This window comes from Nocardia sp. NPDC004573 (assembly GCF_053602135.1).
On record NZ_JBSGDA010000008.1, the window covers coordinates 114998 to 230340 of the forward strand.

The 115343-nt window shown below is 69.0% G+C and carries 104 protein-coding genes, 1 tRNA gene, 1 other RNA gene and 2 pseudogenes (2 of these 108 running past the window's edge); 56 read left to right on the forward strand and 52 right to left on the reverse strand.

Annotated features, from left to right (window positions below; all coding sequences use genetic code 11):
• Positions 1 to 200, forward strand: the 3' portion of a protein-coding gene (locus tag ACWEKR_RS15350) for a TetR family transcriptional regulator (RefSeq protein WP_452354988.1). It extends 604 nt beyond the left edge of the window; 200 of the gene's 804 nt are visible here — the last part of the coding sequence; its start codon lies off the left edge, out of view; the stop codon is at positions 198 to 200.
• A 9-nt stretch (positions 201 to 209) separates the two neighbouring features.
• On the forward strand, positions 210 to 1721 hold the full coding sequence (locus ACWEKR_RS15355) for a leucyl aminopeptidase (protein WP_452354989.1): 1512 nt from the start codon (positions 210 to 212) through the stop codon (positions 1719 to 1721).
• 210 nt (positions 1722 to 1931) lie between these two features.
• Here ACWEKR_RS15355 and ACWEKR_RS15360 read toward each other — a convergent pair whose 3' ends face one another.
• Positions 1932 to 2294 (reverse strand): oxidoreductase, encoded by a 363-nt coding sequence (locus tag ACWEKR_RS15360; protein ID WP_452354990.1) that lies wholly within the window; start codon positions 2292 to 2294, stop codon positions 1932 to 1934.
• A 260-nt stretch (positions 2295 to 2554) separates the two neighbouring features.
• On the opposite strand from ACWEKR_RS15360, the gene sucB reads away from it, so the two are divergent.
• The 7 genes from sucB (at position 2555) to ACWEKR_RS15395 (ending at position 11162) form a co-directional block, all read left to right on the forward strand.
• The gene (gene sucB / locus ACWEKR_RS15365; protein WP_452354991.1) at positions 2555 to 4345 is read left to right on the forward strand and encodes a 2-oxoglutarate dehydrogenase, E2 component, dihydrolipoamide succinyltransferase; all 1791 of its coding nucleotides are present in this window, start codon (positions 2555 to 2557) and stop codon (positions 4343 to 4345) included.
• Positions 4346 to 4364: 19 nt separating this feature from the next.
• Complete coding sequence (locus ACWEKR_RS15370) at positions 4365 to 5273, forward strand: TIGR01777 family oxidoreductase (RefSeq protein WP_452354992.1); 909 nt, start codon at positions 4365 to 4367, stop codon at positions 5271 to 5273.
• Positions 5270 to 5806: an N-acetyltransferase family protein gene (locus tag ACWEKR_RS15375; RefSeq protein WP_452354993.1), complete on the forward strand. Its 537-nt coding sequence runs from the start codon at positions 5270 to 5272 to the stop codon at positions 5804 to 5806. The genes ACWEKR_RS15370 and ACWEKR_RS15375 overlap by 4 nt, the downstream gene beginning before the upstream one ends.
• Positions 5807 to 6256: 450 nt before the next feature.
• Positions 6257 to 7003, forward strand: coding sequence for a lipoyl(octanoyl) transferase LipB (gene lipB, locus ACWEKR_RS15380; protein ID WP_452354994.1), 747 nt, complete (start codon positions 6257 to 6259; stop codon positions 7001 to 7003).
• A 10-nt stretch (positions 7004 to 7013) separates the two neighbouring features.
• Positions 7014 to 8126, forward strand: a complete 1113-nt coding sequence (gene lipA / locus ACWEKR_RS15385; RefSeq protein WP_416382608.1) for a lipoyl synthase — start codon at positions 7014 to 7016, stop codon at positions 8124 to 8126.
• Between the two features lie 439 nt (positions 8127 to 8565).
• Entirely contained in the window at positions 8566 to 9507 is a 942-nt protein-coding gene (locus ACWEKR_RS15390; RefSeq protein WP_452354995.1) for an alpha/beta fold hydrolase, read from the forward strand.
• 1073 nt (positions 9508 to 10580) lie between these two features.
• Positions 10581 to 11162, forward strand: coding sequence for a transglycosylase SLT domain-containing protein (locus ACWEKR_RS15395; RefSeq protein WP_452354996.1), 582 nt, complete (start codon positions 10581 to 10583; stop codon positions 11160 to 11162).
• A gap of 257 nt (positions 11163 to 11419) precedes the next feature.
• Here ACWEKR_RS15395 and ACWEKR_RS15400 read toward each other — a convergent pair whose 3' ends face one another.
• Positions 11420 to 12640: a helix-turn-helix domain-containing protein gene (locus ACWEKR_RS15400; RefSeq protein WP_452354997.1), complete on the reverse strand. Its 1221-nt coding sequence runs from the start codon at positions 12638 to 12640 to the stop codon at positions 11420 to 11422.
• A gap of 297 nt (positions 12641 to 12937) precedes the next feature.
• On the opposite strand from ACWEKR_RS15400, the gene ACWEKR_RS15405 reads away from it, so the two are divergent.
• From ACWEKR_RS15405 to ACWEKR_RS15435, 7 genes are all read left to right on the forward strand, one after another.
• Entirely contained in the window at positions 12938 to 13132 is a 195-nt protein-coding gene (locus ACWEKR_RS15405; RefSeq protein ID WP_452354998.1) for a hypothetical protein, read from the forward strand.
• Positions 13129 to 13335 carry a hypothetical protein gene (locus ACWEKR_RS15410; RefSeq protein ID WP_452354999.1) on the forward strand — a complete coding sequence of 69 codons (207 nt, stop codon included), beginning with the start codon at positions 13129 to 13131 and terminating at the stop codon, positions 13333 to 13335. The genes ACWEKR_RS15405 and ACWEKR_RS15410 overlap by 4 nt, the downstream gene beginning before the upstream one ends.
• A gap of 118 nt (positions 13336 to 13453) precedes the next feature.
• Positions 13454 to 13951 carry a DNA-directed RNA polymerase subunit beta gene (locus ACWEKR_RS15415; protein WP_452355000.1) on the forward strand — a complete coding sequence of 166 codons (498 nt, stop codon included), beginning with the start codon at positions 13454 to 13456 and terminating at the stop codon, positions 13949 to 13951.
• Between the two features lie 153 nt (positions 13952 to 14104).
• Positions 14105 to 14656: a DUF3558 domain-containing protein gene (locus ACWEKR_RS15420; RefSeq protein WP_452355001.1), complete on the forward strand. Its 552-nt coding sequence runs from the start codon at positions 14105 to 14107 to the stop codon at positions 14654 to 14656.
• A 16-nt stretch (positions 14657 to 14672) separates the two neighbouring features.
• Positions 14673 to 15047 (forward strand): hypothetical protein, encoded by a 375-nt coding sequence (locus ACWEKR_RS15425; protein ID WP_452355002.1) that lies wholly within the window; start codon positions 14673 to 14675, stop codon positions 15045 to 15047.
• Between the two features lie 14 nt (positions 15048 to 15061).
• Complete coding sequence (locus ACWEKR_RS15430) at positions 15062 to 16348, forward strand: hypothetical protein (RefSeq protein WP_452355003.1); 1287 nt, start codon at positions 15062 to 15064, stop codon at positions 16346 to 16348.
• A gap of 67 nt (positions 16349 to 16415) precedes the next feature.
• Entirely contained in the window at positions 16416 to 17177 is a 762-nt protein-coding gene (locus ACWEKR_RS15435; protein ID WP_452355004.1) for an ESX secretion-associated protein EspG, read from the forward strand.
• Positions 17178 to 17239: 62 nt separating this feature from the next.
• Here ACWEKR_RS15435 and ACWEKR_RS15440 read toward each other — a convergent pair whose 3' ends face one another.
• From ACWEKR_RS15440 to ACWEKR_RS15455, 4 genes are all read right to left on the reverse strand, one after another.
• Positions 17240 to 17428 (reverse strand): hypothetical protein, encoded by a 189-nt coding sequence (locus ACWEKR_RS15440; RefSeq protein ID WP_452355005.1) that lies wholly within the window; start codon positions 17426 to 17428, stop codon positions 17240 to 17242.
• A gap of 725 nt (positions 17429 to 18153) precedes the next feature.
• Entirely contained in the window at positions 18154 to 18915 is a 762-nt protein-coding gene (locus tag ACWEKR_RS15445; protein ID WP_452355006.1) for a hypothetical protein, read from the reverse strand.
• A gap of 131 nt (positions 18916 to 19046) precedes the next feature.
• Positions 19047 to 19400, reverse strand: coding sequence for a hypothetical protein (locus ACWEKR_RS15450; RefSeq protein WP_195090288.1), 354 nt, complete (start codon positions 19398 to 19400; stop codon positions 19047 to 19049).
• Positions 19397 to 19978, reverse strand: a complete 582-nt coding sequence (locus ACWEKR_RS15455; protein WP_452355007.1) for a YbaB/EbfC family nucleoid-associated protein — start codon at positions 19976 to 19978, stop codon at positions 19397 to 19399. The genes ACWEKR_RS15450 and ACWEKR_RS15455 overlap by 4 nt, the downstream gene beginning before the upstream one ends.
• 619 nt (positions 19979 to 20597) lie before the next feature.
• Between ACWEKR_RS15455 and ACWEKR_RS15460 the strand changes: the two genes are divergently transcribed.
• Complete coding sequence (locus ACWEKR_RS15460) at positions 20598 to 21107, forward strand: DUF5666 domain-containing protein (RefSeq protein ID WP_452355008.1); 510 nt, start codon at positions 20598 to 20600, stop codon at positions 21105 to 21107.
• Positions 21108 to 21122: 15 nt separating this feature from the next.
• On the opposite strand, the gene ACWEKR_RS15465 is transcribed toward ACWEKR_RS15460, so the two are convergent.
• Complete coding sequence (locus ACWEKR_RS15465; RefSeq protein WP_452355009.1) at positions 21123 to 24566, reverse strand: phosphotransferase; 3444 nt, start codon at positions 24564 to 24566, stop codon at positions 21123 to 21125.
• A 148-nt stretch (positions 24567 to 24714) separates the two neighbouring features.
• Here ACWEKR_RS15465 and ACWEKR_RS15470 point away from each other — a divergent pair, with 148 nt between their 5' ends.
• From ACWEKR_RS15470 to ACWEKR_RS15485, 4 genes are all read left to right on the forward strand, one after another.
• Positions 24715 to 26139 (forward strand): WGR domain-containing protein, encoded by a 1425-nt coding sequence (locus ACWEKR_RS15470; RefSeq protein ID WP_452355010.1) that lies wholly within the window; start codon positions 24715 to 24717, stop codon positions 26137 to 26139.
• 148 nt (positions 26140 to 26287) lie between these two features.
• Positions 26288 to 26470 (forward strand): hypothetical protein, encoded by a 183-nt coding sequence (locus tag ACWEKR_RS15475; protein ID WP_452355011.1) that lies wholly within the window; start codon positions 26288 to 26290, stop codon positions 26468 to 26470.
• Positions 26467 to 26961, forward strand: coding sequence for a hypothetical protein (locus ACWEKR_RS15480; protein ID WP_452355012.1), 495 nt, complete (start codon positions 26467 to 26469; stop codon positions 26959 to 26961). Before ACWEKR_RS15475 ends, ACWEKR_RS15480 begins: the two co-directional genes overlap by 4 nt.
• Complete coding sequence (locus tag ACWEKR_RS15485; RefSeq protein ID WP_452355013.1) at positions 26916 to 29111, forward strand: elongation factor G-like protein EF-G2; 2196 nt, start codon at positions 26916 to 26918, stop codon at positions 29109 to 29111. The genes ACWEKR_RS15480 and ACWEKR_RS15485 overlap by 46 nt, the downstream gene beginning before the upstream one ends.
• Positions 29112 to 29300: 189 nt before the next feature.
• Here the strand turns inward: ACWEKR_RS15485 and ACWEKR_RS15490 are convergent, their stop codons facing one another.
• From ACWEKR_RS15490 to ACWEKR_RS15500, 3 genes are read right to left on the reverse strand one after another with little or no spacing between them, the layout of a single operon-like run.
• A complete protein-coding gene (locus ACWEKR_RS15490) occupies positions 29301 to 31394 on the reverse strand; it encodes a hypothetical protein (RefSeq protein WP_452355014.1) in 2094 nt (697 codons plus the stop codon).
• Positions 31394 to 33445, reverse strand: a complete 2052-nt coding sequence (locus ACWEKR_RS15495) for a type VII secretion target (RefSeq protein ID WP_452355015.1) — start codon at positions 33443 to 33445, stop codon at positions 31394 to 31396. The genes ACWEKR_RS15490 and ACWEKR_RS15495 overlap by 1 nt, the downstream gene beginning before the upstream one ends.
• Entirely contained in the window at positions 33420 to 33815 is a 396-nt protein-coding gene (locus tag ACWEKR_RS15500; protein WP_452355016.1) for a hypothetical protein, read from the reverse strand. The genes ACWEKR_RS15495 and ACWEKR_RS15500 overlap by 26 nt, the downstream gene beginning before the upstream one ends.
• Before the next feature lie 229 nt (positions 33816 to 34044).
• Between ACWEKR_RS15500 and ACWEKR_RS15505 the strand changes: the two genes are divergently transcribed.
• Complete coding sequence (locus ACWEKR_RS15505) at positions 34045 to 35442, forward strand: FAD-binding protein (RefSeq protein WP_452355017.1); 1398 nt, start codon at positions 34045 to 34047, stop codon at positions 35440 to 35442.
• 2 nt (positions 35443 to 35444) lie between these two features.
• Positions 35445 to 36470: a hypothetical protein gene (locus tag ACWEKR_RS15510; protein WP_452355018.1), complete on the forward strand. Its 1026-nt coding sequence runs from the start codon at positions 35445 to 35447 to the stop codon at positions 36468 to 36470.
• Positions 36471 to 36655: 185 nt separating this feature from the next.
• Here the strand turns inward: ACWEKR_RS15510 and glnA are convergent, their stop codons facing one another.
• The gene (gene glnA, locus ACWEKR_RS15515) at positions 36656 to 38092 is read right to left on the reverse strand and encodes a type I glutamate--ammonia ligase (protein WP_067800793.1); all 1437 of its coding nucleotides are present in this window, start codon (positions 38090 to 38092) and stop codon (positions 36656 to 36658) included.
• Between the two features lie 252 nt (positions 38093 to 38344).
• Here glnA and ACWEKR_RS15520 point away from each other — a divergent pair, with 252 nt between their 5' ends.
• Both ACWEKR_RS15520 and ACWEKR_RS15525 read left to right on the forward strand, forming a co-directional pair.
• On the forward strand, positions 38345 to 38800 hold the full coding sequence (locus ACWEKR_RS15520) for an RDD family protein (protein WP_452355019.1): 456 nt from the start codon (positions 38345 to 38347) through the stop codon (positions 38798 to 38800).
• Between the two features lie 52 nt (positions 38801 to 38852).
• Entirely contained in the window at positions 38853 to 39245 is a 393-nt protein-coding gene (locus ACWEKR_RS15525) for a YrdB family protein (RefSeq protein ID WP_452355020.1), read from the forward strand.
• A gap of 51 nt (positions 39246 to 39296) precedes the next feature.
• On the opposite strand, the gene ACWEKR_RS15530 is transcribed toward ACWEKR_RS15525, so the two are convergent.
• Entirely contained in the window at positions 39297 to 40031 is a 735-nt protein-coding gene (locus ACWEKR_RS15530) for a DUF4191 domain-containing protein (protein WP_195090244.1), read from the reverse strand.
• 59 nt (positions 40032 to 40090) lie between these two features.
• On the reverse strand, positions 40091 to 40534 hold the full coding sequence (locus ACWEKR_RS15535; protein WP_159840275.1) for a TY-Chap domain-containing protein: 444 nt from the start codon (positions 40532 to 40534) through the stop codon (positions 40091 to 40093).
• Positions 40535 to 41127: 593 nt separating this feature from the next.
• Here ACWEKR_RS15535 and ACWEKR_RS15540 point away from each other — a divergent pair.
• The 3 genes from ACWEKR_RS15540 to ACWEKR_RS15550 are packed head-to-tail and all read left to right on the forward strand — an operon-like array spanning position 41128 to position 45509.
• A complete protein-coding gene (locus ACWEKR_RS15540) occupies positions 41128 to 42795 on the forward strand; it encodes a CocE/NonD family hydrolase (protein WP_452355021.1) in 1668 nt (555 codons plus the stop codon).
• Entirely contained in the window at positions 42792 to 45047 is a 2256-nt protein-coding gene (locus tag ACWEKR_RS15545) for a M20/M25/M40 family metallo-hydrolase (protein WP_452355022.1), read from the forward strand. Before ACWEKR_RS15540 ends, ACWEKR_RS15545 begins: the two co-directional genes overlap by 4 nt.
• A gap of 9 nt (positions 45048 to 45056) precedes the next feature.
• Positions 45057 to 45509 (forward strand): 6,7-dimethyl-8-ribityllumazine synthase, encoded by a 453-nt coding sequence (locus ACWEKR_RS15550; RefSeq protein WP_452355023.1) that lies wholly within the window; start codon positions 45057 to 45059, stop codon positions 45507 to 45509.
• 4 nt (positions 45510 to 45513) lie between these two features.
• On the opposite strand, the gene ACWEKR_RS15555 is transcribed toward ACWEKR_RS15550, so the two are convergent.
• The 4 genes from ACWEKR_RS15555 to ACWEKR_RS15570 form a co-directional block, all read right to left on the reverse strand.
• A complete protein-coding gene (locus ACWEKR_RS15555) occupies positions 45514 to 46953 on the reverse strand; it encodes a metallopeptidase (RefSeq protein ID WP_452355024.1) in 1440 nt (479 codons plus the stop codon).
• A gap of 207 nt (positions 46954 to 47160) precedes the next feature.
• Complete coding sequence (locus ACWEKR_RS15560; RefSeq protein ID WP_452355025.1) at positions 47161 to 48105, reverse strand: endonuclease/exonuclease/phosphatase family protein; 945 nt, start codon at positions 48103 to 48105, stop codon at positions 47161 to 47163.
• A 10-nt stretch (positions 48106 to 48115) separates the two neighbouring features.
• Positions 48116 to 48802 carry a cysteine hydrolase gene (locus ACWEKR_RS15565; RefSeq protein WP_452355135.1) on the reverse strand — a complete coding sequence of 229 codons (687 nt, stop codon included), beginning with the start codon at positions 48800 to 48802 and terminating at the stop codon, positions 48116 to 48118.
• 2 nt (positions 48803 to 48804) lie between these two features.
• Entirely contained in the window at positions 48805 to 49131 is a 327-nt protein-coding gene (locus tag ACWEKR_RS15570) for a hypothetical protein (RefSeq protein ID WP_452355026.1), read from the reverse strand.
• A 108-nt stretch (positions 49132 to 49239) separates the two neighbouring features.
• On the opposite strand from ACWEKR_RS15570, the gene ACWEKR_RS15575 reads away from it, so the two are divergent.
• A complete protein-coding gene (locus ACWEKR_RS15575; protein WP_281874693.1) occupies positions 49240 to 49575 on the forward strand; it encodes a winged helix-turn-helix transcriptional regulator in 336 nt (111 codons plus the stop codon).
• Positions 49576 to 49626: 51 nt separating this feature from the next.
• Here the strand turns inward: ACWEKR_RS15575 and ACWEKR_RS15580 are convergent, their stop codons facing one another.
• The 3 genes from ACWEKR_RS15580 to ACWEKR_RS15590 all read right to left on the reverse strand — a co-directional run bounded on the left by ACWEKR_RS15580 (position 49627) and on the right by ACWEKR_RS15590 (position 55744).
• Positions 49627 to 52638, reverse strand: a complete 3012-nt coding sequence (locus ACWEKR_RS15580) for a bifunctional [glutamine synthetase] adenylyltransferase/[glutamine synthetase]-adenylyl-L-tyrosine phosphorylase (protein WP_452355027.1) — start codon at positions 52636 to 52638, stop codon at positions 49627 to 49629.
• Between the two features lie 57 nt (positions 52639 to 52695).
• A complete protein-coding gene (locus tag ACWEKR_RS15585) occupies positions 52696 to 54033 on the reverse strand; it encodes a glutamine synthetase family protein (protein WP_195090221.1) in 1338 nt (445 codons plus the stop codon).
• 163 nt (positions 54034 to 54196) lie between these two features.
• Positions 54197 to 55744, reverse strand: coding sequence for an alpha/beta hydrolase (locus ACWEKR_RS15590; RefSeq protein ID WP_452355028.1), 1548 nt, complete (start codon positions 55742 to 55744; stop codon positions 54197 to 54199).
• A gap of 179 nt (positions 55745 to 55923) precedes the next feature.
• Between ACWEKR_RS15590 and panB the strand changes: the two genes are divergently transcribed.
• The 6 genes and pseudogenes from panB (at position 55924) to ACWEKR_RS15620 (ending at position 60004) form a co-directional block, all read left to right on the forward strand.
• A complete protein-coding gene (gene panB / locus ACWEKR_RS15595; RefSeq protein WP_452355136.1) occupies positions 55924 to 56781 on the forward strand; it encodes a 3-methyl-2-oxobutanoate hydroxymethyltransferase in 858 nt (285 codons plus the stop codon).
• Between the two features lie 57 nt (positions 56782 to 56838).
• Positions 56839 to 57057, forward strand: coding sequence for a DUF2191 domain-containing protein (locus tag ACWEKR_RS15600; RefSeq protein WP_159840266.1), 219 nt, complete (start codon positions 56839 to 56841; stop codon positions 57055 to 57057).
• A complete protein-coding gene (locus tag ACWEKR_RS15605) occupies positions 57054 to 57455 on the forward strand; it encodes a PIN domain nuclease (protein WP_159840265.1) in 402 nt (133 codons plus the stop codon). The genes ACWEKR_RS15600 and ACWEKR_RS15605 overlap by 4 nt, the downstream gene beginning before the upstream one ends.
• A gap of 231 nt (positions 57456 to 57686) precedes the next feature.
• Complete coding sequence (locus ACWEKR_RS15610) at positions 57687 to 58136, forward strand: hypothetical protein (RefSeq protein WP_195090207.1); 450 nt, start codon at positions 57687 to 57689, stop codon at positions 58134 to 58136.
• 14 nt (positions 58137 to 58150) lie between these two features.
• Positions 58151 to 59098, forward strand: a pseudogene (gene pip / locus ACWEKR_RS15615) (prolyl aminopeptidase); the annotation flags it as partial.
• A 45-nt stretch (positions 59099 to 59143) separates the two neighbouring features.
• On the forward strand, positions 59144 to 60004 hold the full coding sequence (locus ACWEKR_RS15620; protein WP_452355137.1) for a CHAD domain-containing protein: 861 nt from the start codon (positions 59144 to 59146) through the stop codon (positions 60002 to 60004).
• Positions 60005 to 60034: 30 nt separating this feature from the next.
• On the opposite strand, the gene ACWEKR_RS15625 is transcribed toward ACWEKR_RS15620, so the two are convergent.
• Positions 60035 to 61486, reverse strand: coding sequence for an RNB domain-containing ribonuclease (locus ACWEKR_RS15625; RefSeq protein WP_452355029.1), 1452 nt, complete (start codon positions 61484 to 61486; stop codon positions 60035 to 60037).
• A 15-nt stretch (positions 61487 to 61501) separates the two neighbouring features.
• Positions 61502 to 61834: a hypothetical protein gene (locus ACWEKR_RS15630; RefSeq protein WP_452355030.1), complete on the reverse strand. Its 333-nt coding sequence runs from the start codon at positions 61832 to 61834 to the stop codon at positions 61502 to 61504.
• 435 nt (positions 61835 to 62269) lie between these two features.
• Here ACWEKR_RS15630 and ACWEKR_RS15635 point away from each other — a divergent pair, with 435 nt between their 5' ends.
• A complete protein-coding gene (locus ACWEKR_RS15635; RefSeq protein ID WP_452355031.1) occupies positions 62270 to 62641 on the forward strand; it encodes a hypothetical protein in 372 nt (123 codons plus the stop codon).
• A gap of 97 nt (positions 62642 to 62738) precedes the next feature.
• Here ACWEKR_RS15635 and rnpB read toward each other — a convergent pair.
• Positions 62739 to 63154, reverse strand: an RNA gene (rnpB, locus tag ACWEKR_RS15640) — RNase P RNA component class A.
• 36 nt (positions 63155 to 63190) lie between these two features.
• On the opposite strand from rnpB, the gene ACWEKR_RS15645 reads away from it, so the two are divergent.
• The 3 genes from ACWEKR_RS15645 (at position 63191) to ACWEKR_RS15655 (ending at position 65274) form a co-directional block, all read left to right on the forward strand.
• On the forward strand, positions 63191 to 64078 hold the full coding sequence (locus ACWEKR_RS15645; protein WP_452355032.1) for an alpha/beta hydrolase: 888 nt from the start codon (positions 63191 to 63193) through the stop codon (positions 64076 to 64078).
• A gap of 121 nt (positions 64079 to 64199) precedes the next feature.
• A complete protein-coding gene (locus ACWEKR_RS15650) occupies positions 64200 to 64763 on the forward strand; it encodes an NUDIX hydrolase (protein WP_452355033.1) in 564 nt (187 codons plus the stop codon).
• 49 nt (positions 64764 to 64812) lie between these two features.
• Positions 64813 to 65274, forward strand: a complete 462-nt coding sequence (locus tag ACWEKR_RS15655; protein ID WP_452355034.1) for a GNAT family N-acetyltransferase — start codon at positions 64813 to 64815, stop codon at positions 65272 to 65274.
• Between the two features lie 7 nt (positions 65275 to 65281).
• Here the strand turns inward: ACWEKR_RS15655 and ACWEKR_RS15660 are convergent, their stop codons facing one another.
• The 9 genes from ACWEKR_RS15660 to cobC form a co-directional block, all read right to left on the reverse strand.
• Positions 65282 to 66208: a hypothetical protein gene (locus tag ACWEKR_RS15660; RefSeq protein ID WP_452355035.1), complete on the reverse strand. Its 927-nt coding sequence runs from the start codon at positions 66206 to 66208 to the stop codon at positions 65282 to 65284.
• Entirely contained in the window at positions 66205 to 66792 is a 588-nt protein-coding gene (locus ACWEKR_RS15665; RefSeq protein ID WP_452355036.1) for a GNAT family N-acetyltransferase, read from the reverse strand. The genes ACWEKR_RS15660 and ACWEKR_RS15665 overlap by 4 nt, the downstream gene beginning before the upstream one ends.
• A 54-nt stretch (positions 66793 to 66846) precedes the next feature.
• A complete protein-coding gene (locus ACWEKR_RS15670) occupies positions 66847 to 74082 on the reverse strand; it encodes an amino acid adenylation domain-containing protein (protein ID WP_452355037.1) in 7236 nt (2411 codons plus the stop codon).
• A 177-nt stretch (positions 74083 to 74259) separates the two neighbouring features.
• Positions 74260 to 76731 (reverse strand): FAD-dependent monooxygenase, encoded by a 2472-nt coding sequence (locus ACWEKR_RS15675; protein WP_452355038.1) that lies wholly within the window; start codon positions 76729 to 76731, stop codon positions 74260 to 74262.
• Positions 76732 to 77043: 312 nt separating this feature from the next.
• Positions 77044 to 78237, reverse strand: coding sequence for a bifunctional RNase H/acid phosphatase (locus ACWEKR_RS15680; protein ID WP_452355039.1), 1194 nt, complete (start codon positions 78235 to 78237; stop codon positions 77044 to 77046).
• A gap of 31 nt (positions 78238 to 78268) precedes the next feature.
• Positions 78269 to 79006 (reverse strand): zinc ribbon domain-containing protein, encoded by a 738-nt coding sequence (locus ACWEKR_RS15685; RefSeq protein WP_452355040.1) that lies wholly within the window; start codon positions 79004 to 79006, stop codon positions 78269 to 78271.
• Between the two features lie 73 nt (positions 79007 to 79079).
• Positions 79080 to 79724 (reverse strand): hypothetical protein, encoded by a 645-nt coding sequence (locus tag ACWEKR_RS15690; RefSeq protein ID WP_452355041.1) that lies wholly within the window; start codon positions 79722 to 79724, stop codon positions 79080 to 79082.
• Positions 79725 to 79847: 123 nt separating this feature from the next.
• Positions 79848 to 80969, reverse strand: coding sequence for a Nif3-like dinuclear metal center hexameric protein (locus ACWEKR_RS15695; protein WP_452355042.1), 1122 nt, complete (start codon positions 80967 to 80969; stop codon positions 79848 to 79850).
• Positions 80966 to 82030: an Rv2231c family pyridoxal phosphate-dependent protein CobC gene (gene cobC / locus ACWEKR_RS15700; RefSeq protein WP_452355043.1), complete on the reverse strand. Its 1065-nt coding sequence runs from the start codon at positions 82028 to 82030 to the stop codon at positions 80966 to 80968. Before cobC ends, ACWEKR_RS15695 begins: the two co-directional genes overlap by 4 nt.
• 44 nt (positions 82031 to 82074) lie before the next feature.
• Here cobC and ACWEKR_RS15705 point away from each other — a divergent pair, with 44 nt between their 5' ends.
• Entirely contained in the window at positions 82075 to 82596 is a 522-nt protein-coding gene (locus ACWEKR_RS15705) for a low molecular weight protein-tyrosine-phosphatase (protein WP_195090170.1), read from the forward strand.
• Entirely contained in the window at positions 82596 to 83489 is an 894-nt protein-coding gene (locus ACWEKR_RS15710) for an SURF1 family cytochrome oxidase biogenesis protein (RefSeq protein ID WP_452355044.1), read from the forward strand. The genes ACWEKR_RS15705 and ACWEKR_RS15710 overlap by 1 nt, the downstream gene beginning before the upstream one ends.
• A gap of 25 nt (positions 83490 to 83514) precedes the next feature.
• On the opposite strand, the gene ACWEKR_RS15715 is transcribed toward ACWEKR_RS15710, so the two are convergent.
• Both ACWEKR_RS15715 and ACWEKR_RS15720 read right to left on the reverse strand, forming a co-directional pair.
• Complete coding sequence (locus ACWEKR_RS15715) at positions 83515 to 83913, reverse strand: VOC family protein (protein ID WP_452355045.1); 399 nt, start codon at positions 83911 to 83913, stop codon at positions 83515 to 83517.
• Between the two features lie 253 nt (positions 83914 to 84166).
• Positions 84167 to 85084 carry a cobalamin biosynthesis protein gene (locus ACWEKR_RS15720; RefSeq protein WP_452355046.1) on the reverse strand — a complete coding sequence of 306 codons (918 nt, stop codon included), beginning with the start codon at positions 85082 to 85084 and terminating at the stop codon, positions 84167 to 84169.
• Between the two features lie 133 nt (positions 85085 to 85217).
• Between ACWEKR_RS15720 and sigJ the strand changes: the two genes are divergently transcribed.
• Complete coding sequence (sigJ, locus tag ACWEKR_RS15725; RefSeq protein WP_159840242.1) at positions 85218 to 86177, forward strand: RNA polymerase sigma factor SigJ; 960 nt, start codon at positions 85218 to 85220, stop codon at positions 86175 to 86177.
• Here sigJ and ald read toward each other — a convergent pair whose 3' ends face one another.
• Positions 86178 to 87287 (reverse strand): alanine dehydrogenase, encoded by a 1110-nt coding sequence (gene ald / locus ACWEKR_RS15730; protein ID WP_452355047.1) that lies wholly within the window; start codon positions 87285 to 87287, stop codon positions 86178 to 86180.
• Between the two features lie 129 nt (positions 87288 to 87416).
• Positions 87417 to 88184 carry an MBL fold metallo-hydrolase gene (locus ACWEKR_RS15735; RefSeq protein ID WP_452355048.1) on the reverse strand — a complete coding sequence of 256 codons (768 nt, stop codon included), beginning with the start codon at positions 88182 to 88184 and terminating at the stop codon, positions 87417 to 87419.
• Between the two features lie 71 nt (positions 88185 to 88255).
• Here ACWEKR_RS15735 and ACWEKR_RS15740 point away from each other — a divergent pair, with 71 nt between their 5' ends.
• The 3 genes from ACWEKR_RS15740 to ACWEKR_RS15750 all read left to right on the forward strand — a co-directional run bounded on the left by ACWEKR_RS15740 (position 88256) and on the right by ACWEKR_RS15750 (position 90136).
• Positions 88256 to 89203: a GlxA family transcriptional regulator gene (locus tag ACWEKR_RS15740; protein ID WP_452355049.1), complete on the forward strand. Its 948-nt coding sequence runs from the start codon at positions 88256 to 88258 to the stop codon at positions 89201 to 89203.
• Between the two features lie 64 nt (positions 89204 to 89267).
• On the forward strand, positions 89268 to 89783 hold the full coding sequence (locus ACWEKR_RS15745) for a gamma carbonic anhydrase family protein (RefSeq protein WP_452355050.1): 516 nt from the start codon (positions 89268 to 89270) through the stop codon (positions 89781 to 89783).
• Positions 89784 to 89950: 167 nt separating this feature from the next.
• On the forward strand, positions 89951 to 90136 hold the full coding sequence (locus ACWEKR_RS15750) for a hypothetical protein (RefSeq protein ID WP_039803648.1): 186 nt from the start codon (positions 89951 to 89953) through the stop codon (positions 90134 to 90136).
• 27 nt (positions 90137 to 90163) lie between these two features.
• On the opposite strand, the gene ACWEKR_RS15755 is transcribed toward ACWEKR_RS15750, so the two are convergent.
• Positions 90164 to 91156: a GAF domain-containing protein gene (locus ACWEKR_RS15755; protein ID WP_452355051.1), complete on the reverse strand. Its 993-nt coding sequence runs from the start codon at positions 91154 to 91156 to the stop codon at positions 90164 to 90166.
• A gap of 128 nt (positions 91157 to 91284) precedes the next feature.
• The gene (locus ACWEKR_RS15760; protein ID WP_452355052.1) at positions 91285 to 92097 is read right to left on the reverse strand and encodes an SDR family NAD(P)-dependent oxidoreductase; all 813 of its coding nucleotides are present in this window, start codon (positions 92095 to 92097) and stop codon (positions 91285 to 91287) included.
• 342 nt (positions 92098 to 92439) lie between these two features.
• Between ACWEKR_RS15760 and ACWEKR_RS15765 the strand changes: the two are divergent.
• Positions 92440 to 92841, forward strand: a pseudogene (locus ACWEKR_RS15765) (TetR/AcrR family transcriptional regulator); the annotation flags it as partial.
• Here the strand turns inward: ACWEKR_RS15765 and ACWEKR_RS15770 are convergent.
• A complete protein-coding gene (locus ACWEKR_RS15770) occupies positions 92764 to 94719 on the reverse strand; it encodes an Eco57I restriction-modification methylase domain-containing protein (RefSeq protein WP_452355053.1) in 1956 nt (651 codons plus the stop codon). The pseudogene ACWEKR_RS15765 and the gene ACWEKR_RS15770 overlap by 78 nt on opposite strands.
• Positions 94720 to 94890: 171 nt before the next feature.
• Between ACWEKR_RS15770 and ACWEKR_RS15775 the strand changes: the two genes are divergently transcribed.
• Positions 94891 to 95577 (forward strand): nitroreductase, encoded by a 687-nt coding sequence (locus tag ACWEKR_RS15775; RefSeq protein ID WP_452355054.1) that lies wholly within the window; start codon positions 94891 to 94893, stop codon positions 95575 to 95577.
• Here the strand turns inward: ACWEKR_RS15775 and ACWEKR_RS15780 are convergent.
• From ACWEKR_RS15780 to aceE, 7 genes are all read right to left on the reverse strand, one after another.
• Positions 95508 to 96065: a winged helix-turn-helix transcriptional regulator gene (locus ACWEKR_RS15780; protein WP_452355055.1), complete on the reverse strand. Its 558-nt coding sequence runs from the start codon at positions 96063 to 96065 to the stop codon at positions 95508 to 95510. The genes ACWEKR_RS15775 and ACWEKR_RS15780 overlap by 70 nt on opposite strands.
• Positions 96066 to 96248: 183 nt before the next feature.
• Entirely contained in the window at positions 96249 to 97682 is a 1434-nt protein-coding gene (locus ACWEKR_RS15785) for an acyl-CoA carboxylase subunit beta (protein WP_452355056.1), read from the reverse strand.
• A gap of 118 nt (positions 97683 to 97800) precedes the next feature.
• Complete coding sequence (locus tag ACWEKR_RS15790; protein WP_195090148.1) at positions 97801 to 99051, reverse strand: KasA/KasB family beta-ketoacyl-ACP synthase; 1251 nt, start codon at positions 99049 to 99051, stop codon at positions 97801 to 97803.
• A 10-nt stretch (positions 99052 to 99061) separates the two neighbouring features.
• Positions 99062 to 99364, reverse strand: coding sequence for a meromycolate extension acyl carrier protein AcpM (acpM, locus tag ACWEKR_RS15795; RefSeq protein ID WP_039796877.1), 303 nt, complete (start codon positions 99362 to 99364; stop codon positions 99062 to 99064).
• Between the two features lie 120 nt (positions 99365 to 99484).
• The gene (locus ACWEKR_RS15800; RefSeq protein WP_159840132.1) at positions 99485 to 100399 is read right to left on the reverse strand and encodes an ACP S-malonyltransferase; all 915 of its coding nucleotides are present in this window, start codon (positions 100397 to 100399) and stop codon (positions 99485 to 99487) included.
• A 128-nt stretch (positions 100400 to 100527) separates the two neighbouring features.
• Positions 100528 to 101862, reverse strand: a complete 1335-nt coding sequence (locus ACWEKR_RS15805) for a PucR family transcriptional regulator (protein ID WP_236566717.1) — start codon at positions 101860 to 101862, stop codon at positions 100528 to 100530.
• Between the two features lie 11 nt (positions 101863 to 101873).
• On the reverse strand, positions 101874 to 104789 hold the full coding sequence (aceE, locus tag ACWEKR_RS15810; protein WP_416382607.1) for a pyruvate dehydrogenase (acetyl-transferring), homodimeric type: 2916 nt from the start codon (positions 104787 to 104789) through the stop codon (positions 101874 to 101876).
• Positions 104790 to 105001: 212 nt separating this feature from the next.
• On the opposite strand from aceE, the gene ACWEKR_RS15815 reads away from it, so the two are divergent.
• The 4 genes from ACWEKR_RS15815 (at position 105002) to ACWEKR_RS15830 (ending at position 106739) form a co-directional block, all read left to right on the forward strand.
• A complete protein-coding gene (locus ACWEKR_RS15815) occupies positions 105002 to 105559 on the forward strand; it encodes a hypothetical protein (protein WP_452355057.1) in 558 nt (185 codons plus the stop codon).
• Positions 105560 to 105685: 126 nt separating this feature from the next.
• Positions 105686 to 106108: a DUF3052 domain-containing protein gene (locus ACWEKR_RS15820; protein WP_452355138.1), complete on the forward strand. Its 423-nt coding sequence runs from the start codon at positions 105686 to 105688 to the stop codon at positions 106106 to 106108.
• 77 nt (positions 106109 to 106185) lie between these two features.
• On the forward strand, positions 106186 to 106650 hold the full coding sequence (locus tag ACWEKR_RS15825) for a peroxiredoxin (RefSeq protein ID WP_067800944.1): 465 nt from the start codon (positions 106186 to 106188) through the stop codon (positions 106648 to 106650).
• A 17-nt stretch (positions 106651 to 106667) separates the two neighbouring features.
• Positions 106668 to 106739: transfer RNA gene (locus ACWEKR_RS15830), tRNA-Val, on the forward strand.
• Between the two features lie 106 nt (positions 106740 to 106845).
• On the opposite strand, the gene ACWEKR_RS15835 is transcribed toward ACWEKR_RS15830, so the two are convergent.
• Positions 106846 to 107667, reverse strand: coding sequence for a CPBP family intramembrane glutamic endopeptidase (locus ACWEKR_RS15835; RefSeq protein WP_452355058.1), 822 nt, complete (start codon positions 107665 to 107667; stop codon positions 106846 to 106848).
• A gap of 268 nt (positions 107668 to 107935) precedes the next feature.
• Here ACWEKR_RS15835 and ACWEKR_RS15840 point away from each other — a divergent pair, with 268 nt between their 5' ends.
• From ACWEKR_RS15840 to ACWEKR_RS15850, 3 genes are read left to right on the forward strand one after another with little or no spacing between them, the layout of a single operon-like run.
• Positions 107936 to 108367, forward strand: a complete 432-nt coding sequence (locus tag ACWEKR_RS15840; RefSeq protein ID WP_452355059.1) for a DUF4440 domain-containing protein — start codon at positions 107936 to 107938, stop codon at positions 108365 to 108367.
• A 31-nt stretch (positions 108368 to 108398) separates the two neighbouring features.
• A complete protein-coding gene (locus ACWEKR_RS15845) occupies positions 108399 to 108974 on the forward strand; it encodes a GNAT family N-acetyltransferase (protein WP_452355060.1) in 576 nt (191 codons plus the stop codon).
• Between the two features lie 37 nt (positions 108975 to 109011).
• Positions 109012 to 109734, forward strand: coding sequence for a hypothetical protein (locus ACWEKR_RS15850; RefSeq protein WP_452355061.1), 723 nt, complete (start codon positions 109012 to 109014; stop codon positions 109732 to 109734).
• Between the two features lie 71 nt (positions 109735 to 109805).
• On the opposite strand, the gene ACWEKR_RS15855 is transcribed toward ACWEKR_RS15850, so the two are convergent.
• Positions 109806 to 110624 (reverse strand): class I SAM-dependent methyltransferase, encoded by an 819-nt coding sequence (locus ACWEKR_RS15855; protein WP_452355062.1) that lies wholly within the window; start codon positions 110622 to 110624, stop codon positions 109806 to 109808.
• Between the two features lie 264 nt (positions 110625 to 110888).
• Positions 110889 to 111647: a TetR/AcrR family transcriptional regulator gene (locus tag ACWEKR_RS15860; RefSeq protein WP_452355063.1), complete on the reverse strand. Its 759-nt coding sequence runs from the start codon at positions 111645 to 111647 to the stop codon at positions 110889 to 110891.
• 179 nt (positions 111648 to 111826) lie between these two features.
• Here ACWEKR_RS15860 and ACWEKR_RS15865 point away from each other — a divergent pair, with 179 nt between their 5' ends.
• Together ACWEKR_RS15865 and ACWEKR_RS15870 are read left to right on the forward strand one after the other, a co-directional pair.
• The gene (locus ACWEKR_RS15865; RefSeq protein ID WP_452355064.1) at positions 111827 to 112930 is read left to right on the forward strand and encodes an FAD-dependent monooxygenase; all 1104 of its coding nucleotides are present in this window, start codon (positions 111827 to 111829) and stop codon (positions 112928 to 112930) included.
• A 188-nt stretch (positions 112931 to 113118) separates the two neighbouring features.
• Positions 113119 to 113961, forward strand: a complete 843-nt coding sequence (locus ACWEKR_RS15870; protein WP_452355065.1) for a methyltransferase domain-containing protein — start codon at positions 113119 to 113121, stop codon at positions 113959 to 113961.
• A gap of 10 nt (positions 113962 to 113971) precedes the next feature.
• Here ACWEKR_RS15870 and ACWEKR_RS15875 read toward each other — a convergent pair whose 3' ends face one another.
• From ACWEKR_RS15875 to ACWEKR_RS15885, 3 genes are all read right to left on the reverse strand, one after another.
• Complete coding sequence (locus ACWEKR_RS15875; protein ID WP_452355066.1) at positions 113972 to 114307, reverse strand: hypothetical protein; 336 nt, start codon at positions 114305 to 114307, stop codon at positions 113972 to 113974.
• Positions 114304 to 114681, reverse strand: coding sequence for a hypothetical protein (locus ACWEKR_RS15880; RefSeq protein ID WP_452355067.1), 378 nt, complete (start codon positions 114679 to 114681; stop codon positions 114304 to 114306). The genes ACWEKR_RS15875 and ACWEKR_RS15880 overlap by 4 nt, the downstream gene beginning before the upstream one ends.
• Positions 114682 to 114806: 125 nt before the next feature.
• Positions 114807 to 115343: the final stretch of a helix-turn-helix domain-containing protein gene (locus ACWEKR_RS15885; protein ID WP_452355068.1), read on the reverse strand. The gene runs 639 nt beyond the window's last position; only the last 537 of its 1176 coding nucleotides appear in the window; its start codon lies off the right edge, out of view; it ends in the stop codon at positions 114807 to 114809.

Here is a 115343-nt window from a genome sequence, read left to right on the forward strand (position 1 = left end):
GCGAGCCCCGCGACGCCGCCGAGGCGACCGCGCTGCGCCACGAGTTCGCCGAACTGCTCGACCCCACGGTCCGCCCCGTCCTGCACCGCTTCCTCGCCGACTCGGACTCCTTCGAGATGGACTTCGACGACCTGCTGCACGATGCGGTGGAACTGCTGCTCGACGGCGTCGCGGTGCGCTATCCGGAACCGACCGAATAGCCTGTGCCAATGACCGCTGTTGCAGATCGCTCGCTCGGACCGGAACTGGCACGCACCGAGACCATCGGCGCGGACACCGATGTGCTCGTCATCGGGTTGACCTCCTCGGAGGACGGCCCCGCCATCGTGCCCGAGGACCTGTTCAGCGACGTGCTCACCGCCGACGTGCGCGCGGAACTGCTCGATCAGCTCGGCGCGGTGGGGGCGAAGGGCAAGGCCGAGGAGCTCACCCGGATTCCGGCCCCGGCCGGGCTGGACGGGGTGACCAGCGTCCTGGCCGTCGGTCTCGGCTCCGCCGACAAACTCGACGCCGAGCAGATCCGTCGCTCGGCCGGCGTGGCCGCCCGCTCGCTTTCCGGCACCGAACTGGTGGTGACCACGCTGTCCGGGCTGGACATCGGCGCCGCCGCGGAAGGCTTCTACCTGGGCGCCTATTCCTTCACGCCGTTCCGCTCGGACAAGTCCGCGCCCAAGCCGGACGAGCGCCCCGTGGCGCGGGTCGAGTTGCTGGTGCCCGAGCCGGGATTCGGCGAGGAGGCATTGTTCCGCGCGCAGCTCACCGCCGAGGCCGTCGCCACCGCACGGGATTTCGTGAACACTCCGCCCAGCCACCTGTACCCGGCCGAGTTCGCCTCGCGCGCCCAGGAACTCGCCGAGGCCGCGGGCCTGACCGTCGAGGTGCTGGACGAGAAGGCGCTGGAAGCGGGCGGTTACGGAGGCGTGCTCGGCGTGGGCAAGGGCTCCTCGCGCCCGCCGCGCCTGATCCGGATCACCTACGCGGGCGGTCCGAAGAAAGTGGCGCTGGTCGGCAAGGGCATCACCTTCGACACCGGCGGCATCTCCATCAAGCCCGCGCAGAACATGGAGAACATGACCTCCGACATGGCGGGCGCCGCCGCCGTGATCGCCACCACGCTGCTGGCCGCGCGGCTGAGCCTGCCGATCACCGTCACCGCCACGGTGCCGATGGCGGAGAACATGCCCTCGGCCACCGCGCAGCGCCCGGGCGACGTGCTCACCCAGTACGGCGGCATCACCGTCGAGGTGCTCAACACCGACGCCGAGGGCCGGTTGATCCTGGCCGACGCCATCGTGCGCGCGAGCGAGGACGATCCGGAGTACCTGATCGACGTGGCGACCCTGACCGGCGCGCAGATGGTCGCGCTCGGCACCCGCACGCCCGGCGTGATGGGCACCGACGAGTTCCGCGACCGGGTGGCCCGCATCTCCCGCGAAGTCGGGGAGAACGGCTGGGCGATGCCGCTTCCCGCCGAACTGCGCGGCGACCTGAACTCCAAGATCGCCGACCTGGCCAATGTCGCGCCGCACCGCTGGGGCGGCATGCTCTCGGCCGGACTGTTCCTCAAGGAGTTCGTGCCGGAGAACGTGCAGTGGGCCCACCTCGACGTGGCCGGTCCCGCCTACAACACCGGCGGTCCGTTCGGCTACATCGGCAAGGGCGGCACCGGCGTCCCGGTCCGCACGCTGATCGCGGTATTGCAGGACATCGCCGCGGAGTGAGTGGGAAGCGCGTCGTCCGGGGCGTGCCCGGACGACGCGCGTCGTCCACCCCGGTCCGAAGGGCGGCCCGCGTTCCACGCTCCACCGTGCGTCGGCCCACCGATATTCGGAGGCGGCTCCGCTTCGCGACTCGAGGCGAGACGCTTCACGCGTCCTCGTGGCACCCCGCGCAGGCACCCCGAAATCGGGCGGAACGGACAATCCGACGGCTCAGAGGTCGTACAAATCCCGTTCCAGCTCGCGCTGCCGCTGCACCCGTCGACGGGCGTCGTAGTCGCGCATCCGCTGCGGATAACCGGTCTTGTGCACGTCGTAGACAGGGATGTGCAAATCCTTGGCAAGCCGTTGCGCACCACGCTCGCCGACGATCCGCCGCGTCCATTCACCATCTGCGGCAACAAGCACCACTGTGACATCGGTCACCGTGGTCTTCGGTTCGATGTAGCCCTCGACGCCCACGTGCGTGCGCACCCAGTCGGCCAAGTAGCGAGCGTCCTGCCCGGACACCGAACCCCCACGTAGAGCGCCCCCGCCCCGGGCGGCGCCGCCACGGAAACGATCCAGCAAACCCAACGACGCGCACCTCCTTTCCTGCACCGGAGAATGTTCACCGCCGGTTCTCCCATACTGCCAGCTCTGTGCAGTTGGCCGCCCTGTGCTACGTAGCTTGCGCGCGAGTGCAAGGATGGACCGCGGTACAAGAACCACACGGATCTCCGGTGCCACGCACAATGATCGGTGGCTTCCGGACTACCGTCGCGACCCGCGGCGGGCGTCCGCAGCGAGATCAACTGTTGTAGAACCCCGTCGAGCAGTCAGAGGAGTCAACGGACATGGCCTTCTCCGTCCAGATGCCCGCTCTTGGTGAGAGCGTCACCGAGGGAACGGTGACCAGGTGGCTGAAGCAGGAAGGAGACACGGTCGAGGTCGACGAGCCGCTGCTCGAAGTCTCCACCGACAAGGTCGACACCGAAATCCCGTCCCCCGCGGCGGGTGTGCTGTCGAAGATCGTCGCGAACGAGGACGACGTGGTCGAGGTCGGCGGCGAGCTCGGCGTGATCAGCGAGGCCGGTGAGGCGGAGTCGTCCGCTCCCGCGCCCGCTCCGGAAGCCGCGGCGCCCGCGCAGGAGACCCCGGTCGCCTCCGAGGAGGCGCCCGCCGCCGAACCCCAGGCCGCGCCCGCCGAGGAATCCGCGCCCGCCGCCCAGGCCGCGCCCGCGTCCTCCGGTGACGGCACCCCGGTCAAGATGCCGGAACTCGGCGAGTCGGTCACCGAGGGCACCGTCACCCGCTGGCTGAAGTCGGTCGGCGACGAGGTCGCCGTCGACGAGCCGCTGCTCGAGGTCTCCACCGACAAGGTCGACACCGAGATCCCCTCCCCCGTCGCGGGCACCCTGCTGGAGATCACCGCCCAGGAAGACGACGTCGTCGCGGTCGGTGGCCAGCTCGGCGTGATCGGCAGCGGTTCCCCGGCGGCCGCCGCCCCGGCCCCTGCCCCGGCTCCCGCGCCCAAGCCCGAACCAGCTCCCAAGCCCGAACCGGCCCCGGCCGCCGCCGCGCCTGCCCCGGCCCCGGCCCCGGCTCCCGCGCCTGCCCCGGCCCCGGCTCCGGCCCCGGCTCCCGCGCCCGCGCCGGCCCCCAAGCCCGCCCCCGCGGCTGCCGAATCCTCCAACGGCGCAACCCCCTACGTCACCCCGCTGGTGCGCAAGCTGGCCGAGGAGAACAACGTCGACCTCGCCAAGATCACCGGTTCCGGTGTCGGAGGCCGCATTCGCAAGCAGGACGTGCTCGCCGCCGCCGAGGCCAAGAAGGCCCCCGCCCCGGCCGCCGCTCCGGCCGCGTCCGCCCCGGCGGCGAAAGCGCCCTCCGCTCCCGCCGCGGCGAGCCCGGAGCTGGCCCACCTGCGCGGCACCGTGCAGAAGGCCAACCGCATCCGCCAGATCACCGCGACCAAGACCCGCGAGTCGCTGCAGACCACGGCGCAGCTGACCCAGGTGCACGAGGCCGACGTCACCAAGATCGCTGCGCTGCGCAACCAGGCCAAGGCGGCGTTCAAGGAGCGCGAGGGCGTCAACCTGACGTTCCTGCCCTTCTTCGCGAAGGCCGTGGTCGAGGCGCTCGGCGTGCACCCGAACGTCAACGCCAGCTATGACGAGTCCAGCAAGGAGATCACCTACCACGCATCGGTGCACCTCGGCATCGCCGTCGACACCGAGCAGGGCCTGCTGTCCCCGGTGATCCACAACGCCAGCGACCTGTCGCTGGCCGGTCTGGCGCGCGCCATCGCCGACATCGCCCACCGCGCTCGCACCGGCGGCCTGAAGCCCGACGAGCTGGCCGGCGGCACGTTCACCATCACCAATATCGGCAGCCAGGGCGCGCTGTTCGACACCCCGATCCTGGTTCCGCCGCAGGCGGCCATGCTGGGCACGGGTGCGATCGTGAAGCGTCCCGTCGTGGTGACCGACGAGACCGGCAACGAGTCCATCGGTGTCCGTTCGATGTGCTACCTGCCGCTCACCTACGACCACCGCCTGATCGACGGCGCCGACGCCGGTCGCTTCCTGACCACGATCCGGCACCGGCTCGAGGAAGCGGCGTTCGAGGCCGATCTCGGCCTGTGAGGAAGGTCCCGCGGCACGTATGAAGGTCGTGATCGCCGGCTCGTCCGGATTGATCGGGACGGCGCTCGTCGCGGCTCTGCGCCGCGACGGGCACGAGGTCGCCCGGCTGGTGCGCAGAAAAGCGGCGGGCCCGGACGAATTCGCCTGGAATCCGGCCCGCGCCCAGCTGGACGAGCGGGCGCTGCGCGGCGCCGACGCCGTGGTCAACCTGTGTGGGGCGGGCGTCGGCCGGCGGCGCTGGACCGGCAGCTTCAAACAGGAGCTGCGCGATAGCCGGATCACCCCGACCGACGTGCTGGCCGGTGCCGTGGCCGCCGCGAGGGTGCCTGTGCTGCTCAACGCCAGCGGCGTGCACTACTACGGCGGCGACACGGGCGATCGGGTGGTGGACGAGACATCTCCCGCCGGTTCGGGATTCCTGGCCACGCTGTGCCGGGACTGGGAGAAGGCGGCCGAGCCCGCCGCGGCGGCCGGTGTGCGTACGGTGCTGTTGCGCAGCGCGGTGGTGCTGTCGCGCGCCGGGGGCATGCTCGGCATGCTGCACCCGCTGTACGCGCTCGGCCTGGGCGGGCGGCTGGGCAGCGGACGCCAGTACACGCCGTGGATCTCGCTGGACGACGAGATCGGCGCGATCGTCTTCGCGCTCACCCACGACACGGTGTCCGGCCCGATAAACGTGGTCGGCCCCGCGCCGGTCACCAACGCCGAGTTCAGCCGCGCGCTCGGCCGGGCGCTGCGTCGTCCCACTCCGCTGGTGGTCCCGGCGTTCGCCCTGCACGCGCTGGTCGGTGAGATGGCGCAGGAGGCGATTCTGCGCGGGCCCAGGGCCATTCCCACCGCCCTCGAGGAAGCGGGCTACCAGTTCCACCATCCCACCATCGGCGCCGCGCTGGCGGCCGCGGTGGGACGACCCGGAGACCCTCGATGACCGATCGACTCGACACCAGGCCCGCCACCGTCATCCGCGACGCGACCACCGATGACCTTCCGGCGATCCTGGAGATCCACAACGCGAATATCGCCGCCTCCACCGCGATCTGGGATACCGAGCGGGTCGGCCTGGAGGAGCGCCTCGGCTGGTTCCAGGCCCGCACCGGTGCGGGGCTGCCCGTGCTGGTCGCCGAGATCGACGGCGCCCTGGCGGGTTACGCGAGCTACGGGCCTTGGCGCACCAAATCCGGCTACCGCTACACGGTCGAGAACTCGGTGTACGTCGACGAACGCTTCCAGCGGCGCGGCATCGCCACCGCCCTGCTCAACGAGCTGATCGACCGTGCGCGCCGGGGCGGCGCCGTGCACGCCATGATCGCGGCCATCGAATCCGGCAACACCGGTTCGATCCTGCTGCACGAACGCTTCGGCTTCCGCACCGCCGGCGTACTTCCCGAGGTGGGGCACAAATTCGGCCGCTGGATGGACTTGACCCTCATGCAGTTGACCTTGCCGGTCGACGTCGGCTGACCGGGCCGCCTGCGCAGACCGCTTTCCCTTGCGGACACATCGGATGATCGGAAGCGCTACTCGGGGAAGTCCGGTTGCTCGAACCTGCACACCCAGGGACGCATCAGTGGCGATGTGCATTTCAGCACGTGACACCAGGCGATCCGACTGACGGGCACTCGGCGACGCCGAGCCCGAGACCGGCTGGCCTACAGCTCGAAGTAAGGCGATCCGCGGGCCTTCCAGGTGCCGCACCCCTCGGTCGCATGAACTCGACGGAACCCGCACGCTCGCGCCGCACCTCGCCTCCGGGCTCGACAACGTCCGGCGCAGTGGACCTGACGTAGGACCGTGCCCACGGCTCACCGCACCGCAACCTTCCAGCTCTCCCCCTGGCTATCCGCTCGAGTGGTGCGTATTCCCTATCGAGGTGCTGGAACCGGCCGACCCGGTGGGCGTACCGTCATCGCTGTGACCAAGCCGCGCACCACCGTGTCCGCCCGATTCGATACGACCCCGATCGTGGTCGAGGATCTCGGACTCATCGACTATCACGCCGCCTGGGAGCTGCAGCGCAGCATCGCCGAGCAGCGCGCCGATGGCAACGGATCGGATCATCTGCTGCTGCTCGAGCACCCCTCGGTGTACACCGCGGGCCGCCGCACCGAGGCCGACGACCTGCCGATCGACGGCAGCCCGGTGGTGCAGGTCGACCGCGGCGGCAAGATCACCTGGCATGGCCCCGGCCAACTGGTCGGCTATCCCATCGTGCGGCTCGCCGAGCCGGTCGACGTCGTCGGCTACGTGCGCCGCCTCGAGGAGGCGTTGATCACAGTCTGCACCGATCTCGGCCTCGCCTGCGGCCGCGTCGAGGGACGTTCCGGCGTCTGGCTGCCCGCCACCGAGCTGTACGCCGAACGCAAGATCGCCGCCGTCGGCGTGCGCGTGCAGCGCGGCGTGGCCCTGCACGGCGTCTCGTTCAACTGCAACGCCGCCCTGGATGGGTTCCAAGCCATCGTTCCCTGCGGCATCCGCGACGCGGGCGTCACCACGCTGACCCGCGAACTCGGCCGCGAAGTGACCGTCGCCGAGATGAAGCCGCTGGTGGCCGACGCCATCATCCGCGCGCTCGACGGCGACCTGCCGGTCACCGAGCGCCATATTCCTCGTGTCACTCCTGGCGACACCACCCCCGAGCGTCCGATCACGACGGCGTAAGGTCGATCAAGTGACCTCAGTCGACACCCCGACACCACACAACGCGTCCGCGGCGGAACCTGTTGCGGCACTCCCGGGGCCCTCCGTGGCCACGCAGGCCACCTCCGCCGGGCCCGACGCGCGCGCGAACGGTCGCAAACTCTTGCGCATCGAAGCCCGCAACGCGGAAACCCCCATCGAGCGCAAGCCCAAGTGGATCCGCACCCGCGCCACCATGGGCCCCGAATACTCCGAGCTCAAAGGCTTGGTGAAGCGTGAGGGCCTGCACACGGTCTGCGAGGAAGCGGGCTGCCCGAACATCTTCGAATGCTGGGAAGATCGCGAGGCCACCTTCCTGATCGGCGGCGAGCAGTGCACCCGCCGGTGCGACTTCTGCCAGATCGACACCGGCAAGCCCGCCGCCTTGGACCGCGACGAGCCCCGCCGCGTCGCCGAGAGCGTCCAGGCCATGGGCCTGCGCTACTCCACCATCACCGGCGTCGCTCGCGACGATCTCGAAGACGGCGGCGCGTGGCTCTACGCCGAAACAGTCCGCGCCATCAAGCGTTCGAACCCGCACACGGGTGTGGAACTGCTGATCCCCGACTTCAACGCCAACCCCGACCAACTCGCCGAGGTCTTCTCCGCGCGTCCGGAAGTGCTGGCGCACAATCTCGAAACGGTCCCCCGCATCTTCAAGCGCATCCGCCCGGCCTTCCGCTACGAGCGTTCTCTCGCGGTTCTGACCGCCGCCCGCGAAGCCGGGCTGGTCACCAAGTCGAACCTCATCCTCGGCATGGGCGAAACCCCCGAGGAAGTCACCCAGGCCATGCGCGACCTGCACGAGGCAGGGTGCGACATCCTCACCATCACCCAATACCTGCGCCCCTCCCCCCGCCACCACCCGGTCGACCGCTGGGTGAAGCCGGAGGAGTTCGTCGAGCACTCCAAGACGGCCGAGGAAATCGGCTTCGCCGGTGTGATGGCAGGCCCGCTGGTCCGCTCCTCCTACCGGGCCGGACGGCTGTACGCCCAGGCGATGGCCCACCACGGCCGCGAGATCGCACCGGAGATGGCGCATCTCGCCGAGGAAGGCACCGCCTCCCAGGAAGCCGGCGCCGTTCTGGCCAGGTTCGGCAGCTGACCTCTTTCACCTAGCAGCTTCGGCCCTCGCGCCTACTCTTCGTGTGCGCGAGGGCCGTCGCGTTTCGGCGCGGCCTGGGCAGAGTACGTCCTGCTGTCGCACACAATCGTCGACCTCGCCACCGCATTCGACGCGCACACTCGAATCGACCAGCACCGTCGCATCAGGACGCTCGTGACAGTGGGTGGCTGCCTGTGACGTGACGATCGAGGGATCGGTGGGGAAGCCCGGCCGACCCGCCGCGCCCGATCGCGCAGTCCCGGTCTTCTCGGTGCGCATACACCTCGAGTTCGGCTCGATGCCATCTGCCGGAACACTTCGCACGATCTCCTCGACCGAATGCGGGGATCGACGTGTGAGGACGACCACACCGCGTCACGTCGCTGGTCTCCGGCTCGTCCAGGAGTCGAAACCAACTCAGCCAACCATGGAGCGCACCATGAGACTCGGTACCTGGACCCGTCGACTCGCCCTCGGACTCGCCGCCGTCGTCGCCGCGCTGTTCGCAGCCGTACTGCCGGTGGCCTACGCCTGGAACCCGCCGGCCTCCCCCGACCGGCCGGCCTATCTCGACCGCATCCATTCCCGCTATGCGGAGACCGACCTGGCCCGATTTCATTACACGGTGACCGGCCAGGGATCGCCGGTCGTGCTCATCGCGGGCGGCGGCCTGTGGCAGTACTCATGGCGCGAGGTGATTCCCGCGCTGGCGCGACAGCACACCGTGTACGCGGTCGATCTGCCCAGTCAGGGATATACCGAACTGCGCCGCCCCGGCTTCGCGTTCGATCTGCCCGCCATGGCCGAGGCCGTCGGCGCGTTCTTCGACGCCGTCGGCCTGGATCGCGCGTCGCTGGTGGGCCATTCGTGGGGCGGCGCGTGGAGCTTGTACTTCGCCGAACAGCATCCCGAGCGAGTCGACCGGCTGATCCTGCTCGACGCGCCGGGGCTGGACGCCGAAAAGGCGCCCGTGACACCGCTGTTCCAGACCCCGCTGCTCGGCGAACTCGCCACGAAGCTCACCACCCGCGACTTCTTCGCCGACAGCATCCGTGGCACGTTCCAGCACAAGCACCTGGTCACCGACGAGATGATCGGTGAATTGTGGCCGCCGTTCGCACGTCCGGACAACCGCGACGGCTTCCTCGCGCTGTGGCGGAATCTCGACTACCGCCGCACCGACGCCGGATTGGCCCGCGTAAGCGCTCCGACCCTGGTGCTGTGGGGTGGCGCCGACGAATGGCTGCCGCCCTCCCAGGCCGAACGCCTGGCCGCGCGCATCCCGAACGCCACCGCCGAGGTGCTGCCCGGTTGCGGTCACACCGTGCACGAAGACTGCCCGGCCGACACCATTCCGCTGATCGAGGAGTTCCTCGGCTGAATCGGCATCGAGCGCCGGTCGAACCACTTCCGGGCGCGATAAAGGCGCGTGGAGTTCACCGGAAGATCCGCCGACCTCGGCCTGCTCGCTCGTCAGCTGAACTCGGTGACCGACGGCACGGGCACGACCCGTCGCCGTGCCGTCATCGTGGCCGGTCGCCGACGAGTCGGGAAGTCACGGCTCGGGCAGGAATTCTGCGACCGGTCGAACCATCACTACCTGGCCTTCCCGGCAACGCGCGGCCGCAATCCAGTCGCCGAGCGCGAAGAGTTCGCCGCCACGCTCGCGCAATCCGCATTCCAAGGCGCGGAGCTGGTCGGCGGATTGCAGGCACCGCCACGACTACGACGGCCTTGCCCGTTCGATGCTCGCAGTGCCCGGCGCAGGCCATGGCACCCCCCTCGTGGCCGTCTCCCGATCCGGGGTCGCAGAACCCTTGCCACCGGCAATGCACTGCGGGCCAGAGGATCTCGTTCGAGCATGGGAGTGATCTCCTTGTCATACGGTCGCTTCCGCCTTCGAGAGAAGCGTTCGAAGCACTGAACCGCCATTTATGGCGACGCGCCCGGATGCGCTCGGAAGGATTTCTATCGCCGCCACTCGGCGCGTTCGATTCACCCACGGGCTCAGTGATCGGATCGAGACATATTGGTCTCGTTACTGCCAATTTGCCTATTGTGGTGCAAATCACGTTTATCTAAAAAAGGCCAGGTCACAGGGCCACATTCACGCTGGCCCCAGGCAACCCAAGATCGACAAACCCGAGCATTAATTTTCCGTTTGCCGAATATTCACCCGTCGTGATCAAGCTGAGATCAGGTCCGGGAGAGACCCGAGAAACCAGCTCCACAGCTCCAACGGCTGGTTTCTCTCCGGGTACGGCAGCGGCACCGTAGGGCACCGCCCCGACTTGTGCACCGCGTCGCGCCGCCAGGATTCGAACCCTGGCTTTCACAACGAAATCCGAAAACCGCACACGAGCCGAGATGGCGAACACCTGACCAGGTCTCGCCGTGGATCCCGCGCTGGTTTTTCCGGCCGGATCGCCGCACGAACAAGGAACTGATTTCTCGATGCCTGACGCACGCCTTTCTTTCCGCCGCCCGTCACTTGTCAAGGGCGCTGCCATCGTCGCGACCGTCGGCGTGACCGCCGTCGGCTTCTCCGCCGGTGTGGCGGTGGCCGATGACAGCGCCGCGGCCCCGGTCACGCCGGTCGCCGCTGCCGCGCCGATCGACCTCCCAGCCCTGCCCGGACTGCCCGCGCTCCCCGAACTGCCCGCGCTGCCCGGGCTGCCGCCGCAGGGCTTCCTGCCCGCGCCGCCCCCGGTCTACGAGGACAATCTCGACGGTTGGATTCGCCAGTCGCTCGACGTCATGCGCCTGCACGGGATCCCGGGGAGCTACGAAGGCATCCACCGCAACATCATGCGGGAATCCGGCGGCAATCCCCGCGCCATCAACCTGTCGGACTCCAACGCCGCCAAAGGCACCCCATCCAAGGGCCTGCTCCAGGTGATCGACCCGACCTTCAACGCCTACCACGTCGACGGCACCGCCTTCGACATCTGGGACCCGGTCGCCAACATCACCGCCGCCTGCAACTACGCGGCCCACCGGTACGGCTCGATGGACAACGTCAACGGGGCCTACTGAGCCCTCGGATCCGAGCAAGCGCCTCCTCGTCTGCACGACGCGGAGGCGCTGCCGTCTTCGGTCTCGCGAGCCGTCCCCGCTGACGAACGAATAACGATGACACGCTCCGGCCTTCGGCGAGGGGCTTGCTCGTGTGGCGAAACAGTTTCGTGCTGTCGCCTCAGATCCTCGACGGCGAAACGAACCATCAACTCGGTGCCACAGGAATCGCGCGTGCTCGCCGATCCGGATGATGGAGCGTCCTCCATGCCACGAGGCTAGACCTGGGCGGCGCGCCTGCCGAGGAATTCTCGCACCTCCGGAACCGCGGCGTGCGTGCGAACCAAGTTGGCGATCGCGTCGATTCGCTGGTGCAGGCGGGTGGACGCGAGGCCGGCGATGGTGTCGTAGTTGTCCGTCAGCAGTGAGCACGCTCGCGCGACGTCACCCGCGTTGATGAAGTTGCGTGCGAGATTGAGCTGACCCGCTGCCCGCTCTCTCGGCCAAGCCGACGAGCCATCGATAGCGGCTTGCATATGAGTGGTCGCACTCTCATACTCGCCCGCCCACATCTGCGCTTTCCCGGTGACGAGATTGAGCTCCGACTCAGGTAAGAACACCCAGTCCGGATCATGCCCCCGAGTAGATTCGTATGCACGGAATGCCCGGCTTATCGCGGTGTTCATCGCGATCTTGTCTCCACGTGCACCGTGGGCTTCGGCTTCCCGGATTGCCATCAGCGCTCGAAGCTTCGGACCGCCATCACGGAGCGATGCCTGTGACGCAGCCTGCACATATTGCACCGCCAACGGGTTCTTTCGCATCTCGCCGGGAAGGCTGATCATCAAACAGCTGGCATTCCCCAGCGCATGCGCCGCAGCGATCCCGTCACCGGCCGCATTGGCGGCGTTCGCCGCGTCCGCGTAGTACCGCCGCGCATCGTCCAGACGCCCGGCGTCGTAGTGCACCCACCCGGCGGCGGTCATCATCTCGGCGGCAGCGCTGGTGAGCGCCCGCCCGACCTGCTCGGTGTAACTGCCTTGGTCCAGCAGCTGCTCTACATAGCGGACTTGGTTGGCCGCCACCCGGCACAACCGGTCGCCGCCGACCACCAGATCGAGTTCGTGGATCTGGTTCACGCTGTCGATGATGGCTTCCACGTCGCTCGCGCCGACTTTCCCGGCGGACGCCGACGCGGCGTTCGCGGGGGCGGATACCGACATCATGGCAGCCCCCGCGCTTACCGATGCCCCTGCTTTGAAGAAGTTGCGACGGTCCACATCTGCCTCCCGGTCCGACTCCACTACCAGTATGGCAAGCGGAACGCCCAGTGCACGGGCTACGAGCCGCAAGACCCGGACGTCGTGCGAAGCCGGGCCGCCGCGCTCCAGACCGGAGACCGCGGGCTGGGAGAAATTGATGAGCGCGCCCAGTTCCGTCTGCGTCATGCCGACGGATTTCCTGATCCGCCGGATCACTTCCCCCGTGGTCATGTACATGGCCCGGCATCCCCCGATCGTTGGTCGAATTTCCCCACAGCTTTTACCCCGAAAGCGATTGCACCGGCAGGATATACGGCTCTTCGGATAGCCGGAACGGAAACCGCGATCCGTGCTCCCACCTCGGCTTTCGCGCGACCTACGTTCGGTCGCGGGTGCCCGGTGCCGGGGCGACGCCGCCCCCTCAGCGGCGCACCGGCCCGCCAGAGTGGCGGGCCGGTGGCGAGAGCCCCCGGTACCGGGCACCGATCGATCCGCGAAACAGAGAGGTTTCCCGTATCCACGCACTCCCTCGCCATGTACCAATTCATCGCGCTGTGTGACGCGGCCGCCCACCAAGCGCCGATGCAGCCCTTCGATATCCGCCAGGCCCATGACGTGATGCAGATCCATGTGGCCTGCCGCGCGAAACACTGCGCACGCAAAGCGGCAGCACGGCAAGTGCTGGTCGACAGCGGACGGATGGTGCCGGACCCGAGCAGGCCGCAGTGAACGCAGCGGCCCCCGGGGCTCCGGACCGCCGCCATATCCGAATCGAAACCGGCCCACTGCGCCTGGACTACCAGGCGAGCGCCGAGCAGGCCGAAAGCGTCGCAGGCGCACTGGCGCAACGGTTCCCCGACATCACGGTGACCGTCGACGATGACTTGGACGACGCTCTCCCGCACCTCCCCTGCGCGCAACTGTGGGACTGATCGCTCCGCCCGGCCACAACTACCTCCACCCCCGAAACTGCAACGGAGACTGCAACGATGCGATCCAACCGACTCGAACGAGGCCGACCTACCCCGGCTTCGCGCTGACAGAGCGGCCGTGAATACAGATCCCACCCTCGCCCGCTGCCTGCGCTACCGGCACGTCTACGGGCTGCCGTGCTACGTGCACGAGGAGACTCGACGAATCACTCTGCGCGCAGGGGAGGTAGGCGCGGTCACGGTACCCGAACAGCTCGGCAGGATGGTCCACGCCGACCTCGCCAGGCAATACTTGCTCGGTCCCGTCATCGCACACGGCTCCGGACGCTGGACGATTCTCGTCCGCTCCGACGACACCCACCAGCTCGCCGACGACACCGACATCTTCATCGCACTGTTGCGCGCGTCCGCGACGGTCGTCCCCGACGGCGGCGAGATACTGCTCCCCTCGCCCACCGACGAACGGACCGGCTACCGGTGGTGGGTCGTCGCACCGCGCGACGCGTTCCGCCCACACATCGGCACCGTCGTGCAGTCGGTCATCATCTGCGCGGATCGAACTCCGCACCATCCCTATGGTTTCCAGGGACCGGACCGGCCACGAGACCACTCGTAGCAACATCACGGACCTACGCTTCCGCCCCTCGGATGGCGCAAGGCCCCCGAGACTCCCGATCCGAACGCACCCGATTCCGATGGAACCGGCAGCCCCGTGAGTGCGTCATAGACTTCAGGGACGACTTCAACGGCCCGGATCGGGAGGCTTTCGGTGGGACGACGGACGACGGCGACGGTTGCGGCGCTCGCTGGAGTGGTGCTGGTCGCCTCGGGGTGCGAATCGGGCGCGAACAGAACTGCCACGCCCAGCACGACGATCGACACGTCGGCGGCCACAGCAGCTCTGTGGGATCCGTGTACGCAGGTGTCCGAACAGCAACTGCGACGGATCGGCGTTGTCTCGTCCACGAAGAAGTCGGGCATCGCTGGTGTCGAGCAACCAGGATGGAAGATCTGCTCTTGGCATGACGCGGTTTCTCAGTGGAACTACTCGCTGGGAGTATGGTCGACGATCTACTCCATCGATGATCTCCGAAAGAAACCAGAGAATACCGACTTCGCAAGCATCAATGTCGGTGGACGCGATGGAGTTCGTTTCCGAAACACTTCCGACGTCGAGGGCGAAAATTGCGATCTGGCGTTCCCTGCCGGTCAGGGCGCACTACAGATCACTGTCTTCAATACATCACCTAAGAGCACCGAGGCACCATGCGACCGGGCTATGAACGCTGCCGAAGTGCTTGTGCCGACGTTTCCACGCTGATCAGGGAGAAGTTGCTATGTCGATGAGTGAGGAGGTATCGCGGTGGCGATACCTCGCCGATGAGGCCAGTGCTGGCAGGCTCTATCTCGACCGCGCGGTTGCCGTTAGTTGCCGCGATGCTTGTAATCGTCAAATCGATCTATACGTCACGCTGCTCGAAGACCTGAAGATGATGACCCGCGTATCCGGCCTCGGCAACTTCGAGTGCTCCGACGAACTGGCAAACATGCTGGGCGCGAAGGCAATCGGCGGCGAGGGCGATGTGGACTCCGCTCTCAGAGAGCACATCGAGGTACTCACCGTCATACGTGATACCATCCAGATTTCCGTGGACCGCATCGGCGCGCAGGACGACTCCAATGCGCAAGACACGAGCAATCTGCTGAACTGACCGGGGGATGAATCATGGGTCTGCCGTTCTTGGTAGCGATCGGCGCCGCCCTGTTGGAGCAGTCGAAATCGGGTCCGCCGGACAGCGGTTCGCGCGACGAGAGCCCCGACGCGGCCATCGCACGCAACCGCATCGCCGAAATTATGCGAGCGGGTACCGATCTGCAGAGCCAGTCGCCGAAAGTTCCGGAGACCGCGTACAAGAATCCGGACGGGATCGACGATCTCTATCAGCGTGTGCAGGCGATGTCGATCACCGATGTCGTCGCGCTGCATCAACGATGGGAGTCCATTCGCAATCGGCTGGAGCAGGGTTTGCGAGGTTTCGCGCCGGAGATCAGCAAGGCCATGGAAGGCAGATGGGAAGGGGCGGCGGCGACGGCCGCGGCGAACGGGATCAAGGACTACGTCGACAAATCCAGCGGGCTGATCAGTTCGGTGCAGATCGTCGCCGAGAAGGTGAAGATCATCCGATCGGGCATCGAGGTCACCCGGCCCGCCGTCCAGGAAGCGCCGGCTCATACCTGGACCAGCGACGTCGCGAGCTGGGTGCCGGGTCCGACCTGGAAGTTGAACCAGCATCGCGACGATGCCGCGCACGATACGAGCGTGAACGTCGTCAAGAACGTGTTCTATCCTGCCGTCCGGGAAGCCGACACCGGCGTTCCGCTGGTACCCAAGCCGTACAACCCGGTGCACGATTCCGGCGATCAGCCGTCCGTGTCGAACAGCGGTTGGCAGCCGTCGTCGTCCGCTACCGACCCCGGCGATAGAGCCACCACGGTGGACCCAACACAACGACCTGGTACCGAGAACACGCCGGAGAACACTGTCCAGTCGAGTACGGATCCCGTTGCCGAGCAGCAAAGCACGCCGGAGCAGACCACGACCGCGCCTGCTGGCACGAGCCCGTCGACCCAACCGGCGAGCACAAATCCTGGCACCGATCCCGCACTGCCCCGCCCCGGAACACCGAGTCCCGGTTCTCCGAGCACGCCGAGCCCGAGCACTCCCGGCCCGGGGATACCCGGCCTGGGGACTCCTGCGCCGGGCCGCAGCGTCAACGGTGTCCCCGGCGTCCCGGGCGGCGTTCCCGCCGCCGCGTCCGCGCGTCCCGGCGCAGGCCGACCGGGAACGAGCGGCATGCCGGGCATGATGGCGCCGGGCGCCCGCGGTAAGGGCGACGACGACAAGGAACACCAGACGAAGGACTACTTGGTGAACCAGCGCAACGGCGAGGAACTCACCGGTCTCGGTGCGGAGAACAGGGTGAAGTCGGTGCCGCCGGTGATCGGCGAATGAGCGATCCGGGTGCCGACACCGTGCCACGCAGAATACGGCCGTGGTGCATGACGACGGAGCCGGCTTCGTGAGCCGACGGGATTGGTCGTTCTCCGCACTCGGCTTCACGGTGCTGTGGCGAGCCGTCGAGCGCGACGTGCTGCCATACCCCTTGCAGTTCCGATCCACCGCGGAGACCGTCGCCGATTACGAGTCGGAGTGGAAGTCCGAAGCCGCCGGACTGCACCGTCGCCTGGACGAGTCCCTCTACAGCGCACTGCGCGTATTGGCCGAACCCGAAGCACGCATCGAGATGGCGGGCTTCAATGGAGCAGACAAACTGCGCGTGCACACGGCCGTGCACTATCGGCATGCCGTGCTGCTGGTACAAGAACCGACCTCGTCGCCGGATCACGGTGGGGCGGTGCGGATGTCACTGCTCAATGCGGAGGACGTGAGCCGTCGGGTCATCGATCTGTTGCCCGACCCCACACGCGGCAGCGGCACCGGCATCGAGATCTCTCGGCACGAACTCGACGCCGATGACGACGAGCCGTACCGCGTAGGCGCGCCACCCCCGCCCCGCACCCGAGCCGAGCAGTTCTTCGAACGCCCCCGCACCACCATCGCCCACGTCGCGGTGTACGCGGGCCCCGCGTGGGACAACCGCCCGGCGCCATCCCGCGGCTTCCACGTGATGGACTATCCCGACGGCCGCTATCTGGTCCGCAGCGGAGCCACCATCAAGGCCGTCCCCGCCGACACCACCGAACTACGAACCCAGCTCGACCGAGCCGTCCATGCGACGATCACAACGTTTCGCGAGGAGAACGATCCGAGTTACACCTGACGCATCGGACCCCGGGCCGCCCCAGCACCAGTTCCGGCCGGAGCGGCGGGCGCTTCGACAGCTCAGTCGAGGATGTTCGAGACCACCGCCGTAAACATCAGGGCGAACAGCGCGCCGAAGACGATCCAGCTGGTACGGATCCAGTTGAGCCCCGGCCACCTCGGCGGCTTCGGACCCATTGCCCCGGGCAGAAGGTAGAACGCCGGAGAGCGGTAGTACACCGTCGTGCGGCATCCGGGTTCTACCGGCACGACAGTCTCCGCCGGTCCCATATCGGAGTCCCACGCGCGAACCAAGAACCTGACTAGAAGGTTTACACCCCTTGTCAGAACCTCGACTCGGTGGAGCCCGGGGGCCACGGGGATGTAGGTAGGACCCCAAGAGGCAGTGGGTACTTCGGTGCCGTTCACATAAATTCGCGGTCCGGTCGTCGCGTATACCGGGCCCGCGATCCACCACCGGAAGTAGGACGTGTCGACCACGATGCCTGTCTCGCCTGGCTCGGGTCGGAAGGCTTCCACCGGGTGGCGCTCGACGTTCTGAAAGAACCGCAATCTTGGCCGGTCGACGGTATGCATCGGCGGCGGCACGAAATATGTCGTCCCGCGATACAAAACGGGCTCCGGCATATATGGATTCGGGTACAGCTGGTTGGACGGCATCGGACTACCGCCCCGATGCGTTTGCGCCGAACCGTTGAACCCCTCGGCGTTCGGTTGCGGGGAGCCGGTGCTCATCTGTGCAGGTTGCGGTGGACTGGCCCAGCCAGCCTGACCCGGCTGTGGAGCAGCGCCTGAAACGGCTCGTCCGGGTGGCCACGGGTCGCCAAGGCTCCTCTGCCCCTCCTGGGCGGTACCCGGACTCGCCTGGCCGCTCTGCGGCGAAGGCGCGGACGGTCGGCTCCCGGGACCACTGATATACGGTCCCTGCTGGTAGTTCACAGTGCGTACTTCCCCTCGTTGTACTAGCACGATTGTCAGGCCGAAGCGGGCTGGTTTTCCTTACCCAGCAGGGCATAGATGACAGCGGCAGCAGCCTGGGTGAGCGTCTGAACGTCCTTGAAGGCTTTCGCCATGTCGAGAAGTAGCGTGGAGATCTTCAAACCGTCGCGCCCGATTCTGGCGATCACCGCCGCGGCGACGTGCGGGCCCGCCGCCCCCAGAGATGCCGCGAGTTCCAGGGTGTAACCGATCAGTGCTCCGGCCAGGCTGGTCAGGATGTCCTGCACCATCTTCCGGAAGGCCTTGACGATCTTCGACGCGGTATCCATGATTTCGCCGAGCGTGGCCGCCACGCCGCCCGCCCCGGCGATCTGGTCGATGAGATCCGTGGCGCGGTTGCGGTAGGCGTCCCCCGCGCTTCCGGTCCATGTCGCGATATCGGCCTCCAGACCCTTCTGCCACGAATCGCTCATGCCGGTCAGTTCCGTGGCGATGCGGTTCCAGGACGCGGAGTACGCCGCCACCATCTTGTCGTTTCCAGCGAGTCCATCCAGCACCTTCCGGTACGGCTCGACGTGCGTGAGCATCCATCCGGCGATCTGATCGCCCACGAATCCGAACGGGTCGAACGCCGCGTCCGCAACGGATGCGCCTGCCGAGATGCCACCGGTGATCGCCTCGAAAGTCTTGGCGTTTTTGAGATTGGCGTATGCCTCCCAAGCGTCTCCGGCGATGGTGCCGGACAGAACCCCTGGCAGCTTGGTTTCTTCGTCCTGCTTCAGACCGATGTCGTGCATCCAGAAGACCGTCTCCTGGAAATACTCTTCCCGGTAGTCGGTGCCGTCGGCGATCAGTGGATTGTTCTCGGGCTTCTTCCGGTCGTCGAAACCAGGGGTGTGCTCGTTGAGCCAGTCACCAACTCTTGTGCTCATTTCGGGCCTCTCGGTGCGTCGGCGATGGTTTCACGCAGGTCGGTCACCGACCTGCCGAAGGCGCTGTCCTTGTCTTCGAAGGCCGCTGCGACGAGGTCGAGTTTGTCCGGAAGCGCTGCGACGTCCTCCGCGAGCTTGCGTATCACGTCGATGGTGTTGCGATGCTTGTCGTCCAGCACCATGTGCACGAGCGGCCGGGGAATCTCGCCGAACCCGTCGTCAGCAGAACCCAGGTAGTCGGCGGCTTCGAGCGACAGCGTCAAACTTTCCATGAGTTTCTGCAGCTTCGCGGCATGATTGCGCACTTCATCAGGATCGACGGAGACGGCGTCAGGATTGGTCACGGTCACACCAGCCAGGAGCGGTTGTAGTACTCGGTCTCCGGGTCCGGTTCATCCGGGACGACGATCTGGTCACGGTTGGGTTTGCGGCTTCGCGGCGAAGCGGTCGGCTCCGAGGACGCGGGACCCGGTTGGGCAGGGAAAGGCGACGAGGTCATGGACGAGCTGTGGCCGGACGAGGACGCAGCACGGTCTTCGAATGGCGCGCTCGTCCGTGGCTCGGGATCGGGGAAACGCTCGGCGTACTGGGCGGTGATCGCGGTGCCCGCCTCGTCGTCGCCAACGGTGCTCCGCACGAGTTCGCCGACCTGTACCCGCAACGCCGATTGCGCCCGACGCAGACACGCCATGATCTCAGCGGACAACACCGCCGGGTCCATCCCGCGCGAACTCGGCGACAGATCGATCGCCGTGGGTGCACCGCTGCTGTCGACGGTGACCCGAACCCGATCATCCTTACCGGACTCGGTGACGGTCAGCGTCTGCATGCGGCTTTCCAACTCCTGAAACCGTTCGGCCCGACGCTCGAAATCCGCGGCCATCCGCGCCAAATCTTCCGCAGCATGGTGCACATCGAATGCGGCCATCAACACCTCCTACTACTTCGCGACTGCCTGGTTCGACCAACAACACCGACACACCTTCACGTGTCCTATATCGACACTGACGCAGCAGGCGGCCGATCGGTTCCATCGGATCCGCACCCGCGCAATCGGTGGCCTACCGAACCGAGGCCGAACCCACGAGTCGTCCGACCTCGAGCAGGACCACGGCCGCCGCGCTCGACCACGAGATATGATTGCGCCACAACAGTACTGGCGCTCGCCCGTCACGCCGGCGGATCGAATTCGCCGCGCTGATCCGTACTACTGCGCACGATGATCACAAATCAGCCCTGGTCAGGCAGGTACTCCCGCCAGTGAAAACAAATGTGGAAGTACCGGAACCTAACCTTGCCCTATGCCTCGCTGGAGTACGCACGGTCGCAACCCGGCGCGAGTAGGGCGACTGGCACGGCTCGGCACCGACTCCCAATCCATCTCGGCCACAAGTATTTCCAGGGCGACCATCCGATCGATCACCGCTTCCGGGAGCGGGCGCAGGTCACCGTCGAATGCCGAAGACGAAGCACCGGAACCCACTCCCCCTCGGGTGCATCCGGGTTCGCTCGCACCGAAGATCGAGACACTCTCGCACACAACGGCGATGGGGATGCCGCCGCTGCCGCCACGGAACCGGGACGACGAACCGCATCGGCTGTACCACTCGGGTGCGGCCGCGTTCGTCGGACTCTGCGTTGGTGTGCTGCTCCTGGTGGTGTCCGGGTGTCTGCTCGTCGATCACCCGACGCAGACGGCAGCGGCGACGTCCACCACAGCGGTCCGCACCAGTGCTCCGACATCCGCGGCGCCCACCTCCACCGTGCGCGCGACGCCTCCGGTCGCCGCCGCACCGCCGGTCCGGACGGGCATCGGGATGACCTTCGGAAAGGTCACCGCCAACGACGGTACGACGCTGGTGGTGCGCAACGCGTTCACCAGCAGCAGTGTCAAGGTCCGTGCCGACGCCGACACGAAGGTGAACGTCCTGGTCGCCAAACGCGCCTCCGACATACGCGTGGGCGCCATCGTCGCCGTCTACGGGCGGCAGTATCCGGATCAGACGATCGTCGCCGAGTTTATCACCGGCATCTCGATCGGCGGGCCCACGAGATGACCGGTCGTCCACACATCAAGAGTGCCCGCGCAGCGCCGCTTCCACCACCGCGTCCTCGACCAGCTCCGGCTGACCCCACACAGTCCGCGCCAGCCGCAGCTTCCCCGCCATGCTCGCCACCAACGCAGCCTCCGCCGCCGCGTCGGCGCCGCCCTGCCCGAGCTGCTTGCTGTAGCGAACCGCGTCGACGACGACCGACTTGACCCGTTCGTGATCGAGGTAGGTCTGCAAGTCGCGCCGCCACTCGCCGGTCGCGGCCTCGGGCTCGGCGGCGATCCACGCCGCGAGGAACGCCTCCTGCTCCTGCTGGAGATAGCCCATTTTGTGCAGGTGGGTGGCCACGTCGTACACCGGGTCGCCGTACAGTGCAAATTCCCAGTCGAGGAATACCACCTGCCCGTTTCGCACGATCATGTTTTTGCGGTGCACGTCGGCGTGCACCATCCGGAAGGGCCGCGCCTTGAGCGTGTCCCACGAAGCGACGATGCGCTCCAGCGGCTCGTCGGGGACGCCCAAGCGGCGGTACAGTTCGCCGAAATCCGCTCTGCTCTCGCGGTACACCCGCGCGGTCACGGCGGACAACCGACCGGCGAAACCTGCGGGGTCGTCGGCCCCCTCGGGCTCGATCGGCGGCAGCAACTCGCGTGGGATTCGCCCGAGTTCGGCGAACAGCGCCGCGACATCCGCCGGTACATGCGCCGGAACCGGGACGCCGCGCGGCGCGATGTGATCCAGGACGTCGCCGTCGATGTAATCGTGAATCTGGAAGGCGGGACGCACCGATTCCCAGCGCAGCTTGGGCGCCGCGGCGACGAAGGGCTCGATCGCGATCAGCACCGCCGGTTCCGGCCACTGCCGAAGGTCCATCACGTCGGCGCCTTCGACGGGAATCCGCACGTTCACCGCCCCCGCGACACCGTCGACCCGGACGTTGTGGTTGTAGTACCCGGCGGCCGACTGCGATCGGGTGAGCGCGTCGTCGTACATCGCCTCCGCGTCGACACCGAGTACTCGTGCGATCACCCGGGCGGCGTCGCGATCCATGGCGGAGCCGGGCGTCGGCGGCTGGATTCGTGACCGCGCGGCCGCGGCGGCCCGCGAGATGTCGGGTTCGGTCCAGCCATACAGCGCCAGGACCGCTCGCGCGACCAGGATCAGTCCCGGATAGACGTTCGCGCCCTCGAATTCCGCGATAGCCCAGCGCGCACTGCGCACGGCCGCCTCGCGTTGCCCACGGCGCGCGAAGACACCGGCTCGGAACAGTTCGGCCCTGGCCCGCCCCGACCGGTACCCGGCCTGCTCGAGGATCTCGCAGGCCTCGGTGAGCGCGCGCTCGGCGGCGTCCAGTTCGCCGAGCGACAAGCGCGCCGAACCCAGTGCGGTGTAGGCCTTTCCGAGCTCGTGCAGCGCACCCAGCTCACGCTGCCGCACGATCGCGGTCCCGGCGGCCGGGATCGCCCGGGCCGGATCGGTGAGCGCCAGCAACTCGGCGACATTCGTCGCGATATTGGCCTGGCCGACGACGCTGCCCGCAGCTCGGTAGTGGGTGTCGGCCTCGTCCAGGTACCGTGCGGCGCGTTCGGTGTCGAACGCCAGCCGGTAGGCGAGATGACGCAACCGTGCCACGTCCCCCAGAAATTCGCGGTCGGCGCCGTCCGCCATCGCGACGAGTTCCTCGCACATGGCCAGAGCCCGGCCGAATCGGCCCTGGCACATGTGCAGGTCGGCCGCCCACTGACCGGCGACGAGCCGGGCCCGGCCCGATCCGCGCGACCACACGTCTTGGTAGATGGCCAACGCGTCGTCGGTGTCACCGAGGATGCGGCGTGCGTTCGCCGCGGCGACGGCCAACCGTTGCGCGATCGGTCCGGTCCCATCCAGATCGACGTCGCGGGTGAGCCGATCGGCTTGCTTGGCGTCGCCGAGCAGCACCGCCGCTTCCGCTTCCAGGCACCGCGTCAGTTCCGACAGTTCCGCCATACCTGCCAGGTTCTCATGCGGATCGGTCAGGTAGCGGTCGAGATCGCTGATCACCCCACCGATTCCTTGGCTGCCTCCGGCCGCTTCGATCCGATCGACGTATCCCAGCAACGTCACCGCGGACAGCAGCCCGGATCGGACGCCGTGGTATCCCGCCTCCCGCAGAGCGGCGACCCGACCTGCCGGTCGCTGCGCACGCGCGAACCAGAGGTCGTGCAGCACGCCGTGCAGTGTGCGCCGCACGTCCGGATCCAAGCGCCGTTGCAGTGCGTCGACCATCAGTTGGTGCAGTTGGAAGCGCTCGCCTTCGTCTGCCGCGTACACGAAGGAGTATGCGATGAGGGACTTCCAAGCGGCGATGTGATGCGGTAGCTCGAACTGCCGTGCCACCACGGTGAAGATCTCCCGATCGAAGGTGCGCGGCAGGCCCAGCAACTCCAGCATCCGCACTTCGTCGGGGCGCACGTGTTGCAGGAAGCGTTCGAGAATCGTCTCGGGAGAGACCAATTCGGCAGAGGTCACCCATCCCGCGCGGGTGCGGGCGTCGATGGCCAGATGCAGGTAGAACGGGACGCCCGCGCTCGAAGCGGCGATCGCGGCGCGCTCGGCGGAATCCTCGATGCCGGACGCATCGAGCAACGCGAAGCGAGCGTCCATCGGCAGGTCGTCGACCGGCACCGCCCGGATCCTGGCCGACCATTCCGGATCGTGCCGCTCCCAGCCCAGCGGCTCGCGGCTGGCGATCACGACCAGTCCGGTGTCCAGCTGCGCGACCACATCGCGTAACCACGCGTCGGACGCCGCCGCGCGGCCTTCGCGGTCGGTGCCGCCCATTAGCGCTTCGTAGGCGTCCAGGAAGACGGCATAGGGCGGCTGCCTGCCTTCCGTCCCGCTCTTGAGATCTTCGGCGAAGAGATAGGAAACGGCTTCTTCCAAGCCCGCGAGGCTCAATCGGTCGAGTTCCTGGAGAACCGGATCGTGGCGTATCCGATGGGTGCGGATGGCGCGGCGGGCGCCGAGGTCGAGCAGCCGGGTGGCGGTGCCGAAGACCGGGATCCCGGTGGCGTCGTTGAGGATTTCGGTCAGGATCTCGCTGTGCTCGGCCAGCGCCAGCGATTCCGAGGTCAGGCGCAGATGCGGGTGCATGCGCTGCCACAGCACCGCGCAGGCGATGTCGAAGCGGTGGAATTTGATCTTCTGCGCGCCGAACTGCATGCGCAGCACGGCGAGCCCCTCCGCGGCCTGCCGATGACTCGGCACCTGCAGATCGAGCACCGCCGCGGGATGCTTCTTCTCGACTCGCGCGCGCAGCTCGGTGACCAAGCGCGATTTGCCGATTCCGCCCACGCCGCTGAGCAGCATGACCCGCGGCTGCTCGGCGGCGTCGGCCAGCAGTTCGTCGAATCGGTTCAGCACCAGATCACGGTCGACGAACGGGCGGCTGGTCGATCCTGGCTGGAATCGTGCGGTCAACGCCATGCCGTGTCCCCCTCCTGACGAACCCGGCACGATTCTGCCAGACCCGCCCAGCCCCGCAAGGAGGCCACTGCGGCCGATTTCCGCTGAATGTCGGTGGCTGTTGCTAACTTTCGTCTCGTTCTGATCTGACGAAACCAGGCGAGGCGCTATGACAATCGGGGGAACCACCTATCTCGAACTGTCCGAGGACAGTGGTACCGCGCACAAGTTCTACGAGGTGATCGTGGCGGGCACACAGGTGAGTGTCCGTTTCGGACGCATCGGGGAGCAAGGGCAGACGAAGGTGAGTTCGTTCGCCTCCGAAGAGAAGGCGCAGGCGGCCGCGGCGAAGAAGGTCGGCGAGAAGGTGCGGAAGGGCTATGCGCCCGCCGTGATGGGAGCGCGGGACCGGCGCCCGGTCACCCGGCGGGCGATCAGCAGCGGCCGCTCCACCGCGAAGGCCGCGCCCGTGCTGTGGAGTTTCGACTCCGGCGCCGCCGCTTTCGGCATCTTCGTCGACGAGCGCCGCTGCTGGGTGGGCAACGAGAGCGGCGACGTGTTCACCCTCACCCCGGACGGGGTGGTCACCGGCCGGTACCGCTTGCCGGACTCGGTCAAATGCATTGTGGCCGACGATTTCTGGATCTACGCCGGTTGTGACGACGGGCGCGTCTACGACCTGTCCGGCAAGGTGCCGCGGGCGGCCTACGACATCGCGGCCGATGTCGACATCTACTGGCTCGACATCCACGACGGCATCCTCGGCGTCTCCGATCGCCAGGGCGGCATCACCGTGATCGACTACGAGGAGGAGTCGCTGTGGACCCGGCGCAGCACCGGCGACTCGGGCTGGATGGTGCGCATCGACACCGACGGTGTCTACCACGGGCATTCCGCCGGCGTCACGAAATACGACCTGGACAGCGGAAACCCTCTGTGGCATGCGGGCACCGGCGGCGACGTCCTGTTCGGCTGGCAGGAATCCGGCGCCGTCTACGCGGGCACCGCCCGCAACCAGGTCCGCATGGTGGCCAAGAGGGGCCGCGCCGAACGCACCTACCAGTGCGATGCCGCGGTCTTCTCCTGCGCCACCTCGCCCGACGGCCGCTATGTCTTCGCGGGCGACAACTACTCCTCGGTGTACTGCTTCGACGCCGACGGCAACCGCGTGTGGAAGTTGGCCACCGGCTGCGGCTCGGCCTATTCCATGCAGTACCACGACGAGAAGCTGTACCTGGTCACCACCACCGGCACGCTGGCCTGTCTCGACGTCGGCGAAGCGGCCATCCGCGATGCGGAGCAGGGCGTGCTGCCGGAGACGGTGTCGGTGAAGGCTCCCGAGATCTCCGCGGTGGTGCCGAGCAACACCGTCGAGATCACCTCCGACGCGGGTGCCGGCGTCATCGTGGAATGCGTGCACCAGGGAAGTTCCCTGCGCGTGCGAGTCGTCTCGCCCGGATATCACCAAGGCTGGAACGTCCAGTTCCCCAAAGACATTCGCCGAGCCGGGGCCCGGTACGTGGTCGACGGCATCGCGGAGTCGGCGCGCGGCGGTTTCTACCGCGTGCGCGGGGACATCCGCCAGCTGTCCTGAGTCCCGAACGTTCCAGAACGATACGTTCCTCGCACGTCTCGCGAGATGTGCGAGGGCGTCTCAGCAGGACCCCGGCCGCTCACGGCGCTGGCACACTGACCGAAGTATCGAAATGAGGGGATGGCTCGATGGGTGGACGATAACTTCGATGAAGCCCCGACCGACCTCACCACGCGCCGCCCCGGCGCTCTTCGGCGCGGCGGGCACGATGGTGTCCACGGTCTCCGACCTCGCCGACTACGCCCGCATGCTCGGTCGCGGCGATCTGCTGAAACCGGAGACCTGCGCTTCCGCGGGCTGTACCCGGGCACGGCGCCCGGGGCTGCGGTGAACGCCCAGCCGAGCCCGCCGAGCCCTGCGGTCGCCGATCTCGAGGACCGCCTGCGGCGCACGCTCGACCCGGCGGTCCCGGTGGCGGAGAAGCCACTGCGGATCGCCGGCGACGACAAGGATCCGGAGTTGATCACGCGGATATCCCGGGTCTACGCGCCGGTCACCACGACGGTCGTCGATGCGACCGAGGTCGGCCCCGGTCAGCCGCTCGCGACCACCGTGCTCGGCAGCCCGGAACGCCGCGTGCCGACCATCGTCCCCTTCGTCGCGCGCGAGGGCTCCTGGCGCCTCGCCCCGGCTGGGCCTGCCAGACGATCCTCGCGACCGGCGAGTCCTCCCCGCCTGCCCGTCACCGCCCACGCTGATCTGCCGATTCGTCGGCGGAACGCCACGCCCGGTGGGAAGGTTGAGGTACGGCAGGTGTCGGCAAAGGAGCGAGACACATGGTGGACAAGACCAACGGAGCTGCCGCGGGCGACGGCGGCGTGATGACAGCGGACCGGCCGGAGCAGATCCGCAACGTGGTCCTGGTCGGGCACAGCGGGTCGGGCAAGACCACGCTCGTCGACGCCATGGCGCTCACCGCGCGAGCGGTCAACCGTGCGGGGCGCGTCGAGGACGGCACGTCGCTGTCGGATTACGACGAGATCGAGCACCGCCAGCACCGGTCGGTGCAGCTGTCGGTGGTGCCGGTGGCGTGGGGCGGAATGAAGGTCAACCTGGTCGACACGCCGGGATACGCCGACTTCGTCGGCGAGTTGCGGGCGGGGCTGCGGGCGGCCGACGCGGCGCTGTTCGTCATCTCGGCGGCCGAGGGCGCGGACGGGGTCGCTGGGGCGACCAGGGCGCTGTGGGAGGAGTGCGCCGCGGTCGGGATGCCGCGCGCGATCGTGATCACCCATCTGGACACGGCCCGCGACGAGTTCGACGTGATGACCGAGACCTGCCGGACCGTGCTGGGCGGCGGATCCTCGGAGAACATCCTGCCGCTGCATCTGCCCGTGTACGGCCCGAAGAATCCGGACGGTCACCGGCCGGTCACCGGCATGGTGGAGCTGCTGCCGCACTGCGTGGGCGACTACTCCTCCGGCGAGGAGGTCCGAGGCGACCCGTCACCCGATCAAGTGCCGGAGCTGGAGGAAGCGCGCAACCGCCTCATCGAGGGCATCATCGCCGAGAGCGAAGACGAGAGCCTCATGGAGCGCTACCTCGAGGGCGCGGAGATCAGCCTGGCGACGCTCGTCGCCGATCTGGAGCGCGCGGTCGCGCGGGGCAGCTTCCACCCGGTGCTGTTCGCCGCGCCCGCGCCCGAAGGCGCCAAGCAGGGTCTGGGCACCGTGGAGTTGCTCGACCTGATCACCGGTGGTTTCCCGACGCCCGCGGAGCATCCCATCACCGCCAGCAACGGCGCCGGACCGCATCCGTTGCGCTGCGATCCGGACGGCGAGCTGGCCGCGGAGGTCATCCGTACCGCGTCCGACCCGTATGTCGGGCGGGTCTGCATGGTCCGCGTCTTCTCCGGCACCTTGCACGCCGACGACACGGTGCACATCAGCGGGCACGGCCTCGAGGATCGCGGCCACGAGAGCCACGAGCTGGACGAACGCATCGGTGCGATCTCCGCTCCCTTCGGCAAACAGCAACGTCCTCTCCGGCAGGCGATCGCGGGCGACATCGCCTACGTCACCAAGCTCGGTCACGCCGAAACCGGCGACACGTTGTCGTCCACCAGCAGTCCTTTGCGGATCGAACCGTGGCCGATGCCCGATCCCTTGCTGCCCGTCGCCATCCGCGCGCACAGCAAAGCCGACGAGGACAAACTTTCCCAAAGCCTCGCCCGCTTGGCCGCCGAAGATCCGGCGCTGCGCCTCGAGCACAACGCTCAGACCCATCAGCTGGTGCTCTGGTGCCTCGGTGAAGCGCATCGCGACGTCGCCTTGGAACGGCTGCGGACCCGGTTCGGCGTGCAGGTGGACGTGACCGATCACGAGGTGGCGTTGCGGGAGACGTTCGCAGGCAAGGCGAACGGGCGCGGCAGGCACGTCAAACAGTCCGGCGGGCACGGGCAGTACGCGGTGTGCGAGATCGAGGTCGAACCGCTGCCGGAGGGGTCGGGGATCGAGTTCGTGGACAAAGTGGTCGGCGGCGTCGTTCCTCGCCAGTTCATCCCCTCGGTGGAGAAGGGCGTCCGAGCGCAGGCGTCGCGCGGATTGACTGCCGGATATCCCCTGGTGGACGTGCGCGTCACACTGTTCGACGGCAAAGCCCACTCCGTGGACTCCTCCGATGCCGCGTTCCAGACCGCGGGCGCGCTCGCCTTGCGCGAGGCCGCCGCGGCCGCGGGGATCAGGGTGCTCGAGCCGCTCGCCGAAGTCTGGGTGCTGGTCTCCGACGACTATGTCGGACCGGTACTCAGTGACCTGTCCAGCCGCCGCGGTCGCGTCCTCGGCACCGAGCCGCACGGCGCAGGCCGCACCCGGATCCACGCCGAAGTCCCCGAACTCGAACTCAGCCGCTACGCCATCGACCTGCGTTCGATCTCGCACGGCACCGCCGATTTCACCCGCAGCTACGCGCGCCACGAGCCGATGCCGAACCAGATCGCCGCGTCGCTGCGCGGGGAAAAGGCACGCGCGTAGTCGGCACCTGTTTCGGTCGCGGGTACCGGCCCGCGAGTTCGACGCTCGGTTCGGCGCGCCGGCCAGAACCGACGCACGCTTCTGAACGCCGTGACCTGTGAGTCGGCGAGACGCACAGGTATGGCGAGGTCACGTAGCGCCGGTGGCAAGGAAGGAGTTCGTCGCCACGAGGTTCCCGCTACCGGCTGCTCAGACCTGCGGTGGCGGGCCGACGGGTGGCGGACCGGCAGGTTGTGCCGTGCTGACCGTAGGCGGGGGTGGTGCCGTAGCGCCGGGGTCGGCGGTACCGGAGCCGACATCCAGACCCGTGGGGTGCGCGTAGCCGGTGAAACTGCCGTACTTTTCGGTCAGCGGCGGGTTATTCGGGTCCAGCGGGATGAGCTGACCGTTGTCCAAGATGTTGAGACCGGTTTCGTTCTTGACGATCAGCGCGCTGTGCTTCTCCCACTGCACGACATCGCCCGTCTTCAGCTGGGCGATATCGTTGACTGTCGCCCAGGGGTGTTCCGCCGTGGACTCGCCCGCCGTACCGGCGTACGCGGCTGCCGCATCGGTCGCTGTGTTCTGCGTCTGCCGCTGCAAAGCTTCCGCCACGGGCTGGGATACCTGCACGGTCGAATTGCCGATCTTGTAATCCACCATCGCGCCCGGTGTCGTCACCGCAGGCGGAGCGCCGGCGTACGTCGGAGCCGTCACGCCAGGAGGAGCCGACTGCTGCGCTGCTTGATTCGCGGTGGCCGGTTGGGCGTTGCGATCCCGCTCGCGTTCGCGTCGCCGGTCCCGCTCCTCCTGCCGATCCCGCTCACGCTGCTCGTAGGCGCGGTCGTCGGGCTGGCGGTTGCCCTGATTCATCATTCCGCCCAGGGCGCTCATCATCATCGCCTGCTGCATCGCATTCGCCATACCATTGTCGCCGGCAGGGGCAGCGGTAGCAGCGGCGGGTTGGGTGGTGACGCCGGGAGTGCTTCCGACGCCACTGGTTTGCGGCGACGAACCGCCGGCGACCGGGTAGGTACCGGAGGGCGACGTACCGGTACTTCCGTTATCCGAGATCGTCTGGGTATCCGCCCCGGTCGCAGGATCCGTCGTCTCGCCCGACAGATTGGGCAGATCCTCGAATGTGGAACTCCAGTCCTCGTTCGTCGCGCCGGGCTGCTGGGGCGAGGTGCCCGTGCCCGGTGGCACATAGTTGTTGCCCGTGTTGTTGTTGGCGTTGTTATTCGCGTTATTGTTGTTGTTGGCGTTGTTATTGTTCGCGTTATTATTATTATTATTATTGTTGTTGTTGTTGTTCTCGTGGTCGATGTCCTGGGCTTTCTTCTGGAATTCCTTCGTCGCTTCCGCGTATTTCTTGTCCCAATCCTCGGCCGCCAGGTCGATGGCTCTCACATAGTATCTCTGCTCAGCTTCCGCCGTCAGATAAAACTTGCCGTAGCCCTCAGTGTCCTTAACGGTGTTCTTCTCGTAAACCGGGACCTGGTGCTCGTAGTGGGCAGGGCCTCCGGAGCTTTCCGTGATTTGGTTACCGGTATGCGTGGTCTTTGTAGGCTCGTACTTCAGGTCTGCCACGAGATCGTTCTTGATTTGCACGAGCTCTTTGAAGGTGTCGTCGTTGATCACCTTGGTATCGAAGGTGTCGAATTTGACGTCCTTGTGCTTATCCTTGTAATCGGTCTTCCGCTTATCCAGTCGCTCGCCGAGTTCTCCGTGCTGTTTCTTGATCTCCGACCAGCCGTCCGCCGTGGTGATATGCTCATCGTCGAGCACATTGGTGAAATCCGGAGCATCGTCCGGGTTACGGATGCCGAGTGTGTCGAATCCCCACTGCATGGTGAACTCGGTGTCCTTGATCAGCGCGATCAATTGCGCACTGGCCCCTTTGGGTATCGGCAGCTTGACCGGCTCCGCATGTTTACCGCCGTCCTCGTCGGGCAGATCGCCCAGTTTCCAATCGTTCCCGAAGACCGGCGTCTCCGCCGTCTGCTCGGCCGTCTGCTTGGTCTTGACGTAGTCCGACGGATCGCCGGAGTTGAGCGCGTAGATGATGTCTTTGTACTTGGGATCGTTCCTGAGACCCTCGTCGGCATCTTCGCCGATATTTCTTCTTACATCGTCATCGAGTTTGTTGAAGGCCTTCTCGAAATCGGAGGCATTCAATCCCGCCAGCGCCTCGAGCACTTTTTTGTCTTCATCGTTCGCGAAGTTAGTATTGCCGTCGTAATATCCGACATAGTTCTCTTTGTTGACAAGGTCGACGGCGTCCTGGACCTCTTTGTCGCCCATCAGCTTCTCCTCTGCTCGATGGAGCCCTCGGACTCCGCTGGACCTGTCAGCAGCTCACCGAGTAAAGGCGGAGCCCCGCCGAGGCGGGCGGAATCAACGCTGACGAAACCGACGCCGTCAACAGGAGGCTCGACGCTGCGGGCGATCTCGACGTCCGGAATCGCCGTCGCCCTTGCTGCCGCCGGGAACGATGGGTGCTCGACTATCTGGTCATAGCTGTAGAGAGCATCGCGCAGAGTCTGCCGGTCGGGTTCACCCGCGGCGAGCAATAGCAGCAATTCGTCGGCACGACGCTCGAAGACCATCTCGCGCACATCGTCGGTGCCGAAGGCATCTACGAAGATGCCGCCGAGAGGAACATGGGACACGTCCATCCTCCGCGCTTGAAGCACCGCCGCCGCCCTGTCATGGGCGGCGCGAAGCTGTTCCCACCAGCTCGCGGGGATGGGGAAGCCTGCCTGCAGCGCATCGAGAATCTGCCGGCGTCCGGCACGGTGCGCGGACACCTCCGCACCGATGCCGGAAACGGCGGCACGGACCTGCGCATCCGCGGCTTTCGCCAGTTCGATGCACGTGGCTCGAATCTGCGCGTCGGACACCGTCGTCGCCTCTCGCAGCGATTCGCCGGAGCCGCCGAGCGTGAGCCGGTCGATCAGGCCGACACCGGGCGAGGTGAGGTCGACCGCGGATTGCGCGGCCGTCACCCAGCCCTCAACAGCGACATCATCCCCGAGGGAGGCGCGCAGCTCATCGGAGATCGGCGCGGACGACACGAGGGCACGGAGCCGGACACCCCTGCGGCGCATCATCACACCGAACTCGGCGAGTATCCGGGCCGGATCGGTCGTACCTTCCAATGCCGCGATGGTCCTTCGGACCTCGGTGTCCAGCACGGCATCCCAATTCCACGGCAGGGCGACCTCCGACGGCAGGAACAGTCCGGGAGGCAGCCAGCCGCGACCTTCGGTGGAGGTCAGCATGACCACGGGACCGACGGGAGTCCGCCCCACTGCCACTGCCCATTCCACACCGCGCGCCGAATCGGCCACAGCGGCCAGGGTTGCGGCAAGAAGGGTGCGCGCGAGCAGCAAGTCGTCACCAACCTGCTCACCTACCACGAACGACGGCAGCGACCGTCTGGCCTCGGCCACATGGGCTGCTGCCGCGAGCGGGCCCGGCGCCAGGGGTGGCGGCATTCTGGGAACCGTGCCCGCGGCAGCGGCCGCGGCGGGGAACGCGCCTGGCACCATCGGCGCAGGCATCCCGCCTCCGCCCCAGCTCGCGGCACCATCAGCGTCGATGCTCCTGCCTGCCGCACTCCCGGTGTATTCACCGACGCTTACGGCACTGCTGGTGTCATCGGCCGGACTATGGGAGATGTCCGCGCCATTGCCCGTTATATCCACCGAGAGCGGCGTCGTCCCCGTGGGCACAGCGAGATCGGGAGGCATGAAGCCGGAAGGCACGGCGTCGTAGCTCTGCGGTGCCGATGCAGTGGGCTGCGGAGGTACTCCATCGAAGCGGCCGGTCTGCTGGGGCAGGCCTTGGGCGTCGGGAGTGGTGGCGGGAGGCCGCTCCGGCTGAGCGCTCTGCGTAATGGGCGGGTTCGGAACAGGATCCGTTTTTCGCACCGGATCCGTTGACGCGCCGGGAGCTGGACTGTCCGAGGGAGCGATGCCGTCGAAACCCCCGCCCGCTCGACCGACGGTCTGTTTGCCGGACTGATCGCCGTCTTCGAGCGCTTTCGCGGCCGCGATCAGGTCGTCTCGCGTCCGTTCATGGTGGGCGGCGAGACGTTCCGCATTATCGTGGCGCCTCTGGTAATAGTCCTCCAGAGCGCCTCGCACCGGGTCGGCAATCGTGCCGTATTTCGAAGGGAACTCGGCAAGCCAGTCACGCGGGATTTCGCCCCACTTCCGGATGTTCCTAGCGGTCGCATCGTGCTGCTGGGCGATTCTGCGCAGTTGATCCGGCTCGACATCCAGGCCCTTTGGCATGCTAGGTCTATCCCTCCCGCCATCTGTCTCAGGTCGATTGTTCCGCCTTCCCAAAGTTGGGAACCGGCTGGTCCGGCCCGCTCCCGGCTCCCCATTCCCGCATGACCTCCGCTATCGGCCGAGGCAGCTTGTCGGTGTCGTTCATGGCGATGGCGTACTGCCGCCGCGCGTCCTCGGTGCTCTCGGTGATGGCGGCCATGATGTCGGCGGCCAGTTCCGAGTTGCCGAACCGAGCGCAGGTGCCGGGTGCCAGATACAGGTCTCGAAGCCGTCCCATGACATCGACTTCAGGAATCACCAGACCGCTCGGAGACGGGCGGCGCGCGACGATCTCATCGGCTCGTTCACGCACCTCGGCGATGCGGTGTCGCAACTCCCTCGTCATGCCCAATGCGGCGCGTACATCAGGGTGGATGTCTCTCATGGATCCTCTCATCCGTCGGCGGACTGCCCACTGCGCGGCAACCGTTCAAGCGCCTTCTCGTTCGCTTCGCCGCATTGCCGTCGACGGGTGCCCGGTCCTTCGCGCGCCGCATGCCCAAACGCATACGACTTCTCGACCCTATTTGTACGGTGGCCACCACGGCGAGTTGTTCCCCCTGCCGGGAAGGGGTCATACTCGGGTGCCAGAGCGGTTTCCCGAAGGCGAGACCATGAGTTCCCGCGAGGTCCCCATCGACGATTTCGCCACCGACTTCGGCGGTCTGCGGCGCGCCGTCCCGACAGCCGTGCATCGAATGCCCTCCGCGTTCCCCTCGGCGTTGCTCGGCTCCGGTCGGCCATTGACGCTGCGCGGTGCGGGCCATTCCTGCGACGGCCAGACCGTGACCGATGGGGAACTGCTCGTCACCTACGCGCCGGACGCCGCCGCCCGACAGGTGCGGGATCTCGGCGAAGGCATGATCGAGGTGCCCGCCGGAATGAGCTGGCACGGCTTGGAGCGATACCTGAATCGCCGCGGCAGGACCGCCCCGGTGCTACCCAACTATCTGCACATGTCGGTGGGCGGCACCCTCTCCGTCGGCGGTGCCGGCGTCGACTCGGTGCGGTACGGCATGCAGGTCGATCATGTGGAGCGGATCCAACTGATCGATGGAACCGGAAGCAGCCGCTGGTGCTCGCGTGCCGACCACCCGGAACTGTTTCGGTTCGCGCTCGGCGGGCTCGGTATGGCCGGGCTGATCGAACGCGCGGTGTTGCGCACGGTGCCACGTCAGCGCTACATCCACGTGCATCACGCCCGCCATCCCGCACTGGCCGAACTCGCCGACTACACCGAACAGATCGCCCAGCGCGAGGACGTCGACATCTACCGCGCCTCGCTGCGCCGAGGCAGGCTCGCATCCATCACCGGATGGCGCGCCGGGGAACCGGCGAGATGCGGTGCGGCCAAATGCGTCACGATGCCGAATCTGCCGCTCCCGGGGGATGGTGAGGTGGTGGGGAGGACCGCCCCGCCTCCCGACCACGCGCAACTCTGGACCGATTACCTTGTGCCCGCAGGGCGATTCGCACGAATGCTCGCGGCCGTCGAGACACTTCTGCATCGAGATCCGCTGAACCGCGTCCACGTGATGTTGTACATCCTGATCGTGCGTCGCCCTCTCGATGCGATACCGTTCGCCTTCACGCCGGTCCGTACCGATCCCGTCTCCATCGGACTGGGCGTATACACCTCGTTCAGCCATGACCCGGCCACGGCGGTCGCCATTCGCGACGTTTTCCGAAACCTCCTGGACCACTGTCGCAGACTGGGGGGGCGCCCTTATCTTTACGGCGTCAACGACTTCGATGACTTGCTGGCCAGGCAACTATATGGAGCCGATCTCGATCGGCTCGCGGAACTACGCTCCCGGCACCGGCTGGAGCACGTCAACGCCCACCTCCCACTCGTACGCGCCGCACGACCCGCCCCGCTCAGCACGAATAGCATTCCCAAGGCCGAGAAGACGAAGGAAATGACGTCGTCGGTGAGAAACAGACATGTTGTTCTTGCGGGCGAGGATGCCGACTCGGAACCTGAGAACCGGCTCGTCACGGGAGAACGCTGACGATGGGAATGGCCGCGGTTGCTGGAGAATTCCTGGTCGACTTGGCCAAGCGGCTGGCGCTGCCCTGCGATCCGGCGCCGATTCACGCGATGGTAGATCGCGCCTGCGGAGGACAACTCGACCAACGCAGGCCGGATGGGCGCCGAGCCAGCACGCTGACCACGACCGGTATGCCGTTCGAAGTCAGTGTGTCCGGTGGCCGCGGAGAACTCACGTCCGCCATTCGATACGCCACCGAGACCGCCACGCAGGAAACCACGTTCGCCTCTCGAGTCTCTGCTCAGCTGGCCGCGATTCGTGATCTGGTCACATGGTTGCCGAACGGCGACGAGTCCGTCGCCGGCATGCTGCAGTCCTTCGTCACTACGTTGTACCCCGATCCCACGGCAGTCCCGCAGCGACACCGCTTCGCGACGTGGATCGGGGTGGTTCATCATGCCGATGCACCGAACAACGCGGCCCGCCTCAAGGTCTACGGCAATTTGAAGCTCGTACCGGGCGCGTTGCAACGGCTTTGCGATGCATGGCCCGGCTTCGCGGGATTGGTGTCCGTACCCGACAACGAGAAACTCATCAAGCCGGTGGGCGCGGCGATCGAAATAGACGCACACGGCGAGGTCAACCACAAGATCTACCTCAGGGCCCGGTACGACGATGTCGGAGTGCCGATGAAACTCGTCCGCTACTTCGGCGATGCGGCATGGGAGATACTGTCGGAGCTCGTGCGCTGTGGCGTCGACGCCGCCAGACTCCATGAACACGACTTCATGGTCTGCTGTGCCCGCAGCACCGGCGCTCCTGGCTTCGGGATCTACGCGACCTCGAAACGGAACGACGAACTGACGGCACTCGTGCGCGAACTCGCGTGTCGGCACCATGGCACCACTCACGCCGTCGATGCCCTCTCGCAGGCAGCGCAGGCGTGTGGTGCAAGCTGGCATTACTCACTGGTCGGCCTGGGTTATTCCGCCGACCACGGCATCGACAAACTCAACGTCTACGGCGTCCCCACCTGGAGCGACGGGTAGTACTGCATCGCTCGCTACGGGGGCTCCACCGCAACCCGCCTTGCCGATTCTGCGGCCGGGCGCAGACGAGTCCACCCATTCAGCGATCGGTGAAGTGATCGCTGAACGGATGGACTCGCGGGAACCTATCGCGGACTCAGGACCTTGGTTAGATGCTCCGCCGCAGGTCAGAAGCCCGGGAAGGCTTACACGTCGAAGTACAGCTCGAACTCGTACGGGTGCGGCCGCAGGTTCACCGGGGCGATCTCACCTTCGCGCTTGAGAGTGATCCAGGTCTCGATCAGGTCCTCGGTGAAGACGTTGCCTTCGGTGAGGTAGTCGTGGTCCTGCTCGAGGCGGTCGATGACCGACGCCAGGCTGGTGGGGGCCTGCGGGATGTTCTTGGCCTCCTCCGGCGGGAGCTCGTAGAGGTCCTTGTCGACCGGGGCCAGCGGCTCGATCTTCTTCTTGATGCCGTCCAGGCCGGCCATCATCATGGCGGCGAAGGCCAGGTACGGGTTGCCCGAGGAGTCCGGCGCGCGGAACTCGAGGCGCTTGGCCTTCGGGTTGTTGCCGGTGACCGGGATGCGGACCGCCGCGGAACGGTTGCGCTGCGAGTACACCAGGTTGATCGGGGCCTCGTAGCCGGGGACCAGGCGGTGGTAGGAGTTCACCGTCGGGTTGGTGAACGCCAGCAGCGACGGCGCGTGGTGCAGGATGCCGCCGATGTAGTGCCGCGCCAGGTCGGACAGGCCGCCGTAGCCGGCCTCGTCGTGGAACAGCGGCTTGCCGTCCTTCCACAGCGACTGGTGCACGTGCATGCCCGAGCCGTTGTCGCCGAACAGCGGCTTCGGCATGAAGGTGACGGTCTTGCCTTCCTGCCACGCGGTGTTCTTGACGATGTACTTGAACAGCTGCAGGTCGTCGGCCGCGGCGAGCAGGGTGTTGAACTTGTAGTTGATCTCGGCCTGACCGGCGGTGCCGACCTCGTGGTGGCCGCGCTCCAGCTCGAAGCCGGAGTTCTGCAGGTTGGTCGAGATCTTGTCGCGCAGGTCGACGTAGTGGTCGTAGGGCGCGACGGGGAAGTAGCCGCCCTTGTTGCGGACCTTGTAGCCGCGGTTACGGGTGCCGTCCGGGTTGAACTCCGCGCCGGTGTTCCACGAGCCGGAGACCGACTCGATCTCGTAGAACGCGCCGTTCATGGCCGAGTCGTAGCGGATCGAGTCGAAGATGTAGAACTCCGCCTCGGGGCCGAAGTACGCGGTGTCGGCGATGCCGGTGGAGCGCAGGTACTCCTCCGCCTTGCGCGCGACGTTACGCGGGTCGCGGCTGTAGGCCTCCCGGGTGAACGGGTCGTGCACGAAGAAGTTGAGGTTCAGCGTCTTGGCGGCGCGGAACGGGTCGACGCGCGCGGTGGAGAAGTCGGGCAGCAGCAGCATGTCCGACTCGTCGATGGACTGGAACCCACGGACGGAGGAGCCGTCGAACGCTAGCCCTTCTTCGGCGAGGTCGGTGGTGAAGGCCTTCCCGGGGATCGAGAAGTGCTGCTGCACACCGGGCAGGTCGCTGAACCGGATGTCGACGTACTCGATGTCCTCATCAGCGATGTATTTGATGACCTCGTCGGCCGTGCTGAACGTCACTTGTTCTCCTTACGGATCGGTTCCCAGCCAGTGTCGCTTGCATGGGTTCGTCGCGACCAGACGCTATGGATGCCGTGTTTCCCTGCAGTCAAGGCTGTGTTTCGCCGGTGTTACACGTGCGTCAGGCAGCGTGGTGCTGACCACCCGGACTCGAAATGCATGGTAGTCCTGCCCCCGCCGCGGCGCTCGCCGACGCTGAACTGGCGCTTATGCGGCCCCGGCCGCCGGTTCGGCCGCGCCTATCCTGGATGCATGGCACGCATCACCGGCTCCTGGCTCTCCGGCCCCCCGGCCGACTCCGGCGGCCCGGCAACCTCCGAGTTCCCCGGTGCACAACTCGGCCTGCCGAAGACCGGAGCGGGCGCGCTGGCCGGCATGGGCCGCCGCATCGCCGCCCTGTTCGTCGACTGGCTGATCGCGCTGGGCATCGCGGCGCTGATCACCCGCAGCGGGTCGGCGTCGAGCCTGACACTGCTGATCTGGTTCGTCATCGGCGTGGGCGCGGTCACACTGTTCGGCTTCACCCCGGGTCAGTACTTCCTGCGGCTGCGGACGGTCCGCATCGACGCCGCGGCGCCGGTCGGCTTCCTCCGCGCGCTGGCCAGACAGGTGTTGCTGCTGTTCGTGGTGCCCGCGCTGTTCACCGACGCCGACGGCCGCGGAATGCACGACCGCGCCACCGGTACCGCGCTGGTGCATTCACGCTGAGCCGCCCGGCATCGGACCCGCCGGCCGCGCGTCACCCCGTTAGGCTGCGCCGGTGTCGTTGAATCCGGTGATGCTCGTCGCCCGTTTCCTGCTCGAGCTCGTCGCTGTGGCCTCGTTCGGCGTCTTCGGCTGGCGGGCGTTCGAAGAGCCGTGGAATTTTCTCCTGGCGGTGGCGCTGCCGGTAGGCGCGGCAGTCGTCTGGGGAACCTTCACGGTGCCCGGCGACCCCAGCCGTGACGGGCGGGCGAGAGTCGCCGTGTCCGGCTCCACGCGCCTGGTGATCGAACTGTCGGTGCTCGGCGGCGGGGCGCTCGCGCTGCAGTCGGCGGGGCTGCCGCACTGGGGGCTGACGCTCGCCGTGCTGGTGATCGTCTATCACGCGCTGGCCTACGACCGAGTCGTCTGGCTGGTCACCCGTGATTCGGCGACGCGGCGTCGACCGTAGTCCGCCGGAGCGGTCGAAAGGCCCGGGTTGCCCGGAACAGGCTCTTTCCGGTCAGCGGCGGCGGATGGTCCGCTGCACTCCGCGCATCTTGGCGCCTGCGGGCATCGGCCCCTTCGGCAGGGCGGGCCCGCTGCGCGCGCTGAGCGCGGCAAGCCGGCCTTCGATGAGGTCCATGCGTTTGGTGTCGATGTTGCGCGGCAGTTTGGTGAGGTAGCGCTGCAGGTCCTTGAGCGGAATCTGACCTTCGTCGTTGCCGATGACCACGTCGTAGATCGGAGTGTCGCCGATCAACCGGGCCGTGCGCTTCTTCTCCTGGGCGAGCAGCGACTTGACCCGTTGCGGGGCGCCTTCGGCGACCAGCACCACGCCGGGCAGGCCGATCACGCGGTGCACCGCGTCCAGCTGCGTGGTGGCGGCGACGCCGTTGCTCACCCGCCACTTGCCCTGGAGGTTGTCCAGCACCCAGGCCGCGGCGCCCGCCTGGCCCTCGGCCTTGCGGTAGACGCTCTTCTGCACCCGCCTGCCGAAGATGATGAACGCAGCCAGCGCGCCCAGCACCACGCCGAGCGGGACGAGGAACCAGGTCAGCCCGAAGATCAGGCCGATCACGACGAAGACGGCGGTGATGCCGACCAAGGCGCCGATCATCAGCGGCAGCAGCAGCTTGTCTTCCTTGCGCTGCATCTGGAACGCCTGCCACAACTGCTTGCGACGTTCTCTCGACTGCTGCTTGCGGGCCGCTTTCGCCGCGGCCTTCGCTTCCTTGGTGGGCTTACCTGCTGCCATGTCTCTCAGAATAGTGCCCAGGTAGTCGCGGCTTGCCGCCGGACAGCGGCCCGACCGGGCTACCCACGGCGCGCGATCGGACCGAGCACGGTGAGATCCAGGTCGCCGGACGCCTCGGTCCAGCCCATCGCCCGCAACTCGACTGGGGCCGCGACCCCGAGAGCGTCCCGCAAGCCGACGGCCACCGAGCGCGCGAACTCGAGCAAGCTGTTCGGCGCGATCGGCCAGAACAGGGTCCTGGTCCAGTTGTCGGCGTCGCGCCGCACGGCGGGCTCGTGCCAGCCCAGTGCGCGCAACGCCTGCGCGGCGGTCTCCGGGATGGGATCGGTCAGGTAATGATTCCCGGCCAGTTCGGCGGACAATTTGATGTCGTATTGGACAAATTGGACATAGCGATTTCCCGGGGCGGCGATGATCAGGGTCGCCCGGGAGGGCAGCTCCGCAAGACAGTGCGCCAGTGCTTGCACGAACCGTTCCCAGTCCGCTGTTTCCGGCTCGCTCATTCTTCCCCCGGGTATTCGCACTGGCCTGATCATACGCCGCGCCGCCGGGAACACCAGACGGAAATCGTTGCGTCGCCGCGTGGTTCGCTCCGGTTCGCAGCCGTAGGCCGTGTCCGGCGTCGTACTCCGTCGAAAACACGCCTACCTGCGGCATCTCCGTCGCGGACCCGGCGTCGACCGGATACCTAAGCGTCCGTTCGCGATCGCGGACAGCGTCGGGGATCCGGGGGCGTTTCTTACCCACGACAGTCCGCAGAAGCCGCCGTAGAGCCCAGAGTGGAATGCACTGTGGAGAGCGCAAGCGGTTCCCGTGGACACCATTCCTTCACCTGTGGGAAACGGGGCTCGGAAACGGAAAAGGCAATTGCTGCCTTGTTTTCGCCACGTGTCCCTCGCACCGTCATCTGTCCGACCGACGTCGCCGCGGGACTGCGCGATTCACCCGGATCGCCGGGGCCCGCTGCTACGAGCACGTGCTTCGTGACGTCTGCGGCGGGTGAACGGTCGGTCGTTTCCGAACGCCCGTTCGGGCTACTGGACGACTACCCCGATTCCGGGGGCTGGACGGCCGTGCGGGCACACTCGATAGTCCTATGGTGACCGACCGCGCCGTCCTGTCCCGTGCCCTGTGCGGCCTGCTGTTGCTGCTGGCCGCGTTCACCCCGGTGACCGCCGCCGCCGAACCGCTGCCGGTGCCCTACCAGTGGAAGCAAGCGTTCATCGACAGCACGGACGGCACCCGCCTGCACGCGGACATCCTGCGGCCGGACGGTGTCCCGGACGACGCCCGCACACCCGTGGTCCTCACCGTCAGCCCGTATCGCGCGCACCTGGCGTACTTGAGCGAACCGCGCCTGACCGGAGGGCCGTCCACCGACAACCTCACCGCCGAACTCTTCCTGAACGCGGGCTACACCTACGTCGTCGTCGACCTGCGCGGATTCGGCGGGTCGAGCGGCTGCCCGGACTTCGGCGGCCCCGGCGAACGCGCGGACGTCGCCGCGGCCGTGGAATGGGCGGCGAGCCGGCCGTGGTCCACCGGCAAGGTCGGGTTGTTCGGCACCTCGTACGAAGCCTGGACCGGGCTGATGGGCCTGGCCGCCGCACCGAAGGGGCTCGCCGCGGTGGGCGCGTTCGAGCCGGTCGTCGATCCCTACTCCTACCTGTACATGCAGGGCGTCTCGTGGAAGTTCTCCGGCAAGCCGATCACCGAGAGCGGCGTGCGCCCCGCCGATTTCGCGGGGCTGGAGCACTTGCTCATCGCGTCCACCCCACCGCGTCCGGAGGACTCCGGCGAATACCAGGCGAACGCGACGCAGATGCCGTGGCAGTGCTTTCAGGGATACCTGGCCGAGATCGGCGACCACAACCCCGGCACCGCGTTCTGGCGCGACCGCGACCTGGTCGCGCGACTGCGCGGCAGCACTATCCCGGTGTTCCTCGGCCAGGGTTTCGTCGACTACAACACCCGCGCCTATCGCGTGTTCGATCTGTGGAACGGCCTCGGCCCCGGCGAGCACCGGGCCTGGTTCGGCCAGTGGGGACACCGCACCTGCCACGACAAATGCGGCACACCGCACTTCGACACCGAGTTGCTGGCGTTCTTCGACAAGCACGTCGCGGGCCGTGCCGTCGAGGTGCCCGGACCGCGAATCACCGTCGGCCAATTCGACGGCCGCTGGCGCGCGGAGACCGCCTGGCCGCCCGCCGACGCGCGGCGGGTCCCGGTCGAGCTGCGGACCGGCAGCTACACCGACCGCGGGCTGGTCCCCGGACCCGACCGGGAACTGTGGTCGGTCTCCGCGCCGCTGACCGCGGACCAGCACCTGTCCGGCATCCCCACCGCCACCCTGCGGCTGAGCGGCCCGGCGAACGCGACGGTCGCGGTCGAGCTCTACGACATTGCCCCTGACCTGCGCGCGACGGTCATCACCCGCGGTATCGCCCCGGTGAGCGACACCGCCGAGGTCCGGCTGCTCGCGCAGGACTGGCCGATCGCCGCCGGCCACCGGATCGGCGTGCGGGTGACCGACGTGGTCGACGACGTGTGGTCGCACTCCCCCGCCTTCGCTCCGGTGACGGTGTCCTCCGCGCGCGTCGACCTGCCGCTGCTGACCGGAACACGTCGTCCCGAGCTGGTCGGTGGGCTCACCGAGGGCATCGTGAAGTGGCGAAACGAGAAGACGATCGCCCTCGACCCGAGCATGTTGAACAATGCAACGGTGCCGATGAATCTGCCCGACCGCACCGGTGACCGATGACGGAGCCGGTCGACGACCCGACCGCCGAACGCCTCGCCGCCGCGCTCCGGTGCGCGACGGTGTCCACCGACGACCCGCGCGACGCCGACAGCGCGGCGTTCGAGCGCCTCGACGCGCATCTGCGGGCGTCCTTCCCGCGCGTGCACGCCGAGCTCGAGTTGCGGCGCTTCGCGCACAGCAGGCTCTACCGCTGGCCCGGCGTCGAGCCGGAGCGGGTGGCCGCGATCCTGCTCGCCCATCAGGACGTGGTGCCGGTGGACGACGCCGAGCGCTGGACCCATCCGCCGTTCGCGGGCGTGGTCGACGACGAATTCATCTGGGGCCGCGGCGCGATCGATGACAAGAGCCGCGTGCTGGCCATCCTGGAGGCCACGGAGTCCGCGCTCGCCGCGGGATTGCGGCCCCGGCACACCGTCTACCTGGCCTTCGGGCACGACGAGGAGGTCTTCGGCGGCGACGGGGCCGAGCGCATGGCCAGCCATCTGCGGCAGGCGGGCGTGCGGGCGGATCTGCTGCTGGACGAGGGCGGGGTGATCACCGCGGGCGTCGTCGACGGCGCGCGGCAGCCGGTGGCGACGATCATGCTCGGTGAGAAGGGCTACGCCACGGTCCGGTTGTCGGTCACCGACGTCGGCGGGCATTCGTCCATGCCGGGCAAGCAGACGGCGGTGGGCCGGATCGCGCGGGCGGTGGCCCGCATCCAGGACCATCCGATGCCGCTGCGCCTGACTCCGGTAATCGCGGACATGCTGGACCGGGTGCGCGAGGTCATGCCTGCCCCGCGGCGGCGGCTGCTCGGCCTGGCGCGCGTCGCCGCACCGGTGGTCGCCCGGGTGATGGCGGCCCAGCCGCAGACCGAGGCAATGGTGCGCACCACCACGGCGCCGACGGTGATCCGCGGCGGCGTGCGCGCGAACGTGCTGCCCCAGCGGGCCGAGGCCATGGTGAACTTCCGCATCCTGCCCGGTGACACGGTCGCCTCGGTGCTGGCGCACTGCCGCAAAGTCGTGCGGGACAAAGGGATTCGCTTCGAGCTGATCGGCATGTCGTCGGAGCCGTCGCGGATCACCGGGCCCGGTCCCGCCTTCGACCTGATCGCGGGCCTCGCCCGCGCCGTCGTCCCCGGCATCGCGGTGACCACCGGCATCGTGCCCGGCGCGACCGACTCCAGGCACTACGACGACCTGGCGGGGACCCGGTGCAATTTCGCGCCGATCGTGCTGGACGAACGCGACCTGGCCTCGATCCACGGAACCGACGAACGACTGTCGCGGGTCAACTACGCTCGACTCATCGAGTTCAATCGGCGACTGATCGAGCATTTCGCGACGGTCGGCGCGCCATCGACGTCAGGAGCGCCAGGCATGACGACCGAGCCGACGGCGGGCAACGCCACGCCCACCGAGCCGCCCGCGATCCGCACCGAATCCGGTGAGTTCGACGGAATCGGCAGCGGAGTCGCCTGGCGGGCGTGGCTGCCGGAGGGCGCCGCGCGGGGCGTGATCGTCCTGGTGCACGGCGTGGCCGAGCACTCCGGCCGCTACGCTCACGTCGGGCAGCGGCTGGTCGCGGCCGGTTTCGCGGTCTACGCGCTCGACCACATCGGGCACGGGAAGTCCGCGGGCGGCAAGGCCAACATCGGATCCATGGCGGCCGCCGCCGACAACGTCGACGTCATGCTCGACATCGCGAGCCGGGAGCAGCCCGGCGTGCCTCGCTTCCTCGTCGCGCACTCGATGGGCAGCCTGATCACCTTGTATCTGGCCACCCGCGCGCCGATCGACGTGGCGGGCATCGTGCTGTCCGCCCCGCCGCTGGACATCCCGGTGGGCAATCCGGTGCAGCGCAAGCTGGCACCGGTGTTGAGCCGGTTCACCCCGAATCTGGGTGTGCTGAAGCTGGATTCGTCGCAGATCAGCCGCGATCCGGCGGTGGTCACCGCCTACGACAACGATCCGCTGGTCTACCGGGGCAAGCTGCCCGCCCGCACCGGCGCGGAGATGCTGAACGCGACGGATACCGTCAAGCAGCGGCTGGCACGGCTCACCGCGCCGGTGCTGGTGCTGCACGGCACCGCCGACGCGATCGCCGCGCCGTCGAGCTCCGATCTCATCGAGCGCGGCGCGGGGTCGGAGGATCTCACGGTGATCCGCTACGAGGGCCTCTACCACGAGGTGTTCAACGAGCCGGAGCAGCAGAAGGTGCTCGACGATGTCGTCGGCTGGCTGGAAGCGCACCTTACCGAAAAGTAGTATTCATCCATGAGTAGCACCGGATCCATCGCGTTCATCCGCGCCAGCTGGCACAGCTCGATCGTCGAGAAGGCGTACGAGGGCTTCCGCACCGAATACGCCGACCTCGGTTTCGATCCCGCCGGCATCGACGTCTACGAGGTGCCGGGCGCCTTCGAGATCCCGCTGCACGCCAAGCGCTTGGCGCACTCCGGCCGGTACGCGGCGATCGTCGCGTCGGCGCTGGTGGTGGACGGTGGTATCTACCGGCACGACTTCGTGGCGTCGGCGGTGATCGACGGACTGATGCGGGTCCAGCTGGACACGGACGTGCCGGTGTTCTCGGTCGTGCTCACCCCGCACCACTTCCACGAGCACAGCGAGCACGTCACGTACTTCACCGAGCACTTCCGCACCAAGGGCGCCGAGGCGGCCCGCGCGCTGGCCGGCACGCTCAGCTCGCTGCGGTCGCTGCCGGTGTAGGCGCCTACCGGAACCTGGCCAGGCAGGCGCTCTCGCCGTCCAGCACGCCGGTGCGGAACGCCTCCAGCCGCTGGTAGCCGCTCGGCACGACGTGGCCGTTCACGTCGGCGGCCGCCGCGCCGTCGGCGAGCAGGCCGGAGACCGCTTCGTCCAGATCGCCCGCGGACAGGTGCGGGTCGCTGCCCGGCTCGCTGAGCCTGGTGGTCACCACGCCGCTGAGGCAGGCGGTGCGCAACCCGGCCGTTTCCGCGCCGGTCAAGGACAGCTTCCGATCCTGTTGCACCGCAAGCGCATACCGCGACACGAAGACGACGAACGCGTTGTAGTCACCGTCCACGACCGCCGACAGCGGGTCCTCACCCGCCATCGATCCGCCGCGGCGGGCCAGGGCGGGGACGTCGGTGCCGATCCGGTTCGCGCCCGGACAATAGGACACCGGGCGGGTGAGGGTGACGTCCGAGCAGGTGCGCCCGACGTCGGCGTAATCGAACTGCGGCGGCCGCGTGACCGGGAAGATCTGCGCCAGCGCCTTGCTCAGGCTGGTCAACGCGGCGGCATCCACCGGCAGCTGCGCCTGCTCCTCGCCCGGCTCGAAGGTGGTGGGGAGATTGCCACGACGCTGGGCGATCTCCTTCCTGGTGATCTTCTTGCACCCGTCGGCGCCGTCGGTGTAGCCGATCTGCACCGCGGTCACCCGCTCGAACGCCGACCCGTGCACGTTCTCCGGGTCGTTCGGATCGCGGTCGCGCACGGCCACCGTCGCGCCGAGCACCGCGTTGAGCCCGTCGGTGGTGTTGAGCGTGAAATGCGCCGAATCCCCCTCCGCCACATGACGCAGGAAGGCACCGGCGAGGCAATCGGCCTGCTGTTCCTGCACGAGCGGCGGGGTGAGCAGACCGGCGAGTTCAGCCTGCCCCTGGATGGCGTGCCCGTACTCGTGGGCGAGCACCATCACCACGGCCATCTCGCCGTACTTCTGCACCAGTTTCGGCAACAGGACGCCGCGGTCCCAGCCGATGGTGTGGTCGCCGCCGCAGTAGGCGGCGTTGACCACCTGGTAGGTGTCGGATTTGCAGAACTTCACCGACTGCATTCTGGGCGCCTTGGCGTCCCACGAGATATACCTCGCCACCGGCCTGAACGTGCCGGGGAAGTGCGCGGGATACTCGGCGGCCCAGAAGTCCTGCACGTCGGCGATGGCATTGAGCGCCAGCTTGTCGATGGCGCCGCCGTCGCCGTTCTCCGCCGTGAGCGGTGCGTCCGGCACCCCCTGGCGCGGGCCGTTCGGGCCGGTGGCCGTCATCGATCCGGCCAGCTCCCAGGTGTCCGCCGGGGGCGAGACCTGCTGCGCCGCACGATGGTTCGCACCGGTGGCGCAACCGGCGAGCACCGCGGTCACCACCGCCAGCGCGGCCACCACACCGAATCGCTTGTTCTTCCGCATCGACCCGCCTCCCCGGTACCGCGTCTCGGGCCCGCCGAGCGCTCACATCGTAATCGCCACGAACGCGCTTCGCGCATCACCGCGTTCGCGCTCAGGAACCGGTCCCGCGGCGGCAAGGCGCAACCTCTGCGCGGACGTGGACGCTGCTCGACGACCTGGGGCACTTCAGGGCGAATGCGTCACCGCGGTCGGCAGGGCGGACCCGGATCACCGCAGGCGGATGCGGCAGATCAGCGCTCGGTGGTCGGAACCGGGGACCGAAAGGGTGTGCAGCTGTTCGGCGGTGGCGTCGGCCACGAGGATGTGGTCGATGCCGATCACCGGGCCCCAGCGGCGGTCCTCGGGAAACGTGGGCAGCAGGCCCGCTCCGGTCTGATCGGCGGCCGAGGCGAAGCGGCCGCGCAGGAGATCGCGGTAGGCCGCGTGATCGCGGGTCGCGTTGAAGTCGGCACCGACGATGGCGGGACCGGGATGCGCGTCGAGGATTTCGCGAATCCTGCGCATCTCCGCCCGCCATGCGGGGAAGTCGAACGGCGGCGGGACCGGATGGAAGGCGAAGACGGTGATCGGCCCTCGTTCCGGGTGATCCAGCGTCGCGGAGACATTGTTCAGGACGAAGCCGTCGTATTTCCTGCTGTCCCGCAGCGGGTACCTGCTGAAGATGCCGGTGCCGCCACCGCCGTCACGGGTGGGTTCGGCGTAGTGATGCGGCAATTCGGCGAGCAGGCCCGCACCCGCCAGGCGTTCGAGCGCGGCGCCGGTCAGTTCGTCGACCGTCAGCACGTCGACCCGGTTGTGCCGCACCGCGCGCACCACCGCGGCCGGATCCGCGCCGCCGAACAAGATATTCGACTGCATGACGGTCATCTCCGGACCGCTCGCCGCCCGGCTCTCCGGCACGAACGCGGGCACCAGCGTCCAGAGCACCGCCGCGGCAAGCACACCGGCCACGGCCGCACTGCGCCACCCACGCGCGATCAGCAGCAACACCAAGCCGACGAACGCCCCGATCATGAAGTACGACGCCCCCGACGCGAGCAGAACCAGCCCGCGCCGCTGCCACGCCCCGAAATGCAGCACGAGCCCAAGGGCGCCCGCGGTTACTGCGCACCACCCCACACCGAGCAACGCCCGGTTCATCCATCTACGCATGCGGTCGAGCCTAGGCACCGTCTTCGAAGATCCGGTGTAGCGCAGGTGTGGATTCTGCGTACCGCCTCATCAACTCGCTCAGTTCCGCCGTGTCCGTCATCAGCGATCCCCCGGCGAACTCCAAGGTGGCGTGCGATCTTTCGGCAGCCGCACGATGACCGGCTCCACAGGCGTCGGTGACGATGATCGGCAGATAGCCCAGATCCAGGCTGTGCCGGACGGTCGGCTCGATGCCCACCTCCATCGCGATGCCCGCCACGGCGTAGGTGTCGATGCCGCAGTCGCGCAGGGCGAAATCCAGCGGGGTCGCCGCGAAGGCCGACATGGTGATCTTGTCGAACACCACCTCGTCCGGACCGGGCGTCAGCTCGGGCACCAGGTGGAATTGCGGCGAACCCTGCGGGAAGCTCGAGCGCACGGCCGCCGGGTCGTCCACCCGCTGCCAGGACATGGCGGTGCGCAACTGGGCGACGCCCGACGCCGCGACCGGCAAGGACATGTGTCGCGTGTAGAAGACCCGGAAGCCGCCCGCCCGCGCGGCGTCACGCAGCCGCACGCACGCGCGCACGATCTCCTCGCCGCCGGGGATCTGCCGCACGATGCCGACCTGCATGTCGTAGATGAGCAGCGCCATCCGCGTGGGATCGCAGGCGTCCGGCACGGTCTGCGGGATGCGCAAGCCGAATGCGTGCCGCATGCTCACGCGGTCCGGTCGTAGGGTTCGGCGAGGTCCACGGCCGGGTCCATCAACGCCTCCAGCGGCAAGGGCGCCTGCACCGGGACGAACGTCCACTCCAGGTACCCGGCCTTGGTGAGCGGGAAGTCCGCGACATACTTGCGGGCCTCCTCGACGCTGTCGACCTCGAACACGATGACCACCCCTGGCTCGTCGGCGCGGGCGTAGTTCTCCCGGACGATGCCCGCCTTCCACAGTCGCCACACATTGGCGACTTCCTCGGGCAGATACGGGTTGATCGTCTCCAGGGTGACGCCGGGCTTGAATCGGTCGAAAACGATGACCTTCATAGAATTTCGCTCCATGTGCGCGTGTGGTTTCCGGTGAACGGCATCCATGGAAGCGCGATGATTACAGTGTTACAAGAACGCACTTTTCGGTGAGTACTCGGAGGACAGGTGCCCGGCAAGCGCTACAACTGCGCCGTGGAAGTGACCGTCGACCTGATCGGCGGCAAGTGGAAGCCGGTGATCCTCGCCCACTTGAAGGAGGGAGTGCACCGCTACGGCGAGCTGCGCAGGCGGATGCCGGCGACCAGCGAGAAGATGCTGGTGCAGCAATTGCGCGAACTGGAAGCCGACGGCCTGGTCCGGCGCACCGTCTACGACACGGTGCCGCCGCAGGTCGAATACACCCTCACCGACGAAGGCAGCACCCTGGTTCCCGTCCTCACCGCCCTCTACGACTGGGGCGAGCAACGGGCGGCCCGCGCCGGGCTCACGCTCGAGTCGTGAATCCGGCAGCCGGAGTCGCGCGAGAACCGACGACCCGGCGCGGAGCGCGGCTCAGGCGCCGAAGACCCGTTCGACGACAGCTTTGGCGCGCCGCGTGACGCGCATGTAGTGGTCGAGGAATTCGCTGCCGTCGTCGTTGGGCCATCCCGCGACGCGGGCGACCGCGGACAGGAGGCGGCCGGGGGCGGGCAGCTGGTCGGAGGGCTTGCCGCGCACCAGCACCAGGGCGTTGCGGGCGTTGGTGGCCGTCAGCCACGCGTCCCGCAGCAGCGCCACGTCCTGCGCGTCCAGCAGTCCGGTCCGCTCGATCACGTCCAGCGCCTCCAGCGTGGAGGTGTTGTGCAGGCCGGGCACCTCGTGGGCGTGCCGCAGCTGCACCAGCTGGACCGTCCACTCGATATCGGCCAGTCCTCCACGCCCCAGCTTGGTGTGTGTGGCCGGATCGGCGCCGCGGGGCAGCCGCTCGGCGTCCACCCTGGCCTTGATCCGCCGGATCTCGCGCACCGCCTCGGCCGACACCCCGCCCTCCGGGTAGCGCACCTTGTCGATGACGTGCAGGAAACGCAACCCGAGTTCCTCGTCACCGGCCACCTGGTGGGCGCGCAGTAGCGCCTGCACCTCCCAGGGTTGCGCCCATTGCTCGTAGTACGCGGCGTACGCGGCCAGCGTGCGCACCAGCGCGCCGTTGCGCCCTTCCGGCCGCAACCCGGCGTCCACGTGCAGCGGCGGATCGGTGCTGGGCGCGCCGAGCAGCTGCTGCACCCGGTCGGCCACCCCGATCGCCCACTTCACGGCCTTGGTCTCGTCCTCGCCCGGGCGCGGGTCGCAGACGAACAGCACGTCCGCGTCGGAGCCGTAGCCCAGTTCCATGCCGCCGAGCCGCCCCATGCCGATCACGGCGATGTCGGCGGGCGCGGGCGCCCCCCGCTCCGCCTCGCCCGCCCGGATCACCGCGCGCAACGACGCCTCCAGCACCGCGACCCACACCGACGACAGCGCCCGGCACACCTGGGGCACATCGAGCATGCCGAGCAGATCGGCCGACGCCACCCGCGCGAGCTCGTGCCTGCGCAACGAACGCGCCGCGGCCACCGCTCGTTTCGGGTCCTCGTAACGAGCGGCGGCGGTGAGGATGCCGCGAGCCACCTCGTCGGGCTGCGGACCCAGCAGCAGCGGGCCGCCGGGACCGTCGGCGTACATCCGGATCGTCTCGGGCGCGTTGATCAGCAGATCGGGCAGGTATTCCGAAGAGCCGAGCACGATCATGAGCCGCTGCGCGATGGCCCCCTCGTCGCGCAGCTCGCGCAGGAACCAGATCTGGTCGGCGAGCCCTTCCGACACCCGGCGGTAGGCCAGCAGGCCCGCATCGGGATTCGGGGTCTCGCCGAGCCATTCGAGCAGCGTCGGTAGCAGCAGGGCTTGGATGCGGCCTTTGCGCGACACCCCGCCGGTCAGGGCCTTGAGGTGGCCGAGGGCGTGCTCCGGCGCCGCGTAGCCGAGCGCGGCGAGTTGCCGGACGGCGGCTTCGGGGCTCAGGCGCAGCGCATCGGGTTCCATGCGCACCACCGATTCCAGCAGCGGCCGGTAGAACAATTTGGCGTGCAAGCGCCGCACGCGCACCGTGTTGCGGCGGATCTCGCTGGTCAGCACACCGACCGCGTCCTGTCTGCCGTCCGGCCGCATGTGCGCGGCGCGGGCCAGCCAGCGCATGCCCTCCTCGTCGTCGGCGGCGGGCAAGGTGTGGGTGCGACGCAGCCGCTGCAGCTGCAGGCGGTGTTCCAACAGCCGCAGGAATTCGTACGACGCCGTGAGATTGGCCGCGTCGTCGCGGCCGACGTACCCGCCCGCGGCCAGCGCGGTCAGCGCCTCGACGGTGCCCTGCACGTGCAGCGTCTCGTCCACCCGCCCGTGCACCAATTGCAGTAGCTGCACGGCGAACTCGACGTCCCTGAGGCTGCCGTGCCCCAGCTTCAGTTCGCGTTCTCGCAGGTCGGCGGGTACCAGATCCTCCACGCGGCGGCGCATCGCCTGCACGTCGGCGACGAAATCCGGACGCTCCGAGGCCGACCACACCATGGGCATCAGCGCGGCGCGGTACTGCTCGCCGAGCGCGAGATCGCCGGTGGCCGGACGGTTCTTCAACAGCGCCTGGAACTCCCAGGTGCGCGCCCACCGCTTGTAGTAGGCGATGTGCGAATCCAGCGTCCGGACCAGCGCACCGGCTTTGCCCTCCGGTCGCAGCGCCGCGTCGACCTCGAAGAACGCCTGACTCGCTACGCTCATCAGCTCCGCGGCCAAGCGCGTGGCGGTGGCGTCGGCGGGCTCGGCGACGAACACCACGTCGACGTCGCTGACGTAGTTCAGCTCGCGCGCACCGCATTTGCCCATCGCGATCACGCCGAGCCGCACCGGCACCGGCTCGTCCTTGCAGACCCGGGCCACCGCGACCGCCAGCGCCGCGGTCAGGGCGGCGTCGGCCAGGTCGGTGAGCTGCCTGCCGACCACCTGATAGGGCAGCACGGGCTCGTTCTCCACCGTCGCCGCCAGATCCAGCGCGGCCAGCAGCATCAGATGATCGCGGTACCGCTTGCGCAGCGACGCCACCACTTCGGGCCCCGATACCCCGGCGCGGAACAGCAGCGGGGCCGCGTTGGGCCCGCGCTCGGGTTCGGCCTCGACGACGGCCAGCAGATCGGCGATCAGCTCGTCGCGCCCCGGTAACTCCTTGCGCCGCAACCCCTCCCACGCCGACGGCGCCGCGACGAGATGGTCGCCGAACGCGCTGGACGAGCCGAGCAGTGCGAACAGCCTGCCCCGCAACGCCGTATCGGTGCGGATCGCCGAATCGACGGCGTCCCATCCGTCGCCGATGCTCTCGCGCAGCCGCATGAGCGTGCTCAACGCGAGGTCGGCGTCCGGCGCGCGGGACAGCGACCACAGCACGGGGATGCTTTCGACGTTGTCCCACCCCAGATCGCGCAGCGACGCGGCGGCCGACGGCTCGAGCAATCCGAGCCGACCGACACCAGGGACGACGGAGCGCGCAGACGGGGGCCGGACCATGGTTCTCAAATTACCCGGCCGTGACCGGGGGCACGCCGCCTCGGGGCATCGCTCGGATTACAACCCCAGGTATTCCTTCAGCTCGAACGGCGTGACCTGGCTGCGGTAGTCCGCCCACTCCCGGCGCTTGTTGCGCAGGAAGAAGTCGAACACGTGCTCGCCGAGGGTCTCGGCGACCAGTTCGGAGCGCTCCATCGCCTGCAGCGCCTCGTCCAGGGTGCCGGGCAGCTCACGGAAGCCCATCGCTCGCCGCTCCGCGACGGTCAGCGACCACACGTCGTCCTCGGCCTCCGGCGGCAGCGTGTAGCCCTTCTCGATGCCCCGCAGTCCGGCCGCGAGCAGCACGGCGAAGGCCAGGTAGGGGTTGCACGCGGAATCGGGGCTGCGGATCTCGACGCGACGCGAGGACGACTTGTTCGGCGTGTACATCGGCACGCGCACCAGCGCGGAGCGGTTGGACCGGCCCCACGAGGCGGCCGTGGGCGCCTCGCCGCCGTGGATGAGGCGCTTGTAGGAATTCACCCACTGGTTGGTGACCGCGCTGATCTCCGGCGCGTGCTCGAGGATGCCCGCGATGAACGCGCGCGCCGTCTCCGACAGGTTCATCGGGTCGTCCGGGTCGTGGAAGGCGTTGGTCTCGCCCTCGAACAGGCTCATGTGCGTGTGCATCGCCGAGCCCGGGTACTGGGCGAACGGCTTGGGCATGAAGGTCGCGCGCACGCCCTCGTCGATGGCCACTTCCTTGATCAGGTAGCGGAAGGTCATCACGTTGTCGGCCATGGACAGCGCGTCGGCGTAGCGCAGGTCGATCTCCTGCTGGCCCGGTGCGCCCTCGTGGTGGCTGAACTCCACGGAGATGCCCATGGACTCCAGCGCGTCGATGGCGTGGCGGCGGAAGTTCGGCGCCGAATCGTGCACCGCCTGGTCGAAGAAGCCGCCGCTGTCGGCGGGGATCGGGACGCCGTCCCGCGTTCCGTTCTCCAGCAGGAAGAATTCGATCTCGGGATGCACGTAGCAGCTGAACCCGACATCGCCGGCCTTGTTCAGCTGGCGGCGCAGCACGTGGCGCGGGTCGGCCCAGGACGGCGAGCCGTCCGGCATGGTGATGTCGCAGAACATGCGCGCGGAGTGCTGGTGGCCCTTGCTGGTGGCCCACGGCAGCACCTGGAAGGTCGACGGGTCCGGCCGGGCGACCATGTCGGCCTCGGAGACCCGGGCGAAGCCCTCGATGGCCGATCCGTCGAATCCGATACCCTCTTCGAACGCGCCTTCCAGCTCGGCGGGGGCGATGGCGACGGACTTCAGGTAGCCCAAGACGTCGGTGAACCAGAGACGTACGAAGCGGATGTCCCGCTCTTCGAGCGTCCGCAGCACGAATTCCTTCTGGCGATCCATGCCCGCGAGCGTAAGCATCCGGCGTTAAATCCGTGTTACATACACGCTTAAGATTGCTGACCTGGATTTTTCGGAAGGCTCCGCACGGTCGGATCGTCCCCTTTGTGAGTTTTTTCCGGAAACGGCCGCGCGGCGCCACCGGTCGGCAACCGTGCCCGGCGGCTCAGCAGGTGAGGCCGGGAGCAGGCTCGGACAGGTCGACCAGATAGGCGATGACCGCGTCGTCCACACAGGGCACGCCACCCGCCAGCGCCACCGTGTGCCGGTTGCCCTGGTAGGTGATCAGCGCGGCGCCCAGCTGTGCGGCCAGGTCGACTCCGGCCTGGTACGGCGTCGCCGGATCCTCGGTCGTCGAGACCACCACCGTCTTCGGCAGGCCCGCCACGGCGATGCGATGCGGTTCGCTCGTGTTCGGCACCGGCCAGGCGGTGCACAGCTCCAGTGGCGCAGCGCCGGTGCCACGACCGTCGTCGAGGAACGGGGCCGCTTTGCGGTACTCCGCGTCCTGGCGTCCGGTGACCGCGCGATCGGTGATGCGCGGATCGTCCACGCAGCGGATCGCGTTGAACGCGTCGGTGGTGTTGGTGTAGGTGCCGTCGTCGCGACGGCCGTCGTACAGGTCGGCCAGCGCGAGCAACGTATCGCCGCGCCCGTCCCGCAACTCCGACAGCCCGAGCGTGAGCACCTTCCACAACTCGTCGGTGTAGAGCGCCTGCCGTACGCCGGTCAGCGCGTCACCGTAGGTCAGCCCGCGCGGATCCGTGGTCTGCGCTGGCTTGTCCCACAGCGGGTTCACCAGCGCGCGGAACCGCGCCACCGCCTGCGCCGGGTCCGAACCCAGCGGGCAGTCCGGCTGCTGCACGCAGTCCGCGGCGTAGGCGTCGAACACCTTCTGGAAGCCCGCCGCCTGGCGCAGCGACTCCTGCACCGGATCCTGCGAGGAGTCGATGGCGCCGTCCAGCACCATGGCGCGCACCCGATCGGGGAACTTCTCCGCGTACGCCGAACCGATCTTGGTGCCGTAGGAGTACCCGACGTAGGTCAGTTTCTCGTCACCGAGCGCCGCACGCATGACGTCCAGGTCCTGCACCACCTCCCGGGTGCCGACATGGGCGAGGAAGTCCTTGCCGGTGCGCTCGGCGCAGCGGTCCGCGTACCGGCGGTTGTCGGCCTCCGCGTCGGCGATGCCCGCCGGGGTGTAGTCCTCCTCCGGCTCGGCTCGCTCGGCGTCCTGTTCCTGGGGTGTCTGGCAGACGATCGTGGGCAGGGAGGAGCCGATGCCGCGCGGGTCGAAGCCGATCCGGTCGAAGCGCTCGGCCAGCTCGGTCTTGTTGCCGAGCGACGACAGGCCGAGACCGGACTCCCCCGGCCCGCCCGGATTCATCACCAGCGAACCGATCCGCCGTCCGGTCGCCCGGGTGCGCGAGATCGCGATCTGCGCGGTCGCGCCCTCGGGCGCCGCGTAGTCCACCGGCACGGTGATCCGGGCGCACTCGGCGCTCGGCGGGAGCCGGTCGTCCGGTCCGCCGAATCCGGTGCAGTCGCCCCACTGCACGGTCTGGCCGTAGAACTTCTCCAACCCGGCGGGCGGCGTCGTCGTTGTCGGCTGCCCCGATTCGGTGCGGGTGACGGCGCACCCCGACATCAGGACAGCGACCGACGCCAGCACCGCCACCGAGAGCGCACCGCGCCCGTTCCGCACCGTCGACATGCCTCCGATATTGCCACCGTGTACCGGGGGGCACCGCCCCGGGCAAACTTCTGCGCTGTGACCAATTGCACCGGTCATCGGCCTTAATCCGGGTCGGTGGCGGGTGGCACACTGATTCTCGTCAGACAATCCCGGGGACCCGGACGGGCCCCGAGGCGACACAGACGAAAGGGACGATGATGTCCGTATCCGATTCGGAAACCCCTGCCTACGGTGCGGCGCCCGCGGAGCCCAAGAAGGTCGTGCGCAAGACCCGGGTGCACCACTTGCAGCAGATGAAAGCCGACGGCGAACGCTGGGCGATGCTGACCGCCTACGACTACTCCTCGGCGCGGTTGTTCGAAGAAGCAGGCATCCCGGTGCTGCTGGTCGGCGACTCCGCGGCCAACGTCGTGTACGGCTACGACACCACCGTGCCGATCACCGTGGACGAGCTCATCCCGCTGGTACGCGGCGTGGTGCGCGGCGCGCCGCACGCGCTGGTGGTGGCCGACCTGCCGTTCGGCACCTACGAGTCCTCCCCGCAGCAGGCGCTGGCCACCGCGACCAGGTTCATGAAGGAGGGCGGGGCGCACGCGGTGAAGCTGGAGGGCGGCGAGCGGGTCGCCGAGCAGATCGCGCTGGTCACCGCGGCGGGCATCCCGGTCATGGCGCACATCGGCTTCACCCCGCAGAGCGTGCACACCCTCGGCGGATTCCGGGTCCAGGGGCGCGGCGACGGCGCCGAGCAGCTGATCGCCGACGCCATCGCGGTCCAGGAGGCGGGCGCGTTCTCCGTGGTCATGGAGATGGTCCCGGCGGAGCTGGCGGGGCAGGTCACCCGCAAGCTGACCATTCCGACGGTCGGCATCGGCGCCGGCGCAGACACCGACGCGCAGGTGCTGGTCTGGCAGGACATGGCCGGCTACACCAGCGGCAAGACCGCGAAGTTCGTCAAGCGTTTCGGCAACGTGGGCGACGAATTGCGCACTGCCGCCGCCGCCTACGCCGACGAAGTGCGCCGGGGCACCTTCCCGGCGCCGGAGCACAGCTTCTGACATCGCGACCTCCCTTGATATACTCTCTTATATCCATATATCAAGGGAGGTGTAGCCATGTCGCGGACCATAGTCGACCTCGATGACGGCGCACTGGCGTTCGCGCAGCAGCAGCTGGGCACGCGAACCAAGCGTGACACGATCAACCGGGCATTGGCCATCGCGGCGGGCCTGACCGCGGACGATCGCGCCCGCGGCTTGGCCTGGCTGCAGGCCAATGCCGAGGAAATCCTGGACTTCGACGTGCTGGCGGGCGAGGAGCGGTCCCGGCGTTGACCTACCTCGCCGACACCTCGGCCGTGTGGCGACTGCTTCGTGGCCAGGTGCACGACCCGTGGCCGCGCCAAGTGGCACAAGGACTCGTCGCCGTCTGCCCGCCCGTCGAAGCCGAACTCATGGTCTCCGTTCGGTCGGGCAAGGACTTCGAACCATTCTTCGCGGTGCTGGGCCGTACGTTCGGCTGGTACCCCGCGCTCGATGATCCTTGGCGTCACGTGCTGGCGGTGCAACGTGACCTGATCCGAATCGGCCACCATCGCGGGCCGTCGCCGATGGACATCGTCATCGCTCTCACCGCGCTCGAGCATCGCCTGACGCTCCTGCACGCGGACGCCGACTTCGAATCCATCGCAAAGGTACGACCAGAACTTCCGATGATCCGCGTCGATCGCTAGCTCCGACGGCGCAAAGCCCTTCAGGCGCGCAGTCAGCGCTCCACCTGCCGAATCCGCTGCGCCGGTTGCGAACCGAGCCCGGACGAGACTCCTCGTCCCGTCGGCGACTTGTGCGCACCGGGCGGTCCGAGCTGCGCTGAGCTATTCCCACCGAAAACGGCCGGTTCGGGCCGGTCGGCGAAATAAATGGCAGACTCGATGCCGACAATACCGACACGACCAGAGGTACCCATGCCGTACAGCCGTTGGATTTCACGCAGCACCCTGCTGGTGGCGGGCGCCCTCGCCGCCGCGGCGTTGACCGCTTGCGGCAGCGACTCGGGACCGGCCCCCACCGGCAGCTCGAGTTCGACCACGGCGTCGGCCACCGCCACGCCGGGCACCACCGCGGGCCGTACCACACCGGCGAGCCCGGAGATCTCCGACGCGGCCGCGACCCAGCTGTGCGACCTGATCCGGCCGGAGCTGTCCAACTGGCGAATCCAGGGCGGCACCCTGGGCAAGATCGGCCTGAACGCGTTGGTCCACGAGTGGGCCCTGCGCAACGGCGGCATCAACGCCGCGGTGCTGGCCGACAAGCCGATCGTCGACCGAGCCACGATCAAGGCCTGCCCCGACGTGCGCCAGCAGGCCGTGGAGGCGCTGGGCATCCCGGATCTGGCCTCGGGTCTGGCGTTCTGAGCCCGGGCGGCCGGATGCGCACTCTCTATCCCCCGATCGAGCCCTACGCCTCCGGCATGCTGGCGGTCGGCGACGGCCAGTCGGTCTACTGGGAAGTCAGCGGCAATCCGGACGGCAAGCCGGTGGTGTTCCTGCACGGCGGGCCGGGCGGTGGCACCGCGCCGTTCCATCGGCAGTTCTTCGATCCGGCCGCCTATCGCATCGTGCTGTTCGACCAGCGTGGGTGCGGCCGGTCCACCCCGCACCTGGCCGATGACGCGAGTCTGGAGCACAACACCACCGGTCATCTGATCGCCGACATCGAGGCGCTGCGTGAACATCTCGGCATCGCTCGCTGGCAGGTGTTCGGCGGCTCGTGGGGTTCCACGCTGGCGCTGGCCTACGCGCAGCGGCACCCCGAGCGCGTGACGGAATTGGTGCTGCGCGGCATCTTCCTGTTGCGGCGCAAGGAAATCGACTGGTACTACAACGGCGCCGCGGGCTACGTCTATCCGGACGAGTGGGAGAAGTTTCTCGCGCCGGTGCCCGAGGACGAACGCGACCAGGATCTGGTCGAGGTCTACCACCGGTTGCTGCACTCGCCCGACGAGGACATCGCGCGCACCGCCGCGATCGCCTGGTCGAGCTGGGAGGGCGCGACGAGTTCGCTACGGCCGCAACCGGATCGGGTGACCGAGACTTCCGAGCCGCGATTCGCGCTGGCCTTCGCCAGAATCGAGAACCACTACTTCCGCCACGGCGGTTTCCTCGACGAGGGCCAGCTGTTGCGTGACATCGGCGTGATCTCGCACATCCCCGCCGTGATCGTGCAAGGCCGTCATGACATCGTCTGCCCGGCCGTGAGCGCGTGGGAGCTGCACCGGGCCTGGCCGGGCTCGGTCCTGCACATCGTCGACGACGCCGGGCACGCGGCGAGCGAGCCCGGCATCACGCACCATCTCGTCGAAGCGACCGACCGATTCGCGAAAGTAGGGGTGGGCACGGTGGTCACGGCCGGGGACGCACTGGTGGACGCGCTGCGGGAGGACATCGATCGGCTCTTGGCCGCCGAGCCCGAGGTCCGGGCCGACGCGCCGGATTCGGTCCATCAGATGCGGGTGGCCACCCGCAGGCTGCGCAGTGTGCTGCGGTCCTACGGCAAACTGCTCGTCAAGCAATCGGCCGGCGCGGTGGGCGCGGAACTCAAGTGGCTGGCCGGATTGCTCGGCGCCGCGCGGGACGCCGAGGTGCGCGCCGACCGGTTCGCCGCGCTGCTGGCCGAGCACGCCGAGCACGCCGACCCGGCCGCGCTCGACGCCGTCACCGCGCGTCTGGTGCAGGCCGAGCGGGATCGTTATCGCGCGGCGCACGACGAGGTGCTGACCGCGCTGGACGACGCGCGTTACCGCGCATTGCGGGAACAACTGTCCGGCTGGCGCACCGATCCGCCCTTGCGCCACTCCCGCGCCGCGGCGTCCGCGACGGATGTCTTCGGGGAGGTGTTGCGTCGCGACCTCGACCGGGTGGAGACCTTGGTCCGCGCCGAGCCCACCGTCGACCCACGCGAACGGGTGGAGCTGCTGCACGACATCCGCAAGAGCGCCAAGCGCCTGCGGTACGCGTGCGAGGCGGCGGAGCAGGTGCTCGGCGAGGAGGCCGCCGAGCGCGGCAGCCGCGCCAAGAAGCTGCAAACCGTGCTCGGTGATCACCGCGACGCGGTGGAATCGCACGACGCGATCCTGCACCGGGCGACCGAGGCCGTCGCGGCCGGCGAGGACGCCGGTCTCTACGAGCTCCTCGCGGCGGCGGAGGACGCCGCGGCCGGGCGCGAGCTGAGCCGTTACCCCGCGACTGCCGCCACGGTGTTCGGCGCGGTCGTCACGGGGTGATTCGGCCGCTCGCCGTCGCACCGCGGCCGTTCACGCGGGATAGGTGAAGGACACCTTCCGCTCCGCCGGGTCGGCCGACAGCAGCCGCACCCGCACCGATTCGCCTTCCGGTGGATTTCCCCCGCACGGCCCGAGCACCGGTGGGTCGGCGACGAAGACCACGGCCGGCCGGTTGCCGTTGGCCTCGCGCACCACGACGGCGTCGAACTCCGCACCGATCCGCCGCGCCAGCACGCTCGACTCGGTCAGATCGATGCAGGCGCGCTCGATCTTGCCCGCGACGCTGTCGCTGCGCCGCATGGCGTCGGCCGCGCCCGTCAGCCCGTCCCGCACCCAGCGCGGCACCTCGGTTCCCGCGCACCGGGCCAGGCAGATCTCGGTCGCGAACCGGTCGGACAACCGCCGCAAAGGGGCGGTGACGTGCGCGTACGGGGCCCCGATCGCACTGTGTCGCAGGGTGTCGGGCCCGGGCGTCTCCCCGGCCGCGCCGTCGACCACGGTGTACGACGCTCCGCGCAGCAAGGTGGTCGCCTCGGACATCAGCACCAGCGCCGCGGGTGTGCGGGTGTCCAGCCGGGCCAGCATCTGCCCGACCGGTTCGCCGTCGGGCCAGGCCACGCCCAGCGCCTGCGCGGTCCGGCGCATCGACTCGAGCGCGGGTGCGGAGGGGGGCGGCATGGTGCGCAGCAGCGCGACTCGCTCCCGGGCGGGCGCGTCCCCGTCCAGCATGATCCGCGCCGCGCACATGCCGGTCAGCAGCGAGACCTGCTCGTTCCAGTCGTCGGCGGCGGTGCGCGGTTCCACCACCAGCCGCCAGTGCCCGTCGGCGTGCTCGTCCTCGATGATCGTTTGCGCGGGCAACCGCAGCCCGATCGCGCCGCGCGCCACCCCCGCCTCGATGCGCCGCGTGCCGAATTCCGGCAGGGCCGCGATCGAGGGATGCAGGCTTCCGGACTCCGCGTCGGCCTGCACGCGGAGGTAGTCGAGCCGGGCCCGGGAGCGCACCAGGGCGCGGACCACCGAGAACCGCACCGGTTCGGCCTGGTCGTCGAGCTCGATGGTCCACAGGGCGGCCGGACGCGGCCGGTCGGGAAGCAGACTCGCGGAACCCTCCGACAGCACCGGCGGATGCAGCGGAACGATGCCGTCGGGAAGGTAGAAGGTTTGTCCTCGCGCGCCGGACTCTTTGGCGAGCGCGCCGTCGGGGTAGATCACGGCACCCACATCGGCGATGGCGTAATGCACGGTGAAGCCGCCGGCAGTGCGTTCGATATGCAGGGCCTGATCCAGATCCATGGCCCCGGGCGGGTCGATCGTCACGAACGGGATGTCCGTGCGATCGACCCGGTCGCCCGCGAACGCGTCCACCGCGTCGCGGGCCTCCGCGCTGGCCTCGGCGGGATACGCCGAGGCCAGGCCGAACTCCGATCGTATGGCGCCGAAATTCACCGGTGCCGAGACGATCCGCTGGTGGAGTTCCACGCTTGCGCGCCGGTCCTACTGCAGCGCCAGCATAGTGCCGTTCAACTGGTCGAACGGCCCGTAGACGGTGAAGGTGACCCGGCCACCCGGCACCGATGACGACACCTGAGCCGCGGCGTCCAGCGCCTGGCCGAAGGAGGCGGCGGACGGGTGCGGCAGCCCGGCCAGAGCCAGGCCCACGTGATTCTGGTGCACCCATACCGTGTCCGCGGGACTCAGGTCGACCTGAACCCCACCCGGCAGCGGGGTCACGGCGACCGCGCTCGCCGAACCAGCACCCAGCACCGCAAAAACCGAAGCGGCGCCCGCGACCAATGCGCCGGCGACCATGGAGCGAACTACTCGCATATGTATTGAGACCTGCTTTCCCGCGATCGAAGAACGAAGGGCCCGCTGCTGCCCCGCATCGGGCCTTGCCAACGGCGACTACTTTATGACGTCGATCACGATCAGGGCCAGTTCCGAACGAATCGGACAACGGAAATTCCGGCCGCGCGACATGAGCGAGGTGGCGCTGCTAACGTGGCCCGCCGTGACGGGCGTCCGGTTCGCCCGCACCTTCGGAAATGTCCCACACGTCGACAATTTGGGAGCTTCACGCCTATGTCATCGATTTTGTACGACTACCTGTTGCCTCTGCTGGGCCCCGAGCAGGCCGCGTACTGGGCTCAGGTTTTCGTGATCGACCCGGTCTGACCGCGCGATTCTTTTTCCCACTACTCGTCGCCTCCCGTTCACCTGACGGGAGGCGACGGCGGTTACAGCCCGATAGCATGCCGCCTCGTGACAAGAACTACCGCCGCTATCGCGGCCAGTGCCACCCTCTTCGCCCTGCTCCTCACCGGATGCGGCGAGGACAAGACCAGCGACGCCACCTCGTCCGCCACCACGACGGCGGCGCAGGCCGCCACCCAGATCGACAGCGTGAAGGCGGGCGCGTTCCTCGTCAGCTTCCGCGGCGCGTTCCCCAAGCTGGCCGAAGGCAAGGACGACGCGAAGATCGCGAGCATCCTGACCGAGACCTGCGGGGATATCAAAGCGGGTAAGTCCGAGGACGACGTCGTCGCGAACATCACCAAGCGCGCGGGCGGCGCCACCCAGCCCAGCGCCGAGGAAGCCGAGGCGATCTACCAAATGGCCAAACTCATGTGCTGACCCCCGATCCTTCAGGCGTGCTTCGCATACCCGATCAATCAACCGCGGCACGGAGACTCCGGGGCTTCGGGCAGGGGTGCGAAGCCGCCCCGGCGGGCGGACGAGTTGGTCTGTAAGCCGGATCCTGTCCCCGGCCCTGGGGCCGGGGGGCGGCCATCCATCTGGGCACACCGTCGCCGGGTGCCTCGAGCGGTCCACCCGCAGGCTCGGGCGAGCAGCCCTCGAGCGCCTGCGCAGCCGCACCGCGAACGGTGCGACCTTCGACCTTGCTCCGGGCGGGGTTTACCCAGCCGCCCCGGTCACCCGGGGCGCTGGTGCGCTCTTACCGCACCGTTTCACCCTTACCGCACGGCCGCGAGGCCGTGGGCGGTTTGTTTTCTGTGGCACTTTCCCGCGGGTCACCCCGGGTTGCCGTTAACAACCGCCCTGCTCTGTGGAGTCCGGACTTTCCTCGGCGCCGGGCGGCGGCACTGCCGTGCCCGTTCCCGACGCCGCGGCCGCCCGACCAACTCGTCCGCCGTCCCAGGATACTGGGTACGGTTGTTGGCCATGGAACGTGTCGAGGTCGGCTTCCCCTCGGGAAGCGAACAGTGCGCGGCGTGGCTCTATCGCCCGGACGGCGCACCCAAACCCCGCCCGCTAGTGGTGATGGGACACGGCCTGGGGGCCAATCGGGAAATGGGGCTGGATCGGTACGCACGGCGATTCGCCGCCGCGGGAATGGCGGTCCTGGTCTTCGACTATCGGCATTTCGGCGCCAGTCAGGGCACACCGCGCCAACTGCTGAACATCGCGCGCCAGCGCGCGGACTGGCATGCCGCCATCGCGTACGCGCGCACGCTGCGCGGTATCGATGCGACCCGGATCGCGTTGTGGGGCACGTCTTTCGGGGGCGGTCACGTGCTGTCGGTCGCGCCGGACGACGCCTACCTCGCGGCCGTGGTCGCGCAGGTGCCGTTCACCAGCGGCCTGTCCTCGGCACTGGCCAAGGGGCCGATCAGTTCGATCAAGGTCGCCACCATCGCCGCCGCCGACCTGCTGCTCGCGCCGATCCGGCGCAAGCCGATCGGGATCCGGCTCGCCGGGCGCAAGCGCGCCGCGGCGCTGATGAGCGCGCCCGACGTGCCGGACGGCTTCCGAAGGCTGACCGACGAGAGCGAGACCTACGAGCCGAAAGTCGCCGCGCGAGTGGCGTTCTCCGCGCTCTTCGACGCACCGGGGCGACGCGCGAAAGCCCTGAAGATGCCGGTGCTGTACGCGCTGTGCGACGACGACTCCGTGGCGCCGGTGAAATCGGCGCTGCGCGCCGCCGAGCGCACCAAGCACGCGGTGGTGAAGCGTTATCCCGCAGGGCATTTCGACATCTATTTCGACGAGGTCTTCGAGAAAGCGGTTTACGACCAGACCGAATTCTTGGTGTCGGTATTGCGACCATAGGTTGTCAGCGGCCCCCGTCCTATGGCGCCGGGCCGCACCTCGGTGCCGCGCCGGGTGAATTGCGAAAGAGCACGCGTCGAGCGGAACCGAAGCTGTCGGTGCCCGGCGTTACAGTCGTGCCATGCATTCCGCCGCGGTCGCCGACGTCGTGCGCCGGATCGCGCCGCTCGACGGGCTCGAGCAGCAGCACCTCGACACGACGCTCGCCTGGCTGGCGTCGACCGACGACATCTTCCGGCGGGTCAAACCTGCCACGCCGCCGCGGCATCTGGTCTCCTATGTCGTACTGGTCGATCCGCGCGCGCGGGCGGTGCTGCTCGGGGAGCACCGCCGCTCCGGGCTGTGGTTGCCGACCGGCGGGCACGTCGATCCCGGCGAGCATCCGCTCGAGACCGCGCGGCGCGAAGCGGCCGAGGAGATCGGCATCCAGGCGCGGTTCGACGTCGTCGGGCCCGATCCGCTCTTCCTCACCGTCACCACTACGGTCGGCTCCGGCGCCCACGAGGATGTGAGCCTCTGGTACGTCATCCGCGGCGACCGCACCCACGACCACGCCCTCGATCCGCGCGAGTTCGACAGCGAGCGTTGGTGGGACATCGCGGGTGCTGTCCTCCCTCACACCGATCCGCACCTCGGGCGATTCCTCACCAAACTCGACAGTGCGCTCGGGCAGCGCACCGGCTGAAACCGCCCCCGAGTCGACGGAGCCGGCCGATGCTGTCACGATGACGCGGATGATTGTCAGGCTTGCGCGGGAGGACGACCTCGCCGGTTTCGCCGAACTGGCGGGTCAGGTCGAGCGCTGGTTCGGCGCGGCCGCCGACGACGCCGGCTTCCGTGCCGCGGTGCTGCGGCACGTGGAGCGGGGCACGGCACTGGTCGCCCGGTCCGCGGGCGCGGAGGTACTCGGCGGCCTCTTGTTCGGGCCGAAGCCGCCGATCTACCGGGTGCGCTGGCTGGTCGTCGCGGAACAAGCGCGCGGGCACGGCATCGGGCGGACCTTGATCGCGGACGCGATCCGCCGGTACGTCCCCGCCCCGGGCACGCTCGAAGTGGTCACCTTCGGCCCCGATCATCCCGGCGCGGTCGCCAGCGGTGCGCGCGCTTTCTACCAGAGCATGGGTTTCCATCCCGCGGAGGACGCGGCTCCCGGGCCGGAGGGCGGGTCTCGGCAGGTCTATCGACGTCGTGTGTGAGGGCGGGTCAGCGCTGGCGGAACGCGCGCCAGAGGATGAACGCGAGGGTGGAGGCGGGAATGGCGGCGAGGATCGGCTTGTCGCGCAGCGTCTCCAGCAGTGTGCGGCCCGGACGCGTCACCGGTCGGGGGATGCCCGCGGCGCCGCGTTCGGCTGCCGCGGCAGCGTCCGCCTCGACTTGTTCGGCGCGCTCGGCGGCGCGTCGAACCGACTCCGATATCGGTGTCTCCCGCCGGGCGGCGTCCGCGGCCGAGAGCCGTGCGGTGGATCCCGGCTCCGTGGTTCCCGCTCCACCCGCCTGGCCTTCGGCCGACGTCTCCGGCTTGCCGCCCGCGTCGGCGGAAGCCGCTTCCGCGGCCGCGCTCTCCGTGGCCTGCGTGGCAGTCACCGTTTCCGCCTTGCCGCCCGTACCGGCGGCACCGCCGAACTCAGCCGCCGCGTCGTCCGAGATCTGCGCCGAAGTCACCGTCTCGGTCTTGCCTCCGGCCGCGGCGGACTCCGCCGCGTCGTCCGGACGCGAACTCACGGTCTCCGGCTTCCCCGCAGCAGTACCGGCCTCCGCAGCCGCAGTCTCCCGGGCCTGCGCGGAAGTCACCGCTTCTGATTCGTCTCCCGCACCGCCACCGTGAGACTCCGCCACCACGTCTCGCGGATCCTGCTCCGAAGACACCGTCTCGGGCTCCGACGCCACACCGTAGGCGCCGCTGGCCTGCACGGCCGCGTCCTCCGGCACCTGTGCCGCACCAGGTATCCCCGTGACGTCACCGCGGTCCGCGCCGGGCGTGTCGGCCGTGGGCGCCGGGTTCCCGCTCGTGCCGGTCGCATCGCTCACCACGTCCGCCGCATCCTGGGAAGGCCGCCCGATTCCGGACGGCACAGCGGCGGTGCCCGGCGCGTCGGCGGTCGCCTTGTCCGCGGATTTGCGATCGTTCATGGCTGTCTCCTGTGCTCGGCGTCGCGGTGCGGGACGGACTTCTCGGATGCCGTCGCCGCCCGGATACCCTGCGGGTGGGCGGGCAAACCGGACCTCGGAGGCCGCCACTCCATCTCGAATTCCCGGCGCGGATCACCGGGGGCGATCGGTCCACCGCCGCCGGTTCGCACGAAGCCGTGACGCAGGTACAGGCGTTCGGCGAAGGAATTGTGCTCGGCGAACTCCAAGCGGACGACGTCGTGCCCACCCGCGGCCGCCCAGTCGAGTACCACGCGGACCAGCCGGTCCGCCACACCGGTACCCCGCGCCCGCGGCGCTACCCACATCGAGATCAGGTGCACCCCACCCCGTTCCGGGTCGGGCATGGCCGCGACCGTACCCACCTCGGCGCCGCCCGACTCGGCGACGAACTGCGCCCGATCCGACAGCGCGCGCCGCCAGTCGCTCTCGGTGCGGGCCTGCGCCTCGGCCAGGGTGGTGCCGAAGAACTGCGGAGCGTCGGTCAACGCCGCGATCCGGACGCGCCGGAACAGCGCCCAGTCGTCGGGGGCGAGCAATCGGATCGCGGGGGGCGAGGAGGTCATCCGCATTCTTCTACTCGGCCGGCGTACCGGGGACAACACATTTCCGGGCAAGTCTCAGGCGTCCAGCATGGATTCGTCCCATTCGCGATCCAGGTCGGGGTCCGCGGCGGAGAGCACCTCGTCCAGGCGCAGGCCCAGTTCGCCGATGTTCGGCTCGCTCATCATGTTCAGGTGATCGCCCGGCACGTCGATCACCGTGAATCGGCGGGCCGCGTACCGCTTCCAGCCGTTGTCGGCGCTGTCGAACATGCTGCCGACGGTCTTGTGCGCCAGGTCGACGCCCGGCGGCAGCCCCTCGGTCGCGCGCAACAGCGTGATATCGCGGTCGTACGGCGCCGGCTCGTAATCCAGCATCGCCGAGTAGTTGGCGTAGAACACCTGGTAGAGCCGCCGGATCGCCTGCGGCGAGCTGTCGGCGGGCAGGATGCCCGACCGCACCGACTCCGCCAGCATCGCCGCGAACAACTCCTCGGAATTGTGCACGTCGGGCTCGAAATCGACCAAGGCGGACCGACTCCCGCGCGCGTACCACAGCAGCTCGAGGAAGAACCACCGGATGAGTTTCTCCTCCGGGATCGGGGTCCGCGTGCGGGCGCGCAGCGCCATCGTGTCCAGCAGCGTCACGCTGGACACCTCCTGGTCGGGCAGCTGCCGAGCCATCTCCAGGGCGACGTAGCCGCCGAACGACCAGCCCGCCAAGTGATACGGGCCGGTCGGATGTACCCGCCGCACCGCCTGCAAGTACGACTCGGCCATCGCCGCGACGGTCTTCTCCGGCGTGCTACCGGGATCCGCGCCCGCCGCCTGCAGCCCGTACACCGGGCGATCCGGATCCAGGTACCGCGCGAGAGCCAGGTAGCACAACACATTTCCGCCGATCGGGTGCACCAGGAACAGCGGCGGCTTGGCGCCGCCCAGGCTGATCGGCACCAACGGGTCGAACGTGCGCTGGACGTCGCCCGCCCGCACCAGCGTGGCGAGCCCGGCGGCGGTGGGCGCGCCGATGAACGCGTCCAGCGGCACCTCGACACCCCATCGGCGCGACAACGCCATCACCACGCGCATCGCGCCGATCGACGTGCCGCCCGCGGCGAAGAAGTCGTCGTCGACGCCGATCGCGCGCAGTCCCGCGTATTCGGCCAGCAGTTCCACCGCTGACCGCTCGTACTCGTCGGCGGGCTCGCGGCGCGCCGACACCGAATCCGTCGCGTCCTCCCCGTAGCCGCGCAGCGTCGCGTCGTCACGCTTGCCGCTGGGCGTGCGGGGCAGTTCGTCGAGCCAGACGAACCGGGTCGGCACCATGTGCGCAGGCAGCATCGAGCGCAGATCGTGCCGCAGCGCGGCCAGATCGGTCTGCTCGGCCGCGCCGACCAGGAACGCGATCAGCGAGCCGTCGATGCCGCCGAAACCGCGGGCCACGACGGCGGCCTCGGTGATGCCGGGGAACTTCTCGACCAGGCCGAGGATGCACAGTTCCACTTCGGCCGGCTCCACCCGGAACCCGCGGATCTTGACCTGGCTGTCGCTGCGGCCGAGGCAGACGATGTCGCCGGAGAACAACCGGACACCGAGGTCTCCGGTGCGGTAGCGGATGCCGCCCGCGTGCGTGGCGACGAACCGCTGTGCGGTGAGCGCGGGCCTGCCCTCGTAGCCGCGGGCGATGCTGCGGCCGCCGAGGTAGATCTCACCGATCACGCCGTCCGGCACCGGCCGCAGGGCGCTGTCGAGCAGTTCGACGGTGTCGCCGTCGACGGCGCGGCCGATGGGCGGCAGCGCGGGGAACTCGTCGGCCGGACCCGTGAGCGTGAACTTGGTCGCGACGTGGGATTCGGTGGGGCCGTACTGGTTCTCCAGCACCAGGCCCGGCACCACTTTGCACAGCGCGCGGATCTCATCGGTGATGCGCAGCTGTTCGCCGGAGGAGATCAGCACCTTGAGCTCGGTCGGGAACATCCGCCGCCCCACGGCGGCCTCGGCGAACGCCTGTAGGGCCACATACGGCAGGAACAGCCGTTCGATGCCCTCCTCCACCACCGTGTGCAACAACTGCTCGACATTCGAGCGCAGATCGGCCGAACTCACCCGCAGCGTTGCACCGGCCGCGAGGGTGGTGAAGATCTCCTGGAACGACACGTCGAAACTCAACGGCGCCAATTGCAGTGTGCTCAGCAGGCCGGTGCCGGTGACGGCGCGATTCTGCCAGTCCACCAGAGAGGTCAAGCCGCGGTGCGGCATCGCGACACCCTTGGGTTCCCCGGTCGACCCGGACGTGAACAACACGTACGCCACCGCGTCGGGCGAGACGTGGTCCGGCAGCACGACCTCGGCGGCGGGCACGGAGTCGGCGAAGAGCGCGGCGCTGTCGAGCACCAAGGCGGCGTCGTCGACGATGTCGCGATAAGCGCTGTCGGCGATCACCCGGTGCGGGCGAGCGCGGTCGATCATCAGATTCAGCCTGGCCCGCGGGTAGCTGACGTCCAGCGGGACGCACGCGGCGCCGATCCGGGTCAGGGCGAGCACGAGCAGCACCAGCTGCGGTCGGCGCCCCATCAGGATGCCGACCCGGTCGCCCGGCGACACCCCGAGTCCGACCAGGCGCCGGGCCAGCCGATCGGACCGCTCGATCATGTCGTCGTAGGTGACCGATTCGTCGTCACCGGCCAGGGCGACGCGGGCGGGGGCGAGCGCGGCCGCCTCGGCCACCAGCGTGCCCACGTCGCGCGCGGTCGCGGGACCGACGCCGCGATCGATCGGCCCGTCGGGCTCGGCGACGAGACCGGCCAGCATGCGCAGCTGGGTGAGCGCCACGGTCTCGCACTGCTCGGCGGTCAGCGTGTGGTCGCCGTCGACTCGCAACCACATCCGGCCGTCCCTCGGGTCGGTGGCCGCGGTCACCAGCAACTGGAAGTTGGTCTCCTCCCGCGCGTCGAAGTCCAGCAGGCGCACCCCGTCCAGCACCAGCATGGGCTGGAAGACGTGATAGTTGACGAAGTTGAACGCCGTCTCGAAGACCGGCCCGCCGTCGGCGAGGATCGACCGCAGCGGGTAGCGACGGAACGGGTAGGCCTCGCGCTCGCGCCGGGCGAGCTGCTCCACCGCGGCGCGCCAGGTGGTGGCGGTGCCGTCCAACCGGATCGGCAGCGTGTTGAGGAACAATCCCGCCACGCGTTCGGCGCCGGCCCGGTCCGGGCGGCCGTGGCTCACCACGCCGGTGGTGACGTCCGTACGGCCGGTGAGCGCCCGCAGCGCCAGGCAGTGCGCGGCCAGATAGACCGATTTCTCCGGAACCTGGTGGCGCGTGGCGAACGACGACACCCGTTCGGCCAGCGCGCGCGGCACCAGCGCCCGGGCCTGCGGCACGCCCGCGACCACCGGCTGGTGCACCCCGAGCGCGGTGAGCGCGGTGGGTTCGGCCCCGGCCAGGGCGGTCCGCCAGTACGCGCGGGCCGCGGGGTCGTGCGCCGCGACCTGCTCGGCCTGCGCGTACTCGGCCAGCACGGTGGCCGGATGCGGGGTGGCCTCCACCTGGGTCCGGGTCATGCCCAGGTGGTTGAGGTAGTCCAGCAGCAGTTCCAGCACCGACGTGGCGACGCTCCAGCCGTCCAGGATGGCGTGGTGGAAGCTCAGCACCAAGTCCACCGTGCCGACCGGTTCCTGCGGGCCGGGGCGGACGAATGCCCGGATGGCGAACAGCGGGGCCGCCGAGATGTCGTACTGGGCGTGCGTGCGCTCCTGCAGATAGATCTCGATCAGGTCCTCGCCATCCGCCTCGTCCAGCTCCCCCAACTCGACGATCTCGACCTCGTAGGGCGGCGCGACGTGCACGATCTGCAGCGGGACCGAATGCCTGCTCAGCTCGAACGACGAACGCAGCGCGGGCTGCCGGCGCACCAGCCGGTCCACGGCCTGCCGGAATTGCGCGGCATCCCAAGGAATTTCGAGCCGGTAGCGGAACGCGTCCTTATACGTGACCGAGTCGGTGCGCTCGATGCTGTGATACAGCATGCCCAGTTGCAGAGCCGTCGCCGGAAAGGCGTCCTCGGCTTGGTGCAGCGCGGCCCGGTCGATCAGCGGCACCGTCTGCAGGGGCATCGCGACGAGCTCGCGGTCCTCGCGCCGGTCGTCGCGCACGACACGGGCCAGCTCTGCGATGGTCGGCGCCTGGTAGAAGGCATCGACGTCGAAGTAGAGCCCGGCGCGTTCGGCCGCGGTACGCACGGCCAGCGCGAGGATGGAATCGCCGCCGTGGGTGAAGAAGTTGTCGTGCACGCCGATCGACTCGACACCGAGCACGGTTTGCCAGACCTGCGCGAGCCTGGCTTCGACAGCGGTGCGCGGCTCGCGGCCGACGACCGGCTCGGCGCCGTGGCCGAGCACGAGGTGTTCGGCGAGCGCGCGCCGGTCCAGCTTCCCGTTGCGGGTCAGCGGAATGCGGTCCACCCGGATCAATCGGGAGGGCACCATGTAGCGGGGCAGCCGGGCCGCGAGCTGCTCGGCGATCCGCTCGCCGGAGACGTCCTGCCCGACGAAGTAGCCGACCAGTTGCACGCCGTGCGCCTCCGAGACTTCGTCCACCACGGCCGCCGCGCGCACCCCGGCGCAGCCGAGCATGGCGTTCTGCACCTCGCCGAGGGTGATCCGGTTGCCGCGGATCTTCACCTGGTCGTCGAAGCGGCCCAGGTACTCGAGGTTGCCGTCCGGCAGCCACCGTGCCAGGTCGCCGGTGCGGTACCGGCGGCGTCCCGGCACCCCGCGATCGTCGACGAACGCCGCCGCGGTCAGCTCCGGCCTGCCGCGATAGCCACGGGCCACGCCGACGCCCGCGATGTTCAGCTCCCCCGGCACGCCGACCGGCACCCGGCGTCCGATGTGGTCGAGCACGAGCAGGTCGATGTTGTCGATGGGGCGGCCGATCGGCACCACGTCGAGCGGTTCGTCGGCGGGGCAGTCGAAGTAGGAGACGTCGACGGTGGCCTCGGTCGGGCCGTAGAGGTTCACCAGTTGCGGCGCTGTCGCCCCGGCCGCGGCGAAGACCGCGTGGAACCGGCGCACCAGCGCCGGCGGTAGCGCCTCGCCGCTGCAGATCACCCGGCGCACGCTGCCGATCCGCGCGACCGTCGCCGGATCGGCCGCCAGCTCGTCGACGAACGCCGCCAGCATGGAGGGCACGAAGTGCAGCACCGTCACCCCGTGCGCGGCAATCGCCTCGGCGATGCGGCGCGGATCGCGCTCCCCGCCCGGTTCCAGTAGCGCGACCCGGGCGCCCGTGATCGCCCACCAGAACAGTTCCCACACCGACACGTCGAACGTGACGGGCGTCTTCTGCAGGATGACGTCCGCCTCGTGCAGAGGGTAGCGCCGCTGCATCCAGGTCAGGCGGTTCACCACCGACCGATGCTCGATCATCACGCCCTTGGGCACGCCCGTGGAACCCGAGGTGTAGATGATGTAGCTGAGATCGGCCGGGTGCGAGACATTCTCGATGCCGCGCCCCGGGACGATGTCGGCCGGCGCGATCCTGGTGACGCCCAGCTCGTAGAAGACCGCCCGATGCCGCTCCCCTGCCACGACGAAGCGCGCCCCGCAATCGGCGAGCACGGTCTCGATGCGCGCGGCCGGGAAGTCCGGGTCGAGCGGCACGTACGCGCAACCGGCCCGCAATACACCGAAGATCGCGACGAGCATCTCGGTCGAGCGGGTGAGCACCACCGGCACGCATTCGTTGCCGGTCGCGCCCAGCGCGCGCAGCCGGGCGGCGAATCCGTCGGCCAGCGCCGACAATTCGGCGTACCGCAGCGGTTTTTCCCCCGACCCGGCGACCGGTTCGATCGCGATGCGCTCCGGATGCCGGGCGGCCACCTCGGCGACCAGCCGGTCGAGAGTGGTGTACGGGAATTCCTCGCGCGGACCGGATTCGAACGCGGCGATGGCCGCCCGCTCGCGCGCGGGCATCAGCGGCAGCGCCGAGATCGGCTCCTCGGGCCGGTCCAGCGCCGCCACCAGCAGGGCGCCGATGCCGCGCACGACCGACTCCAAGGGGAAGTTCTCGTCGAACACGTGCCGGTCGTAGTAGAGCTGGAGGTTCAGCGAGCCGTCCCGCGCGTGCTCGACGCCGAGAATGTTCAGCGCCTCGAGCACCGTGCCCGGATTGACGATATCCAGGGTGGCGAGGATCTTGTCGAGGTGATCCGACGGCGGCATCTTGATGTAGGAGTACGCCACATCGAACAGCGGCGGCGCGGTCGGGTCGCTGCTGAGCGCGCGGGCCAGGTCACCGTAGGGAAAACGCTCGTAGCGCTTGAGTTCCCGGATCTGGGCGGCCACCTCGGTGGCGACCGCCGACAGCGGTCGGGCCGGGTCGACGCGGATGCGCAGGGGCACCACGTTCGTGCGGTGACCGGAGGTGCGGAAGGTCTCCGGACTGTGCCGGTTGAGCATCGGAACCCCGATCACCACCTCCTCGGAACGATGGATGGTGGTCAGGTAGGCGGCCAGCGCCGAAACGGTCAACGCGAAGACCGAGAAGCCGGTGGCTCGGATACGGTCGAGGAACGCGGGCTCCACGACCACGCGCTGCCGTCCCCGATTGACGTCGGGCGTGCTCGCACGCCCGGGGAACAGGGCGGGGACCACGCCTTCGAAGCGGCGCACCAGCGCGTCGCGATCGGCCACCCACTGTGCGGAGGACAGGTACTCCTCGTGCTCGGCGGCGATCTTGCGGTAGGTCGCGGCGCCGCGGTCGGTCTGCTCGGTGACCGGATCCGGCTCGGCGAGTTCCTCGAGCGACAGATCCGTGCGACTGTAGTTGTCCACCAGGGCGCTCCACAGCGCGTTCACGCCCCAGCCGTCGATCATGGCGTGGTGCATCGCCACGTAGAGATGGAAATGGTCGGGCCCGTCGACCAGCGCGGCGATCCGGAACGGCTGCCGCGGCGGGGACGGCGTCACGTTCGCCCGGTTCACCCAGTCGCGGCGGGCCGCGGCGGGATCCGACGCCCAGCTGAGATCGACCAGCTCGACCTCGGGTAGCTCGTCGGAAACCCACTGCCAGAAACGGCCTTCGGAGAACTCGAAGCGCAGGCGCAGCGCGTCGTCGGCGAGCACGGCCCGGCGCACCACCGCCCGCAACCGGGCCATGTCGAAAGGCTCGTCCAGGAACGCGCAGTAGGCGTTTCGGGTGACCGGCGCCGGGGCATACCGGTAGGCGACGGACAGCACATCGCGCTGGTACGCGCTGACCGGCCAGGCTTCGGGGGGTCTCTCGGAAGTAGCACTCGGTTCGAATGTCACAGTCACTCCTATCGCGACAGTCGCGGCACCGGCCGTGCGCGGATCCACCCCAGCCCACCCTGATCGCTGACACGCAAAGCTGCTACCACACTTATCCAGTTATCGATATCGCGAATCACGGCATCGGCTCTGCCGATGCCGCGACTCTGCTGTTGTATCGCGGTGTATGCGGGCTGGTCAGCAGGCCGACAGCAGCGCGCGCACGCTTTCGTCGGCGAGTCGATCGGCTCGTTCGCGCGAGACCGCGGGCTCGACGTAGCCGATGTTGAGCGACAACTCGTTATGCGTCGCGTTGGCGGTGGCCATGATGAAGCCGCTGACGGACATGCCGGAGACGAACTGCGCGCCTTCCAGCTGCCAGGCGCCGATCTTGTCCGGAAAGGGGTAGTTGCCCAGATAGGTCATGCAGAGATGACCCGGGCCGCGGGTGTCCATCAACTTCACCGTGGAGGCGCTGGCGGCCACCGACTTCGGCGCGGCCACCTTCAACAGGTTCAGCGCGGACAAGTGATCCCGTCGCTGCGTCCGCGCGCCGTATTCGCGCTCGATCTCCGCGGCGATCTCCCACAGCGAGGCCCACGGCGCGTATTTCGCCGGGGTGGCGATCATGCCTTGGTAGGTGCCGACTTCGGTGTCGCCTGCGGCGCCGTCGAGATGGTCGCGGAAGTTGACCGAGCTGCCGACGGCGTACCAGGTCGCCTTCTCGGTGCCGGCCTCCCTGGCCGCCGCGATCAGCAGCGCGGCCGAAAGCGCGGCCTGCAGACCGACGCCGTGGCGGTCGCATCCCGCGGTGAGCGCCTCGAGCTGGTCGCCGTCGAGGCTGCGGTGCACCACCCGGCTGCGCCGCTGCGCGGGCGGCGCGAGCGAAGTCGGCTCCAGCCTGCGGGGCTTGCGCAGCTGCGACTTCTGGTCACGCAGGAACGATCCCGCGGTGCGCAGCGCACCGCCCGCACCTTGGAAGCGCGGCGGGAACAGTTCCTCCGGACCGGGGCGCACCGGCGCGGGCGCGAAATCGCCCGCTTCCCCGGCGGCCACCTGGAGCACCTGCTCAGCCACCGACAGCGCGCTCTCACCGTCGGCGACGGCGTAGTGCAGCGTGACGATCAGCTCGTTGGTGCCGTCGGTTTCTTTGATCAGCACCGCCCTGGCCAGCGGACCGGTGCGCCAGTCGAACGGTTCGCGCAGCTCCACCTCGTCGGCCTCGGCCAGCCAGTCGGTGCTGTCCTCGGACTCGATCACCCGCAGCGGGATCGGCGCCTGCACCGGCACGAAACGCGGTGCGGTGCCGTCCGGTTCGGCGGCGACGGCGACCCGCAGGAGCGGATGTCGGCGCTGCACCTCGTCCAGACCCGCGCGGATCTGCTCCGCCTCGACGCGCCCGCGGATCCGCACGCGCGACAGGATGTGCAGCGGCGCGAGCTGATCGGCGATCCAGTGCCAGCGCTCGACCGGCGAGAGCGGACGCGGCAGGCGCGCGGTCGGCCCGTCCGGCGCCGGGAAGGACATCGGCTTGCCGAGTTCCCGCAGGAAGAATTCGGTGGGCGCGTGCCGGAAATAGGTGTCGCGCACCCGCACCAGGCGCGGATCGGTGGTCTGCTCGATCTTGGCCAGCGAGGCCGATCCGTTGACGAACATGGCGGTGCGGTCGGCGCGCAGCTTCTCGTAACGACGCAGCCCCGCAACGGGATCCAGGGCGTTGCGCAGCGCACCGGCCAGCACGACCGCGTCCTCGATGGCGGCGTTCGCGCCCTGGCCGAGGCTGGGCAGCATCGGGTGCGCCGCGTCGCCGAGCAGCGTCACCCGGCCGCGACCCCACTGTGCCAGCGGCGGGCGATCCTGCGCGGGCACGGCCACGATCGCCGCTTCGTCGGTCTGCTCGATGCATGCGCGCACCTCCGGCGCCCATCCGGCGTACAGGCGCAGCAGGTCTTCCTTGCCGCCCTGCCAGTTCGCGGCCTCGTCGGCGGGCAACGTCTTGGTGCCCCACCAGTAGACCCGGCCGTGGCCGATGTCGTGGATGCCGAAACGCATTCCGGTGCCCCAGAAATGGGCCGACAGGCCGCGAGCGACGTTGCGGTGCTCGAACGGGATGCAGGCCAGCCAGCACACGAAATTGCCGGGTCGCGGCTCGGCGCGGCCGTGCAACTGGGCGCGCACCACCGAGTGGATGCCGTCGGCGCCGACGAGCAGGTCGCCCTCGGCGACCCGGCCGTCGGCGAACTCGACGCGCACGTGTTCGCCGTCGTCGGTGAAGCGGGTGGCTTGTGCGCCGGTGAAAGTCGGCGTGTCGCCGATCGCGCTGAGCAGCACATCGTGCAGGTCGGTGCGGTGCAGCGCCACGGCGGGCGCGCCGAGCTGGGCGTCGAGCCGATGCACCGGGAGCACCCGGATCGGGCTGCCGTCGGGGTTGCAGAAGCGGAAGGTCTCGACCCGGCCGCCGCGTTCGAGCAATTGCTCGTCGAGCCCCAGGCCGAGGGTGCGCAGCGCGTTGATGCCGTTGGCCTGCACCGAAAGTCCGAAGCCCTGCGCCCGCAGTTCCGGACCGGCTTCATATAGTTCGACGCCGAAACCCGCATGCCGCAAGGCGGCCGCGGTGGTGAGTCCTCCGATCCCCGCCCCGAGAACGACAACCTTGATCGGACTGCTCATCGAACCTGCACTCTCATCGAACCACTCGACGGCACAGGCGTTTTCCGCCTCGACGCGGCCCACGGGCCACACCGCCCGCGCGAAACCATCCCACGAGCAGCATCGACCGAGGCCACTGCGTCGACCCCGACCGAGTAGGCCCTGGGACGCCTGTGCCTGACCGACGGGAAGCCTACCGCTACTCGGCACGCAAGGCAGAGTTGAAGTGAGATTCACCGCATCGCGCGATTGTGAAACGCAAATGTGTTGCAATGGGGCATAATTCGCCCTCCGCGCACCGCGTTCGCCCTCGATTCCGGCGCGGCGGCGGCCTCAGAGGTAGGACGTATCGTTCACCAAACGCACCGAAGACCCGCCGTCGGGATAGAACTCCGCTATCGATAGCGACGCCAGATCCAGATGCAACCGGTACAACAGCGAGGGGCCGGCATCGAGGGCCAGCCGCAGCAACGTCTTGATCGGGGTCACATGACTGACCACCACCACATTGGCGCCGGAATACCGCTCGACGAGTTCGCGCAGAGCCGAAGCCACCCGCGCGCGGACCTGTTCGAAGCTCTCCCCGCCGGGCGCGGCGACCGTGGGATCACCGATCCAGCGGGCGTGCAGGCCGGGGTCGCGTTGCGCGGCCTCGGCGAAGGTCAGGCCCTCCCACGCGCCGAAGTCGGTCTCGATCAACCCGTCGTGAATCTCCACCGGTACCTCGAGCGCGGCGGCAGCCGCCTCGGCGGTCTCCCGGGCCCGGCCGAGCGGCGAGCTGACCACCGCCGCGATACCGCCTTTGGCGGCGAGCATTTTCGCGGCGCGGGCGGCCTGTTCCCGCCCGAGCGGGGTGAGCGGCGGATTGCCGCGACCGGAATAGCGCCGCTGCACCGACAATTCGGTCTGGCCGTGGCGAAGCAGCAGCAATCGGGTGGGACGACCGGTGGCCCGCGTCCAGCCCGGGCCGTGCTGCGCCGGGGCGGCCTGCTCGGCGCGCACGTCCCTGACTTCATCGATCCAGCTCGGCAGATCGCGCTCGGTGACCGCGAGGGCCGGATCGGCGGCCTCGGCGGTGCGCGCGTCCGCGACCGCCGCACGGTTCTCGCCGACGCCGCTTCCCTCGTCCATGGCCTCGTTCGCCAGCCGGTCGGCGTGCGCGTTCTCCGCGCGCGGAATCCAGCCGTAGCTGACCCGGGTGAATCCGGCGGCGAGCCTGCGGGCCTGGTCGGCGAGCGGAATCAACGCCGCGTGCTTGATCTTCCAGCGCCCGGACATCTGCTCGACCACCAGTTTGGAATCCATCCGCACCACGACCGACTCGGCGCCCAGTTCGGCCGCTGCCGCCAACCCCGCGATCAAACCGCGATACTCGGCGACGTTGTTGGTGGCCACGCCGAGGAACTCCCGGCGCTCGGCGAGCACCCGGGCGTGGTCGGCGTCGTAGACCACGGCTCCGTAACCGGCCGGGCCGGGATTGCCGCGCGAGCCACCGTCGGCTTCGACGATCACCTCGGGCACTGTCATCGCGGGTGCCCGGCAACCGGTCGCGGCGAACTCACAGCCCCGATTCCTTGGTCCGGACCAGGATCGCGCCGCACTCCGGGCAGCGCACGACCACGTCCGGGGCCGTCTTGGCGATGCGCGCGAGCTCGCCGCGATCGAGTTCGATACGGCACGCGCCACAGCGGCGAGCCTGCAACAGCGCGGCGCCCGCACCGTGCTGCTGCCGCTGCCGGTCGTAGATGGCGAGCAGTTCGCCGGGGACCTTCGCCACCACGCCGACGCGATCGGTCTCGCAGCGCGTCTGCGCCACGTCCAGATCCGCGAGCGCCTCGTCGCGCTGCCGCCGGGCGGCGGCGAGTTCGTCCTCGGTCTTGCTCAACCGCGCGCCCGCGTGCTCGTAGTCGGCGGCGGAGGCCTCCCGCCGCTCCATCACCTCGAGCAGCTCGTCCTCCAGCACGGAGCGGCGCCGCTCCAGACTGCCCAGCTCGTGCTGGAGCTCCGAAAGCTGTTTGGCGTTCACCGTTCCCGCGGTGAGCATGGCCTGGTCGCGCTCCTCGCGCTTGCGCACCGCCTCGACCTCGCCCTCCAGCTTGCGGATGTCGCGGTCGAGGTCGTCCAGCACGATCTGCACGGCCACCGCGGCGTCGGAGTGCGCGTTGCGCTCGGCTTCCAGCCGTGCGACCTCCTGCTGCTCGGGCAGCACGGTGCGGCGGTGCGCGATCCGGGTCAGCTCGGCGTCGACGGCGGCGAGCCGCAGCAGCTCGGCCTGGATCGGGGGTTCGACATTCAACGCGGACAAACTCCTGGGCGGGGTGGACGGGACCGAAGGTTCCACCGTACCCCGCCGGATCGGCGAACCGGCGTCAGCCGCCGACGGTGCGAGTCTTGATGGCGTCGCGGGAGATGTAGACGTCGTACTCGCCGGGCACCGCGATCACCGCGTTCCCGTACGCGGAGCGCACGAACGGCTGGGTCCACCAGCGGCCCTCGCGCATGTCGGCGAAGAAGTCGCGGTCGCCGTCGCCGAGGAAGATCTGATTCTGCTTCGTCGCGACGCCGTCGAGGCGCTGGCCGTACAAGCGGCTGATCCGGTAGCCGGAATGGAAGCCGAGGGCGTTGACCCACGGCTCCAATTCCACGATGCCGGCTTGCAGCACCCACATGTCGCCTTCCACCCGATAGGTCCGGCGCTGCTCGGGGTGGTCGTCGTCGCCGTACAGGACCAGGTCGACGTCTATCTGGTGTTCCTGCCCCGCCACCGGCTTGGCCACCACGTGCGCCGCCTTGATCTCGCCGGTCAGTCCGAGGTACGTCTGCAACAAGGTCGCGACCCACAGCAGCACCGCCGCGACCAGCAGCAGCGCGAGCCCGCCCGACCCGCGCGCGAGCAGCGGCCGCATCCCCGCCCGGCGCCAAGCGATCAGACCGGAGACGATCAGCGCCACACCGACGACCAGCAGCAGGATCAGCCCGATCTGCACGAGCCCGAAATCAACCGGGAAGTTCATGCGGTAGTTGTACCCCGCACGAACTACTCGATTCACCCGAACCGCCCAACCTGTCCCGGCCCGGCGCGGACACGCCCCGACACGCCGTGACCAGTACCTCGGCGTGCCAACGGTTTCGGGCGCTCAGCCGGTGGCGCGCACCGTCCACGGGTCGGTGCGCAACGTGGACACCCTGGTCTCCAGGCCGGGCAGGGCGGTGCGCACAACCGCTTCGGCCTGCGCGCACCACGGGAATTCGGTGGCCCAGTGCGCGGCGTCGACCAACGCGGGACCGCCCTTGCGCAGGTGCTCGTCGACCGGATGGTGGCGCAGATCGGACGTGACGTAGGCGTCGACGCCCAACGCGGTGGCGCGGCCGAGGTAGGAGTCGCCCGCGCCGCCGCAGACGGCGACGGTGTAGACGGCGCGGTCCGGGTCACCGGCGGCGCGCACACCCCACGCGGTGGGCGGAAGAGCGCGTGCCACGCGATCGGTGAAGGCGCGCAGCGATTCCGGTTCCGGCAGGGTGCCGACCCTGCCGAGGCCCAGCGACGACGGCAGCTGAGCGCGTTCACCGATGTGATAGACCGGGTCCTCGCCGGGATGCGCGGCACGCAGCGCGGCGAGCACGGCGGAGCGTGCCGACGAGGGGGCGGCGACCTCCACCCGCTCCTCCTCGGCGTACTGGAGTTCGCCCAAGGTCTCTTGCCCGGGCGAGCCTTCGGTCATCGGGCGGAACTGCGCTGTGGCCGGTACTCGCACCGCGCAGTCGCAATGGTCTACTTGTCGGCCCGCGCCCGCGGCGAAGAGCGCGGCGAGCACCGCGTCGGTGTGCGTGCGCGGCACCTGTATCACCCAACTGTCCACCGCCGACTCGGGTTTCGCGTCCAGCGGGCCGGTCACCGTCAGTCCGAGGGCGGCGGCGAGTGCGTCGGAGACACCTGGGGCGGCGGAGTCGGCGTTGGTGTGCGCGGTGAACAGCGCGCAACCGGAGCGGATCAGCCGATGCACCAGCGCGCCTTTCGGCGTGTTCGCCGCGACGGTGTCCACACCGCGCAGCAGCAGCGGGTGGTGCACCACCAGGGCCTGCGCGCGCCAGTCGATCGCCTCCTCGACGACCGCGGCGGTCGCGTCGACGGCGAACAGCACCCGGGTCAGCTCCTCGGCCGGGTCACCGCAGACCAAGCCGACCGAGTCCCACGGCTCGGCCAGCGCGGGCGGGTAGGCCGCGTCGAGCACCCTGACGAGATCCGCGAGCGTGGTCATCGTCCACCTTCCTTTACTTCGATCCCGACATCTGCCGACCGGAACGCCGCGACCAGCCGATCGACCTCCGCCGCACCGCGGACCGCGACGCGCAGATGGTTCGGACCGAGGCCGGGGAAGGTGTCGGCGCGCCGGACCGCGATCCCTTCCGCCGCCAAGTGTTTGCGCAGCAGTTCGCCGTCCGGGACGCGCAGGAGCAGGAACGGCCCCGCAGCCGGAGTGTGGACGGCGACACCGAGGCCGGTCAGGCGCTCGATCATCGCGGCGCGGTGCACGGCGAGCGTCCGCGCGCAGCGCTCGGACTCGGCCACGGCAGCCGGACTCGCGGTGGCGGCGATCGCCTCCAGTTGCAGGGTGCCCAGCGCCCAGTGCGGCCGCCCTCGGCCGAGGCGCGCGAGAATATCGGGCGCTCCCAGGAAATAGCCGCAGCGCAGGCCGGCCAGCGCCCAGGTCTTGGTGAGGCTGCGCAACACGAGCAGGTCGGGCGCGGGGTCGGCGGCGAGCGATTCCGGCTCGCCCGCGACCGCGTCGGCGAAGGCTTCGTCGACCACGATGACGCGCCCCGGCCTGCGCAGTGCGCGGATAGTATCGGCCGGGTGCAGCACCGAGGTCGGGTTGGTCGGGTTGCCGAGCACCACCAGGTCGGCTTCGGGGGGCACCGCGGCGGGATCGAGCCGGTACGGCGATTCCAGAACGACCCGGGTCACTGGGACGCCTGCCTCCCGCAACACCAGTTCCGGTTCGGTGAACGACGGGTGCAGCACCGCGGCCGACCGCGGCGCGAGACGGGGCAGCAGCGCGAAACCCTCCGCCGCCCCTGCCAGCAGCAACACCTCGCCGGGAACACGGCCGTGCCGGGCCGCGACCGCCCGGCGCGCGGCCTCGGCGGCCTCGGCGCTCGGATAGCGGCCCAGATCGGACAGCCGTCCGGCCAGGCGCAGGCGCAGCCACTCCGGGGGCGCGGTCCCTTGGACGTTCACCGCGAAATCGAGCATGCCCGGGCGCGCGTCCACGTCGCCGTGGTGACGCAGTTTCGCGCGATCGACGGTGTCCTCGGCCACGAGATCACACCCTACGTGGCGCGGTGATAGCGGGACCGGCCAGAATGGCAGGCGTGGGTCAGCTGCACGTCTCGTTCGTCTGTACCGGCAACATCTGCCGCTCTCCGATGGCGGAAAAGATCTTCGCGTCGCACCTCTACCGGGCCGGGCTCGCCAACCGGGTGCGGGTGAGCAGCGCGGGCACCGGGTCGTGGCACGTCGGCGACGACGCCGACCCGCGGACCTGCGCGACCCTACGCAAGTACGGATACCCGACCGGCCACGTCGCCGCGGTGTTCGGAGCCGAGCACAGCGACGCGGATCTGGTGATCGCCTTGGACCGCTCGCACCGGCGCGACCTGGCCCGGCTCGGGATCCCGGCCGAGCGACTGCGGTTGCTGCGCGCTTTCGACCCCGACGCCGACGGCCAGGATGTGGCCGACCCCTACTACGGCGACACGGCGGACTTCGAACTCGTGCGCGCGCAGATCGAGGCCGCCGTCCCCGGCCTGCTCGACTGGGTGCGCGCCGAGCTGGCCGCCGCCGAACCCCCCGATCCGCGCCTCGTCTCCGACGAGCGATCCTGATGCGCAGGCTCGCCTTCCTGCTGCGCCCCAGCTGGCTGATCCTGGCGGTGCTGGTCGCCGCGTTCGCCTACCTGTGCTTCACCGTGCTCGCGCCGTGGCAGCTGGGCAAGAACACGGCCACCTCGCACCGCAACCAGTTGATCGCCGACTCGGTGAAGGCCGAGCCCGTCGACGTGACCACCGTGCTCTCCGGAGGCGGCGAGCACACCGAGTGGCGGCGGGTCACCGCCTCCGGCAGCTACCTGCCGGACTCCACGGTGCTGGTGCGGCTGCGCCACCTCGGCGGCGCTCCGGGATACGCGGTGCTCGCGACGTTCCGGTTGGACGACGGCCGCGTACTTCTCGTCGACCGCGGACTGGTGTCGGCGGTCGACGGCACCCGCCCGCCGCAGATCCCCGAGCCACCCGCGGGACCGCAGCGCATCGAGGCCAGGGTCCGGATGTCCGAGGGCGTCACATCCGGCAAGGACCCGAGCGTTCAGGACGGCTATCGCCAGGTGTACTCCATCGACACCGCCCAGGAGTCGACGGTTCTGCGACAACCCCTCACCGCCGTTCCCACCGGCGGCGAACGCGGCGGCTACCTGCAGCTGAGCGAGAACCAACCGGGCGCGTTCACCCCGACTCCGCTCCCCCAGCTGGACGCGGGCCCCTACCTGTCCTACGGCCTGCAATGGCTGGCCTTGGGCATCATGGCTCCGCTGGGCCTCGGCTACTTCGTCTACGCGGAGATCCGCGAACGACGGAAGGAGAAAGGCTCCGCCGCCGAGCCGGTACCCACGCCCTCTCCCACCGCGCGACCCCGATCCGAGCCGATTCCCCCGGCCACTTCGGCCGCGCCCGCCACACCGACCACGCAAGCCCGCCTGGCCGACCGCTACGGCCGCGGGTGATCGCCGCGATTCGGTACTCGTCGAGCTAGGACCGGTCCGGGCCCAGCAGATCCCACCGGTTCCCGGCGATGTCGAGGAAGACCGCCACCCGCCCGTACGGCTCGTCGCGCGGCGCCCGAACGAACTCCACCCCGCGCGCGACCATCCGGTCATACGCCGACTGGAAGTCCTCGACCTGCAGGAAGAAACCGACCCGGCCCGCCACCTGCTGCCCGATCACCGCGGCTTGCGCCGCACCCTCGGCCCGCGCGAGCAGGATGCCCGTTTCGGCGCCGGGCGGGCGCACCACCACCCACCGCTTCGCGCGACCGTCGTTCGTGCGCGCCGCCGAATCCTCGACCAGCTCGAAGCCCAGCGAATCGACGAAGAAGTCGATCGCGGAGTCGTACTCCGCCACGACGATGGTCACCAGCCCGATCCGCATCGCGGAAGCCTATCCGGATCAGCACGCGGACCCGCGAGGCCGACGGCACCCGCGCCGGGTCCCCCGGATTCGTCCAGGTGCTCTCCCGGCAGGTGCTACGGCGTGCCGCGCGGCAGGGGCTGGCTGCTTCCGCGGACGGCCGGCGAGCACGGCGAAAGCACATCGGGAGCGTGATCTCGCGCGGATCGAGCGACCGGGCCGCCGTACGCGCGATACGCATACCGGCCCGGCAGCGGCGACGCCGTCGAACAGCTCAGCGCCTGGTCACGGCGACGGCGGCGGCGAGCAGGGTGGCGGTGAGCTGCACGGCTTCGGAAAGGCGGACCGCGCGGCGCAGATCGTGCAGCGTGGGAGCCGGGCCGTCGCCGAGGATCGGGCGCATCTCCACACCGTGCGGGTACTCGGTACGGCCACCCAGCCGGACGCCGAGCGCACCGGCCATCGACGCTTCCACCACCCCCGCGTTGGGGCTGGGATGTCCGGCCGCGTCCCGCCGCCACGCGGTCAGCGCGGCAGCGGGCCCGCCGCCGACCAAGGGGGCGAGAGCGGCGGTGAGCAACCCGGTGACCCGCGCCGGGATCAGATTGGCCGCGTCGTCGACACGGGCGGCCGCCCAGCCGAAACGCCGGTAGCGCTCGTTGCGGTAGCCGATCATCGCGTCCAGCGTGTTGACCGCGCGATACCCGAGCAGCCCCCGGACGCCCGCCACGGCTCCCCACACCACCGGTGCGACGGCCGCGTCGGAGGTGTTCTCGGCGATGGACTCCAATGCCGCGCGAGCGAGCCCGTCCGCGTCCAGCGCCTGCGGATCGCGGCCGCACAGGGAAGGCAGGAGCGCGCGAGCGCCGTCGAGGTCGCCACCCTCCAACCGGTCGGCCATCGCGCGACCGGTCCGCGCCAGACTGCGTCCCCCCAGCACGGTCCAGGTGGCCGCGGCGGTCGTGGCCACCCCGCCGCGCGGCGCCGCCGCTGCGAGCCCGACCACCGCGCCGACGGCCAGCGTCTCGTGCAGCAACCCCGCCGCGCGCCGGTCGGCGTAGGTCACCGACTCCAGAGCCGCCACCGCCGAGCCGAATCCGGCCACCGGATGCCACCGGCGCGGATCCCCGAACACTCGATCGAGCGCGAATCCGAGCAGCAAACCGAGCGCGGTGGAGGTCCCCTTCTGCACTCGGCGACAGTATCGGGCGTGCGTCGACCGGCGCGCACGGCCCGTGTCACACTCAGCGCCCCTGCGTCGTCTCCCCGGTGACGCATCCATAGACTCGCCCGGCGGGGCCCGAACGACGAACGGCGAACCAGCAGTGACTTCCGAACAGCCTTCCCCCGAGTCCCTCGACCAGGCCGAGCTGGCGCGGCGGTTCGAGGAGCACCGCCCGTATCTGCGCAGGCTCGCCTACAGCACGCTGGGCAGTCTCAGCGACGCCGACGACGTCGTGCAGGAGGCGTGGTTGCGATTGCAACGCCAGTACGAGGCGGGCGCCGCGAGCGAGATCGACAATCTGCGCGCCTGGCTGTCCACGGTCACCGGCCGGCTGGCCCTCGACCACCTCGGGTCCGCCCGCGTCCGCCGCGAGCAGTACGTCGGCGAATGGCTGCCGGAGCCGGAGGTGACCAGCTGGGACGACCCCGCCGACCGGATCACGCAGGACGAACGGGTCACCACCGCGCTGCTGGTGGTGCTGGAGTCCCTGTCCCCGGCCGAGCGCACCGCGTTCGTGCTCCAGGACGTCTTCGGCATGAGCGGCCCCGAGGTCGCCGAAGTGGTCGGCCGCACCCCGGCCGCCGTCCGTCAGCTCGCCTCGCGGGCACGCAAGCACGTCGAGCAGGGCACGCCGCGCTTCCCGGCCTCCCCGGACGAGCAGAAGAAGGTGGTGTCCGCCTTCTCGGTGGCCTGGCGTTCCGGCGACCTCAGCGCCCTGCTGGGTGTGCTGGACGCGAACGTCAGCCTCACCGCCGACGGCGGCGGCAAGGTGCCCGCGATCCGGCAGCCCGTGCGCGGCGCCGAACTCGTGGCCAAGCTGCTGCTCGGCTGGTACCACTCGCCGTCCGCGGTGGGCGGCTGGGGTCGCGCGGTGCTGGTCAACGGTCAGCCCGGGCTGGTGGTCTTCGACGGCACCCACACCGGCGTGTTCTCCTTCACCGTCGACGACGGACGCATCGTCGCGATCGACGTGGTCCGCAACCCGGACAAGCTGCGCGACCTGCCCACGGACGGGATGCCCGACTGGTTCATGGGCGAGGGCCGCACCGAGCAGGAGTAGTCAGCCCGCGACGCCGAGCGGCCGCGAATACCCGTGCGCGGCCGCCACTTCCGCCGACAGCAGCCGCCCGGCGTCCGCGGTCAGCCCGTGTGCCAGATCGGGATGCGTGGCGCAGGCCTTCTGCCAGCCGAGGTCGGCGATCGCCCGCACGTAGGGCAGGGTCGCGTTGGTGAGCGCGATCGTCGAGGTGTGCGGCACCGCGCCCGGCATGTTGGCCACGCAGTAGAACAGCGAATCCGCCACCCGGTAGGTGGGATTCGCGTGCGTCGTCGGGTGCGCGGAGGCGAAGCAGCCGCCTTGGTCGATGGAGATGTCCACCAGTACCGCGCCGGGGCGCATACCGGCGACCAGGTCGTCGGGGACCAGTTCCGGCGCACGCGCGCCGGGGACCAGCACCGCGCCGATGACCAGGTCGGCCGACAGGACCGCGCGCCGGATCTCGGCGGCGTTCGACGCGACGGTGGTGATCCGCCCGTCGAAGCGGGCGTCGAGCTCGCGCAACCGGTGCAGATTGGTATCCAGCACGCTCACCCGCGCGCCCATGCCCACGGCGACCGCGGCCGCGTTCGATCCCGCGACGCCGCCGCCGAGCACCACGACTTCCGCCGGGCGTACGCCCGGAACGCCGCCCGGCAGCAGTCCCGCGCCGCCGAGCGGGGCCATCAGATGGTACGCGCCGACCTGGGCGCCGAGCTTGCCCGCGATCTCGCTCATCGGGGCCAGCAGCGGCAGCGACCCGTCGGCGGCGCGGACCATCTCGTAGGCGATGGCGGTGATGCCCGAGCGCAGCACCGCGTCGGTGCAGTCGCGGGAGGCCGCCAGGTGCAGGAAGGTGAACAACACCTGCCCGCGGCGCATCCGCGGGTACTCCGGTGCGATCGGTTCCTTCACCTTCAACACCAGCTCGGCTTCCCGCCACACCTGGTCGGCGTCCGGGACCAGGCGGGCACCCGCCGCGGCGTAGTCGGCGTCGGGGAAGCCCGATCCGACGCCCGCGCCCGCCTGCACCAGCACGTCGTGTCCCTGCCCGGCCAGTTCCCCGGCGCCCGCCGGCGTCAGGGCCACCCGGAACTCCTGCTCCTTGACCTCCTGTGGTACTCCGATCCTCATACCGTCATCGTCGCCCCGGGACGGGGCCCGCGCCACGACCGACGCGCCGAGCGCGCACCGCGACCACCCGCGCCGCGCGCCGCGGGCGAGTTTCTCGGCACGTTGCCCAGCTGAGCGCGCAGGCCCGTCTCACAGGGTGGCCGGCCGACCCAACGGCGGTATCCGCAACTGCTCGGCGCGGCCGCCGAAACGGAAGACGTGCCCGAGGTAATCGAGCGTCTCGCTGAAGTGCGCCCAGCCATCGGAATGGACCGGCACGATCACCGCGTCGCCGAGGACTTCGGCCGCCCGCAGCGCGGTGCGCGCGTTCAGGGTGACGTCGGTGTCGCCGAAACGTCCGATGTTCGCGCCGCCGACGTTGAGCACGGCGATGTCGATGCGACCGATCCGTTCGGCGATGTTCCGCACCACGTCCACCGAGGCGTTGTCACCCGAGACGTACACCGTCGGCTCCCCGTCGGCGCGCAGCACGAACCCGGTGACGATCCCGCTGAACGGCTCGCATCCCTCCGGTCCGTGCAGGGCGGGCACACCGGTCACCCGCACTCCGTGCACCGTCACGGTTTCCCAGTTCTCCAGTCCGCGCACACCGTCGATACGAGTGGCGGCGCCGGGCGTGGAGAACACGGTCGGCACGGTGGTCAGCAGCTTCCGGCCGGAGTCGTCCAAGTTGTCGGCGTGTTCGTCGTGCGAGAGCAGCACCACGTCCACCGGCCCCACCTCGTCGGCCGACACCGCGGGTCCGGTGAGCTTGTGCAGCGTGACGGGCCCCGGGTAGTCGCCAGGCTCGTCGAAGGTGGGGTCGGTCAGCCAGGTGCGGCCCGCGTAGCGGAACCGCAGGGTCGGTCCGCCGATGTGCAGGATTTCCAGGCCGGTGCGTTCGATCGTGTCGCTCATGTCGTTGATCTTGTCCCGCCGGTAGCGGTGACAACAGTGGCCCGCGAGCCGCTCACCGTTAAGATCGGGCCATGCACACCGTGGCCGTGTTGGCGTTCGACGGGATCAGCCCGTTTCATCTGTCCGTGCCCAGCCTCGTCTTCGGCCGGGTCGGTGTCGAAGGGCCCTCGCCCTATCGCGTGGACGTGTGCGCCCGACAGCCAGGAAGCCTGAGCACGCCAGCGGGTTTCGACATCCACGTCCAGCACGGCCTGGAGACGCTGACCCGTGCCGACACCGTCGTGATTCCGAGCTGGCGTTCCGGCGAACCGTTGCCCGCCGACCTGCGCGGCGCCCTGCGAACCGCCCACGCTGGCGGCGCCCGGATCGTCGGCCTGTGCCTCGGGTCGTGGGCGGTGGCCGCGAGCGGGCTGGCCGACGGCCGGGAAGTCACCACGCACTGGGCCTCCGCCGCCGAGCTGGCCCGCGCGTTCCCCGCGGTCCGGGTCCGCGCCGACACGCTGTGGTCGGATCTGGGCGACGTCGTGACCTCGGCGGGCGTGGCCGCGGCGCTGGACTGCTGCCTGCACTTGGTCCGCCGGGATCTCGGCAGCAAAGCGGCCACCGAATTGGCCAGGGCGTTGGTCACCGCCCCGCACCGCAGCGGCTCACAAGCGCAGTACATTCCCGTCGCGGTGCCCGAGGCCGCCGACGACGATCCGATCGAGCGGGCGATGGTCTGGGCACGGACGCATCTCGGCGATCCGGTCGACCTGGACGGCTGGGCCCGCGTCGCGCTGATGTCGCGGCGCACCTTCACCCGCCGGTTCCGCGATCGCACCGGCACCAGCCCCCAGCAGTGGCTGCTGCTCCAGCGCACCGACCGGGCGCGGCTGCTGCTGGAATCCACCACCGACACGGTGGAACGCATCGCGGTCGACACCGGCTTCGGCACGGCGATCAGCCTGCGCCACCACTTCCACCGCATCCTCGGCACCAGCCCCGCCGCACACCGCGCCAGCTTCCAAGGGCAGAACTGACCGGAGGCCCGCCCGGCGCGGGCCGTGGGCGGCCCCTGCAGCGGGGGCGGCTAAGTTCGTGACCATGCGGATTCAGCTGGGCGAACATGCGCCGGAGATCGAGGACAGCGCGTGGATCGCGCCGAACGCCACCGTGATCGGCCGGGTGCGGCTCGGCGCCGAGGTCAGCGTCTGGTACAGCGCGGTGCTGCGCGGCGACCTGGAGACGATCGAGGTCGGCGCGCGCAGCAATATCCAGGACGGCTGCGTGCTGCACGCCGATCCGGGTTTCCCGCTCACCGTCGGCACGGGGGTCTCGGTGGGGCACAACGCGATCCTGCACGGGTGCGCGATCGGCGACGACGTGCTGGTCGGCATGGGCGCCACCATCCTCAACGGGGCCGTCGTCGGGCCGGGCAGCCTGATCGCGGCCAACGCGCTGATCCCGGAAGGCGCGCAGATTCCGCCCGGCTCACTCGTGGCGGGCGTGCCCGGCAAGGTGCGCCGGGAGCTGCGCGCCGAGGAGCAAGATCGCATTCGCCTGAATGCGTCTGTCTACCTAGCAAATACAGCTCAACATCGCACGGCGAATGAGGTGTGAAACAAGACACATCGCTCGAGGGTCCAGTACGGTTCGCTGATAGCATTCAGCCAGCGTGCCCGGCGACCCGGGCTCTCCTGTCGACACGGTTGTCGTGCGACTTGTAGCGCAGTGGGGAACCCACCCGGGTCGGTGGGTGGGTGAGCGTGCAGGCAGGAGGTATCACGGTGTCGTACGTGCAGTCGGGTGTGCACGGGCCCAAGGGCCGGATCAGCGTCGCCGACATCGCGGCCCAGCCCGGCGGAGTGGAGGCACTCCAACGCCGGGTTCATGAGTTGCGTTCCCGCGGTGTGGATTTCGCCGCGAATGCGATCGAGAAGGAAATGGCCGAGCTGGATCTGCCGCGCCAATGACTTCGACGCCACGGTCACCGCGGTCGGTTACGTCGCGGTGACCGTGGCGAGTCCGGCCGTGGTGTGCTGATCCAGCGCCATCAACGCGGCCCGTATCCGTACCGGTTGCCAACCACCGTCCAGTCGCCGCAGGCGCACCGCCCCTTCCGTGCGATGCCGCGCCAGCTCCCGTGACATGGTCTTCGCGGTCGCCAGGTCGTCCGGATGGATCTGCGGCCGCGGCTGCCCGGGCAGGTCCTCCCAGGCGATCTCCGGCATCGGCGGCCCGATCCACCGGATCAGCCGCAACGAGCGCAGGTTGACGATCGCGCGGTACTCACCGGGTTCGGTAGCGGCTTCCAGCACCGCGTACTCCAGAATCGTCGGTGGCGGGGCCGCGGAGACGGCGGTGGCCGCGCCGATGTCCTGCGTCACGCCGCGCAGCAGCACGTGACGTTCGCCCGCGTCATCGAGCTCGGTCACGATCCGGCAGGCGAAATGCCCGGCCCGCAGAGCGCCGTCGTCGCGCCGGATGGTCCAGACCGCCTGATGCTCGGTGCCCGGCGCGGAGTTGACGATCTTGGCCAGCGCCTCGCTCTCGTCGCGGTTGGTGACCAGCCGGGTGAACGCGCCTGCGATGGCCAGCTCGGCGGCCCGGTCCTGCGGCGCGACGCCGTACAGGTCCAGCAGGTCGATGCTGCGCACCGAACGATTGGTCGTCAGATCGAAGTGCCAGGCGCCCATCGGATCGGCCGCCGCGACCACCTCCTGCCGCGGACCCACCCACAGTCGCACGGCATGCGTCTTGCGCGGCGCGATCAGCAGCGGCTCGGCCCGTACCGTGCGCCGCCCGTCGCCGGAGGCCCACGCGACGGGCATGCCGGTGGCGCACGCCTGCCGCATCGCGGTCTCGGCATCGGCCAGCGACGCCGGATTGCGCACGATGTTGGTCAGCGGTACGAACGATTTCGGCGCCGACCCCACCGCGATCACCAGCCCCGGAGCACCCGAGAAACACTCGAGCAGGATCCATTTCGTCACCGCGAACGCCCCCGCGCGCCGTCACCGGTGCCGCGCGGAGCGTCGACCAACCCCCATAACGTGAGATACGTTCTACCAGTTGTCATTTCGATATTTCCGTCCCTGACCGCGGAACACTGCGTGCGGTCTCAGGAACGGAATACTACGTCCAGCACCTTCTCGTGGCAGGAGCCGGCGATCCGTGTGACCAGGTCCACAACGACGGCGTCCAGTCCGACCAGAACCTTCGCCTCGCCGCGCGCGGCTCCGCGCAGAATGGTCCGCGCCGCGGCGGCCGGGCTGGTCCGCGCCACGTGCCCTTCGAATCGGCGCACCACCTGCCCCCCGTCGACGCCCGGCGCGAGGCTGGCCGACCGGGCGATCCCGGTGAGCACACCGCCGGGATAGACCCCGGTGACCCGCACCGAGCCGCCCGCCGCCCGCATGTCCTGGCGCAGTGAATCGGTGAAGCCCCGCACGGCGAACTTCGCCGCGTTGTACGGCGCGTGCCGCGCCACCGCCACCAGCCCGAAGGCCGAGGACATGTTCACCACGTGCGCGCGATCGGCGGCCAGCAGATGCGGCAGGAACGCCTTGGTTGCGTTGACCACGCCCCAGAAGTCGACGGCCATGACCTCTTCGAAATCGCTGAACGGCGATTCCAGCACGCCGCCGACGTGCAGGATGCCCGCGTTGTTGAACAGCGCCTCGACCCGCCCGTACCGCGCGACGGTGCGCTCCGCGTACGCGAACACGGCCGCGCGGTCGGTGACGTCCACCGTGCTCACGTCCGGCTCCCGGCCCGCGGCGGCGCACAACCGCGCGGTTTCGGCGACGGCCTCCGCCGATTTGTCCGACAGCGCCAACCACGCCCCCGCACCGGCCAAGGCCACCGCCAATTCCCGGCCGATACCCGCGCCCGCGCCGGTGACCGCCACTACGCGATCCGCGAAATACCCCACCGCTCAACCCCTTTCCGCACCGGCCGAGGGAGCGGCCGGACGTCATCCACAGGCTAGCCAGTCGGATCTGGACGCGCGACCTGCTCGACGGGATCGCGAGGTCGGGCGATGCCAGGTCACGCTGCGCCCACCCAATGAAATAATGGACGTTCCCGTCCGCACCCGTCGCGAGGCCGCGCCCACCGGCCACGGCCCGGCCACCGCGCCGAACCCACTGGAGATCCGATGCCAACCATCTCGCCCATGCTGCAGCGCATCCTCGAGAAGCCGGTCGCCGACGGCGAAAAGCTCCTGGAAAGCGCGCTCTCGGCCTTCCTGGATTTCGGCATCAAGCGGACCAGCATGGGCGAGATCGCCCGCCGCGCCGGCATCAGCCCGGCCACGCTGTACCGGCGCTACGAATCGAAGAACGATCTGGTCGAGGCGGTCAGCGTCCGGGAGGCGCAGCGCTTCGTCGCCTCGATCGAGAAGCAGGTGCACACCGTCTCCGGCAACGACGATCAGCTGGTCGAGATCTTCGTGGCGTTCATCGGCGCCATCGCGGGCAACGAACTGCTGCGCAGGCTCCTGCGCACCGAGCCCGACCTGATCCTGCCCCGGCTGACCACCGAGGCGGGGCCGATCCTCGCCGTCGGCCGCGACTATCTGGCCGAGAAACTGCGTGAGTTACGGAATGCCGGTGGCACGCATGACTTCGACGCCGATCTGGTCGCCGAGATCATGGCCCGGCTGGCGCTGTCGCTGGCCCTGACGCCCGACGGCCTGATCCCGGTCAGCGATCGGGACGCCGCGCGGGAGTTCGCCCGCCGCACCCTGCTGCCGATGGTCGGCGTCCGGGTCAGCGCGTAATCCGATGCCGAACGCGGCCGCCACTCGCTCGTCCAGTTCGGCGCGCGCCGCCGCATCCGGCGTCCGGCCCTCGGCGAACTCCCGCACCAGCTCGATCACGTCCCCCGACCGGGCGGCCGCCGGGTCCGGCACCGGCAGCCGCGACACGTACTGGGTGATCCAGCGCCGTCGGCCCGAGTACAACCGGTTGCCGCAGACCACGTCGTAGAACCGCAACCCCAGCGCCGAATTGGCCACACCCATCAGCAGATATGCCAGGCGCGTCGCCTCCGCGGGCGCACCGGCCAGATCGGGCAGCGAGATCCAATAGCAGTCGCCGTTGACCACCGCACCCGAACTGTCCAGCGCGAAGCGCGGACGGTCGCTGATATCGGGGAAGACCAGTTTCGGCTCACGCCACAGATGCGGACGCTGCGGAACCCAGATCTCGTACCAGGCGCGACCGCTCTCGGCGACATAGCGGCGCCCGGCCAGCGTCTCGTGATGTGATCGCAGATACGCGGCGGCGCCGGGGTAATCGTCCAGATCGATCGGCGTGCGCCGCGAACTGGCCAGGTCATAGGGATAGAGCACGCGCACGTCGCGGGCACGGGTAGCCCGCCACGGCGCGAGGTCGTGGTGCGTGATCAGGTCGAGCAGCAGTTCGGGCTCCGGGCACGGGTCGGCGTGGGCCCAGCGGTCGGAGATGAACACCCGGTCGGCGGTCGTCTTGATGCCGACCCGGATGCGCGCGAGGTCGCCGAAACTGCGCCAGGTCGCCGTCGCTATCCGCGCCAGCCACGCGTCGATCGCGGCGTGCGACATCCGCCACGCGGCCTCCGGCTCGCGCGTCCCGCCGCGACGAGCCGCGCGCTCGGCGGTGAGTTCCGGCGGCCCGTCGCGCGTCGCCGTTCCGATCGCACTGTCGCCGCGGTCCCTACCGCCCGAGGCGGCGACGGGCCCGCATTCCGTCACGAGCGTGCCGACCTCGACCACGAACGTCCGGCCGTTGTACGCGACGATCGAGCCGTCCTGGCCGACCAGCGCCTCGAACAACGTTGCGGCACCGGGTTCCGCGTCGCCGACCTCGTAGGCGGAGACGTATCGGCAGCCGTCGTCCTGCGCGCAGCGGCGCGCGATGGTGATCGCGGGGAGGACGGCGGCGGTGAACAGCTTGGTGTCGCCCAGGTCGTACAGCTCGACGGGAGACAGGTCGGTCAGCAGCAACCGCCGGATGTTCGCACCGGCCTTCGTGGTCAGGAATCGGTTGGCGCACAACAAGCCGAGCACACCTCCCGCGGTCAGCAGGCGGGGCAGCGTCGCGACGAACGGGTGGGTCAGGTCGATCCGCCCGCGCAGACCGAACCGCTTGCTCAGCAGCCGCGCGGTCGATCCGCCCAGCTGCTGGGTGCGCACATAGGGCGGGTTGGTGATCACGGCGTCGAACGAGCCGTCCGGCAGCCGCGCCTCGACGGCGAGGAAATCGGCTCTGCGCCAGTGCGCGGCGATCCCCGCCGCACGGGCGCGCTTGCGCGCGACCGCCAGCGCGCGGGCGTCCAGGTCGTAGCCGGTCAGCACCAAGCGGACACCGGGAAACCGGGTGGCGGCCTCGCGATGCACGGCGAACAGCAATTCGCCGTCACCGCAGGCCGGATCGAGCACGCGCAGAACGCCGGTGTCCGAGGGCTCGACATGGCGCAGCAGCCGTTGCGCCAGGAACCGGGCCAGCACGGGCGGTGTGTAATGCCTGCCGTGCCGCTTGCGGTCCCGCGCGGCGAGGGCTTCGGACGCCATATCGGGATTCTGCCTGCTGCGGCCGCGCCGATCGCCGCAACGCGGCAACCCGAACGCGCGATCGCGCGCGTCGCGATCGACTCGCCCGGCACCACCCGCTGCCCGGCTTTCGCGCCGAGTGCTTCGATGCTAGCGTTCGGTCTCGAAATAAGACTCCAAAGGAGGCGGGGGATGACCGTGACGACCGACGACTTCGCGGCGCTGACGCGGGTGCTCGACGAGCGGTGGACCTGCAGGCAATTCCGCCCCCAGCCGGTCGAGCGCGACACCATCCGCGCGTTGCTGCGGCTGGCTCAGCGGACGCCGTCGTGGTGCAACACCCAGCCTTGGCAGGTCGTGGTGACGGAGGGCACCGGAACAGATCGCTTCCGCAACAACCTCATCGAACACATCGCGACCGCGGTCCCCGCACCGGATTTCGAATTCCCCGCGCACTACACCGGCGTGTACCGGGAGCGCAGGCGCGAGTGCGGAAAGCAACTGTACGACAGCGTCGGCATCGTCAAAGGCGACCACGAGAAGACCATGCGGCAGGCCGTGCGGAATTTCGAACTCTTCGACGCGCCGCATGTGGCGATCGTGACCAGCGAAGCGGATCTGGGCATCTACGGGGCGGTGGACTGCGGACTCTACATCGGCAGTTTCCTGTTGGGCGCGCAGAGCCTCGGTCTCGGCGCGGCCCCGCAGGCCGCACTGGCCTCCTACTCCCCTTTCATCCGGGAGTACTTCGGCATCCCCGAGCATCGCAAGGTCGTCGCCGGGATCTCATTCGGATACCCGGACGTCGATCACCCGGTCAACGGATTCCGCACCGCCCGAGCCGATGCCGACGATGTGGCCACCTGGTTCGCCGACTGATACCGCCGGGCGGCCGCGCTCTCCACGGTCGACTCGGAGCCGGCCAGCAAGCCCGGCCCCGGCTCCGGGATGACCTCGCGCGCGGTGAGTTCGGTTCCGCACGAGTCGCATTCGAGCCGGACATGCGCCTCGCCCGCGCAATCGCGGTGGCCGTAGCGCACCGGCGGCCCTTCGGGCGCCATGTGGGTGTCGCCCCAATCGCGGATGGCCAGCAGGATCGGATAGATGTCGTGGCCCTTCGGGGTGAGGCGGTACTCCTCGTGCGCACCCACGGCAGCCTTCTGTTTGACGAGGATGCCGTTGTCGATCAGCCGGTCCAATCGATCCTGCAACCTGCTGCGCGAGATGCCCAGTGCGCTCTGGAAAGCGTTGAACCGCCGGATGCCGGAGAAGCACGACTTGAGGATCAGCAACGTCCAGCGGTCACCGAAGATCACGAGTGGGCGCGTGATCGAGCACGGCACATCGGCCAGTTCTTCGTAGCGCACCTTCCGATGCTACCGACCACCGAGCCGCCCCCGCCCCGTGAAACCTCACGACCGCCGCCCGCCCGGACGAGTACATCACACTGATCCACCGAGTCGGCGCGCGCCGCCGGCACGCGTCATCGCGCGGAGTCCGACAACGCGAAGCGGGCCCCGGCAGTGCCGGGGCCCGCTTCGATGCGTGGATCAGAGCGGAATGTTCTTGTGGTGGCTGGCGCGAGCCGGAGCCGCGGCGAGCGCCGCGGCGATGGTGCTGCGGGTCTTCGCCGGGTCGATGACCTGGTCGACGACGCCGATCGCGATGGCACGCTCCACACCGCCCGCGATGCGCTCGTGTTCGGCGGTGAGGCGCTCGTGCAGCGCCTCGCGCTCCTCCTCCGGCGCGGCCGCGAGGGCCTTCTTGTGCAGGATGCCGACCGCGGCCTTGGCGCCCATGACGGCCACCTCGGAACCGGGCCACGCGTAGACCGCCGTCGCACCGAGCGAGCGGGCGTTCATCGCGATGTAGGCGCCACCGTAGATCTTGCGAGTGACCAGCGTGACCCGCGGAACGCGCGCCTCGGCGAACGCGTGCAGCAGTTTCGCGCCCCGCCGCACGACGCCTTCCCATTCCTGGCCGACGCCGGGCAGGTAACCCGGCACGTCGGTGACCACGATCAGCGGAATGCCGAACGCGTCGCACAGCCGCACGAAACGCGCGGCCTTCTCCGCGCTCTCGGAGTTCAAGCAGCCGCCGAGGCGGATCGGGTTGTTCGCCAGCACGCCGACGGTGCGGCCGCCGAGACGGCCGAGACCGGTGACGATGCTGCGGGCGTACAGCCCCTGCAACTCTTCGAACGACGACTCACCGTCGACGTTGTCGAGCAGCTCGTGGATGATCGGTTTCACGTCATAGGCGCGCTTGGCCGATTCCGGCAGCAGCGCCTTCAGGTCCACGTCGCCGTGCTCGGCCGCGACCAGGTCGAACTCGCCCTGCTCGGCGAACATCGACACCAGCCTGCGCGCGCGGTGCAGCGCGTCGGCTTCGTCGTCGGCGACGATGTGGGTGACGCCGGACTTCTTGCCGTGCGTCTCGGGGCCGCCCAAGGTGGCCATGTCCACCTGCTCGCCGGTCACGCTGCGCACCACGTCCGGACCGGTCACGAAGACGCGGCCTTCCGGAGCCATGATGACGATGTCGGTCAGCGCCGGACCGTAGGCGGCGCCACCGGCGGCGAAGCCGAGCACCACGGAGATCTGCGGAACCAGGCCGGACGCGCGGACCATGGCTTCGAAGACCTGGCCGACCGCGTGCAGCGCCTCGACGCCCTCGGCCAGGCGAGCGCCGCCGGAGTGCCACAGGCCGACCACGGGGACACCGGAATCGATGGCGGTGTCGATGGCGTCGACGATGTGCTTGCAGCCCTCCACGCCCATCGCGCCGCCCATGACGGTCGCGTCCGAGCAGTAGGCCACGGTGCGAACGCCGTCCACCTCGCCGATGGCCGCGAGCACGCCGGACTTGTCCCGCGGGTGGAGCGGAAGCAGGGTGCCCGGATCGAAGAAGCGCTGGAGCCGACCGAGCGGATCGCGGGGGTCGGTCGCCGTCTCCTGGTGCAACGCGGGAGCGATGATTGTCATCGCGAGGTCTCCTCACCTCAATGTGCCGCTGCCGCGGCTGCGTATGTCGAAACACGGCGGGGCCGAGCCACTACAGATGGCCGGCCCCGCCGGGATCGTTGTGCAGTCGATCGCGCGGCTACGCCCGACCGAAGGCGAGCGCCACGTTGTGCCCACCGAATCCGAAGGAGTTGTTGATCGCGTACTCGATCTCCTGGCGGCGGGCTTCGCCCTTCACCACGTCGAGGTCGATCTCCGGGTCCTGGTTCTCCAGGTTCAGCGTCGGCGGCACGATGCCGTCACGGATGCTGAGCACGGTCAGCACGGACTCCAGGGCGCCGACGGCGCCGATCGAGTGGCCGAGTGCCGACTTGGGCGCGTACACCGAGGCGTGGGTGCCCACGGCTTTGTTGATCGCGTTCGCCTCGGCGGTGTCGCCGATCGGCGTCGCGGTCGCGTGCGCGTTGATGTGCGTGATGTCCTTCTTGGTCAGGCCCGCGGACTGCATCGCCCTGGTCATCGCCCGCGCCGCGCCGTCACCCGTGGGATCGGGGGCGACGAGGTGGAAGCCGTCGGAGGTGATGCCGGCGCCGAGCAGGCGCGCGTGGATGGTCGCGCCACGAGCCTTCGCGTGCTCCTCGGTCTCGATGACCATCAGAGCGCCCGCCTCGCCGAAGACGAAGCCGTCGCGATCGGAGTCGAAGGGACGCGACGCGCCCTTCGGATCGTCGTTGCGAGTGCTCATGGCGCGCATCATGGTGAACGCCGCGATCGGCACCGCGTCGATGAAGCCTTCGACGCCACCGGTGACGACGATGTCGGCGTCACCCATGACGATCATGCGCCAGGCATTGGCGATGGCCTCGGAGCCGGACGAGCACGCCGAGACCGGAGTGACCACTCCTGCCCTGGCCTTCAGTTCGAGGCCGACAACGGCCGACGGGCCGTTCGGCATGACCATCTGCACAGCCAACGGCGAAATCTTGCGATAGCCGCCGTTCTTCAGCTTGTCCACCGAATCGATGAGGGCGTCGCCGCCGCCCAATCCGGTGCCGATGGCCACACCCAGCCGCTCCGGGTCGACTTCCGGGCTGCCCGCGTTCCGCCAGACCTCGCGACCGAGCACGGTCGCGAGCTGCTCGACGTAGGCCATGCGCCTGCATTCGACACGAGACAGCAGGGTGTCGGGCCGGACCTTCAGGTGACCGCCGATGCGGACCGGAAGGTCGTATTCCTCGACGAAGGAATCCTCGAGAACGTCGATGCCGCTCTCGCCGTTGAGGAGTCCCTTCCACGTCGCATCGACGTCACCCGCGATCGACGTGGTCGCCGCAAGGCTGGTTACGACGACGTTGGGGAAGTTCCCGTTCAAGGTGGAAGGAGTGGTCACAGTTTCGGCCCTACTCGGCGTTGTCGAACTTGGCCTTGAGCTCGGCCGCCGCCTCAGCGTTCTCGGCTTCGAGCTTCTGGATGTAGTTGACGGCGTCGCCGACCGTCTTCAGGCTGGCCAGATCCTCGTCGGGGATCTTGACGCCGTACTTGTCCTCGGTCTGAACCGCGATCTCGACCATGGACAGCGAGTCGATGTCCAGGTCATCGACGAAGGACTTCTCGATCGTCACCTCGGAGGGCTCGATGCCGGTCACCTCTTCGATGATCTTGCCGAGTTCCTCGACGATTTGTTCCTGGGTCAGAGCGGCCACTTCGTGGCTCCCTTCTTGATACTTTGTAGGGCTCTACTGGTTTTTTTCGGATCGAGCGCGGTAATAGTTACCGCCTCTCGGTCACGACCTCGCATCCGAATGCATGGTCGCGGAGGAAAGCTAGCCGGATACGGTCAGCTCAGCCAACGCGGGGAGGTCTTGCGGGGTCTTCAGGGCCAGCGTGGGCGTGCCCTTCAACTCCCGCTTGGCGATGCCGACGAGGGTGCCCGCCGGCGGCAGTTCCGCCACTGCCGAGACGCCGGCTTGCCGGACGGTCTCGGTGCACAGGTCCCAGCGCACGGGCCGGGTGACCTGCGCGGCGAGCTTATCGATCGCGTCCTGTCCGGACGCGACCGGCTTGCCGTCGAAATTCGAGAGCAAGGTCCTGGTCGGCTCGTTCGGCGTGATCTTCGTTATGGCTTCGGTCACAGCATCCTGCGCCGGGGCCATGAACGCCGTGTGGAAGGCGCCCGCGACGGGCAGCGCCCGAACCCTGGCCTTCTCCGGGGGGTTCGCGGCGAGCTCGGCGAGAGCGTCCAACCGACCCGCGGCCACGATCTGGCCCACCGCATTGCGGTTGGCCGGCACGAGGTCGAGCTCGGTGAGCCGTTCGAGCACGGCAGCCTCGTCGCCGCCGAGCACCGCGGACATTCCGGTCGGCTCCAGTGCACACGCCTTGGCCATCTCCGCTCCGCGGATGGCGGCCAGCCGGACCGCGTCGTCGGCGGAGATGACTCCGGCGACCGCGGCGGCGGCGAGTTCACCGACCGAGTGCCCGGCCACGATGGTAGCGGCGGGAAGCTCGTCGGGCGAGATCTCCGCGAACGCGAGCAGCGCCGCGGCGACCACCAAGGGCTGGGTGACAGCGGTGTCGGTGATCTCCTCGGCCGTCGCGGTGGTGCCGAGACGGACCAGGTCCAGGCCGGAAGCCTTGGACCACAGCGTCAGGCGCTCGTTCGCGCCGGGAAGGTCGAGCCAAGGCGCGAGCATGCCGGGTGTCTGAGAGCCCTGTCCAGGGGCGAACAACGCGATCACGCCTCTAAGAAAACACTGTGAGGCGGGCCGCACGAGATGTCGACGTGAATGAAGCTTCGGAAGCGCTTTTGTGGGGGTTCCACAAAAGACCACGTGGGCTGTCCGAATCGACCGATTCCACGAATGCGTTACAGGCCCTCGGTGCCGAAGGCCACCGAAGTGACCTCTGGGGCGGAAGTTGACGATTCGTTACGGGTTCGTGTCAAACGACCCACTGTGGCGGCGATCCGGAGCACGTACGCGTCGCGCGGATTCATCGGATCCCGGCCGGTGATCTCGGCGATTCGCTTGAGCCGATACCGAACCGTATTTGGATGGACGTACAGCTGACGCGCACACGTCTCGACCGCACCGCCGCAATCCAGGTAGGCATCGAGCGTGTCCGCCAGCGACGACCCCGCTGCGGCCAACGGTAGGACAAGGTACTCGTTCAGCGCGTCGATCGCAGCTCGATCGCCCAACAATGCGCGTTCCGGGAGCAATTCCGCCGCGTGCACCGGTCTCGGCGCCCCGCGCCAGCCCACCACGGCTTCCATTCCGGCCAGCGCCTCCACCGCACTCGCGTGGGCCGCGCCCAGCGTGCGGGTGGTCGGCCCGATCACCACCGGTCCGTCGGAGAACACCTCGGCGAGCAGGTCGGCCAGGAACGGGGAGATCTGAGCGGTCTCCCCCAGATGCCCCGAGACCACCATCACCAGCCTGGTGCCCTGGACGACCGCGAGAGCGGCCCGCCCGTGCCGCGCCGCGATGGAATGCACCGCGCCCACCGACGACACGCCCTGCTCGCCGGGCGGGGTGCCCACCAGCACCGTCGCCGGCGCGGTGGCGTCCCAGTTCAGCGTCGCGGCCCGGGAGAGCATGTCCGGCCCGGTGTCGCCGCGCACCACGGCGTCGACGACGAGCGCTTCCAGCCGAGTGTCCCAGGCGCCACGCGACTCGGCGGCGCTGGCGTACACCGAGGCGGCGGCGAATCCGAGCTCGCGCCCGTATCGCAACACCGCCTCGGTCAGAGCTACCAGCTGCCGGTCGTTGCGCGCGAGCGCGGGCAGCCACTGCTCGAAGAACTCCATGGCCACCCGGACCATGTCCACGGTCTGGCGCAGCGTCAACCGCCGCGCGAGATCCTGCGGGATCACCTGGAAGGCGTCCAGGCTGAACCGGATGTCGCTGTCCGGGTCCTGCAGCCATTCCAGGAAGTTCACCACCGCGGTCTGCACCAGCATCTGCACGCCGGCCCGCTGCGCGGCGTCCAGATCGGCGAAGAACGGCAACCGATCCTGCATCGACCCCACCGCCTCGGTGGAGAGGCGGCCGGAGAACTGCTTCACGCGTTTGAGCAGCGTGTCCGGGAGGGGGTCGCGAGTCTGCCGGTTCGGGGAGAGCGCGCCCGTCGGCAGATACACCTCGTGCTCGGAAGAGCCCTCGGAGATCCGTCGCGGCCGCGGCGGTTTACGGTCCACCATCCAATATTCCGCTATGCGAGGTCTTCGTCCGAACTCACCGCTGCCTTCGGCGCGGCGTCCACGTCGGCGATCCGGTACTTCGCCGCCGCTTCCACGGCCTTCGCGGGGTCGAGCTTGCCCGTCCGGCCGAGACCGGCCAGCGCGGCGACCACGATGGACTGCGCGTCGACGTTGAATACCCGTCGCGCGGCCGGGCGGGTATCGGAGAAGCCGAAACCGTCCGTGCCGAGCGTGGTGAAATCGCCGGGTACCCACTTGCGCACCTGATCCGGTACCGCGCGCATCCAGTCGGTCGCGGCCACGTACGGACCCTCGGCCCGCGACAGCGCCTCGGTGACGTACGGAAGGCCCGGATCGGCGCCCGGATCGCGCAGGGCGGCGATCTCCTTGTCCAGCGCCTCCTTGCGGAGCTCACCCCACGAGGTCACCGACCACACGTCCGCCTGCACGCCCCACTCCTGCGCCAGCAGCGCCTGCGCGCGCAAGCCGTCCGGCACGGTGACGCCGGAGACCAGGATCTGGGCGCGCACCGCGCCCTCGCCCCCGCGCTTGTACAGGTAGATGCCCTTGAGCAGACCGGCGACGTCGAGGTCCTCCGGCTCGGCCGGCTGCGGGTACGGCTCGTTGTAGAGGGTGATGTAGTAGAAGACGTCTTCGCCGCCGAACTCGCCCGCGCTGCCGTGCGGATGGGTGCCGGGCAGCGGCGCGAAGCCCCGCGGCGCGGACCCGCCGCCGTACATCCGCCGCAAGCCGTCGCGCACGATGTGGGCGATCTCGAAAGCGAATGCCGGGTCGTAGGTCACCACGGCCGGGTTGGTCGAGGCGAGCACCAGTGAATGCCCGTCGTTGTGCTGGAGACCCTCACCGGTCAGCGTGGTGCGGCCTGCGGTCGCCCCGAGCACGAAGCCGCGGGCCAGCTGGTCGGCGGCCGCCCACAATCCGTCGCCGGTGCGCTGGAAGCCGAACATCGAGTAGAAGATGTACAGCGGGATCATCGGCTCGCCGTGCGTGGCGTAGGAGGTGCCCGCCGCGGTGAACGAGGCCGTCGACCCCGCCTCGTTGATGCCCTCGTGCAGGATCTGCCCGACCGCGCTCTCTTTGTAGGCAAGCATCAATTCCGCGTCGACGGATGTGTACAACTGTCCATTGCGGTTGTAGATCTTCAACGAAGGGAACCACGAGTCCATACCGAAGGTCCTGGCCTCGTCGGGGATGATCGGGACGATCCGCTTGCCGATCTCCTTGTCCCGCAGCAGCTCCTTCATCAGCCGCACCAGGGCCATCGTGGTGGCGACGTTCTGCTTGCCCGATCCCTTGCGCACCGAGCGGTAGGCCTCGTCGCCGGGCAGCTTCAACGGCTTGGCCGCGGCGCGCCGCTCGGGCAGGAACCCGCCGAGCGCCTTGCGCCGGTCGAGCATGTACTGGACCTCGCGAGCCTCCATGCCGGGGTGGTAGTACGGCGGCAGGTACGGATCCTTCTCCAGCTCGGCGTCGCTGATCGGGATGCGCTGCAGGTCGCGGAAGTCCTTGAGGTCCTGCAGGGTCAGCTTCTTCATCTGATGCGTCGCGTTGCGGCCCTCGAAGTGCTTGCCGAGGGTGTAGCCCTTGATGGTCTTGGCCAGGATCACCGTGGGCTGGCCCTTGTGCGCCATCGCGGCCGCGTAGGCGGCGTACACCTTGCGGTAGTCGTGACCACCGCGCTTGAGGTTCCAGATCTCCTGATCGGACAGATCCTGCACCAGCGCTTTGGTCCGCGGATCGCGGCCGAAGAAGTGGTCGCGGACGTACGCGCCGTCGTTGGCCTTGTAGGTCTGGTAGTCACCGTCGGGGGTGCTGTTCATCAGGTTCACCAGCGCGCCGTCGCGGTCGGCGCCCAGCAGCGCGTCCCACTCCCGGCCCCAGATCACCTTGATGACGTTCCAGCCCGCGCCGCGGAAGAACGACTCCAGTTCCTGGATGATCTTGCCGTTGCCGCGCACCGGACCGTCCAGGCGCTGCAGGTTGCAGTTGACGACGAAGGTCAGGTTGTCCAGGCCCTCCATCGCCGCGACGTGCGCGAGACCGCGCGACTCCGGTTCGTCCATCTCGCCGTCGCCGAGGAACGCCCACACGTGCTGGTCGGAGGTGTCCTTGATGCCCCGGTCGTGCAGGTAGTGATTGAACCGCGCCTGGTAGATGGCGTTCATCGGGCCCAGGCCCATGGACACCGTGGGGAACTCCCAGAAGTTGTTCAGCAGCCGCGGATGCGGGTAGGAGGGCAGCCCGTGGCCGGGGCCGCCGTTGCTGTACTCCTGGCGGAAGCCGTCGAGCTGATCGGTCGACAGCCTGCCTTCCAGGAACGCGCGGGCGTAGATGCCCGGCGAGGCGTGGCCCTGGATGAAGATCGAGTCGCCGCCGCCCGGGTGGTCCTTGCCGCGGAAGAAGTGGTTGAAGCCGACCTCGTAGAGCGCCGCCGAGGACGCGTAGGTCGAGATGTGGCCGCCGACGCCGATGCCGGGGCGCTGGGCGCGATGCACCATGATCGCGGCGTTCCAGCGGATCCAGGCGCGGAAGCGCCGCTCCACCTCCTCGTCGCCGGGGAACCACGGCTCGTTCTCGGTGGGGATGGTGTTGACGTAGTCGGTGGAGGTCAAAGACGGGATGGCGACCCGACGTTCACCGGCCCGCTCCAGCAGACGGAGCATGAGGTAACGCGCACGGCCGGGACCCTCCCGGTCGAGCATCTCATCGAATGACTCGAGCCATTCGCTGGTTTCCTCCGGGTCGATGTCCGGTAGGTAGGACGCCACCCCTTCGCGGATCACCCGCACCCGTCCGGCCGGCTGCGGCGCCTGCGACCCGTTCGGGTCGCGGCTCGCGGCGGGCGCGGGAGCGGAGCTGGTACCGGCGGATTTCGCCGGTGCGGAAGAGTGGATCAGGTCGGTCAAATCTGCTCCTCGTACAGGGGTGGACATGCTGATGGCGTCGGTATCCCCGGGCGGGTTCGCTGGTTGGCGGACCGCCCGTTTACGAAAGGTTCGGGCGCACCATCCATCCTTGCCGATGGCGCGTCCCAAATCATCATGTCAGCCGGAAATCCAGTACCGTTCGACAGGCAAGGTGAGCATTGAGCGTGGCAGCCCTGAGGAGCGGGAGGACGATGAAGCTGCTGAACCCACGCGGGTTCGGAATGGTGTGCGCCACCGGCGCCGTCGCTGTCGGACTGGTCGTCGCGGGGTGCGCCAACCGGGTGGACGGCGTGGCGGGTCCGAACGCGAGCGATCTGGCGGCGTACAAGACCGAGGCGGCGTCCTCGTCGGCGGCCGCGACCTCTTCCCGGCGTGCCGCGGCCCAGACCAAGGCGATCTCCGACAATTGCGGTCAGTTCCCCACCATCACCGGAGCGGGCGTAAGCAAGTACAACGAATTCGTCGACGCGCACGACTCGAACGCCCCGGACTACGTCGCCAAGCGCGACTCGGCGGCGCAGACCCTCGATGACGCCGCGAACAAGGTGGAGAGCGGCGTGAGCTCCGCCAAGGAGGCGCTCCCCGGCGACCTGGCGGGCTTGTTCACCGAATACGTGAACGCCGCCCGCGCGCTGGCCGCCGAGACGCGCAAGATGACCTACACCGCCCCGGTCGCGACGCTCAACGATGCCAGCAAGCGGGTAAACGACGCGCGCAACGCCGTGCGCGACTCGTGTCCGAAACGCTGAGAAAGCCCTTGACACACCATCGCAACGCGACATTCGGCAGCTATTTCGCCGGATCGGCTTGCGCTGAAGCCCATAACCATGTTCGCTTGCAACTACCTACTGTCGGGAGTTGAGGAGGACGCCACCGTGGTCGCCGCGGCGGACGCGCAGAACTACGCTCAGAAGCTTGGCATCTCACACGGCTTGGTTGTCCAGGAATTGGGCTGGGACGAGGACGTCGACGACGACCTGAGGGCCGATGTCGAGGAAGCGATCGGCGGTGAACTCGTCGACGAGGACTCCGACGAAGTGATCGACGTCGTGCTGCTGTGGTGGCGAGACGGGGACGGTGATCTGGTCGACGCCCTGATGGACGCCATCGGCCCGCTCGCCGACGACGGTTTCGTCTGGGTACTCACCCCCAAGACCGGACAACCCGGCCACGTCGAGCCGAGCGAGATCGCCGAGTCGGCGCCGACCGCAGGTCTGACCCAGACCTCGGCGATCAGCCTCGGTTCGTGGGCCGGTAGCAGGCTCGTGCAGCCCAAGGCGCCCTCGAAGCAGCGCTGAGCCACCGCGCTATGGTTTCCACCAGGGCGGTGCCGCACGCCCGCCCGGTGGAGACCCGACACGATGGAGGATTCGCTATGCCGCTAGAGGTTGGCACTGTCGCGCCGGATTTCACGTTGAAGGACCAGAACAACCAGGAAGTCTCGCTGTCGGACTACCGGGGGAAGAAGAACGTCCTGATCGTGTTCTACCCGCTCGCCTTCACCGGCATCTGCCAGGGCGAGCTGTGCAAGGTCCGCGACGAGCTGCCCAAGTTCCAGAACGACAACGCGGAGATCCTCGCGATCTCGGTCGGCCCGCCGCCCACGCACAAGATCTGGGCCGCCGAGCAGGGCTACACCTTCCCGCTGCTGTCGGACTTCTGGCCGCACGGCGCGGTGGCCCAGGCCTACGGCGTGTTCAACGAGAAGTCCGGCTACCCCAATCGCGGCACCTTCGTCGTCGACCGCGAGGGCTACATCCGCTTCGCCGAGATGAACGGCCCCGGAGAACCCCGTGACCAGGCGGCTTGGGAGAAAGCGCTCGCCGCGCTAGATTCATAAGCCGCCGGTAACGGCACGGGCGTATAGCTCAGCGGTAGAGCACTGGTTTTACACACCAGCGGTCGGGGGTTCGATCCCCTCTGCGCCCACCGAGAAGGTACGAGTCAGAGCAGCGAGCTTTGACACATTGGATGAACCGATGATTCCTCTCGGGTATCTCGAGCAGCTGTTCAGCGATTTCATCGGTGCTGACGGTCAGCCCGGCAGGGCCGCGGCGAACATCGTCAGCGGCGCGTTCATCAAGCCGTGCACGCCGATCACCAGCCACGGATTCCGGTGGCGCGACCACAGATAGCCCAGGAACAGCCCGGTCACACCCTGGTTGACGATCACCGAGGCGAGGTCGAGCGGCAGACCCAGGCCGCCCTGGATCGCGGTGTGCCAGCTCGCCCACAGCAGGGCGGCCAGGGCGATGGCGGGCCATCGTCCGTACCGGGATTCCAAGCGCGTCTGCAGCCAGAACCGGTAGAAGATCTCCTCGATCACAGCGTTCACCAAGAACACGACCACAAGCACGACCGGATCGGGCACCGGCCCGCCGGTCCAGGGCTGAAGCAAGGCCGTCACCACCAGGAAGGCGAACACCGCGGGCAGTGGGCGCAACCAGCGGCCGCGGGTGGGCACGCGCGCCCATTCGCGCACGGTCGCCCAGCGTGCGAGCAGCGGAAGCACCAGCAGCGTCAGCTTCCACAGCACGAACCAGCCCTCGCCCGGCGTCACATGCACGACGACGGCGAAAACGACAGCCAGGGCGGCCAGCAGCCAGGCCTGCCGGGTGACGCGCGCGGGCGGGCCCGCGGCGAACGGGTCTTCGGTCTCCGCAGGCGGCGGAATCGCCCGGGCGAGCAGCAGACCGGCGACCACGGGCAGCCAGACCGCCAACAGGGTGCGCGTGTCGTGATTGTCGGCGCTCGTGCGGACCGCGGTGTGCCCGGTGAGCAGCAGCGCGGTCACCGCGGCGACGTACACCGCGGCGCAGGCGGCGCCGATCACATGACTCCGAGAGGAAACCTTCACCGGCCCAACATAATCCGGACCGACGGCCGACCCCGAAGTAGGCGCCGCCGAACCACCGGTCGATCTCTGTCCACCTATCGCTGCGACAGATCAGCATCATCTACGCGCCGTCGCGATAGTTGTGACGAGCCAAGTCGGGGCCGTCTTCGGCTCCGACGGGTCTCGGCTGATCGCGAGCGACACCGCAATGCCCTGCGCCCGACGCAGGGAGAGGGTCGCATGGCGGTCAGTCCGCGCACTCGGGCATCGATCCGGTGGGGAGGTGGCCTTGCCTCGACCGATAGTGGGCGACTCCGATCGCGCGGCCGGAGCCCGCCGGGTGGCGACCGAATTCGCCGCGGGGTTAGAGCGAGCCGGCGCCGCGGGCGACGCCGACGGATACGACTCCGCCTTCGCGGCCGATGTACTGTGGGGCAGCCCGTTCGGGGCCGGCGTGGCCGGTTGGGCCGAGCTGAACGCGCTGCATCACCGCCTGATGGCGGCCGAGGTGGCCCCGCCGTCACGATTAGAGGTGGTCGCCGCCCTGGCGCCCACGCCCGATGTGGTGGTGACCCAGATTCGCAGGCAGGCGACCGATCCCGACGGGTTCTCCGAGATGGCGATGTACGTGCTGGTCGAACGTGATGGCCGGCGACCACTCGCGACAGGCGTGCCGGGGGCGGCGTTTCCAGCGGCTCGTTCGGCGCATCTGAGGCCGTGATCAGGAGCAGCCGGCTCGGTATCGTCGCGATATGCCCGCGTTGATCGCGCCGACGACACGTCTGCATACGGCCTGGCTCGAGGCACACGACGAGTGGGGTCCCGGCCCGCACGAGGACGGCTTCGGACTGCGGCCGTACGACGAAGTACGTTCGCCGACCGGTTTCGCGGCCTGGGTGGCCCGGCTGGCCGGCGAATCGAGTCAGGCGTGGGCCGAGACCGGCCGGGCGCGGTGCACCTACCGATGGATCGTGGAGGACGACCGGGTGCTGGGCGGGATCGCTCTGCGGCACGGGTTCGACGACTTCGTGCGGTGGGCCGGTCACATCGGCTACGGCATCCGACCGTCCGCGCGCCGACGCGGACTGGCCACCTGGGCCCTGAGCCGGATGCTCGGCGAAGCGGAGAAGCTGGGCATGGACCGGGTGCTGATCGTCTGCGCGGCCGACAACGTCGCCTCCGCGAAAACCATCGAGCGCCACGGCGGCGTCCTCGAGCGCATCGTGGACACCCCGCTCGGTCCGGCACGACGGTACTGGGTTCCCACCGGCGACCACGACCAGCGGCCCGGCCGCTGTGGCAGACACGAGACTCTCCGGCGGACGTAAGATAATCGGCACGAGCCCACTCCTCGAGGAGGCTGCGATGACCGACAGCCCGCGCTCGATCGCCGCAATAGACAAAGCTCTCCCCCCGGGTACGGACGAGGAACGATTTTCCGGCTACGGGGTGATGGGGTTGCCCTTCGCCAGCGGCCACTACCTGACGCTGCGGCATTTTCCTGCCAGCTCGGTCGGTGCCGGGTACGACGCAGTGTGGCATCGCGACCCCGACGGCAAATGGGTGATCTACAGCAGTGTCTCCCCGGCGACCAGCTGTGCCCGCTATTTCGGATCAGCACTCGAAGACGCACGGGTCGAGGACATTTCGGTCGACTGGACGGGACCGTCCACATTCACGGTGCGGGTCGGCGACAAGATCGTGTGGGATCTGCAACTGGGCCGATCGGCGGCGACGAAGGCGATGACGAGTATGGGCCGGATGATGCCTGCCGCTTTGTGGCGACGTCCTGCCGTTTTGTCGCTCATGTCGCGGGTGGCGGGTCCGGCGCTCGGGGTCGGGCGGGTCCAGCTCAGCGGTACTACCCCGAACGGTCAATGGTTCTTGGCCCATCCCCGGATGCTGTGGACTGTCGAGAACAGCACTGCCCGGATCGACGGAATCGATATCGGCCCTCCGGGACCACTCGCCGAACAAGCCACATTGAGTGAGTTCTGGCTCCCGCAACGTGGAATGTTCGCCGTGGGCGAGTCCTACTTCGAACAGTTCGATCCGACGCGCCATCGTCCGGCCCGCCCCGGCGTCTGAATGGCGGGGCAGGTTTCCGAGCTTCTGCGTGCCGAAGCGAACGGCGCACGAATAGCTCCGGGTCCGACCGATCAGCCCGACCGGCGTGCGGTAGCCAGCAGGTACTCCCACTCCATCCGCCCGTTACCGCGGTCGTACCGGGCGGCGAGTTCGGCGAGTGCCTCGTCCAATTGCGCGATCCGGTCGGGTTCCTCCGCATTGGCCTTGTACACCGCGACCGTCGGTCCGTAGTAGGACTTGAAGAAGTCACGGAACTCGGCGCCGTCGGCGAAACGGTCGATGACCGCGTTCTCGCGGCGTAATTCCAGATCGGCGACGCGATCGCCCAACAGCGACCGCACGTGCGCCTCGTCGCCCCACAGTGGGGGTGGCTGCGCGCCGGGCGGAGGCGGCGGAGCGAACGGTTTCATCGTGGCGAACATCTGTCCGATGAAGCCGGTGGGCGTCCAGTTGATCAGCCCGATCGTGCCGCCCGGTTTGGTTACACGCACCAGTTCGTCCGCGGCCGCTTGGTGGAAGGGTGCGAACATGACGCCGACGCAGGAGATCACAGCGTCGAATTCGGCGTCGGCGTAGGGCAACGCCTCGGCGTCGGCTTCCTGCCACTGCACCTCGACGCCCCGCGCGGCGGCGATTCGCTTGCCTGCTTCGAACAACTCCGGCGTGAGATCGCTCGCCACGACCTCCGCACCGGCCTCCGCGGCCGGGATGGCGGCGTTGCCGGATCCGGCCGCGACATCCAGCACCCGCTGACCAGGGCCGATGCGGGCGGCCTCGACCAGGCGCAGGCCCAGTTCCGGGATGACTTCGGTGGCGATGGACGAGTAGTCGCCCAGTGCCCACATCGCGCGGTGCCGCCGCTTGAGCTCCGCGGAGCCGGAATCGGTCATCTGGACGCTCCCTCTGCAGTCGGGCCGATCGACGCAGCCGAGCGGAAACTCTTCCACGCCGAAACCATCATCGAAACCGCGAGCCGAACAGGTTTTACCCGGCGAGATCCGGGGCAAACGGTTCACTTCGCCGACGGCAGGGCGGCACGCGCAGCTACCGACAATGCGTCCGCCCGACCGGGCCGCGCTGCCGCGATCCCGGCGGACAAGCCGCCGCCGTGAGTCGGCCCACGCCGTCTGTCCGAGTGTCCCCGTCCGGGGCGGTCATGTGGATGGCCGGTCCGGGGCCAGACCGAGGATGCCGGTCAGATCACGGAGACACTCCTCGTAGACGGGTTCGAAATCGGTGAACGCGAAATCCAGTTGGTGCAGGACTTCCATGCAGAGCAGTCCGTACAGCCGGATCCAGCAGGACAGGAAGACATGCGCAGCCTCGGGGGGCAGCTGCTCGTCGATAGCCGCCGAGTAGGCGGTCAGTTGCTCGCGCAACGACGGGGGCAGACCGGCCAGGTCCGGAACCGCGAATGGGCGCGTTCGCCACAATTCGATCGTCAGATCCAGCAACACCCGCTCGAACCGCTGACCGGCTCGATGGCGTTCGGATTCCGGCTGCCGGTTGAGCGGACTGATCGGAGCGGCGAAGATCCAGCCGAACTCGGCCGGGTGGGTGATCGCCCACCTGCGCATAGCCCGGCAGACCGCCAGGATGCGCTCGCCGACCGGCTCGTCGGCGTGCGCGTCTCGGACGTGCTCCATCGCGGCGGCCAGCTCGTCGAAGAAGTCCGCCGTCACCGCTCCGACCAGCGCGTCGTGACCAGGGTAGTAGTGATAGAGAGATGGCCCGCTCATGCCGACCCGCCGGGCGACCGCGTTGATGGTCACCGCGGCCGACCCCTGCTCGACCAGTAGATCGCGCGCCGCCTCGTGAATTTCTCCCAAGGTGGCCTTCCGCTGCCGCTCGCGTCTGCCACTGGTTCGTGTCACATCCGCACCCTTCTGCTGATCCAGCACAGCCGTTGACATCTTAGAGACTCTTTGTTCTCCTAGAGGCTCTAGAATTTCTAGACTCTCTAGGAGATGTCGTGGCACGTTGGTGGATTGTCCTGGTCGCCGTGCTGGTCATAACGGCGGTCTGGTGGCGGATCGAGGTCCGCGCACACGCGCGATGGCGTCGGACCGGTCCGTGTTCGGAAGGAGCGGTAATGAGAGCGCTGGTCGTGGGCGGCGGCATCGGTGGACTGGCCGCGGCCGTGGCGTTGCATCGGCGCGGCTGGCAGGTCGAAGTACTCGAGCGCGCGCGGGAATTCACCGAAATCGGAGCGGGACTGTCGATCCAGCCCAACGGAGTGCGTGCTCTCGACCTGCTCGGCTTCGGCGCTGCCGTGCGCACCGGCCGTCAGGCCGGCCCACCGCTGGGTGTGCGCAGCGCGGACGGAACTTGGCTGATCCGCAACGACAGCGATGACCTCGAACAACGCTTCGGCCCGTGGGCGATCCTGCACCGGGCCGCGCCGGTGGACATCCTGCGCGCGGCGGTGCCTGCGCACGTGCTACGCCCGGGAACGACCGTGCGGCAGGTCCTGCCCGACGGCACGGTCCACCATGATCACGGCACCGACACCGCGGATCTCGTGATCGGCGCCGATGGCGTGCACAGTGTGACCCGACGGTCGGTCTGGCCGCACGCACCCGGTCCGCGCTATGTCGGCTACACGACCTGGCGCCTGCTCACCACCCCGCACCCGGTCGAGGGAAGCGTCGAAGTATGGGGCCGCGGTGAGCGTTTCGGGTATGTGCCGATGCCGGACGGTCGCGTCTACTGCTACGTGATGGCCAATGCCCCGGCCGGATCCAGGATGGGCCTGGATCAGCTTCGCGAACGGTTCACGGGTTGGCAGGATCCGATTCCGGCGCTGCTCGATGCCGCGCCCCCGGATGCCGTCTCGCAGCACGACACGCACGAGTTGCCGAAGCTGGGCACCTATGTCCGCGGGCGGGTCGCGCTGCTCGGCGACGCCGCGCACGCCATGGCCCCCAACCTCGGGCAAGGCGCTTGCCAGGCACTCGAGGACGCGGTCACGCTGGCCATGACCGTGGACACCCTCGGAGTGGACGCGGGACTGGCGGAATACAACCGCCTCCGCAAGCCGCGCACCCAGACGATCGCCCAACTCTCCCGCCGGGTCGGCGCTCCGGCGCACTGGACGTCACCGGCGCTGACAACGCTGCGCGACACCGCGCTACCGCTCCTCCCCAGCGCGCTACTGGGCCGCTCGATCACCGACACCTACAGCTGGACGATCTGACGGCGACGCGCAGTGGTTGCGTCCCAGGTGACCGGTCCCCACCCAACACGTTCGGCTCGGTGGCGGCGGATGCTCGCCGCGCGCGGCGCGGCGCCTCGCCCCGGACGACGAGCACGCGCTCCGCCGCGTAACGAAAGTCGACCAGGGCCGGGGCGCTGTCGTCAGTGGTGCGGGCCTACTGTCGTGATATGCCGAGCGAGTCCACGCCGCCCATCCCGTCCTTCCACGAGAACGCGATCCCGGATGCGTCACGAGCCGGCGCCGACGACCCGATGGCCGCGCTGGTCGGCATTCTCGATCTTCAAGCAGCGCTGCCGGGGATTCGGCGGATGCGGGCGTGGGGCCATGAAGTTATGAACGTCCAGCCGGGCGAACGGGCACTGGATATCGGAGCCGGCACCGGTACCGAGGTGATCGAACTGGCCGGCCGGGTCGGCCCCGGCGGAGAGGCGGTCGGGGTCGACCCGAACCCCGCGATGCTCGCCATCGCCCGTGGGCGCGCCGAGACCGCGGACTGCCGGGCCCGCTTCGTCGAAGGCACCGTCTATCACCTGCCGTTCCCGGACGGTTACTTCGACGCGGTGCGTTGTGAACGGGTCTACCAGCACCTCGACGACCCGGCGGCAGCCACCGCCGAGATCACCAGAGTCCTGCGGCCGGGCGGTCGCGTCCTGCTCATCGACAGCGACTGGCACACCGTGATCACCCATCCCGGTGACCCGGAGGTGGTCGCCCGCTTGACGAAGGCGATGCTGGCGACCACCCCCAACCCCGCATCGGGCCGCCTCCTGCGCGGCCTGCTCACCACGGCGGGCTTCACCATCGACGACATGGGATCGGAGGCGGTGATCTGGAACCCGGAAACCGCCCGTCCCCTGTTCATGCAGATGATCGCGTCCGCGAGCGCCGGTGGTGCGATCACCGAGGAGGAAGGGCGCGACCTCCTCGCCACCATGGAGGCAGGCATCGCGAAAGGCGACTATCACCTCTCGGTGACGATGTTCGCGGTGCTCGGCCACCTAAGTGGGTGAACCCCGGCTCTCACCGTTGCCGCCCGCCATCCGGCTTGATCCGCCCGGCCTCCACCAGCACCCGCCACGCCGCCGTCTTACGCGGACATTCCCCCACCCGACAAGCACGATGCCGCTGCATGGTCAGCTGCGCCTCACCCACACCCATCGCGTAGTCGGGCGGGTCATGCGGAAAACCCAACGGCCACAACGCTGTATCCATGTCGCCGCGCTCCTGCTCCACTCGCCGGGTGATCTCGTCCACGCTGCGCCCCTCCGGCAGGCGCACCGGCCGCGACACGACGCCGATCAGCGATCCGAGCACGACCGCGCCGACCGCGACCACCAGCCACTGCCACCCGGTCACGGCAACCTCCGGTACGGGTGGTCCATGGGCAACAGCGACGGCCACCGGTACCCACGCGGATACGTCTGCTCCGGAGTGATCAGGTCGCATAGTTCGGTGACCGCGCGGACGAACGGCTCGACATGCATCAGCCCCGGAACGATCACCGCGGCCGCATCCACCACCCGGATATGCTCGACCGCCAGTAGTGCCGCAGTCCGGGCCGCCGTGTCGCACACGACGACCTCCGCTACGAAATAACCTCGCGTTTCCGCGATTTGGTGAATCAGGCACTTGTTCCGTGCCTCCGATTCGCGAGAGACCTCGCGCCGAATGAATCCCAACGCGTTCGGCCCCACCGATGTGGCGCTTGTGCAGCCGCCGTCACCGTCCATTTCCTGCGCTCCCCTGCTCGATGTGTTGGTGAGCACCCGCCGCCGAGGAGTGGACACGGCATCGACTCGGCGGCGAGGCTGGGCACCAGCGTGCCCGCCGAACGGGGAGCGGCTATTACAGAGCGCTATACCGCATGTGGATCGATACCGAGGCTGTTCGCCAACGTCCTCAGTCGGCTGTCGATCGCCTCGCGTCGCGCCCGGCGAGCGAGCGCCGCCACCGAATCGAGGACCATGGGATCCATTCGAGTACGTTGTGGGTCAACCATCTCGGCCTCCGAAAAGGCCCGCACCGCCTCCGCGTCGTTACCTGCGGCGGTGAGAGCGTGGCCGTAGTCGGTCCAGAAGTAGACGATTCGGTTCGGCGCACGAACCGGACGTGGATCGACGGTACGAGCCACCTCGATGGCCGTGTCGCTGTCCCCCAACTCGCTCGCAACCGACACATGCCAGATCGCCGCGCTGGTCGGGCCGAACCACAGGAGACCGAACCCTCCGTCCTCGGTCTCACCGAGCGAGCGTGCTTCTGCGTACGCCTCATCGAGCAGACCAGAGGCGGCACTGGACTGCCCTGCAACAGCATTAGCTATAGCACCCCGGCACAGGAGGTTCCCGTACGCCTGGCGAACCGGGATCGCGCCGAGGTAAGGCTGCATCTCTGC

Coding starts and splice junctions, on each gene's coding strand:
- ACWEKR_RS15355 (WP_452354989.1), top strand. CDS start 210: ATGACCGCTGTTGCAGATCGCTCGCTCGGACCGGAACTGGCACGCACC.
- sucB (WP_452354991.1), top strand. CDS start 2,555: ATGGCCTTCTCCGTCCAGATGCCCGCTCTTGGTGAGAGCGTCACCGAG.
- ACWEKR_RS15370 (WP_452354992.1), top strand. CDS start 4,365: ATGAAGGTCGTGATCGCCGGCTCGTCCGGATTGATCGGGACGGCGCTC.
- ACWEKR_RS15375 (WP_452354993.1), top strand. CDS start 5,270: ATGACCGATCGACTCGACACCAGGCCCGCCACCGTCATCCGCGACGCG.
- ACWEKR_RS15390 (WP_452354995.1), top strand. CDS start 8,566: ATGAGACTCGGTACCTGGACCCGTCGACTCGCCCTCGGACTCGCCGCC.
- ACWEKR_RS15395 (WP_452354996.1), top strand. CDS start 10,581: ATGCCTGACGCACGCCTTTCTTTCCGCCGCCCGTCACTTGTCAAGGGC.
- ACWEKR_RS15400 (WP_452354997.1), bottom strand. CDS start 12,640: ATGTACATGACCACGGGGGAAGTGATCCGGCGGATCAGGAAATCCGTC.
- ACWEKR_RS15405 (WP_452354998.1), top strand. CDS start 12,938: ATGTACCAATTCATCGCGCTGTGTGACGCGGCCGCCCACCAAGCGCCG.
- ACWEKR_RS15425 (WP_452355002.1), top strand. CDS start 14,673: ATGTCGATGAGTGAGGAGGTATCGCGGTGGCGATACCTCGCCGATGAG.
- ACWEKR_RS15430 (WP_452355003.1), top strand. CDS start 15,062: ATGGGTCTGCCGTTCTTGGTAGCGATCGGCGCCGCCCTGTTGGAGCAG.
- ACWEKR_RS15445 (WP_452355006.1), bottom strand. CDS start 18,915: ATGCACGACATCGGTCTGAAGCAGGACGAAGAAACCAAGCTGCCAGGG.
- ACWEKR_RS15455 (WP_452355007.1), bottom strand. CDS start 19,978: ATGGCCGCATTCGATGTGCACCATGCTGCGGAAGATTTGGCGCGGATG.
- ACWEKR_RS15460 (WP_452355008.1), top strand. CDS start 20,598: ATGGGGATGCCGCCGCTGCCGCCACGGAACCGGGACGACGAACCGCAT.
- ACWEKR_RS15465 (WP_452355009.1), bottom strand. CDS start 24,566: ATGGCGTTGACCGCACGATTCCAGCCAGGATCGACCAGCCGCCCGTTC.
- ACWEKR_RS15470 (WP_452355010.1), top strand. CDS start 24,715: ATGACAATCGGGGGAACCACCTATCTCGAACTGTCCGAGGACAGTGGT.
- ACWEKR_RS15475 (WP_452355011.1), top strand. CDS start 26,288: ATGAAGCCCCGACCGACCTCACCACGCGCCGCCCCGGCGCTCTTCGGC.
- ACWEKR_RS15485 (WP_452355013.1), top strand. CDS start 26,916: ATGGTGGACAAGACCAACGGAGCTGCCGCGGGCGACGGCGGCGTGATG.
- ACWEKR_RS15490 (WP_452355014.1), bottom strand. CDS start 31,394: ATGGGCGACAAAGAGGTCCAGGACGCCGTCGACCTTGTCAACAAAGAG.
- ACWEKR_RS15500 (WP_452355016.1), bottom strand. CDS start 33,815: ATGAGAGACATCCACCCTGATGTACGCGCCGCATTGGGCATGACGAGG.
- ACWEKR_RS15505 (WP_452355017.1), top strand. CDS start 34,045: ATGAGTTCCCGCGAGGTCCCCATCGACGATTTCGCCACCGACTTCGGC.
- ACWEKR_RS15510 (WP_452355018.1), top strand. CDS start 35,445: ATGGGAATGGCCGCGGTTGCTGGAGAATTCCTGGTCGACTTGGCCAAG.
- ACWEKR_RS15520 (WP_452355019.1), top strand. CDS start 38,345: ATGGCACGCATCACCGGCTCCTGGCTCTCCGGCCCCCCGGCCGACTCC.
- ACWEKR_RS15530 (WP_195090244.1), bottom strand. CDS start 40,031: ATGGCAGCAGGTAAGCCCACCAAGGAAGCGAAGGCCGCGGCGAAAGCG.
- ACWEKR_RS15535 (WP_159840275.1), bottom strand. CDS start 40,534: ATGAGCGAGCCGGAAACAGCGGACTGGGAACGGTTCGTGCAAGCACTG.
- ACWEKR_RS15540 (WP_452355021.1), top strand. CDS start 41,128: ATGGTGACCGACCGCGCCGTCCTGTCCCGTGCCCTGTGCGGCCTGCTG.
- ACWEKR_RS15545 (WP_452355022.1), top strand. CDS start 42,792: ATGACGGAGCCGGTCGACGACCCGACCGCCGAACGCCTCGCCGCCGCG.
- ACWEKR_RS15550 (WP_452355023.1), top strand. CDS start 45,057: ATGAGTAGCACCGGATCCATCGCGTTCATCCGCGCCAGCTGGCACAGC.
- ACWEKR_RS15555 (WP_452355024.1), bottom strand. CDS start 46,953: ATGCGGAAGAACAAGCGATTCGGTGTGGTGGCCGCGCTGGCGGTGGTG.
- ACWEKR_RS15560 (WP_452355025.1), bottom strand. CDS start 48,105: ATGCGTAGATGGATGAACCGGGCGTTGCTCGGTGTGGGGTGGTGCGCA.
- ACWEKR_RS15565 (WP_452355135.1), bottom strand. CDS start 48,802: ATGCGGCACGCATTCGGCTTGCGCATCCCGCAGACCGTGCCGGACGCC.
- ACWEKR_RS15570 (WP_452355026.1), bottom strand. CDS start 49,131: ATGAAGGTCATCGTTTTCGACCGATTCAAGCCCGGCGTCACCCTGGAG.
- ACWEKR_RS15580 (WP_452355027.1), bottom strand. CDS start 52,638: ATGGTCCGGCCCCCGTCTGCGCGCTCCGTCGTCCCTGGTGTCGGTCGG.
- ACWEKR_RS15585 (WP_195090221.1), bottom strand. CDS start 54,033: ATGGATCGCCAGAAGGAATTCGTGCTGCGGACGCTCGAAGAGCGGGAC.
- ACWEKR_RS15590 (WP_452355028.1), bottom strand. CDS start 55,744: ATGTCGACGGTGCGGAACGGGCGCGGTGCGCTCTCGGTGGCGGTGCTG.
- panB (WP_452355136.1), top strand. CDS start 55,924: ATGTCCGTATCCGATTCGGAAACCCCTGCCTACGGTGCGGCGCCCGCG.
- ACWEKR_RS15600 (WP_159840266.1), top strand. CDS start 56,839: ATGTCGCGGACCATAGTCGACCTCGATGACGGCGCACTGGCGTTCGCG.
- ACWEKR_RS15610 (WP_195090207.1), top strand. CDS start 57,687: ATGCCGTACAGCCGTTGGATTTCACGCAGCACCCTGCTGGTGGCGGGC.
- ACWEKR_RS15630 (WP_452355030.1), bottom strand. CDS start 61,834: ATGCGAGTAGTTCGCTCCATGGTCGCCGGCGCATTGGTCGCGGGCGCC.
- ACWEKR_RS15645 (WP_452355032.1), top strand. CDS start 63,191: ATGGAACGTGTCGAGGTCGGCTTCCCCTCGGGAAGCGAACAGTGCGCG.
- ACWEKR_RS15650 (WP_452355033.1), top strand. CDS start 64,200: ATGCATTCCGCCGCGGTCGCCGACGTCGTGCGCCGGATCGCGCCGCTC.
- ACWEKR_RS15655 (WP_452355034.1), top strand. CDS start 64,813: ATGATTGTCAGGCTTGCGCGGGAGGACGACCTCGCCGGTTTCGCCGAA.
- ACWEKR_RS15660 (WP_452355035.1), bottom strand. CDS start 66,208: ATGAACGATCGCAAATCCGCGGACAAGGCGACCGCCGACGCGCCGGGC.
- ACWEKR_RS15665 (WP_452355036.1), bottom strand. CDS start 66,792: ATGACCTCCTCGCCCCCCGCGATCCGATTGCTCGCCCCCGACGACTGG.
- ACWEKR_RS15675 (WP_452355038.1), bottom strand. CDS start 76,731: ATGAGCAGTCCGATCAAGGTTGTCGTTCTCGGGGCGGGGATCGGAGGA.
- ACWEKR_RS15680 (WP_452355039.1), bottom strand. CDS start 78,237: ATGACAGTGCCCGAGGTGATCGTCGAAGCCGACGGTGGCTCGCGCGGC.
- ACWEKR_RS15690 (WP_452355041.1), bottom strand. CDS start 79,724: ATGAACTTCCCGGTTGATTTCGGGCTCGTGCAGATCGGGCTGATCCTG.
- ACWEKR_RS15695 (WP_452355042.1), bottom strand. CDS start 80,969: ATGACCACGCTCGCGGATCTCGTCAGGGTGCTCGACGCGGCCTACCCG.
- ACWEKR_RS15705 (WP_195090170.1), top strand. CDS start 82,075: ATGGCAGGCGTGGGTCAGCTGCACGTCTCGTTCGTCTGTACCGGCAAC.
- ACWEKR_RS15710 (WP_452355044.1), top strand. CDS start 82,596: ATGCGCAGGCTCGCCTTCCTGCTGCGCCCCAGCTGGCTGATCCTGGCG.
- ACWEKR_RS15715 (WP_452355045.1), bottom strand. CDS start 83,913: ATGCGGATCGGGCTGGTGACCATCGTCGTGGCGGAGTACGACTCCGCG.
- ald (WP_452355047.1), bottom strand. CDS start 87,287: ATGAGGATCGGAGTACCACAGGAGGTCAAGGAGCAGGAGTTCCGGGTG.
- ACWEKR_RS15735 (WP_452355048.1), bottom strand. CDS start 88,184: ATGAGCGACACGATCGAACGCACCGGCCTGGAAATCCTGCACATCGGC.
- ACWEKR_RS15740 (WP_452355049.1), top strand. CDS start 88,256: ATGCACACCGTGGCCGTGTTGGCGTTCGACGGGATCAGCCCGTTTCAT.
- ACWEKR_RS15745 (WP_452355050.1), top strand. CDS start 89,268: ATGCGGATTCAGCTGGGCGAACATGCGCCGGAGATCGAGGACAGCGCG.
- ACWEKR_RS15770 (WP_452355053.1), bottom strand. CDS start 94,719: ATGGCGTCCGAAGCCCTCGCCGCGCGGGACCGCAAGCGGCACGGCAGG.
- ACWEKR_RS15775 (WP_452355054.1), top strand. CDS start 94,891: ATGACCGTGACGACCGACGACTTCGCGGCGCTGACGCGGGTGCTCGAC.
- ACWEKR_RS15785 (WP_452355056.1), bottom strand. CDS start 97,682: ATGACAATCATCGCTCCCGCGTTGCACCAGGAGACGGCGACCGACCCC.
- ACWEKR_RS15805 (WP_236566717.1), bottom strand. CDS start 101,862: ATGGTGGACCGTAAACCGCCGCGGCCGCGACGGATCTCCGAGGGCTCT.
- ACWEKR_RS15815 (WP_452355057.1), top strand. CDS start 105,002: ATGAAGCTGCTGAACCCACGCGGGTTCGGAATGGTGTGCGCCACCGGC.
- ACWEKR_RS15825 (WP_067800944.1), top strand. CDS start 106,186: ATGCCGCTAGAGGTTGGCACTGTCGCGCCGGATTTCACGTTGAAGGAC.
- ACWEKR_RS15845 (WP_452355060.1), top strand. CDS start 108,399: ATGCCCGCGTTGATCGCGCCGACGACACGTCTGCATACGGCCTGGCTC.
- ACWEKR_RS15850 (WP_452355061.1), top strand. CDS start 109,012: ATGACCGACAGCCCGCGCTCGATCGCCGCAATAGACAAAGCTCTCCCC.
- ACWEKR_RS15855 (WP_452355062.1), bottom strand. CDS start 110,624: ATGACCGATTCCGGCTCCGCGGAGCTCAAGCGGCGGCACCGCGCGATG.
- ACWEKR_RS15860 (WP_452355063.1), bottom strand. CDS start 111,647: ATGTCAACGGCTGTGCTGGATCAGCAGAAGGGTGCGGATGTGACACGA.
- ACWEKR_RS15865 (WP_452355064.1), top strand. CDS start 111,827: ATGAGAGCGCTGGTCGTGGGCGGCGGCATCGGTGGACTGGCCGCGGCC.
- ACWEKR_RS15870 (WP_452355065.1), top strand. CDS start 113,119: ATGCCGAGCGAGTCCACGCCGCCCATCCCGTCCTTCCACGAGAACGCG.
- ACWEKR_RS15880 (WP_452355067.1), bottom strand. CDS start 114,681: ATGGACGGTGACGGCGGCTGCACAAGCGCCACATCGGTGGGGCCGAAC.